This is a genomic window from Roseivivax sp. THAF197b, assembly GCF_009363255.1.
In the GTDB taxonomy this organism is placed as follows: Bacteria; Pseudomonadota; Alphaproteobacteria; order Rhodobacterales; family Rhodobacteraceae; genus Roseivivax.
The window spans coordinates 57,672-173,014 of the sequence record NZ_CP045319.1; the positions used below are offsets into that span (position 1 = coordinate 57,672).

The following is a 115,343-nucleotide window of genomic DNA, read 5'->3' on the forward strand; positions in this document are numbered from 1 at the left end:
ATTGAATCCAGGCCCGAGGCCGAGATCGTCCAGGTGTCGGATCGGACGTTGTCGAATAGCTGGCTTCTCGATTCTGAGAAAGGACCACAGCGCCGGGCGGATCTCCTCACAATCATCGAACGCGAAGTGCAGAACGCCTCCAACCAGGTTCTGCTTGTCGTGACCAAAGCCGTGCTCACGGCGCTGCACCGCGATGCAGGAACGCCGATCGACCTGTCGGACGAGGCCGCTCTGCTGACCCCGCTGCGAGGGGCGACGCCGCGATGGTTCGGGCCCCGCATGCAGGGCGTGAATGACTTCGAAGTTTATTCCACGATTCTCATCGCGGGCCGCATGCAGCAGCCCATCCCTGCGCTCGAAGCCGACGCCAGGGGACTTTTCGGGCACGATGGGGACCCTTTTGAGGAAAGCCCATCTGGGATGCTGCCTGAACATCCCGGGGCCTACCTGATGCGCAACGGGTCTTTGATACACACGCGCCGACGCAGCCACTCCGATGCTCGCGCCCGTGTCCTCCTAGAGCAATCTCGCGAATGCAGTACACTTCAGGCAATCGCCCGGCTGCGGCTTGTCGCGCCAAAAACCCCAAAGCGTGTCGTCATCCTCAGCAGCCTGCCGCTGCCCGGATTGCCGATCTCTCAGCTAACCAAGTGGAAAGTCATGGTTGCGGGGTTGGAAAGTGAAGCAGACCCAAACGGATTTCAGTAACTCGGCGCCGCGTTCATGGGTCCAGATAGGCGACCTGTGCTCGGAGCACGGCTGTCAAAGGCAGGGCTCAACGCGGACCTGCCTCACGCATTCAAAACACTTGAAAAGGCGGCTGAGTTTCGCCGCGGGCGGTCCACGGCGGCTATGAAGGAATTGGCGAGACGCATCGCGGCCGCGAATGCTTGGCATCTGACAATTTTGGAGCTTCGCCCGAACCGGGGTGGCCAATCGATCCCCGCCGCTGTCTTTGCAGATACTGCGCACTCTAAGAAAATCGCTGCGAGCCTTTGGCCAAATCTCAAGATCACAGCAGGTGGGGCAGCGAAGGGGAATTGAGACCGCACTTACAACCCAAGCACACAGGTCAATGGCCCCAGCAAATCTGCGTAAAGACGCGGTCTTAAAAGTTCTGCAGGATCGATGGTGCGATCCCCTGTCATGGCGCGACTCCACCGGGATTTAGATGACGCGACGTCATCCCGAAGAGCGTTTTCTGTGATTTCTGGACAGACCCAACTCCTCTCCAGCGGCGAACGCGAGCCGCAGACAAACAGAAATGAGGAACACCATGCTCAAGCTGATGACTTTCGACCTCCCCTACAATCCCAGCCAGGATACCTGCTTTCTCGACCTTGTTTGGGACGCACTCGAGGCCACGCACAGAATTCCGGAAGAAACGCCGGACCTCGGTCTCGGCGACCACTATGTCCGTGAGAACCTCGCGCACTTGACCGTCGAAAACATGCCCAACGGGTGGGTGGCTAACATCACGTTCAAGCCGCGTTCTAATCAACCTGAAAACTGTTTGACGTCTCCCGTGCATGCGCCGCTTCCAACCGCAGCCGAGGCTCTCATTCACGGGGCAGCCATCGTTTCTGACCTCGTAAGCGGTTCGGCCGAACTTCCATTCATAGTTGTTGGAAACAGGCTCATGGTGGCGGCATACGGCCCACCCAATGCTGCGTGAGCGATCAAGTATGGCCTGTAGGAGATCAGCGAGCACCTGCAGGCCATTTCTTGGATATCGAGAAAGGCGAAGACAACTCAGGTGAAATTACTGAAGTCTTTGCTTCACGCATCGTCTCAGCGTTATGGCGACGCTCCATAGGCTAAAGCGCGAGGTCCAATCAGAATGAGAACCGAATGGAAAATTCGTAAAAAACGATTTCTCGTATTTATTCGATGAACCCACATCTTGCGTACACCGAAGAAGCGAAGCCCAAACAAGAGGAAAATACCGATGAGCACATACATCGACAACATCATCAAGCCAGATTTCGGCGATCCGAAGGAATCTCGGTCACCAAAAAGCGTTAACTCTGCAGCGGTACAATGCACTCCGGCTGCTGTTCGCCATAATGTGATTTCTGACCCAATCGAAGAAGCGCTCAACATGATTTCAGGGCATTTCCTGGAAGACTGGTTCAGGTCCGATAGGCTGATTTCCGTTATTCTCACAGAGATGGCCAAGGCGGCTACTGAGTTATATGAATATGAAACTTCAGGCGAGAAACTGTTTTTCGAAACGTATTTTCGGCACTCCGCCCAGTTCGAAAACATTATTGCAAATCCAAATTTTATTCACTTAAAGGTGAAGGCAGAAGGCTATTGGCTGGGGGCCAAGAAGCCAAGTCCATTCCTTCTTAATATGGATACGGAAGACATAACCTTTACTGTTGTCGAGCTCTTTAAGGATTGGCGGAAGTGCACTGGAGCAAGTCGGGCGGAAATGATTCAGCAGCTGGCCATCCAAAAAGTTGCAATTGCAACTCTGATTGCTACCTCAGGAGAGGAACGGAGTTTCCTTGATAATGGCTACAGAGCAACGCGGTACGATATGGAATACGATCTGGGTTATGAAGAAATAGAAAGAATCCACGAAAAATTCTTTCCTGAAAAGGGTCTCGACTGAGAGGTGTCCAACCTACGACTCGCTTGGAACGGAAAATGCTGTCAACTGCACTTGCGGGTTTGAGTAAGAGCTTCTTCTATCGCACTTCAGCCAGCCTGAACGCCGTGCTGCGTGCTGAGCAACTTCGTGAAGCCTGGTGCGCGACCGGTGATCATGGCGCGAATATTATGGGCGAGACCTACGTGTTGTAAGAACGCCAGATGGAAATGATTGGCACTGGAACAATGTCCATCACAATATCGGTCATCGCGTGTGCGTGTTCACGGACCTCAAGATGCGGAGACGCTGAAACTCAAATCAGCCGAGACAATTCGATGTGCCAGCAGTAAGTTTCGGCAGAACCTTGCCAAAACCGGAAATAATACCATGAGCCGCAGCGGAGTGGGCATAGAGCTTGAAATCCAAAGAGGACACGCAAATTCTGTGCTGCTCAGTCGGCAGGCATTGGAACGTGCTGCCGCATTGAATGATGACTTACACATTTTCGTCTCGCTTTGTTCGGAAACATCCATTCAGGAAGCCGAACAAAGCGATGCCAGGCGGGCGGAGGGCAGGGCGCTTGGTCCCCTCGATGGCGTTCCATTCGCGGTCAAGGACAACATGGCTGTTGCTGGTTTGCCCACGACATGCGGGACGGCACGGGACCTACCAAATGCGGACCTGGACGCGACCGTCGTCGCCCGGCTGCGCGCGGCAGGCGCTGTCCTGATCGGCACGCTCAACATGCATGAAGGGGCGCTTGGGGCCACCGGTGACAATCCTTTCTGGGGACGCTGCAAAAACCCCTTGCAGCCGGGCTATACCCCCGGCGGATCGAGCAGTGGCTCGGCCGCCGCAGTGGCGGCTGGCATCGTGCCGCTGACGCTCGGCTCGGATACGATGGGGTCCGTGCGCATTCCGGCGGCCTATTGCGGTCTCTGGGGGCTGAAGACTACATCCGGTCGCTTGTCGTCCGTGGGACTGACGCATCTGTCATGGACGCTCGACTCCATTGGCCCGTTGGCGCGCAGCCCCGAAGACTTGGCGCTCATCATGTCTGTGCTTGACGGGCCGGACCCGGATGACCCCGAAGCGGTGATCATGCCCGAAATGGACCCCGCACCAATCGCCTTATCGGCTATGACTTTGGGCGTGCTCGATGACGCCTGTCTCGCCGAATGCACAGAGCCGGTGCGCACCGCGTTTGACGCTTTGCTCAGCGCTTTGCGCGCCGAAGGCGTCACGTTGCAGCGAGTGTCGATTGATGGCTGGGAGCCGGGGAAGTTGCGCCGCGCGGGCCTCCTCCTGTCCGAAGCTGAAGGCGCCGCAACGCTCGGAGAGGCCGTCGATGCGCCTGGCCTGTCGGACGACTTTCGCGCCATGCTGCTTTACGGTCGAAATCTGAGCGCGCTGAAGCTGACCGACGCCTATCGCACCATCTGGCAAACGGGCCGGGCCGTCCGTCGCGCGATTGACGGTCTGGATGGATTGCTAATGCCGACAGTTCCGCAGCAAGCGTTTCGCCATGGCGATCCGGTGCCGCGCAACCAGGCCGATTTCACCGTTCTCGCGAATGCTGCCGGCGCCCCTGCCATTTGTTTTCCGCTCGCCGTTCCGGAGGGGGGCCTGCCCGCCAGCGCGCAGATCATGGGGCCGTGCGGTAGCGATTTCCGCTTGATCGATATCGGGAAACTGATCGCCGCGGCAACGGCCCGCGGCTGATCCGAAACGCCTGGTTCGACCGGAGCTTAGCCCAACAACCGCTTGAGATACGCGCCATAATCGTTCTTGCCGAAGGCATCAGCACGGCGCTGCACCTTTTCGGCGTCGATCCATCCTGCGTCGTATGCGATTTCGTCGGGGTTTCCGATCTGGAGGCCCTGGCGTTCGACGAGGGTTCGGACGAAGTTGCCGGCATCGAGGAGGCTTCCGTGTGTGCCGGTGTCGAGCCAGGCATAGCCGCGGCCCATGCGGCGGACGTCGAGGGCGCCGTCGGCGAGGTAGGATTCCAGAAGCGTGGTGATCTCGAGTTCGCCGCGGGCGGAGGGCTGGACTTTTGCGGCTCGGGCAGGGGCTGTGCCGTCGAGGAAGTAGAGGCCCGTGACTGCGTAGGGGGAGGGCGGGTTTGCAGGCTTCTCGATGATGTGGGTCACGCGGCCATCGTCGTCGTAATCGACGACGCCGTAGCGTTCGGGATCGGCGACGCGGTAGCCGAAGACCGTGCCGCCCGTCTCCTTGGCATCGGCCTCCGCTAGAAGCTCGGGCAGGCCATGGCCGAAGAAGACGTTGTCGCCCAGAACCATCGCCGAGGGCGCGCCTGCGAGGAAGTCCTCGGCCAGAAGGTAGGCCTGCGCAAGCCCGTCCGGAGAGGGCTGTTCGATATAGGTCAGTGTGAGACCCCATTGCGATCCGTCACCGAGCGTACGGCGGAACTGGTCCTGATCCTCGGGCGTGGTGATGACGCAAATCTCGCGGATGCCCGCCAGCATCAGCACCGAGAGCGGGTAATAGACCATGGGCTTGTCATAGACCGGCAGAAGCTGCTTCGAGACCCCCATCGTGATCGGGTAAAGCCGGGTGCCCGAGCCACCTGCGAGGATGATGCCCTTGCGGTTCGTCATGAAGAAAGCTCCTTGAGAATAGCGTCGAGGCCCGCGCGCCAATCGGGGGCGGAGAGGCCGAAGATCGTCTCTGTGTCTGCGCAATCGAGCCGGGAATTGAGCGGACGCGCCGCCGGGGTGGGGTAATCTCGGCTCGGGATGTCGGTCACGGTACAGTCCAGTCCGGCGCACGCGAAGATCGTTCGGGCGAAGTCCGCCCAGTTGACTGGCGGTTGGCCCGCGTAATGATAGGTGCCGGACTTCGCGGGATCGGTGATGAGCTGCTCGGCAATCGACAGACAGGCCGCGGCGATGTCCCGCGCCGGTGTCGGCCCGCCGATCTGATCCGCAACGATGCTCAGCGCGTCGCGCTCTGCGCCAAGCCGCAGCATGGTCTTCACGAAGTTCGCCCCGTGGGCTGAGACGACCCAGGAGGTGCGCAGGATCGCATGCGTGCCGCCTGCCGCGCGGACGGCCTCTTCCCCGGCAAGCTTGGTGCGGCCATAGGCGTTGATTGGCGCGACTGCATCGTCCGGTCGCCACGGCGCGTCGCCCGACCCGTCAAAGACATAATCGGTGGAGATATGCACCAGCGGGATGCCCCGCGCGGCGCAGACCTCCGCCATGCCACCGGGGCCCGTGGCATTGAGCGCACGCGCCGCGTCTTCGTCGCTCTCGGCTTGGTCGACGGCCGTGTAGGCCGCGGCATTGATCACGGCGCGCGGCGAATGCGTCTCTATTGCGGCCCGAACGGCGTCCGGATCGGCCGCGTCAACGGCCTCGCGGCCAAGGCAGGTCACGCCACCTAGCAGAGCGAGTTCGGTCGCCACTTGGCCCGATTTGCCGAAGACGAGGATCATGTGCCGGTGCCCAACCGCTGGCCGACGCCGTCCCGTTCCAGAAGCGCGCGCCACCAGGCCTCGTTCTCGAGATACCAGCGCACGGTCTTCTCGAGGCCCTCTTCCACGGTGACCGAGGGCCGCCAGCCGAGTTCCTCACGGATGCGGGTCGGGTCGATGGCATAGCGCAGATCGTGGCCGGGGCGGTCCGTGACGAAGGTGATCAGGCTGGAATAGGGTCGATCCGCGGGCTTCAGCCGGTCGAGGATCGTGCAGATCGTCTCCACCAGTTCCAGATTGGTCCGCTCGTTCTCACCCCCGATATTGTAGCTGCGCCCGAGCGCGCCCTTCTGCAGCACGCGCAGCAGCGCATCGGCGTGATCCTCGACATAGAGCCAGTCGCGCACATTCTCGCCCGCGCCGTAGATCGGAATGGGCCGCCCGTGCAGCGCATTCAGGATCACAACCGGGATGAGCTTCTCGGGGAAGTGGTAGGGGCCGTAATTGTTCGAGCAATTCGAGAGCACCACCGGCAGCCCGTAGGTCTCGCCCCAGGCGCGGACAAGGTGATCCGAGGACGCTTTCGACGCGGAATAGGGTGAGCGCGGATCGTAGGGCGTCTCCTCGGTGAACTGGCCGTCGGGGCCGAGCGAGCCGAAGACCTCGTCGGTCGAGACATGGTGGAAGCGGAACGCCTCCGGGCGCCCTTGTGCGGTCCAATACGCCCGCGCGGCTTCCAGCAGATGGAAGGTGCCCATGACGTTGGTCTGCATGAAGGTGCCGGGCCCGTCGATCGAGCGGTCCACATGGCTCTCGGCGGCGAGATGCATGACCGCGTCCGGCTGATGCTCCGCGAATATCCGGTCGAGCGCTGCCCGATCACAGATATCCGCATGCTCGAAGGCATAAAGCGGGCTCTCCGCGACTTCCACCACGTTCGCAAGGTTGGCCGCGTAGGTCAGCGCGTCGAGATTGACGACCGAAAGCCCGCGAGACACGGCCAGACGCACAACCGCAGACCCGATGAACCCCGCGCCGCCGGTGATTAGTATTTTCATGGGCGTACCTCAGACGTTGCCGGGTCGATGCTCGTGCCGGTTGACCCTCTCGCCAATGCGTAGCGGGCTGAGATTGTCCGTGCCAGTGTCTGGATGGTTATTTCGAGCAATGCTGCTCAGACGCAGTGATAAGGGTCACAATCCACGGCGACCGCGTCTCGACTGCCTCACAGGGCATCCGCAGTTCGTGTTGGCCTGTTGTCTCAAGCAGACGGTCCAGCGCTCACCGGATCTGACCCGCCGCTACCTCGATCATTTCCCGTGCGTGACGCACCCTCGCGGACAAGCGGCGGCCCCGGCGCATGACAAGCCAGAGGTCGTGCCAGCGGCGCTTCGGAAGCTGGGCGATGGACAGACTGGCCTTGTCCGTGAATGCTTCCACACCGCTTCGGGGCAGGAGCGTGTAGCCGATGCCCGCGGCCACGGGGGCAGGGATCTGGCCGATCTGATTGACCGAGCCGCGCACATGAAGCCGGTCCGCGCCCGGGTACTCGTCCGGGAAGTTCAGCCGCAGAAGGTCGTCGGCATAGCCGTAGCCGTCGGGATGGGCGATGAACCCGCGGGCTTCGAGGTCGGCAAAGGTCAGAGGCCCGTCAGGGGCATCCGCGGGCAGGACGAGGCACAGCTCCTCCCGGCCGAGATGGTGAGCCTCAAGCCGCGCATGGTCGGGGTCCGCCGCCAGCACGCCAAGGTCGAAACGCCCGTCGAGCAGCCCTGCACGGATATCGGTTTGCGGAGCCGCCTCGAGATGAAGGCTCAGGCCGGGCGCCGCGCGCATCCAGGGCAGCAGGCTCGGGTAAAGCAGCATCGCGAAGCTGCCAGAGCAGGCGATGTGCACCGGCCCCGTATTCCGGTCATCTGCCGCAATGGCGTCGCGCAGCTGCGTCTCCTCGCTGCGGCGCGACAGGCCGAGTTGAAAGACGGCTTCGCCCGCTGGAGTGAGGGTAAAGCTCTTGCCCTGGCGCGCGATCAGGCTCTGCCCGACTTGGCGTTCGAGCTTCCTGAGATGCTGGCTGACGCCTGGTTGGGTCATGTTCAGACGCGCTGCGGCTTGGGTGAAGTGTCCCGTTTCGCAAAGCGTCGTGAAGGTTTCGAGCCAGCTGGCGTTGAGCATTTGATATAACAATACATTTGGGAAAGTATCTTCAATGATAATTTCACAAAAAGGCACCCGCCGTCCATATCCGGGTCAACGCAACACGCATGGAGATCGAAATGACCCAAACACCCCGCACCTTTTCCCATATCGGCCTGTCCGTTCCAGACCTTGAAGCGGCCGTGAAATTCTACTCCGACGTGCTCGGTTTCTACGTCGTGATGGCACCCTCCGAGGCGGTTGAGGACGACAGCGCCATCGGCGTGATGTGCACGGACGTGTTCGGTCCTGGCTGGGGCTCGCTCCGGATCGCGCATCTGTCGACAGCCGACGGCATCGGGATCGAGGTCTTCGAGTTCCCCGGCAATTACGCGCCCGAGGACGAGCTTGAGTACAAGCGCCATGGAACCTTTCATTTTGCGGTGCAGGACCCGGATGTCGAAGGTCTGGCCCAACGTATCGTGGATGCGGGCGGGCGCCAGCGGATGCCTGTGCGTGAGTATTTCCCCGGCTCGAAACCTTACCGGATGGTCTACGTGGAAGACCCGTTCGGCATCGTCTTCGAGCTTTACAGCCACAGCTATGAGCTCACCTATTCCGCGGGCGCCTACGAATAACTGCGGACTCCGGCCCCGTGTGTCACGGGGCCGGAGTCGTCCGGTTGTTCGATTTTTTGGGCCGCGCGGAAAGTCCTGCCCAAACGGCGCTCGATAACGGATCCTGAGAACTCGAACCGAGCGGATTGCGCAGGTCGGTCCCTGCCGCTCTAAAGCGCCACGATGTGGTTGTCCCAGGCGCAATCGATACGGGAAAGCGGTGCGGGGCCTGAAGCATCGATGGAAAGCAGCCCGCCCAGCCCGTCGCTGGCGAGGTATCCCCTTCCCATGGGCGCGAGCCCGCACACATCCGACCGCGACAGCGCCCCGAGGAATGCACCCTCTGCCGAGAACCGATGCACACGGCCACCGCGCGGTGAGGTGATCGCGATCTCGCTGCCTTTGCCGTTGAACGCGACACTGCCTGCATATCCATGCATCGCGAGCTCGTCGGCGAGCGGCGCTTGCGCCAGGACAGGAGCAGCGCCTGTCCGGTGCAACCCGAGAAGCGGCGTTGCGCTGCCGGGCGCACCTTCCCACTGTATCGCGAAACCAACGAGGCCGTCGGGCCGTACCGCGATATGTCGGATGGAATTCTGGTGCAGTTCCGACTCCAGTTCGACCTGGTCCTGAACCTGTCCCGACAACGTCAGATAAGTCAGGTTCGGTCGCATCGAACCCAGGTTCAGCTTGCGCCGGTCGGTCGGGTCGGTGGCGATGCCGCCATTGGCGACGACCAGCGTCTCGCCATCCGGCATCAGACGCAAATCATGCGGACCGACCCCGCCGCTCGGGAAGGCATCGTAGCGGGCATACCCGGCGCTCGCGTCCCAGACGCCGATCACACCGTCGCTCGTGTCGCTGCGCTGTTCGCTGGTGAAAAGGGTCGAACCGTCCGCGGAAAAGAAACCATGGCCGTTGAAGTGATGGCCCTCGGGTGGGACCAGCCGGTGCCTCACCATGCCTTCCGCGCAATCCAAGACGAGGGCGAAAGTGCCGGGACGTCGCGCGAAGGCCACCGCTTCTGCGCGCGATGGATGGCCCGCCCCGGCATGACCCCGTGCAGGCAGAGGCACCCGGAAGGTGGAAGCGCCCCGCCTGTCGAGCCCGTAAAGCGCGAAGCTGCCATCCGGATCCCGCGCTGCCGCCAAAAAGGACGGGTTGCCGACATCGGCCCAGCCGAGACGCGGCACGGCACCGGCTGCAAGAAGGGATGCGAGAAAGCTACGGCGATGGATCATGATCTTAATCTCCGTCCTGCGCATTGAAGCCGGGCGCTATGCCCAGATCTGCGCCGATTTCAGTCTGGATCGCTTCGTGCAGGGACCGCACCCGCTGTTGCAGCACTTCGACATGCAGCCGGGCCTGCGGGTCGGTGACATCCTTAAAGGCCGCGTCGCCGATCCGGGCGGCGGCCTCGTTGACCGCCTGCAGCGCGGCGTCGATCGCAGGCAGGTCCCTTTCCGAAAGCGCGGTTGCGAGGCCATGGGCGGCTTGGGCGGCGAGCATTACGTTGCGCAGGCTCCGGTCCGAGCGGCGCGCCTCGGCGCGGGCCGGACGCGGGCGGTCGAACGTGCCAAGCGGCGCGCCAAGCCGTTGGTTTGCCGTGAATTCCAGCGAAGACAGGATCTGCGTGTAGATCGCGCGCACCGCCTCTTCCTGCGTCAGATAGGTGGCATTGTCCGCCGCACCCGCTGTGCGGAGCGTGTCCGCATAGGTCGTGTCCCAGTCACTGCTGAGGTCTTCCGCCTGTCCATGAAGATCGGCCGCGACGCTGGCGACAAGCTGGCAGGCATAGCTGCCCCGCGCATAGTCGGCGAATTCCGGATCGAAGATCAGCATCTCCAACGCGAAAAGCCCGCGCGCTGCGATGGAGACCTCGGCGTAGCCGTCCACGTCTCCGGCGATGGGGTCTTTCTCGGCCATGAAGCGCCGGAGCGTCCGGGGCGTGAAGCCGCGTGTATCGGGCCAGAAGGCGATGGAGAGCGCGCCGGTTTCCGACGGCCCGAGCCGGATGTCGGCCACAGGCATCCACGCATCGAAGGCGGAGTGGAAGGCGGGCTGCAATGCCTCTGCGCGGCAATCGTTCCGCGCCGCTTGCATCAGATCCTCTGTCGCCTCGGCAAATTCGGCATATCCCGGCAGGATGTGATCGCTCAACGCCTCGTCCACGCCCGCCAGCGCGGGGGTCGCAAGGCCGACACTCAGAAAGGCAGCGGAAATCAGTCTCATAAACTCTCCAGAAAACGGATGAGGGCGGCGCGGTCTTCGGGCGGCATTCGGGCCACGCGGTCGCGCGCGTCTTGCGCCTCGCCGCCATGCCAAAGCACCGCCTCGAGCAGCGACCGCGCGCGCCCGTCATGCAGAAAGAAGCTGTGGCCCGACACCGTCTCGGTCAGGCCGATGCCCCAAAGCGGCGCGGTGCGCCATTCCCGCCTGTCCGCGCGGCCCTCGGGGCGGTTGTCGGCAAGGCCCGGCCCCATATCGTGCAGCAGCATGTCGGAATAGGGCCAGATCAGCTGGAAGCTCGCCGGGTTTTCCCCTTCAAGTTTGTGCGTCACGTAATTGGGCCGGTGGCAGGCGGCGCAGCCGGTGTCAAAAAAGACTTTGCGCCCGCGCAGGACCTGTTGATCGTCGAGGTTGCGCCGCGCAGGCACTGCCAGCGTCTGGCTGTAGAAAGTCACGAGGTCCAGGCCGACCTGGTCGATCTCCAAGCCGCCCTGTTCCGCATCCCCGCCATGCAGCGCCGCGGTGCAATCGGTCTGCGCATCGGTGCATTCCCCGGAACCCGCGTTATGGATCGGGTTCGAGATGCCGATATCCCCCGCAAAGGCGCTCGCGGTCTGCTCAAGCACGGTCGGGCTGCCGGCCTTGTGGCCGAACCGGCCAAGCATCGGTTGATCGTGAACGTCTGACCACACGATCTGCGGATTGCCGGAAATCCCGTCGCCATCGGTGTCGTCGGGATCAGCCCACGCAAGGATATCATCGGTGGGGATTGCCTCCAGAAGACCCATTCCGATCATCTGCGGCGCCACGCGCGGGCTCAGCATCGCCTCGGGGTGAAGCGGGCCGTAGCCCAGGTCGGCTGCGGTGTAGGAGGGCTGGCGCAGATGCGCGACCTCGCCGCCGGACAGCGACACCTCCACATCGGTGTAGTCGATTTGAAGCCGGTATTCCGGGGCGTGGCCGGGCAGGCTGAAATCCTGCATCTGCGTGCCATAGGTCGGCTCGGGCCGCGTGGGATGGGTGCCTGCGATGTAGTGTTCGACCTCCTCGGCATTCGGCGCGGGGATGGATACGCGCAGGAACATCGATACGGCGCTGTCCCCCGGACCCTCAGGCGGATGACCGCGTCCGTCCTTCAGGTGGCAGCGCTGGCAGGAGCGCGCGTTGTAAAGCGGCCCCAACCCGTCCGAGGCAAGGGTGGAGGCCGGCGCGGAGACCCAGATACGCCGGAACATTCCGTTGCCGACGCGGAAATCCAGCTCCTGTTCGAAGGTCAGATTGTCGGCGGGCTGCGAAAACGCATCTGCGGTCGATCGCGCGCGCACGGTCTGGGCACCGCCTGCGTTCTCCTCGAAGGGCCAGGGTGCAGAGAAATCTCGGGGCAGGGCGGTGACGGCTTTGACGCGCTCTTGCTCTGCCTCGGTACGAGGGATCACGTCGAGATGGACGTCCCGCAGCGCGCGCCACGGTTCCGCCGGCTTGCCTTCCGTTTGGCCAGTGCTCGGGACTGCAACAGCCGCCGCAAGCGGCAACCACAAAAGTGCATGCTTGTTCATAACCGTCACCGGTTGGTCGCCATCGGGGGAGGCGCGCCAAAGCCCGCCTCCCGCAGCGCGTTACTGGAATACGGCGGACGGATTATCGAGGCTGTCGGAGCCCTCGATCGCGATCCCGCCAAGATCGAGGGCGGTCACCACACGCTCGATGGAGCGGGTCTGATTGATCAGCCCGTCGACGCCGCCCATGATGAGGGCTTCGCCGCCTTCATTGCCGCGCTCGAGCATCTGGTCATAGGCAAAGCCCGCCTCTGCCGCGGTCTTGATCCGGCCAAGGGCCAGCACCGCCTCTGCCAGACGCACTTTCATTTCCATGTCGAGGTCGGGATGCGATGCGGCGACGAGGTCCGAGACAGACGGACCGCTGACCATCGTGCCATCGGTGCGGGTATAGCTGCCGAGATAGACGGATCGGATGCCCACGCCGTTGTAATAATGGTCGTTATGGGTGTTGTCGGCGAAGCAGGAATGCTCTTCCTCGGGATCGTTCAGCATCAGGCCGAGCCGCATCCGTTCGCCTGCGGTCTCGCCGTAGGACAGGCTGCCCATACCGGTGAGGATCGCCGTAAGCCCTGCTTCTTCATCCGCCATCAGGTTGGCCCGCGCCGCGCCGTCATCGGCCCATTGCGCGGTGATCCATTCGAGATCCGAGATCAGCAGATCGGTCGCGGCTTCCAGATACTGCGCACGACGGTCGCAATTGCCGTTCGTGCATTCCGCGCCCTGCGCGTAATCCGTCCAGGGGCGGTTGCCCGCGCCGTCGCCATGCCCGTTCAGATCCTGCCCCCAAAGCAGGAACTCGATGGCATGGTAGCCCGTTGCCACGTTCGCTTCGATCCCGTCCACTTCGTGCAGGGTATTTTCCAGAAGATCCGGCGTGATCTGGCGCGCGTCGATCTCTTCTCCCGACAGGGTGAAGGTCGGGTTGGCGATCACGTTCAGCGCGGCCAACTGGTTCTCGTCGGAGGGTCCGCCATAGGCGCCATCGACATAGTCGATGAGCCCTTCGTCAAGCGGCCAGGCATTCACCTTGCCCTCCCAATCGTCGACGATCGGGTTCCCGAAGCGAAAGACTTCCGTTTGCTGATAGGGAACGCGCGCTTCGAGCCACGCGGCACGGGCGGCCTGCATCGTCTCGGCGGACGGTGCGTCGATCAGCGCCGTGATCGCCTGATCGAGATCGCGCGCCGCTGCGAGGCTGTCCTCGTAATTTGCCTCGGCGATATCGGAGTAGGTCTTGAGCACTTCGGAGGCCGTCTGGGCCTGAGCCGCGCCGGTCATGCACAATCCGATTGCGGTTGTCGCTGTAAGAAAACGGGTCATTGGGGTTCCTTTCTGAGTGAACTATTCGGGAATTCGCGCGCCGGCCCTCATGGCCTAGCGCCCCTTGATCTGGATCGAGAAGCTGCGCCGGGCGCCCGAGGGCGGTTCCGGAAACCGGCCGACACCACGCACCAGCCGCAACGCCGCCTGATCCAGCGCGGCCGAGCCTGAACTTCGCGCCAGCGACACGGAGGAGAGCGCTCCGTTCGCGGCGATCGAAAAGGCGACGACAGCCGTTCCGCGCGCGGTCACACGGGGCTTTCCGGCTCGCGACAGTTTGCCCATCACGAGGCCCGGATAGTTGCTCGCAGCGGCATTGCCTGCCGCTTTTTGGCGTCCGCCCGCGCCGCTTTGCATCGCAACCGCCGCGCGCTGACCATTGGCTTCACCTGCCTGCGCGTTGCGATCGGAATTGCCCGGTGCCGGTTTTGCGCGGGTGTCGGGCTGGGTCTTCGGCTGTGGTTCGGCCTTGGCCATCTGGGGCGGTTTATGCTCGGCCTCGAATTCGGCGCTGCGGGGCTTGGGCCGCGCCGACCGCGTGACAGCAGCACTTTCCGGTATTTCCGCCGCGACCCGCTCCGAAACCTGCGGGGATTGAAGAACCTGCGTAGCACTCGCGGTGGGAACTGCAGACACGTCTGATGGATGTTCCTTTGCGCGCGAGATGGCGACCGCTTGGGCCCGCTCGGCAGTCGTTTCAGAGGGCACGGCTATGGCCTCAACCGGTGACACTGTTCCAGCCGGGGCACGTTCCGGGGCTGTTGTGGCCGCCTCGGGCTGCAATGGCTCCGCGCGCTCGGCCTCCAGCCTGTCAGGTGTCTCCGGGGCTACGTTCTCCGGTGCCTCCGCGGTGACGGAACTGAGCGTGCCGACGGCCATATCCGCGAAGGCATTGCCCAACCGAACCTCCGTACCGCCGTCTGCGCCTTCCACTTCCGTCGCCTCGACCGAGACGAGCGCTGCGGCGAGGGCCGCATGCACGACAAGCGCGACCGACAGAGCCGCGAGCTTCGCGGGACCGGCGCCGCGCATCATTCCAACCCCCGTTCGGTCACGATGAAGACGCGTTCCGCCCCGGCATTGCGCAGCGCCCGGCTTTGGGTGACGAGGTCCGCTGCCGACAGCGCACGGTCGGGCACGATACGCACATGCGCGCGGGACTCCTCGGGACGTCCCGCGACGAAATCCGTGACCGAGGTGACCGCGACGCCCCGGTGCGTCATCCGCCCGTCGGCATGCAGAACCAGCGCATCCGCAGGCGCACTGCCTTCAAGTTCGGCGGTTTTGACCAGCCGCAATTCCTTCTCGAGCGGCGGCGCCAAAGTGCCCGCCACGAGGAAGAAGATCAGCATCAGGAAGACAATGTTGATCAACGCGATGGTCGGCTCGCGTTCCGTGCGAATGCGCTGCCGTCTCATAACGACTCCAATACGGTGACGGAGACGCGCGGGATGGACCGCAAGGCGACAAGCAGGTCGGTCAGGCGTTGCGCCGTGACATCCGCGTTGGCCGCTAAGAGCACACCAAGTGCTGTATCGCTGCTGCGCTGCGCCTCAAGGGCATCGGCAAGGTCCGTGAATGTCGTGCCGGTCCCGTTCACGCGCAACGCGTCGGGCCCGAGCGACAGGAACACGGGGCGTTCTGTCGAGGCAGCAGTGCCGCCGCCAGCCGAGGCGAATTCGACCTCGGCAAAGCGGGTAAAGGTGGAGGACAGCATGAAGAACAGGAGCAGCAGGAAGATGACGTCGATCAGGGACGTCATGGACAATCTGCGCCGCCGCCGCAGGCTACGCATGAGCTGGCACGCCTTCTGGCGCAAGTGTGGTGCCGCGATTTTCCGGTGCCAGCACCGTGCGCACCGCTTTCTGGGCCAGGACGCGGTCTGCATCCATCCGCGCTTCGAGCCAGCTCAGGACTACAGAGGTCGGCATGGCGACGGCAAGGCCCACAGCCGTGGTCAGAAGGGCCACCCAGATGCCACCGGCAAGGATCGACGGATCGACCTGGCTGCCCGCCTCCTGAAGCGCCTGAAACGCCGAGATCATGCCGAGCACCGTTCCGAAGAGACCCAGCAGCGGCGCGAGCTGCGCGACCGAGTCGAGAAGCCGGAAACCGCTTTCCAGCCGGGCGAACCGCGCTTCGGCCTCCGCCTCCAGCCGGGCGGCATCCGACTGCCCATCCAATGCCATGGCGATGACCGGGGCAAGATAAGTATGAGAATGATCAAGGTGAGTGCGCGCCGCCGTCCGGTCACCTGCATCCCAGGCGGCGATGGCATCGCCGAGCGCCTTGTGCCGTCCAACACCGGCCGCGGCGAATTGCCAGAGCTTGTAGAGCACGACGGCCAGCACGACCACGGAGATCGCACAAAGCAGCAGAACCACCGGTCCGCCGAGTTCTGCGATGCGCTGAAGACTGTCCCGGAATTGCGCGATCATCCCAGCACCTCGATATCGGTGCGGCTGCTCAGGTCGAGGTCTGTGCCGCAGGCGCTGTCCGGCACATCCGGTCCCGCGCAGGTTTCCGTGCCGTTGATGAGCAGACGACTTAAGGACGCGCAGGCAAGGCCGGGCACAACGAATTGCCGGACGCGGGGGCGGGCGGAGGGCAGGGCGCCGAAATCGAAGAGGGTCAGCCTGTCGACCCGTCCCTCTCTATCAAAGAGGACCGCTTCGTAGACGGCTTGGCCGATGTCGAATGCGTGCCCATTCTGAACGAGAAAACTGATCCGACAGGAGTCTTCGACCGCCTCCACGGCATTCAGCTCGATGGACACATGTGCGCCGCGCAGATCCTCTGCGCTTGCGGGGCTCTGGGACAGACACAGTGCCAGGCACAGGCCTGCATGTTTCGGATTGAGATAGGACATTTCTCCAGCCTTTGATCGCCCGTGGGGTCATCTGGCTGGGGATTGCACCCTCGCTGGATGGCGTTTCATTACCATCCAGCAGGCGCGGCTTCAATACCTGATTAAAACGCTATGTCTTTGCCCTGCGCGTCTGGAGAAGGGCGCAGGTCTCACCGTCAGGCCAAGTGAGCCCGCAGCATCCACGCGAACTTTTCGTGCGTCTGACCGCGCGCGATGCAGAGATCCTCGGTCAGGGTGTCGCCATGGCTCGCGGCAAGTTCTCCGGCGCCCGCGATGGTCTCGGCCAGCGTTTCCTGCGCTTCCTTCATCAGGCGGATCATTTCTTCCGCGGTCGGCGCGCCCTCGACTTCCGCGACCTTCGACCGCTTCAGCATACCGGCCAGATTGCCTTCGGCATGGGCTTCGATCGCCTTGATCCGCTCGGCCAGGTCGTCTTGGCCGATGAAGTGGTCTTCGTAGATCTTCTGGAACAGATCATGCAGCGGCCCGAAGGCCATGCCCGTCACATTCCAATGGAAATTCTGCGCGAGCATCGTCGTCACGACAGTCTCGGCAAGGCATTGGTTCAGGGCTTCGGCAATCTGCGCCGAAGCATCGGTCGAAAGGGTTTGGGCGGTCTGGGTCACGGGTGCCTCCTGCAACATGGAACGAAGTCGTGCTGGCTGGCTTAAGGCTGGCTCGCTGGGAAAAGCTAGGCTGCAACCCGGGCCCAGACAAGTCTTTTTAGAACGATTCTAATTCTTAGAAAAACTGTCGGTCACATTCTGCAGAAGGAAGACGAGGTTCCGACGCGCATGTTTTGGCACCCGTGAATTCAACAGGAATGCGAGGCTGGGCGCGTCCGCGACCTTGAGACTGCGGGCGAGGGCCATGAGCCACTTCTCGTCGAAGGAGGTTTCCGGCTCCCCGACACGGAAGAGAACTGGGCGACGGCCCAAGGCCTGTGACAGACAGCGCACCAGCACTTCGGAGGCGGCGTAGCGGGCAACTTCGCGGTTGTCGGACAGAGCCGCGCACGCGCCGAACAGATCGATATAGCCCTTGCAGCGATTTGTGCGGGCCACGTCACGCAGATGCTCGAGCAGGGGACGTTCGTGAAATACGTCATCCGGTGCGGGCGTGCTGTCGACGGGAACGCGGCGAGCGGCTGCAGTCATTGGGTCCTGGTCCTTGTTTGTGGTTTCGGGGTTCGCAATGCCGGTCAGGCCGCCTTGCCGCCGTCCAACACCGTGAGCTTCACCTTCTTCTTTTGGCACCGCTTTTCATACGCCTGTTCCCAGTGCTTGTAGCGGCCCATGACGGTTTGCTGGGCGACGACAAGCTCGACGAAGGCTTCGCGTTGCTTGTCCTTTTTCAGCGCCTTGAAGGTGGATTTCTGGGCTTTGGTCATGGAGCAACCGATGCAATGACCTTCGCGCTTGAACTTGCAGACGCTGATGCAGGGGCTGGGGACCTTGGGCATGATGACCTCGCTGGAATTTCGGGCCGCTCCAAGGGTCCGGCCCGATCTGGCTTGGATGGGGATTTCAGTGCAGGATCCGCTCTTCGGACCCGGTTCTCTCAGGACGCTGGATGGGTGTTCGTTTGGAGATGCGCTGCATCGCCTGGCCGACCGGCGCGGCCATCAGTGCGACCGGTTCCGCATGCCGCGCCGGGACAATGAGGCTGGCAATCATTGCGGCCTCGGGCAGGTCGCCGCGTGCAGCTTCGCGCACGAGTGTCTGCAGGATCGCCTCGTCTGATCCAATGCACATACAGGCAAGCCCGTGCCGCACGAGCGGCCTGCGGGCATAGGTGTAAAGGCTCGCCAGCAACGTCTCGAAGCGGTGTATCTCGGCCCGGCCCGCGTCACCTCCGAAGCAGCGCGCGAAGCTGTTCCACACCTCGGCTTTGCCCTCCGGGCCTTCCATCCACAACCGTATGGACATGATCAGTTCGGCTTCCCAGGGTGCGACGTCTGTCAGTTGACCGACCGCGCTGGCGCCCGCGGTATGAGCAGCGCCGGTCATTTGGTCAGGATCAGCTTGCCCGCGCGGGTGATGCGCAGGGTGTAGGTTTGCCCGTCGAGGACGATATCCGCCTTGATCCCGTTGCGGATCAAATCGCGGGCGTCATAGGTCGCGGTATCGTCGGCGCGGTCGATGGCATTCGGGTTCGGCAGGGTATGCATGATGCTCATCGCGCCTCTCCCGCGACCCGTGCGCGGTCGCGTTGAAAGTCGATCAGGTATTCCAGCGCGAACCCGTCGATGTCGCTGGCTTCACTGCCCGATTGCACGATTTCTCGCCACGTATTGCTGGTCCTTGCGGGAGTTACGGCGTTTGCCCTTGGCTCGGTTGTCTTCACGACTGCTTCCTTTCCTTTGACATCCGGGCTGCCGTTGGCGGTGGCTGGGACGCGCATAGCGTGATGCGGCTTATTTCCGACAATTCGAGTCGGGTATATCCCTTACTAGGCTAATCCGATTTTTTTTGTCAAGAATTGCCGCGAAGACATTCAGCCCCGAAGGAAAGCGTTCAGGTGGCGTCTGTCTGCTCGAGAAAGCGCAGCCGATTTCCGAAGGGATCAATCACGACCATCTCCACGCCCCAGGGAAGCGTTTCCGGTTGCGGGTTCATGTTGGGGTAGGGCGGAAGGCTCTGATGCCACTCCGCCAATCCCTCAACGTAAACCATCGCGGTCGAGCCCGGGGTGGCATCGCCATGATGTTCGCTCAGATGCAGGTGAAACGTGCCGAGCCTCAGAAACGCGTAAAGCGGAGCACCGGGATGAAACCGGTGCTCCCCCGTCCATTCGAAGCCAAGCCAATCCACGTAGAACCCGCGCGCCTTGGTCTCGTCGAAACTGCGAAAGACCGGGGCGGTTCGGATGACCTTGGGCGTCATGCGGTCTGCAGCGCGTCGATATGCTGGATCGCGGTGAAGCCTTCGAATTGCGGCACGCCCTCGTGCAGCTTGCGGCTTTGGCCCGCGCGCGCATGCGAGGCGCGGAATTCTTCGCTGGTGGTCCAGGCGCGGAAATGCGCTTCGGATTGCCAGACGGTGTGGGAGGCGTAGAGGATACGGCCCTCGGCCTCGGGGCCTTTGAGCATGTGGAACGACACGAACCCGTCCATGTCCTGAAGGCGACTTTCCCGCGACAGCCAAAGCTCCTCGAACTCGGCGGCGTTCTCAAGCGGCACGGTGAAGCGGTTCATTGCAAGATACATGGTTTCTCCTCAACTGGGTGTCAGGGTTGCATGGGGATCGTCCCGCTCGACCGATGGTACTATGGCGACGTCCTCGGGTGTTTGGAAGGTCGCCGAATACGGCGATCTCCGTGGCAGGATGTATCATGGCCGACAGGGAAGGGACGAAGGACAGGGCTGTGAGGCGCATGGGGTTCGTCTCAGGCAGAGGCCGCGTGGGGCAGAATGTAAGGGATACCCTCCGGCGGTGGCGCGGACACCCTGAGGGCACAGCCATAGGCGCGCGACAGGATGGCGTCGGTCAGAACCTCGCGCGGTGGACCGAAGGCCAGACGCTGCCCTTCGGACAGGACCGCGACACGGTCGGCAAAGAGAGCGGTCAGGTTCAGGTCATGCATGACCGCGATCACGCCACCGCCCGCGCGCGCGAAATCCCGTGCGATCTCCATCACCTGCAACTGGTGCGCGATATCGAGGCTTGAGACAGGCTCGTCCAGCAAGAGCCAGCGCGGCTGACCATCCTCCACAGGGGCCCAGACCTGCGCGAGAACCCGGGCCAGCATCACGCGCTGCGCCTCACCTCCGGACAATTCCTGGAACGTCCTCTGTGCGTAATGCGCAAGACCCACGCGCCTCAGCGCTTGCATCGGCACCTCGGGGCGGTCCCCGGCCGTGCCTGCTTGCAACCCCAGTTTGACCACCTCGATGACGGTAAAGGGGAAGGCCAGACGGGAGGCCTGGGGCAACACGGCACGCTCTGCGGCCAACTCCCATGGCTTGAGCGTGCTTACATCGCGGCCATTCAGGCTGACATGGCCCTTAAAGGGCAGCGATGCGGTGATCGCCCCCAGCAAGGTGGATTTGCCGGACCCGTTGGGGCCTACGATGGCGGTGACTTCGCCTGGTCTAGCCGTCAGGCTGACACCGCGCAGCGTCTCGAGCTTGCCGTAGGAGACGCGGATATCCTTGGCGATCAGGCTCATAGCTCCACCATTCCGCGGCGTTTGAGGAGGATCCACAGGAAGACCGGCGCGCCCAACACCGCCGTCACGATCCCGATGGGCAATTCCGCAGGTGCTATGACCACGCGGGCGATGACATCCGCCAGGATCAGGAGCGTCGCCCCCAGAAGTGCGGAGTTCAGCAGCAGCGTGCGGTGGTCGGGGCCAGAGGCGAGCCGCAACAGATGCGGCACCACGATGCCGATGAACCCGATCCCGCCGGAGACGGCGACAGCCGCGCCCGTGGCCCCCGCAACAGCAAGGATCGCGATATTCTTCATACGCTGCACATCGATACCGATATGGGCAGCCGTCGCCTCGCCAAGCGCCAGTCCGTTCAAGCCGCGGCCGAGCATCAGGGCCGCGCCGATGGACAGCAGGATCAAAGGCCCGGCGGACAAGACCTTGGCCCAGCTCGCCCCCGCGAGCGATCCCAACCCCCAGAAGGTCAGGTCGCGCAATTGCCGGTCATCCGCGATATAGACCAGGATGCCCGACAGCGCCCCGGCCAGCGCGCCAAGCGCGATACCCGCCAGAAGCATCGTGGCCACGGAGGTGCGGCCATGCCGGGTCGAGACGCGGTAGAGCAGGATGGTCGACCCCCAACCACCCAGAAACGCCGCGACAGGCACCATCTGGTTGCCGACAAGATCGATCATCCAGATGGGCAACACAGCGCCCAGCACGATGGCGAGGATCGCGCCGAGGCCCGCACCCGCGCCCACGCCGACGATGCCCGGATCGGCCAGCGGATTGCGAAAGAGCCCCTGCATGGCAGCGCCCGACACCGCAAGTGCCGCGCCGACCAACACGCCCATCGCCAGCCGGGGCAGGCGGATGTCGAACAGCACCACGCGCTCCATCTGGCTCAGCGCTTGGCCTTGCGCGATTTTCCCCAGCATCGCCGACAGGGTCACGTCCGTGGCGCCCACCTGAAGGCTGGCGATGCAGGCCAGCAGAAGCGCGCCCGCCAGCCCCCAATGCAACGCGCGGGCCTGAGAGAGCCGGTCGCGCGGGGCGACCTCGATTTCCGTGATGGCGGTCATCGGTCAGGTGCCTTCCGCGTAAAGCGCGTCGTTCAGTGCGCGCACCGCCTCGGCCGTGCGCGGCCCGAAGCCCAGCATCAGCAGCCCGTCCATGCGCAGGACCGAACGGGTTTGCGCGGCAGGTGTCAGGCGGATCGCGGGCATGTCGAAGAGGTCTTCATCCGCCACACCATGATCGCCACCGCGATCCATCATCAGGATCACATCCGGCGCGGCGAGGCCCACGGCCTCGTCGGTGATCTGCTTGTAGCCCTCATATTCGGTGACGGCATTCACGCCACTGGCCATGCGGATCAGCGCGTCGGCCGCGGTCCCGGTACCAGAGGCGGTGATCTTGCCGCCCTGCGTGGACAGCACGAACAGGACGCGCCTCTTGTCGGCCTCTGGCCGCTCGGCGTCGCGCAGCGCGGAAGCCAGCGCGGTTTCGACCTCGGCGGCGAGCCCGTCGGCCCGATCCGGAACACCAAGCGCATCGCCCACGATCTCGATCTTGCGCAGGATGCCGTCCGGCGTGAGCGCATCCGGCACCTCGACGAAGGACACATCCGCCGCGCGGATCACCTCCAGCGCTTCGGGCGGGCCCGCGCCTTCCTCGGACAGGATCAGCGAGGGGCCGACCGACAGCACCCCTTCGGGCGACAGCGCCCGCATGTAGCCCACATCCGGCAGCTTGGTCACCTCGGGCGGATAGCTCGAAGTGGTGTCCCGCGCCTTCAGTCGGTGCTCTTGGCCGAGGGCGGCAACGATCTCCGTTACCGACCCGCCGATGGAGAGCACATCGGCACGGAGGTTGGACCCCTCCGTCGGCTCCTGCGCGCTGACTGTCATGGCAATGAACGCACCGAACATGGCGGTCAAAAGGGCCGCATAGGCGCCTTTGCTACTGTTGCAGGACGTCATGCCGGGACCTCCTCGAGCGTCGGCAGCGCCTCGACGATCCGGCGCCACTCGGGCCGCGAGTCGCGCCCCTCCTTGCCGACACCGAACACCTGGAAGATCAGCCAGCCTTCCGCGTCGAAGGCTTCGACGGACAGGGCAGGGCCCCGTTGCGTGGGTTTTTCCACGGCCCAGATCTCGGCCACCTTGTCGCGCCGCAGATGCAGGTTGAACCCCGGGTCCATTACGTTCTGCCATGGCCCCATGGGCTTGAGCGTCTGGATCGGGCCGGTGTGGATCTGGATACATCCGCGATTGCCCACAAAAAGCATCACCTCGATCCCGGCATCCCGCACGGCGTGCAGCATTGCATCGGCAGCACTTGGCGCAAGCGGACGCACCCAGGGCGCACCCGCGATGCGGTAGGCCCCGAGGCGGTTCATCTTGAGCTTGGAACACAGCCGCAGGAACTGGTGCGTGTCGGTCAGCTTCGCCCATTCTTCCCGCAGGGTGTCCGCTTTGTCGGGCCGGGACTTGGGGCCTTCGACGGGCACACGCGCCTCGACGCGCTGCGTGTCGGCCTGATCCGCGACTGCCAATTCAGCGACGATATCGGCCCATGCGTCGTGGTTCGACGCCTCGCGCAGGTGGATCTTGTGCACCGCATCGCCCGCCGCATCGAAGATCTGCAACGACCGGCGCGGGCCATGCTCGGAGCTGGTCTCGACCGCGAAGGCATGGGCCCAATGGACGGGGAAGATCCGCAAATCGATATCCTCGGCCAGCGTCATCGCAGCGTGTTCGCCGGGATGATACGCTCCGTATTCGCCGACCTTTTCATGCACGCAGGCCCCGACGCGGGTCAGCGCCATCACCTCGCCCAGCCGTTCGGCAGCGGGAATGATCCGGTCCGGATGGGCATCTATCCGGGTTGTGCCATGGCCGATGCTCGCGGCCACCAGCGCGGCCTCGGAGATGCCCATGGCATCCGCGGCATCCCGGGCGCGCAGTTTCGGGTTCTCCGCCTGAAAGTCGCGGATATCGGAAGGATTGACAGCGGCTGGCTGTGTCATGGGCGTCCTCGGAGGTTGATCTTGGTCCGATGGCTGCGCCCGGAGGGAAGCGGTGCGTGGCTCTCTCAAATTACTTGACTGTTTTAGTCTGATACGATTAGTGCTGCAACCCGTCGCGGTGACGTTCATCGCATAATCATGAAATTTGCCGCGCCAGCCTTCGCAAGCTTCGGCCTGAAACGAACGAAGGATGGCGTAATGGTCATTTCAAAGTTGCGCGGCACGACCGCGCTTTTCTGCTTGTCTCTGGCTGTGCCTGCCATGGCGCAAGATCAATCGCTGGTGATGCCCGTCGCGGCAGAGGAGGGCGATCCCGGCTTCCTGGGCACGCTGGTCCTCACGGGTGGCAAACGCGATCTCAGCTACGGCACCGCGCTCTCGCGCACAGTGGTCGGCGAGGAAGAGATCAAGGACCGGCAAGCCAGCACCGTGGCGCAATTGATCGACTCCGTGCCGGGCGTCACGCTGGTCAATGGCACGACGCCGCAAGGCTCCGGCATCAATATCCGCGGTTTCGGGGCGAACACGACCTACGGGTCTGATCAAAAGATCGCCGTGCAGATCGACGGCGCTTCGGTCGGGTCGGAGGAACTTTATCGCATCGGCACCCAGCTTTTCACCGATCCGCTGCTTTACCGCGAGGTCGAGGTGCTGCGCGGCACGATCGGCAGCTTTGCCTATGGCTCGGGCATTGTCGGCGGTGTCGTGAAGCTCGAGACGAAAGACGCCTCCGATTTCACGGGCGGTGTGCCGGGCTTCGGCGGCTCCCAGACCTTCGAATTGAGCTCGAACGGAGATGGCGCGGTCAGCTCGACCAACCTCGCGTGGATGCCGACCGAAGGCGCGGAATTCCTGCTCAACTACTCCCTGCGCGATCAGGACGACCTGACCGCAGGCGATGGATCGACCATCAACAACAGCGCCTTCCGAACACCGTCCTATCTTGCGAAGGGGAAATTCACATTTGGGCAGGACGACGCGCATTCGCTGACATTCAGTCATTCGAGCACGATCGCAGATGACAAGGACGTGCCTTACGACCAGTTCGACACGACCGGCGGCTCCTTCGGCAATGTCGACCGACTGACCGAGACGACCCAGACCGTTCTGGAATACCGTTTCAACCCGTTGAGCGATCTCGTCGATCTGCGTGCCAACCTGTCCTATGCCGATCAGAAAATCGAATACGATTACGTCTCGGGCTCCTCGCCGCTGGAGGGCACGCCGAGTTTCCCGTTCCTCGTTGGCACCGTGAATGCCGACCAGCGCTACGAGACAACCAAGCTCACGTTGACCAACCGCGCCTTGTTCGACACAGGTTCCGTGTCGCATGACATGCTCGCGGGCGTTGAAGCGCAGCGCCGCGTTCGGGCCGATAACTCGGGGGCCAGCGCACCGGGCGGCACAAACGATCGCTTCGCGCTGTTCGTCGTTGACGAGATGTCCATCGGGCAATTCACGGTCACGCCGGCCCTGCGCTACGAGACCTCCCGAATCGAAAGCGAGAATGACCTCGCCGGTGTGCCCGACACCTATGACAAGGACGCGCTGATGGGCGGTCTGGCCTTGGCCTATGAATTCGGAAACGGCGTGTCGGTCTTCGGCTCTGCGGCCTATACCGAAGGCCTTCCGATCATCGACGATCTGGGCACGAGCGCCACCGCGCAAGACCGGATCGACATGTCCGAGAAGTCCGAAACCTACGAGCTTGGCGCGGCCTATACAGGTGCCGATATCTTCGCCGCGGGCGACACCTTCACCATTCGCGGAAACCTCTACCAGACAGAGCTTTGGGACATCACCAGCTACACGGTCGCCGGGTCGACATCGACAGACTTGGAGAGCGTGACGTCGCGCGGCTTCGAGCTTGAGGCCTCCTACGGCACGGCAAGTGGCTATTACGCGGATTTCGCCGGGCATCTCGGGGAAGGCACCGAGTTCAATCCCGATGGCAGTGAGACGACCTGGCGCAACAGCCCGGCGGATCGTGCGCAGCTGACACTCGGCAAGAAGTGGGATGACCGGCTCGATCTCAGCTGGGAGATCGTCCACGCCGCGGATCGCCGCGACGCGCTCGGCTCTGATCTGCCCGACAGCATTGTGCATAACCTGCGTGCGACCTGGAAGCCCGAGGGGCAAGACTGGCTGGACGGAAGTGAAGTCCGGTTCGGGATCGAGAATGTCGCGGATGCAGATTACGTCGGCCACCTGTCGTCACCCAGCCGCAAGGCGCCGGGCAGAACGTTCAAAGTGACATTGTCGAAAGCGTTCTGAGGGGATTGGTCGGCGCTTGGCGCTGAGCGTTAGCGCCCTGTGTCTGTCTATGGCGCGGCATTCGGGATAGTCAGAAGAAGGCCATACGGCACGATCGTGTCAGGTCCGCTCCAAAACAGCGCGGGCCTGACGACCTTTGAAGATCAGGACAGCACGGAACGACGTATTCCGCTTTATGAAATACTGCGCATGGAGCCGACTGATATCAGCCCGCCGTTAATCAACATAATCTTGCTTATGCGTTTCACTGTGAGTCCACGGGCACATTCTAAACTGGGTTGCGACAAATCCCCTATCTTGCTGGAAAGCAAGGAGAGTGGAATTGGCCCACACAGAACTGGATTTGCGTGAGAGGCGCACAATCGAAGACATGCTGAATGCAAAAGTGCCTGTCGGCAAGATCGCAGCTGAGATCGGCAGGCACCGCTCAACCGTCTATCGCGAGATCAAGCGGAACTATTTTACCGACGAAGAGCTGCCAAATCTGAACGGCTACTACGGCATGAATGCGCAGAAATATGCGTCTGACCGACGCGCTCGAAGGCGCAAGCTGATCCGCCTCGATGGTCTGCGTGCCCATGTCATCGCTCAACTGAAGGTCGGCTGGACGCCAGAGCAAATTGCCGGGCGTCTTGATTTCGATGGGCAGCCAATTCGCGTCAGCCACGAGACGATCTATGCGTATGTCTACAGCCGCGAAGGCCAATCCGAACAACTGGCGCGCCACTTAACAAGCCGACGCAAGAAGCGTCAGCCGCGCTATGCCAGACGCCCCAGAGGCCAAGTATTTCCGCCAGATCGATCGATCCATAAACGCCCGGACTACGTGAAGACGCGCGAGACTTTTGGCGAATGGGAAGGTGATCTGATGATCTTTGAACGTTCCCAAGGCACGATGAACGTCGCCTCACTGGTCGAGCGAAAGACCCGGTTTGCCGTCCTGTTCCGCAACAACGACCGCAGCTCGACACACTTCATAAACAAGCTGATGGACGTGATGGAACCCCTGCCCCAGCCCGCTCGCCGTTCGATCACCTTCGACCGTGGCTTCGAGTTCCGCGCATGGCGCAAGCTGAAGTCCGGCATCGGAACGGAAAGCTGGTTTTGCGATCCGCAGGCACCCTGGCAAAAGGGTTCGGTCGAGAACCTAAACAAACGTGCACGCAGATATCTACCGCGTGACACCCAGCTCGCGGCGCTCTCAAATCGCAATATGAAGGCGATTTGTGACCGCCTGAACGGGACACCCAGAAAATGCCTCGGATGGCGCACCCCAACTGAAGCCTTCAGAGAAGAGATGAAGAAACTGAGATAGCGGAAAACGTCGCAACGACCCTTGAGCCATCAACTGGCCCATTCCCTCCCTCGCTGAATATGAACAGGACGCTGCGCATCAGCTTTTCGTGCACCGAGATGCCCGAAAACACCGAGATTACAAACACGCCGCAACGATTGATCGCGCCCGTTCGGTGACGGTTTGCAGCGTATCTCCAGGTTGGAACAGAGCCGAGCCGATGCCGAACCCGGCAACACCTGCCGCGATCCATTTCTCGAAATTGTCCGGTCCGACGCCGCCTACCGCGAAAACCGGCATGGTGGCGGGAAGAACCGCTTTCAGGGCTTTCAGCCCGCCCGGTCCGACCGCGGATGCGGGAAAAATCTTCAAGCCGTCGGCCCCTGCCCGGATCGCCGAAAAGCATTCGGTCGCCGTCTGGACTCCGGGATAGGACAGCATCCCGACGGATTTGGTGGCGCGAATGACGTCTGGATTGCAATCGGGCGATACGATCATGCGCGCGCCGATACCATGCAGCCTTTCCACGTCACCCACGGACAGAACCGTACCGGCCCCGATGGTGGCTTCGTCGCCGAAGGCTCTGCACATCCGGGCGATGCTTTCGAACGGGTCAGGTGAGTTCAGCGGCACTTCGATCTTCGTGATGCCCGACTTGATCAATGCCTCCCCGATCGGAAGGGCTTCGTCCGGTGTGATGCCTCTGAGAATGGCGATGATATCAGCCATGGTGTGCTGCTCCTGCTTTGGCGGCCGCGACCGCGAGGCCAGCCAGTGTTGCGCTGCGCGTGTCGACCGTCTCGACCACGACATCGCGGCTTGCGAGAGCCTGCGCGTAATGGGGAACGACGGAGGGCGAGCCGATCAGGGCCACGGGTTTGTCCGACCAGTACCGTGACGCGAGGCCAAGCTCCTGCCCGATGAGCAGACCTGAAAGCCTGGCGCGACAGGTCTCGGGCGGTTCGTGGTCGAGAACGGACCCGGCTCTCAGCCCGAAAAGGGATTCCACGGCCCTTTGAGGGTTGGTGATCGCCTCTTCGACCGCCCGCTCGAAGGCGCCCTCGTCCCATCCGTCGCTTTTGACGGAATGACGGAGAATGGAGTGGCGGGACAGGAGGTCGAACAGCTCTCCCGTCATGTAGGTCGTGAAGGTCGAGAGCTTTCCGTTTTCGACCGCGATCCACTTGGAATGGGTGCCGGGCAGGCAAATGGCGCCGGTGTAGTCCGGGTTCTCCAACAGGAAACCCGCTGCCTGGGTCTCCTCTCCGCGCATCACGTCGGCAGGGGCGCGTCGGCAGAGACCCGGCAGGATGTGCATTGCGATGCGCTTGTCATTGGTCGGAATGCGCGTGGCGCCGTCCGCGGACACTGCCGGGCACGGAACCTCCCTGTAGGGAACTTCGCACCATCCCTGCCGCGCCCCGACCATCCCGCAGGCGAAAATCGGTACCGGGTCCATGCCGTCCCTTCCCCGCGCAGTGAGCCAGGGTTCGATCAGATCAAGCAATGCGGGTTCAAACTCGTTCGGCGCGAGCCTGCCCATGCCGTTTCCTGACGAGAGTTCCGCCGCGACCTGCCCGTCGGTATCGATGGCAAAGGCTCGCAGGTTCGTCGTGCCCCAGTCCAGGCCGATCCATTTCACGTGCGTCATTGCCTGTCCCGTTCTTTCAAGATGCGAAGTGGCGGTACACGCCCTGATGCTCACTCTGCTCACGTCGCTTCGCGCGTTGTGGAGAAAGCGCGGTCGCCTTTCCGAACAGGTCCCAGAGCGCGATTTTGAAGGCGGAGTTACCGCGCATCTCGACGCCGGACGACAAGGCGTCGATTGCCAGCGGATCGCGTCCCATGACCCTCGGCGCGATCCAGTCGGGGACATGGGCCTCCACCGCGGCTGCGCCGAAGAAAGTCTCTCTCAATCCGGTCGGGCCTACATCGGTATGCACAAGCACCCAGATGAGACTGGGCCGTTCGGCGATCCTGATCGTCTCGAGACCGGTGATCTTCATGGCGCGGTCCGGTCGGTCTTCGCGCTGCGGGTGGTCCCCCGCACCGACATGGAGACCCCCAGTTCAATCCGCTTCGGCATGTCGCCTGATGCCGGGTCCAAAGCCGCGCGGATCAGGTCGATGGCGCCCCGACCGACCTCGTATCGCGGCGTGGCGACCGAGGTCAGAGGCGGAACCATGTGGCTGCTCATCTCGAGATCGTTGAACCCACAGATTCCGAAGCTGTCGGGCACCCGCATCCCCCGGCGCTGTGCCTCGAACAATGCGCCTGCCGCAAGGTCGTCATTGGCGCAAAAGACGGCATCCGTGTCGGGCGCGGCAGCAAGAAGATCGGCCAGCAACTGCCCGCCCATCCCGACGGAGGACGGCTGCGGCGTGGTGAAGACCCGTCGCGCATCGTCCAGCCCCACCGCTGCCAGGGCTGATCGATAGCCCGCGATCCGCGCCTGAGCGCGCGGGTCCATGCGCGCCCCCATAAGCCCCGGTTTGCGATAGCCCGCGTCGATCAGGTGCCGGGCGACCATTTCGCCCGATGCATATTGCGAGAACCCGATGATCCGATCGACGGGCCGGTCGCTCAGTTCCATCGTCTGCACGACCGGACAAGGCGCTTCCATGAGCATCCGGCGCGCGGCCTCGGTCTGGTCGACCCCCGCCACGATCAGACCGGCGGGACGCTGATGCAGGAAGGTTCGAATCAGCGCTTCTTCCTTGCTGGGAGAATAGCGGAAATTGCCGATCTGTATGGTCAGGGACGTGTCCTCGACCGCGTCATAGACGCCACGCAGCAAATCCGCGAAGACCGCATTGGTCAGCGAAGGCACCAGAAGCCCCACGACGCTGGTCCGGGTAGAGGCCAGCGCGGAGGCCGCGGCGTCCGGCACATAGCCCAACTTCTGGACGGCACTCAGAATTCTGGCCCTGGCGGCGTCCGATACCTTTTCAGGTTGCCGTAGCGCCCGCGATGCCGTGATAGCGCTGACACCGGCCTCCCGCGCTACATCATCCAAGGTTATTCTGTTTCTTGCCATGACATTAGCATACAGCAATCAAGCGCCTCGCCAATCCCTTTCATTTCGTTTGTTGACGAATGACAGCGCTGTCATCTACAGTCGCCCGCGATGGCGCAGCGTAAATTCACTGCGGGTCGAAAGATTTTTGAGGAGGATAATCAATGCGACTGATCACAACACTTGCAACGACAACGGTTCTGGCCGGAGCGCTCACCACAGCCGCTGCGGCGCAGGATTACAGCTTGCGCTTCCAGAGCTCCGATCCCGCGGGCAACGCCAACTTCATCCTTCAGCAGGAATGGGCCAAGGACGTCGCGGAGCGCACCGACGGCGCGGTCGAGGTCGAGCTTCTGCCGGTCGAAACCATCGTTGCGCATTCCGAAACGCAGGACGCCGTGGCCGCGGGCATCATCGACGGTCATTTCACCGACACGTCCTATTTCGCGGGACGTGACCCGGCCTTCGGCCTGATCGCCAACCCGGTCGGCGCATGGTCTTCGCCGCAGCAGATGTTCGACTTCATGGAAAACGGCGGCGGCAAGGAATTGATGAACGAAATGCTGGAGCCCTACGGCCTGCATTTCATCGGCGCCACGACGCCCGGTCTCGAATCCTTCCTGTCGAAGGTGCCGCTTGAGGGCGTCGACGACCTTGAAGGCCTGAAGATGCGCGCGCCCGAGGGCATGGTGCAGAACGTGTTCGCCGCCGCAGGCGCAGCGCCCGTCAACCTGCCGGGCTCCGAGGTCTTCACCTCGCTCGACAAGGGCGTGATCGACGCGGCGGATTACACCGTCTTCTCCACCAACCATCAGCAGGGCATGCACGACGTGGCGACGCACCCGGTCTACCCGGGCTTCCACTCCATGCCGCTGGTCGAGGTGTCGATCAACAAGGGCACCTGGGATTCGATGCCCGCTGAAATCCAGGACGCGCTTGAGGCATCGGTTCGGGACTGGGCGCAGATGCAGGTGGAAACGCTGGCCGAGCGCGATGAAGCCGCGGTCGAGGAGGCCAAGGCGAACCCCGAGATCACCGTGCACAACTGGTCGGAAGAGGAGCGCGCGCGCTTCCGCTCCATCGCGCAGACCGAGTGGGAAAAAGCGGCTGACGCCTCGGAGAACTCGAAGAAGGTCTACGAAACCCTGACGACCTATCTGCGCAACGAAGGCCTGATGGACTGATCGATGACACTTCCCCCCGGGCAATCTGCGCCCGGGGGGTCCTGAGCTTTCAGAAGGCATATTCGACATGCAAGACGACACCGCACCCGAGCCGCCCGGGACCGGGCTTGGCGGTCCTGCGCCGGAATCCGGGGCCATGGGACGCGTCATCGACCGGATTGGCCTGGTATTCGCAGTGGCAATCCTGAGCTCCGCCGGGATCCTCGGGCTCGAGGTCATCCTGCGCTATGCTTTCAACGCGCCGACCATCTGGGCCCATGAGACGGTGATCTTCCTGACGGCGATCTCTTTCGTGTTCGGTGGTCTCTACGTTGCGGCACGCAATGCCCATATCCGGGTCGTCCTGATTTATGACGTGCTGCCGCCGCGGATCCGCCGCCGCTTCGACGTGGTGATCTCGCTGGCCTGTGCAGGCTCTTCCGCCTTTTTCGCGATCGCGGCCTGGACAAGCGTCAAGCGCGCCGTGTGGACCCCGACCGGTGATTTCCGCCTCGAGACCACCGGGAGCGCATGGAACCCGCCGACACCCGGCCTGCTCAAGCTGTTCCTGTTTCTCATCCTTATTGCCTTGGCGGTGCAATTCCTCGTGCTGGCCTGGAACTACTGGCGACGGAAGGTCGACTGATGGATCTTTTGACACTTCTCCCCGACTTCAAGGCCATGGGCATCGAATGGGCCACGTTCTGGATGTTCGCGGCACTATTCGGCCTCTTGCTGACGGGTATGCCGCTTGCCTTCGTGACGCTCCTCGTCGCGCTCATCTTCGCGCTGGGGTGGTTCGGTCCGATGGCGGTGCCGCTCATCACCAGCCGCATTTTCAGCTTCGTGAACTCCTTCGTCTTCGTCTCGGTGCCGATGTTCGTGCTGATGGCGGCCATCCTCGACCGGTCCGGCATCGCGAAGGATCTGTTCGATGCCATGCGTGTCGTCGGCGGGAGGCTGCGCGGCGGGGTTGCCATCCAGACGCTTCTCGTTGCGGTCGTCCTTGCGGCCATGTCCGGCATCATCGGCGGAGAGGTGGTCCTGCTGGGCCTTCTGGCGCTGCCGCAGATGCTGCGTCTGGGCTATGACCGCAAGCTTGCCATCGGTGTGTGCTGCGCCGGTGGTGCGCTCGGCACGATGGTGCCGCCGTCGATCGTGCTGATCATCTACGGCCTCACGGCCTCGGTCTCGATCGGAGAGCTCTTTACCGCCTCCTTCCTGCCGGGCCTGATGCTCGCCTCCTTCTACATCGCCTATGTCCTGATCCGCGCCTATCTGAACCCGGCGCTGGCCCCGATACCCGAACCCGACGAAACCACCACGCGTGAAAAGCTGCGTCTGCTCAAGGGTTTGATCCTGCCGATCATCGTGGTGATATTCGTTCTGGGCTCCATCTATGGCGGCATCGCGTCGGTGACCGAAGCCTCGGCCATCGGTGTGATCGGTGTGATGCTGTCCACGGTCATTCGCGGGGAATTCACCGTTGAGTTGTTGGTCGGGGCGGCAAAACGGACGCTGGCCACGGTCGGCATGATCGTCTGGATCGGCATCGGCGCCTCGGCCCTGGTGGGCGTGTTCAACCTCATGGGCGGGATCACGTTCGTGTCGTCGCTCATCAACAGCGTGTCCGACAACCCCACGGTCATCGTCCTGTTCATGATGCTGATCCTCTTCATCCTCGGCATGTTTCTGGACTGGGTGGGGATCGCGCTGCTGACCATGCCGATCTTCGTGCCCATCATCCGGGACCTCGGGCTTGATCCGGTCTGGTTCGGCGTGGTCTTCGCCATGAACATGCAGGTCAGCTTCCTGTCGCCGCCCTTCGGCCCCGCCGCGTTCTACCTGAAATCGGTCGCGCCGCCGGACATCTCGCTGGGAGAGATCTTCCAGTCCCTGCTTCCCTTTATCGCGATGCAGATCCTCGCCGTGGCGCTACTTATCACATTCCCCGGCATTACCGGCCGTTGAGTGCAGAGGGAAATGACATGACCCGCAAGAAAACCGACCTCAGATCCCGTCAGTGGTTCGACAACCTGGACGACCCCGAGATGACCGCGCTCTATATCGAGCGGTATCTCAATTACGGGCTCACCCTCGACGAGCTGCGCTCGGGCAAGCCGATCATCGCCATCGCACAGACCGGCAGCGATCTTGCGCCCTGCAATCGGCATCACATCGAACTGGCCAAGCGCGTGCGCGACGGCATCATTTCCGCAGGCGGCGTGCCGCTCGAGGTGCCATGCCATCCGATCCAGGAAACCGGCAAACGGCCCACCGCGATGCTCGACCGCAACCTGACCTATCTCGGGCTGGTCGAGGCACTCTACGGCTATCCGATCGACGGCGTCGTGCTGATGGTGGGCTGCGACAAGACCACGCCCGCCCTTCTCATGGCGGCGGCGACTGTGGGCATCCCGGCGCTGGCGCTCTCCGTCGGGCCGATGCTGAACGGCTGGCACAAGGGCAAGCGCGCCGGCTCCGGGTCGGTGATCTGGCAGGCGCGCCAGCAACTCGCAGCTGGTGAGATCGATGCAGAGGAATTCCTGGAGATCGCCGCCTCTTCCGCGCCGTCGGTGGGCTACTGCAACACCATGGGCACGGCGACCACGATGAACTCGCTCGCCGAGGCACTGGGAATGCAGCTTCCCGGTGCTGCGGCTATCCCGGCCCCCTACCGTGAACGCGGCCAGATCTCCTGGCACACCGGTCAGCGGATCGTCGAGATGGTGCATGAGGACCTGCGCCCTTCTGCGATCATGACACGCGAGTCCTTCGAAAACGCCGTGGTGGTGTGTTCCGCCCTTGGCGGCTCTACCAACGCGCCAATCCACCTGAACGCAATCGCGGCGCATCTGGGCCTGCCGCTCGGCAACGACGATTGGGAACGGTTGGGCTACGAGATCCCGCTTCTGGTCAACCTGCAACCAGTGGGGACCTACCTCGGAGAGGATTTCCACCGCGCCGGGGGCGTGCCTGCCGTGATCGGGACACTTCTGCGCGCCGGGCTTCTTCCCCACCCCGATGCCATGACCGCCACGGGCCGCACATTGGCCGAGATCTACGGCGACGCACAGATCGAGGACGCGGACGTCATTCGCACGGTCGAGGCCCCGATGCTGAAAAATGCAGGCTTCCTGAACCTGGGCGGCAACCTTTTCGACAGCGCGATCATGAAGACCTCCGCCATCAGCGAGGAATTCCGGAAACGCTACCTTGAGAACCCCGACGATCCGATGGCCTTTGAATGTACCGCGGCGGTGTATGACGGCCCAGAGGACTTCCACGCCCGCATTGACGACCCCGCAGGCGATCTAAAGGCGGACACGGTCCTTGTCATGCGCGGGGCCGGTCCTTTGGGCTATCCCGGCGGCGCCGAGGTGGTGAACATGCGGCCGCCATCCTACCTCATCAAGCAGGGCATCCGCGCCCTGCCCTGCATCGGCGACGGACGGCAATCCGGCACGTCAGGCTCCGCATCGATCCTGAACGCAGCCCCTGAGGCGGCCGCTGGTGGAGGGCTCGCACTTCTCAGGACCGGCGACCGCGTGCGGGTGGACCTCAACACCCGGCGGGTCGACATGCTCGTGCCCGCCGAAGAAATCGACCGGCGCCGTGCCGAGCTGGACGCACAGGGCGGCTATCCAAGCCCCGAAAGCCAATCGCCGTGGCAGGATATCTTCCGCGAAAAGGTCCAGTCCTTCGAACGTGGTGCCACCCTCGAGGGGGCAACGAAACATATCGACATCGCAGCGAAGCACGCGCTGCGCAACAACCACTGAGGCCGCTGATGCCGGATATTCTCTGCCTCGGGGAACCGCTTCTCGAGTTCAATCACCTGGGCGGCGCGGACTGGCGACAGGGCTTCGGCGGCGATGTGTCCAATGTTGCCGTCGCCGCGGCGCGACAGGGCGCATCGGCGGGCCTGCTGACCCGGGTCGGCGCTGATCGCTTCGGCATCTCTCTGGAGGAGATGTTGCGGGCGGAAGGTGTGGATACCACCCATGTGGCGCGCGACGAGGACGCGCCCACGGGGCTCTACTTCGTGACCCATGGCGAGGCTGGCCACGAATTCGCCTATCGCCGCAAGGGCTCGGCCGCGTCGCGTATGACACCCGAGGATCTGCCGCCCGACTTGTCCGGAACGCGCATCCTTCATCTGTCGGGCATTACCCAGGCAATTTCCGAAAGCGCGCGGGCGACGGCGGATGCGGCGATGGATCTGGCGCGCCAAAGTGGTGCTCGCGTGTCCTACGACCCCAATCTCCGCCTCGCCCTTTGGCCGATAGAGGTCGCGCGACCGACGATATTGCGCGCATTGGCATCCTGCGACATCGCCTTGCCGGGGCTGGACGATGCCCGCGTGCTTCTGGAAATGGACGATCCCGAGGACATTCTGCGGAGCATCCAAGACATGGGCCCGGCCATCGTCGCGCTGACCATGGGCCGGGACGGCGTTTTACTTGGCGCAGATGGCGAGATGCACCATGTCTCAAGCCCGACAGTCGATGCGGTCGATGCCACCGGTGCCGGCGATTGTTTCGATGGTGCGTTTATCGCGCGCCTCGTCGCGGGCGATACGCCGTTGGACGCGGCAAGATACGCCACACAGGCCGCGGCCTTGTCGACCTTGGGCTACGGAGCCGTTGGGCCGATACCGAATTCGCAAGCTGTCCGGGATGCAATGAAAAGAGCAGAGCCACGCCGACCGGCAGGTGCAACCTGACGGCTTACACTTCCGCATTCTGCGGCTTTCATCGCGTGAGGCACACGGCAAACGGCAGCGCGTGCCATCGCTACGAAACCCCATGAAACGGTAAAATTGATGACTTCGAAGCGTCGGTTATCATCGTCTGCCGAGCTGTTTCTTCAAAGAAACAGGACCTGAATAGGCCTCCGGGAAACTTCGTCTGAGGCTTATTGCGGCCTCAAAGCGCCGTCGACCGACCTTCAACAAAGCTGGGCGGCACCTTGTCGATCATGAGGACGGCCCGAGCAACAGGCGCCCAGAAATTTCTTGACCGGTGAATTCTATCGCCGAGGATGACGTATTGGTTTTCCCGGAGATATTTTATGTCTCGTTTCCTTGCTTTGATCCTATTTCTCTCGGTGGTCCCGCAATCATTACTGGCCCAGTGGCGCGTCGGCCCCGGCTCCGAACTTTATGATGGGACTGTATCGGCCTTTGGGGTGACTGAGCGCGGGGTCGGTGCGCTGGCCTTGATGTGCCGCGAGGGCAAACCGTTACTCTGGACCCAGGGCTGGGCGCTCGCGAAAGCCGGACCTGACCGGCAGGAAAGCTTTTCAGTCATCGTCGATGGGCAGAGTTTCCCGGTATCCGGCTTGCATCTGCCCGAAGAAGGTCTCTGGACCGGGGCACCGCCTGACGCGCTGATCGCTGCGCTGCGGGCAGGCTCACGCGCCGTCGTGGCTGTGCCGGGCGAAACGCAGGTTGGCGTGTCGCTTCGCGGATCTTCACGCGCCATCACCGAGGTCCTCGATGGATGTGGAGGTGGGGTCAGCCCTGCGACAGGCCCGTCCGAGGCGGGCGGGATCGTGTATTTCGGTCAACTGATCGCGACCCAGTGCGGCGGCGGGTATTCCATCGCCGACGGGGCCGAGATGACGGGTCGGCTGGACGGCGACGAGACGCCAGATTTCGTGCTCGACTGGGGCGGAGTGACCTGCGACGACCGATCCAAGGGCCGCGGCGCGGGCTTTTGCGGTGCCGCGCTTTGCACCATCGAGATCGCTTTCACCGAAACGCAAAGCCGCCAGCAGGTCCTCGGGGTCAATCCTGAACTCGTGGATCGCGCTTTCGGCATGAAGGCGCTCAAGACGACGACGCAGGGCGCGACCTGTGGCGGTGCGGCGCAGGTCTGCGATGTGATCTGGGTTTGGAACGGCGCGAAACTGGAGCCGGTCGAATGAGATATCTTTTCGCACTCCTTTGCACCGTCATCCCGTCTTTGGCCGCGGCGCAGGCCGAATACGAACTGGGCATCTTCGCGGCCATGATCGAGGCGCCGGAGGGCACGCCCGTGGCCACAGCGACCGTCACGGGCGGTGCGGCGGGCGACCTGACCTACCTGACCGTGCCCTCCGTTGCCGACCTCGACGCCCCCTGCGTCAGGATCTGGGACCGAGGGCCGTGTCACGCCGTCACCGGCACGCGGCCCCTGCCCGGCTACAACATGCTGATCCTGATCGACGCCCAGGTCAGCAACGAAGATATGATGGCCAGGGCCGCCGACCTACAAATGACTCGCATGCCGCTGGTCAGCCAGTTCGATCTGATGAGCGGCGACGGGCTGTCCTTCATGACGCAAAACGATTTCGGCGGATGGGAGATGCCGCTCGCCCCCGTCGTCCCGTCCGGACAAAGCGCGGGGCTCGCGATCCTGCGCGATCCCGCGATCACGGCGCTTACGGCGGGCGCTCCGGTCGCGCATCCCGAGAACGGGCTTGTGGGGATCGTCGCGCGGGCCGGAGACGGGGCCGGGGCTGTCCTGCCGATTGGTGAGGCGTTCCGCGCGGCAGTGGCTGCGGGTGTCGAGATCAACGAAGCCCTCGTTCCGAAAAGCGCGGACGCGGTCGGACTGCCGCCGCGCGTCGCGCAGGAGATCGGCAGGATCTACTATTTCCACGATTACAGCGACTTGGGATACATGGGCGGCTTCTACGGGCCGGGCCAGGCTGGCGGGTTTGATGCGTCCTTTGTCGCCACGATCGATTTCTCGGTCTGGTCCGTCGCCCTTTCCGGTGCTGGCGGCACGAAATTCGCGCAAGGTGACAAGAACCTGCCGCTTGTGCAGAACGGCATGGCGCTCGAGGCGCCGTTCCGGGGACGACCGGATGACCATCTGGCCAGCTGCATCGTCCATGCGACGCCATCCTCCGAGGGACAGCCGGTCTTTCTGGTCCAGTTCTGGCGCAGCGCGCCGGAGCGGTACAATCCGAATACCGACAGCAAGTCCTATGATGAGGCCGCACCCGCGATGACCGGCTGGGCCGACGGGGCGAGCGCTTGCGACGACGCAATCCGAACCATGGGACCTGAGCGCTTGGCAGCCCTCGCGAATTCTGCAGCTCCCAATGTTCCCAACGCGCGGCCAGCCCCGGATGACGCCGCCGATGTCACGCCGGCCACACCTAAGACCGGTTCGGTGCAGGGCGATTGGCGCCGCGTCGCGAACTGGACTGCGACAGGGCTGGAGGCTCTGTTCCGGGACGTGTCCGGGGGACGGATCCTGACGGTCGGATGCACGCAAAGCCGGGAACTGGCCATCGCAATATCTCCGGGACAAGGGGTGCAGTCTATCGACGGGAAGACGCCTTCAATCGGCCCTGATGGCGAAAGCTACATCTTGCGATCACCGCAGATTGCCAGCTCGATCAGTGTCGAGATGGATGGAGAAACGTTTGATATCGAATTGTCGCCGGATATCGGCCCATGTGCATGAATGGTTTTCGATCCCAGGCGGTAGGTCACCCCAGGCCGTGAACGAACCTATTCAGTTGGAAAAGCAGAGGGGCTGAGACTTGCGCGCTTCTTTCCGCCCATAACGGTTCATAGACCTTTGATGAATTTGGCTCAGGTCACCCGGAAGAGTGTTCAGGGCCCGACGCCAGCCGCGTGCGGTCCCACATCAATTCAGAACCGGGATACCAGCAAGACGCGCCACGAGTTCCAGACCGTTGCGCGCCCCCATCTTTCTCATGAGGTTCCCGCGGTGCACTTCGACGGTGCGCGGCGAGATCCCCAGCCCATGGGCGATTTCCTTGGCGGTGGACCCCTCGGCCATCATCTTCGCCACTTGCCGCTCACGCGTCGTCAAATCGACAGCAGGACGCAGCTCGGACAGATCCGCGAAGGTCCAGACTGCTTTCGCGAAGGGGGTTTCCGGGGTCAGCGACTGCCCGCGAACCCGGCACCAGAAGAGCGCGCCCGAGCGGCGACGCATGATGCGTTCGTCGGCATATCGTCCGTTGCCCGCCATCTGCTGCGCACCGAGCGCGCCGATCCTCTCGAACTCGGCATCCGACGGATAGAGCATCGATAACGACGCGCCATGCAGAGCGTCAGTGTCGTAGTCGAACATCTCGGCGAATTTCGGATTGCAGCACCGGATGACGCGATCCTCGGAATAGATCATCCCGATGGGCGCGTGGCTGAAGGCAAGCGCGGTCAACTCATCCATGGTGGGCCACTAAGTATATTTCCGGAATTGGCAGGTGATTGGAGCGCGTAGTATTCGGAGAGGAGTTGGGGGGAGGCAAGCATGAACGCACATATCGTGGGCTGGGGGCATACGCCATTCGGCGCGCATCGGGACGTGAGCTTCGAGGACCTGATCATTAACGCCGGGCGCGAGGCCCTGGATCATGCGGGGCTCGCGGCGGGCGATGTGGATGCCGTCTGGATCGGTCATTTCAACAACGGCTTGGTGCCCGACGCCTTTCCGGCCTCGCTGGCCTTGGGGATCGATCCCGCGATGCGGTTCATCCCGGCAACGCGTGTGGAGAATGCCTGCGCTTCGGGTTCGGCGGCGATCTATGCCGCGCGCGATGCGATTGCCTCGGGCCGCATCAGGACGGCGCTCGTGCTTGGGGCCGAGAAGATGACGGGCCGGGACACGCAAGGCGTGACCGAAGCGCTTGCCGGCGCATCCTACCAGGCCGAGGAAGCCGGGGTCTCGTTCCCGCAGATTTTCGCGCGCTTCGCGCAAAGCTATTTTCAGGCCTATGGCGACCAGTCAGAGGCGTTGGCACGGATCGCCGCCAAGAACCATTCCAACGCGCTCGCCAATCCACTGGCGCATCTGCGCAAGAATATCGGGTTCGCCGCCTGCAATACCGTCTCCGAGAAGAACCCGATGATCGCGGCCCCGCTGCGCATGACCGATTGCTCCCTGATCAGCGACGGGGCAGCCGCGCTGGTTCTGGCCGCAGACGACACGATCGCGGAGTTTCCACGTGCCGTGGGGTTTCGGGCTGCCGTGCAAATGAACGACGTCCTGCCGATGTCGCGCCGCGACCTGACCGAGCTGACTGCCGCGCGGCACACATTTACAAAAGCCTACGAGGCCGCAGGTATCACGGTCGATGATCTCGATCTTGCGGAGGTCCATGACTGTTTCACTATCGCGGAGTTGCTGATCTATGAAGCGATGGGCTTGGCCCCGAAGGGCAAGGCCGCCGCGCTTCTGGCCGAGGGGGCGACCGCAAAAGACGGGCGCCTGCCGATCAACCTCTCGGGTGGGCTCAAGGCCAAGGGGCATCCTGTCGGCGCGACCGGCGTCTCCATGCATGTTCTGGCCGCACGTCAGGTCACCGGCACGGCAGATGCGATGCAGGTGCCCGGGGCGGAACTGGCCGCGGTGTTCAATATGGGCGGCTCAGGCGTTGCGAATTACTGCTCGATCCTCGAGGCCGTGGCATGAACCCCGCGATCTGGCTTGACCGCACGGCGCGGCGCATGCCGCAGGCACCCGCACTCTTCCGTGGCACGGTATGCCAGGCGGATTACGCCACCTTCGCCGCGCGGGCCGCAAGCATCGGGGCGGCCCTTGGACAACGCGGTATCGGGCCCGGCGATCACGTCGCGCTCTTCTGCGGCAATTGCACCGAATACCTCGAGGCGCTTTACGGGATCTGGTGGCTGGGCGCGGTTGCGGTGCCGATCAATGGCAAGCTCCATGCCTGCGAAGCCGCCTGGATCATCGAAGACGCCGGTGCGCGGCTGGTCTTCGCCGACAACAAAAGCGCGGAGGCCTTAGCAGATATCCTGCCCGAAGGCGTCTCGTGCCTGTCGGTCCAGGCCGATGACTTCAAGGCCATGCGCGAAACAAGCGCCGACGCAGGCCCCGCACTCCGAGATGCCGATGAGACCGCGTGGCTCTTCTACACATCCGGCACCACCGGGCGGCCGAAAGGCGTGATGATGACCTGCGGCAACATCGCTTCCATGGCGCTGAGCTACTTCGTCGACGTGGATGACGTCCTGCCCGAAGACGCGATCCTCTACGCCGCCCCCATGAGCCACGGCGCGGGCATCTACAACTTCATGCATGTTCTGCGCGGCGCGCGTCACGTCGCACCCGAAAGCGGCGGGTTCGATGCCGCCGAGATCCTGACGCTCGCGCCGAAGCTTGGCTCAGTCTCGATGTTCGCGGCACCCACGATGGTGCGGCGGCTCGTGGACGAGGCGCGCTCACGCGGCCTTGCGGGGGACGGTTTGCGCACGATCGTCTATGCGGGCGGGCCCATGTACGAGGCCGATATCCTCGACGCGGTGAAGGTGATGGGCGCGCGTTTCATCCAGGTCTATGGGCAGGGCGAGTGCCCGATGGGGATCACGGCGCTGCCGCGCGGAGACGTGGCCGACCGCAGCCATCCGAACTGGCGACAGCGGCTGAACTCCGTCGGTCGCGCCCAATCCGAAGTGGAGGTGGCGATCTTCGACGGCGAAGGCCGCGATGTGCCGACGGGCACGGTGGGCGAGATCGTGGTGCGCGGACGCACGGTCATGAAAGGGTATTGGCAGAACCCCGAGGCCACGGCGAAGACGATCCGGGATGGCTGGCTCTGGACCGGCGATATGGGGCACATGGATGCGGATGGTTACGTCACGATGCAGGATCGCTCCAAGGACATGATCATCTCTGGCGGCTCCAACATCTACCCGCGCGAGGTGGAAGAGGTGCTGCTGTCGCATCCGCAGGTCCATGAGGTCGCCGTGGTCGGACAGGCCGATCCGGAATGGGGGGAGGTTGTCGTGGCCTTCGTGGTCGCCATGCCTGGGCAAAGCGTGACCGCGGCCGAACTCGATGCCCTCTGCCTTGAGCGGATCGCGCGGTTCAAGCGCCCGAAGGCGTATCGCCTCACGGAAAGCCTGCCAAAGAACAATTACGGCAAGGTGCTCAAGACCGAATTGCGCAGAATGTTGAAGGAGGACGCGCCGACATGAACCGATTGGAAGGAAAGACCGCACTCGTCACCGGATCGGTTCAGGGGATTGGACTGGCCATCGCGACCTCTCTTGCCGAGGCGGGCGCGCGGATCGCGCTGCATGGGCTTGCAACCGCAGATGAGGCGCACAAGGCAGCAGACGGCCTGCGTGGTGCGGGCGCGCCGGATGTTCGGTTCTTCGATGCCGACATGCGCGACGTGGCCGCCATCGACGCGATGATGTCCGATGTCGCGGATTGGGGTGGCGCGGACATCCTCGTCAACAATGCGGGCATCCAGAAGACCGTGAGCCTCGCCGAGGCGGACGCCGCCACATGGGACGCGATCCTCGCGGTGAACCTCTCGGCGGCGTTTCACACGATGCGGCTCGCCCTGCCCGCCATGGCCGAGCGCGGCTATGGCCGCGTCATCAACATCGCCTCGGTGCACGGCCTCGTGGCGTCGGTGAACAAGGCGCCTTATGTGGCCTCGAAATTCGGGCTCGTGGGCATGAGCAAGGTTGCGGCACTCGAATACGCCGGCGCGGGAAGCCGACGTTCAGGTGGCGTGACGGTCAACTGCATCGCCCCGGGTTGGACTGAAACGGCGATCATCGAGCCGCAGATCGCGGCGCGCGCCGCGCAATTCGGCGGCGACCGGGACAAGGGGATTGCCGATCTCCTGTCGGAAAAGCAGCCCTCGCACCGAACGTCGGATCCCTCCGAGATCGGATCGCTGGCGCTTTGGCTTTGCGATTCGATCGCGCACAATGTGACAGGCACGACCATCCCGGTCGACGGGGGCTGGACGGCACAATAGCCGGCTTGTCGACGCGACTAAGATTGGCCCGTAATCGACACTCGTGGTCTTCGCATCGAACGGTACGTGCGTTCTCACGATTGCTGCAGTCACGCGCCCGACCGATGATCAAACCTGGGTGCGACGCTCTCGGCGAGGTTTGCAAAACGCTGAAACCTTGGGCATGATTTTTGCCAAATGGAGTTCCTCAGCGTCACCCACAGCAGCTTTCTGATCGCAATGTCCTGCGTTGTTGCGCTGGTTGCCGGCTTTACCGGTTTGTCCCTCACCCGTGACCTCGCGAAGAAACCGGTCTTTCAGAAAAAGGCGTCCATCGCGCTGGCCGCCGTCGCTTTGGGCGGCGGGATCTGGGCGATGCACTTCGTGGCCATGCTCGGATTGAAGCTGCCGATCCCGTTCTACTACGACGCAGCCATCACGCTGATCTCTGCGCTCTCGGCGATCCTGCTGGTTGGCGCGGCGCTCTTGCTTTTGCATTTCGTCGACCGCACGCCGCTCACCATTTCTCTTGCAGGCGGGATCGTGGGCGTGGGCGTTTTGGTGATGCATTACATCGGGATGGCCGGGCTCGAGCTGTGTCGGGCGGTTTACACTCCGCAGGGCGTCGCCTTCTCTTCACTGGTCGCCATCGGATTGTGCGTGCTGGCATTCCGCATCGCTTATGGGCGTCGGTCGAACCGCAACATCCTGATCGGAACGGTCTGCTTCGCGATTGCCGTGTGTTCGGTGCATTTCCTCGCGATCTCTGAGACCAATTTCGTGGCCGGACCGAGGGCCACGGAATTCGGGCCGTCCATGAGCAATCAGACACTCGCCCTTGGCGTGATCGCCGTCAGCTTCGTGATTTTCGGCGCCTGCCTGTGGGTGGGCGTGACCTATCTGGTTGCGCCCGGCGACAAGGTCGAAAGCTCCACGGCGGCGCCAGCGCCGACACAGGCCAAGGCCGATTTGCATGTCCCGTGCGAGAGTGACGGCAGGAAGATATTCGTCCCCTCGCAGGACGTCCTGTTCGTGCGCGCAGACGGGCACTACACGCAGGTCTACACAGAAAACGAACGACTGTTCTGCGCCTGGCCGATCACCGTTGCCTCGAAACGCCTCTTGCCTGTGGGCTTCCTGCAGACCCATCGAAGTTACCTCGTCAATCCCGGACGCGTGGCCCGGTTCGAGCGGGACAAGGACAAGGGCCGTTGCCTGTTCGACGGGATCAACCTGCCACCCGCGCCTGTCAGCCGGTCGAAACTCAAAGAGATACAAGCCGCGCTGGTCTCGCAGGGCGGCGCAACTCGTGCAGGATAGCGCGCATTTCGTGCAATAACCCTGTGTTTCATTGATTTCCGAGTGCCCGGGCGGGCAGTCGCACGCACCCTTCTCCCAAGCTAGAACATTCGCTTTGAGGGAGGAGAAAGCCGATGATTCCTGCGGCATTCGATTACTACAGACCCAAGGACATGGACGGCGTCCTGTCGCTGCTCCAGGAGCATGGCGACGAAGCCCGCGTCATGGCAGGCGGTCATACGGGTCGTTTGCGGGAGAGTGTGAAATCCTACGCTAAGCCGACAGCGGTCGTTCGGGCAGCGCGCGGCGAACGGCTGGAAGGAGCCTATTCCACCTGATGCTGCACTGCGCACGAACGTCTGCTATGACGTCGAGTAACGGAGAATAAGCCGTCTGGTCCTTCTCCACGGAGTTGCAGCCGTAGCGGAGGGCCGCGCGGTATCCCGTTTTAAGAGGCATAGGCGGTCGTTACGGTTTTGTCTCAGCGTTCGTTGGTGCGCAAATTTCCAAAACCGCTTGATAACTTAGCTCTTGTCACTGAGCGTTTCCTTTGCAGAAGATACAAACGGGGGAACCTTCATGGCATCAGAAAATCAAGGCGTACTCTGCCAACTCGCTTCGAGACTGTTTTAGTGAGCAGCTACTTGGAACACTATAAGTCGGCTGTAAGGAACTCAGCGCCCGCGCCTCATGACGAGACCGAAGGTTACGCGTGGTTTTCTGCCTGGTTCATGCCCGTCGCATTTGGCGTGGCCGTCGCGCTTTGCTATATTATAGCTTGGGCAAACCTTGACGGAACGCTGATCAATGCCGCACGCTTGTCAGAAGTTTTTCCCCAGGCTGATGGTCGAATAGCCTTTTTCGATGGGCAGGACAAAGCCTCGCAAGGGGCCTATACGGCAACTCTTGCTGCTAGTCTGGTGATCTTTCCGGCTTTTCTGTTGATGAACGGCATTGGCTACTGGAGAACGGTCGTGGCGCCGGGCCGCTGTCGGAGGGTCAGTCATCTGACGATCATATCCGTGCTTGCGCAGGTCACGGTCTTTGCGGTCCTGTTCCTGATCGCGTTCGTCCACGTTCCAGAAGCTCAGCCGCCCGGACGGCGCGGCAACTCTGCAATCATTTTCTGGCCGGTGTTTCCGGCGGTTGGTGGAGCTCTTCTGGTGCTCTGCGCCAATGTAATCTTTTGCGCCCTCGTGGGGGGGCTGAAATTTTTGTTCGGTCTCAGAGGCAATAATGACTGAGACGAAAATCGTTACTGACATCCAGTCTGACACGGATATCCAAAATCAAAGACATCGGGTCCCCAAGCTTTGATAAGACTGGGTTTCTGATCCACAACACGCGGTTTCTCTCAGAAGCGGGCCTCTACGCGTTCGGCATTGAAGGCGGGTTTGTCCCGCTGAGCCGACCATCACCCACGAAAAATGCTGCGCGATGGACGAATGCCCGGTTTGGTGAAGCTGCACCGTGGCGTTCGCTCATTGCCAAATGGCAGCTCTGGGCCGGGAGCGAGGCCGCGTGATGGGTGACTAAGCGGTTTGCGCCGCCGCGCGGCCAAGGTCCGGAAGGAGCCCAATTTGACCGATGCTGCGTAGCGTATGAATGTCCACTTTGAACAATCTCAAGGGCAATCTAGATCAATATCTTTCGGAAATTCTAAGGGCATACCTATGATAGCTTGATATTCTTTGAACCGAGCAACGAGTTCAGATTGTGCTTCTGCATACTGGCTTGGGTTTGTCGGCTGAAACCTGTCTCTGTCGCTAATCATGTCAATTTCTTCCCAGTCTGAGAATCCACGTTGGTACCAAGTCCCAACTGGTAGAAAGGGGGCGACCCTAATCCACACTTCCGCGTCCAAATCATATTCGAAAACGACATTGCGTATTTCTTCATCCATTCCGCAGGGCGGAAGAGCAAAGCGAATACGAGGCTTTGTGTTGTCAGGAAGATAACTCTGTCGAATGACCAGATTATGGCCACCCAAATTGCGTTTTGGGACCGCTGCAAGTCTTTCGCGAATTGTGGCTTGTGAAGAAAGAGGGCTGTCACTTGTTTCGAGAGCGACCCTTTCAAAGATACCTTTGTAGAAAGAGTAGGGTGAATTGAATGAACACAGACTGAACTGTTGCCAGTACATATATGCGCCTACATGGCGTTCAATCAGAGATTCATACCTTGGCGGATCGCTCAACAGGATCTCCTTGATAGGCTCCATTGTCTCTTGAAGGTCAACTGGGCTTATAAATTGCGCGACAACGGCAGCTCTCATCTGAGGTGTGAAGGCTTTTCCTAACTCTCGATCAAGGAAAGTTAGCGTGAAAAGCATATCGTCATACCGGGACTGCGCAAATGGCGCACGCCATGCTCTGCCGTTGAGCGCATCCTCGATTTGGGTGCGCAGAATATCCGCTAACGTGTCGGATAGATTGCCTAGAATCTCATCCTCCTTTGCAGATCTGACTACTATTCCGTCGGTACTATAGTTGGCGATGCAAGTATGTTGGGCCTGAACCGATTGTGGCGTTGTCAGTGCGATGATTGCGATAGCAGTCAGTCCCAAAACATTCGCAAAGTTCATCTTGATTTCCGCACCGGTGTTATGGGCGAAGCTAGTCGCCTGCCTGCGTTCAAAATTGCCGATATTGCCCACAGTCTACAATGGCCAAACTCCAGTAGCCAAGCCCGGCACTTAGGGTTTTCCAGCAAACCCGACATTCCAGCTGCCGCAGCGAAAGCTCACTTCGTCCCGCATAGTGCGAGTTCGAACGCGGCGCAGCGAATGTCTGTTGTGGCTTCTACCTCTTCGGCCACTTGTATTCACCGGTGAGAAGGATGTGCGCCCAGCCGAGGGGCGAGGTGTGTGCCAGAAGATCGGGCGGGACCGGGAGCTTCGCACACTGGCGCTGCGCGACGGCCTCGCTCAGGCGAGCCGTGTTCCAGTGGATGACGATCGCGGCGAGGAGGTTGAGCGCGGCCATCCGAAAATGTTGGCCCTCGGTCGTCCTATCGCGGATTTCGCCCTGTCGGCCGATCCGCAACGCGTTCTTCAACGCGTGGTGCGCCTCGCCCTTGTTGAGGCCGATCTGGACACGGCGCTGCATGTCGGTGTTCAGGACCCATTCGATCATGAACAGCGTCCGCTCGACGCGGCCGACCTCCCGCAGGGCGACGGCCAAGTCGTTCTGGCGGGGATAGGAGGCCAACTTCCGCAGGATCTGGCTGGGCGCGACGGTCCCAGCCGTCATTGTCGCCGCGATCCGCAGAATGTCGGCCCAGTTGGACGCGATCAGGTTCTCCCGGATCGTGCCGCCCGCCAGACCGCGCAGGTTCGGCGGCACGGCCTTCGGCTCGAAAACGTAGAGACGCTTAGACGGCAGGTCGCGAATGCGCGGGATGAACCGGTGGCCGAGGATCGAGGTGACGGCGAAGACGTGATCGGTGAAGCCACCGGTATCGGCGTATTGCTCCCTGATCCGCTTGCCGATCTCGTTGTTGAGCAGCCCGTCGAGGATATAGGGCGCTTCGCTGACCGTGGCCGGGATGGTCTGCGACGCGAAGGGTGCGAACTGGTCGGAAACGTGCGTGTAGGCTTTCAGACCTGGCTCGCGCCCGTATTTCGCGTTGATCAGGTTCATCGCCTCGCCCTGCCGGGTGGTGGGAAAGAACTGACCGTCGCTGGAGGCGGTCGTCCCCATGCCCCAGAACCGGGCCATCGGCAGGGCGGCCTGCGCTTCCACGACGCTCGCGAGCGCGCGGGCGTAAGCATCGCTCTCCACATGCCAGCGCGAAATCCGCATCAACTCCCAGAAGCCGTGGGAATTGCTGGCCTCGGCCATCTTGCTCAAACCGAGGTTGAGCCCTTCGGCCAGGAGCACGTTCATCAGGCCGATCCGGTCCTTCGGCGGAGCGCCAGTCCTGAGATGCGTGAACGCCTCGGTGAACCCGGTCGCGCGGTCTACCTCCAGCATGATGTCGGTGATCCGCGTCTCCGGTATGCGGCGGTAGAGATCGGACAGCAGGTCATCGGCCCCCTGCGGCGGTGCTGTCGGCAGCCGGCTCAGATGAAGCACGCCATTCTCGATCGAACCACCGGGGATCGCGCCCGCCTTCGCAGCCTTGGCCAGCTTTTCGAGACCGAGCTCCATTCGCGCATGGCGATCGGCCAGCCAGTCCTCGGGATCGAAGGGGACGGCGAGCCGCGCGCTCGCCTCTGCAGCCTGCGCGGGCACCAGCACCTGTTTCAGATCGCCGTAGCGCCGCGATCGTTCCAGCCAGATATCGCCCGAGCGGAACGCGTCGCGCAGGTGGAACATGACCGCGACCTCCCACAGGCGGTCGTCCCCCGCGGTCTGGATCTTCAGATGGCGGTGCCACTTCGACGTGCGCCGCAGAAAATCCGTCGGCCGGTTGTGAGCCCGGTCGGACCGGATCAGCTCGGCCGCGTCCAGAAGGGTTTTGGCCACGTCCGCCCCGTCGATTTCAAGGAGACGCAGCATCCGGGGCACGTACCGACGGAACCTCTTGTAGCCTTGCACGACATGAGAAATCGGGTCCGACGAAAGCGTGTCCGTCAGTCGGGCAGCGACGGCGACGAGGGCCTGCAAATCCGTCCATCCTGGACTGGATGATATGGCGTCCTCGAGGGATGCGTCGCCGTTCTTCGCTTCGAGAAGGGCCGTTCCCATATCGCGGAACGAGCGCAAGGTCTTCTGAAGCGCCGGTTGCGCCCCGTCCATACGAGCGTCGCACAGCCGGACAGCCTCCCGCCACGTCCGGCCGACGATCCGGTCGTGCGTCTCGACCACGGCATCCGCGATCGCGCGTCGCCATTCCGACACGCAGACGGCAAGAATAGCGTGGCGGCGGTTGTCGGGCAGATCGCGTAATCCGTCCGCGAAGTAGCGTTCCCCCTGCCGACGCAGACGGGTGATGCGATGATCCGGAACGCCGTGGAACACATCCGGCGGAACGTCGATCCGACGGAGATGATCGAGCCGGTCGAGTAGCCGGCGTGCGGCGCCCGAATTGTTCCCGACCTCGAACTTGCGCAGCCACACGAAGCGGGTCAGCCGGTCTTCGACCATCTCGGACAGTAGATTGTTGAGAACCGCGCATTCGTCATCGCTCAGGCGATCCGCGATCCTCGTCTCGATCCGTCTCTCGGCGGCGACCAGAGCATCGGCGCAGAGCCGTTCGATCGTGGATGTGGCGGGGAGGATGGTCAGGGTTCTCCGGCATTCCTCGACGAAGCGGCGGGCGATGTCCTCGTTGGAAACGGCGTGCTCTGCCTGGCCGTCGAGCCAGAGCTTCAGGTCGCGGGCACCGCGGCCGGAGAAAGTCCTGTAGCCGTAGAGCTGACGCAGGCTGGCCATATGCTCGTGCCGCGTTTCTTCGCGGGCGGCATAGGCGTCGAGATCGGCGTCCTTGAGGCCAAGTTGTGCGGCAAGAAAGTCGGTGATCTCAACTGGGATGACCTCACCCGGCAGCAGAGCGCGTCCGGGATAGCGCAGCGCGCAAAGCTGTAAGGCGAAGCCAAGCCGGTTTCGCGGACGCCTGCGCTGGCCGATATGATCGAGGTCTTCATCCGATAGCGTATAGTGCTTGAGCAGCCGCGGTTCGTCCGCGGGAAGGCCGAACAGGACCTCCCGTTGCTTCGGCGTCAGGATGGTCCGGTGCGCCATGTTTCTTTTGCTTTCGACTACTCCATTGCGTATCTTTGATTTCGATATCGGTTAAGGAAAAATATCAATGGCTAGGAGCGCTGATATTCGCCGACTGTCTCAAACGATCGTTTGCGACACATGCTGATCGGATACGCGCGGGTCTCCAAGGCCGACGGAAGCCAGTCGCTCGACCTGCAACGCGACGCCCTGATCGCCGCAAGCGTCGGCGAGGACCAGATCTATTCGGACCGAGCCTCCGGCAAGAATGACGAACGGCCCGGCCTCGAGGCATGCCTGAAGGCCCTCCGAGACGGTGACGTGTTAGTAATCTGGAAACTCGACCGGATGGGGCGCAGCCTGCACCACCTGGTGAAGACGGTCGCGTGGCTCTCCGAGCGCGGCGTCGGCCTGAAGGTGCTGACTGGTCAGGGCGCGCAGATCGACACGACCACGGCCCACGGACGGCTGTCCTTCGGCATCTTCGCTTCCCTCGCGGAGTTCGAGAGCGAGCTCATCCGAGAACGGACGATGGCCGGTCTTGCCGCTGCGCGCGCTCGGGGGCGGAAGGGAGGCCGCAAGTTCGCTCTGACCAAAGCCCAGCTGCGCATGGCACAGGCGGCGATGGCCAACCGAGACACCTCTGTTTCCGAACTGTGCAAGGAGCTGAAGATCAAGCCGGTGACGCTCTACCGCTATGTCGATCCCGAGGGAAATCTACGCGAGAATGGGAAACGGCTACTGGGCGCTTAGCGTAGGATTTCACACCCTCCCGCAAAAGACCCCTCATAGCCTGATCCCGATGATGAAGCTGCGCATGGCCTTCGTGCAGCATCTCATCGACCTGCAGGACGTCGGCGGAATGTCCGATATCGAGGTTGGCGGCGACACCATTCGGATCGGCGCGCTCGTCACCCAATCCGACCTGATCGATCATGCCGAACTGGCCGCCGCGGCCCCGATCCTGCGCGAAGCCGCCTTGCAGATCGCCGATCCGCAGGTCCGCTACATGGGCACCGTGGGCGGCAATGTCGCCAATGGAGATCCGGGCAACGACATGCCGGGCCTCATGCAATGCCTCGATGCGAGTTTCACGGTGGTCGGACCGGAGGGCACCCGCGAGATCCCAGCGCGGGAATTCTTCGAGGCGGCCTACATGACCGCACGCGAGGATAACGAGGTTCTGACCTCCATCACGTTCCCGAAGCCCTCCGGCGGCTACGCCTACGAAAAGCAGAAGCGCAAGATCGGCGATTATGCGACCGCGGCCGCCGCTGTGCAGATCGTCAAGGAGGGCGGCACCTGCAAAAGCGCCTCCATCGCGATGACCAACCTGAGCGATACGCCGATCTTCTCGGAGGCCGCGGGTGCCGCGCTCGTCGGAACATCGGTCGACGATACCGCGCTCGATGCCGCCGTGGCCGCGATGCTTGGCGATATCGACCCCACCGAGGACAATCGCGGCCCCGTCGCGTTCAAGAACCATGTGGCGGGCGTCATTCTGCGCCGCGCCATCGCACGCGCCTGGTCGCGGGCGTAAGGGAGGAAGAGCATGTCGAACAAGATGCACATCAAGCTGAACGTGAACGGCAAGAACGAGGAATTCCTCGCCGAACCGCGGGAACTTCTGATCTACACGCTGCGCGAGCGGCTCAACATCACCGGGCCGCATATCGGCTGCGAGACCTCGCATTGCGGGGCCTGCACCGTCACGATCAACGGAAAATCGGTCAAGGCCTGCACCATGTTCGTGGCCCAGGCCGACGGCGCGGAGATCACGACCATCGAAGGCATCGGCAGCCCGGACGCGTTGCATCCCTTGCAAACGGCGTTCAAGGAACATCACGGGTTGCAATGCGGCTATTGCACGCCCGGGATGATCACCCGTGCCACCAAGCTGCTGGAGGAAATCCCCAACCCGACCGAAGAAGAGATCCGCTTCGGGATGGCGGGCAATCTTTGCCGCTGCACCGGCTACCAGAACATCGTGAAATCCATTCAGGCCGCTGCGGCCGAGATGAATGCAGCCAAGGAGGCCGCGGAATGAAGGACGAGGTCACTCGCGAAGAACGCGTCGACAACCTCAAAGGTCTCGGCTGCTCGCGCAAGCGTGTCGAGGATGCGCGCTTTACCCAAGGCAAGGGCAATTATGTCGACGACATCAAGCTCGACGGAATGCTGTTCGGCGATTTTGTCCGGTCACCCTATGCGCATGCGCGGATCAAGAGCATCGACGCCTCCGCCGCGCTGGAAGTCCCGGGGGTTCTGGCGGTCCTGACCGCGGACGATCTGCGCCCTCTGGGCTTGCACTGGATGCCGACCCTTGCGGGCGACAAGCAGATGGTGCTGGCCGACGGCAAGGTGTTGTTCCAGGGCCAGGAAGTGGCCTTCGTGGTCGCCGAAGACCGTTACGCGGCGGCGGACGGCATCGAACTGGTCGAAGTGGACTACGAGGAACTTCCCGTCATCGTCGACCCGTTCGAGGCGCTGCAATCGGACGTGGTGCTGCGCGAGGATCTGGTGGCCGAGGACGGCTCCATCCCCGCAGGCGCGCACGGGCCGCGGAAACATGCCAACCACATCTTCACGTGGGAAGCGGGCGACAAGGAGCCGACCGAAGAGGTCATCGCCAATGCCGATGTCGTGGCGACCGAGTCCATGTACTACCACCGGACCCACCCCTGCCCGCTCGAGACCTGCGGCTGCGTGGCCTCGATGGACAAGGTCAACGGCAAGCTGACGCTTTGGGGCACGTTCCAAGCGCCGCATGCGATCCGCACCGTGGTCTCGCTCATCTCCGGCATCGAGGAGCACAATATCCGCGTGATTTCCCCCGATATCGGCGGCGGCTTCGGCAACAAGGTCGGCGCCTATCCCGGCTATGTCTGCTCGGTCGTGGCCTCCATCGTCACCGGCAAGCCGGTGAAGTGGATTGAAGACCGGATGGATAACCTGATGACCACCGCCTTTGCGCGGGATTATCACATGACCGGCAAGATCTCGGCTACCAAGGAAGGCAAGATCACCGGGCTGCATTGCCACGTCACCGCGGATCATGGCGGTTTCGACGCCTGTGCGGACCCGACGAAATTCCCGGCCGGGTTCATGAATATCTGCACCGGGTCCTACGACATCCCGACCGCCTATCTGGAGGTGGATGGCGTCTATACCAACAAGGCCCCGGGCGGTGTCAGCTATCGCTGTTCCTTCCGGGTTACGGAGGCCGTCTACTTCATCGAGCGCATGATCGAGGTCCTCGCGATCGAGTTGAACATGGATGCCGCAGAGCTCCGCCGGATCAACTTCATCAAGAAGGAACAATTCCCGTACACCGCAGCCCTTGGCTGGGAATACGACAGCGGAGACTACCACACCGCGTGGGAGAAGGCGCTGAAAGCGGTCGATTATGAGGGTCTGCGCGCCGAACAGGCCCAGAGGGTCGAGGACTTCAAGGCGGGCAAGACACGCTCCCTGATGGGGATCGGGCTATCCTTCTTCACCGAGATCGTGGGCGCGGGTCCGGTCAAGAATTGCGACATCCTCGGACTTGGCATGTTCGACAGTTGCGAGATCCGCATCCACCCCACCGGATCGGCGATTGCCCGGCTTGGCACCATCTCTCAGGGACAGGGCCATGCGACTACCTTCGCGCAGATCCTTGCCAGTGAAATCGGCCTGCCTGCGGACAGCATCACCATCGAGGAAGGCGATACCGATACCGCCCCCTATGGACTTGGCACATACGGCTCCCGCTCGACACCTGTGGCGGGTGCGGCAACCGCGATGGCCGGCCGCAAGATCCGTGCCAAGGCGCAGATGATCGCGGCCTACCTGTTGGAGGTGCACGACGACGACGTGGAATTCGACGTGGACCGCTTTGTGGTCAAAGGCGCGCCCGAGAAGTTCAAGACCATGAAGGAAATTGCCTTCGCCGCCTACAATCAGGCCATTCCGGGGATCGAGCCGGGCCTTGAGGCGGTCAGCTACTACGATCCGCCCAACATGACCTATCCGTTCGGCGCCTATGTGTGCGTCATGGACATCGACGTGGACACGGGCGTGCCGGAGATCCGCCGGTTCTATGCGCTGGATGATTGCGGCACCCGCATCAACCCGATGATCATCGAGGGCCAGGTGCATGGCGGCCTGACCGAAGCGCTGGCCGTCGCGCTGGGACAGGAGATCGCCTATGACGAGATGGGCAACGTCAAGACCGGCACGCTGATGGACTTCTTCCTGCCCACCGCATGGGAAGTGCCGAATTACGAGACGGATTACACCGTGACCCCCAGCCCGCATCACCCGATCGGTGCCAAGGGTGTCGGCGAAAGCCCGCATGTGGGCGGTGTGCCCTGTTTCTCGAATGCGGTGCAGGATGCCTTCCGTCCCTTCGGCAATCGTCACACGAACATGCCGCATGACCATTGGCGGATCTGGCAGACGGCCAACAAGCTTGGCTTGCATGGCTGAGAACAATGTCAGGGCGGGCTTTGCCCCGCCCTGCGGAGACCCGCATGACCTGGACTGATCTGAAAACCGCGCTGGCCGGTCAGGGCTACGTCGCCTCCGACGATCTGGCCGTCGCACTCCAGCTTGCCCTGTCGCTGGAACGCCCGCTTCTGCTTGAAGGGGCCGCCGGCGTGGGCAAGACGGAGATCGCCCGCACCTTGTCGGTCGTCCAAGGCACGCAGCTCTTGCGCCTTCAATGCTACGAAGGTCTGGACGCGGCCCAGGCGATCTACGAGTGGAATTACCAGCGGCAATTGCTGACTATCCGCGCCGCCTCAGAGGCCGGAGAAACCGGCAAGGCCGTGGAGGAGCGTATCTTTTCGCGGGATTTCCTGCTGGAACGCCCTTTGCTGGCCGCGATCACGCAGGACAAGGCGCCCGTGCTGCTGATCGATGAAATCGACCGCGCCGATGAAGAGTTCGAAGCCTACCTGCTTGAAATCCTGTCTGATTTCCAAATCTCCATTCCCGAGCTTGGAACGATAAAGGCGGTCACCCGGCCGATTGTGATCCTGACATCGAACGGCACACGGGATCTATCGGACGCCCTGCGCCGCCGTTGCCTTTATACCTATGTCGAATACCCCGACCGGGCGACCGAGTTGGCGATCCTCAAAGCGCGCTGCCCCGAGGTCGAGGCGCGGCTTGCCGATCAGATCGTCGGTTTTGTGCAGAAACTGCGTGAAGAAGAGTTGGAGAAAACGCCCGGCGTCGCGGAGATGCTGGATTTCGCGGCGGCCCTCATGGGCCTCGGCATCGCCGATCTGACCGAGAGCCCCGCGGTGCTGCAATCGACCCTGACGACCCTGCTCAAGACGCAAAGCGATCAGGCGCAGATCACGCGCGAAGTCGCCGGACGCATCGCCGGAAAAGCGGCATGAGCTGCGTGACGAAATTCGCAAGCCGCGATCCGGGGCCTGCCGCACGGATGGCGGGATTTATCGCCCATCTGCGGGAAAACGGGCTGCGGCTTGGCGTGGCCGAGGCGGATGTGGCGATGGCGGCGCTCTGCGAGGTGGACGCGATCCGTCCGGATGACAGCCGCCGCGCGCTCCGCGCCGTCTGCACCGGCTGCAAGGAGGAGGCGGAGCGGTTCGACGATCTGTTCGACAGCTACTGGATGGATATGGGTCGCGTCAGACAGAAGGTGATCCCGACGCCGAAAAGCCCCGCCAGCGATGCCGTGCATTCGTCTCGGGATGCCAAGGGTCAGGATGCGGCAGCGGCGGGTTCGGCCACAGCGCCTGATGCGGAGGGCGGCGAGGCCGACAGCGATGGCACCGGCAAACTGATCGCCACAAACCAGCAGAATATGGCGCGGAAGGACCTGCGCGATCTGGTCCGCCCCGAAGAGATTGCCGCGGCCGAGGAGGTCGCGCGCCGCATCGGGGCTGCACTGCGCGACACACGATCCCGCCGCCGGATCGCAGCGCGCAAAGGCGACCGGCTGCATTTTCGCAAGACCATTCGTCGGAGCCTCGCCACTGGCGGAGAGCCCCTGCATCTGGTGCGCAAGAAGCGCCCGGATCGGACATTGAAGATTGTGGCGCTGTGCGATGTCTCGGGCTCGATGTCGGTCTATTCACAGGTGTTTCTGGCGTTCCTCGCGGGACTCCTGCGGGCCGATACGGCGGCCGATGCCTACCTTTTTCACACCCGCCTCGTGCGCATCACCGAAGCGCTGCGCGACAAGGACGCGACGCGCGCCATCGGGCGCATGTCGCTCATGGCCGACGGGTTCGGGGGCGGCTCCAAGATCGGCCCGTCGCTGATGCGTTTCGCGGATACCTATGCCAAGCGGTTCGTCGACGGGCGCAGCGTCGTGCTGATCCTGTCGGATGGCTACGACACCGCACCGCCGGAGCTGATCGCGGACGGTTTGGCCAAGTTGCGCAAGCGGGGCTGCAAGGTGATCTGGCTCAACCCGCTGAAAGGCTGGGCCGATTACGCACCCGTGGCCGCGGGCATGGCGGCAGCCCTGCCCTATCTCGACGCCTTCAAGCCCGCCAATACGCTTGCCGATCTGGCCGCGCTTGAAAAGGAACTAGCAACGCTATGACCCCGGCCGAGTTTCTCTCAAGCGATCTTGCCGAAGCGGCGCAGGCCTTGCGCGACAGGGATGAACCCTTCGCTTTTGCCACCATCGTGCGCACCGCCGGATCGACGGCGGCCAAGCCGGGTGCGAAAGCGCTTCTGAGCGCGGACGGGACGATCCTTCAGGGTTGGCTGGGCGGCGGCTGCACCCGAGGTGCGGTCAAACGCGCGGCCCTTCAGGCGTTGCGCGACGGCACCCCGCAGCTCGTTTCTGTGGCACCTGAGGATCTGCTGGCAGAGAAAGGCGTGGTCGCGGGGGACGTTGTGGACGGCATGAAGTTCGCCCGGAACGGCTGCCCGTCGCGCGGGACGGTCGATATCTTCATCGAACCCTGCCTGCCGCTGCCGCAGCTCGTCGTCATGGGCGCATCACCCGTGGCCCAGGCCCTCAGCGCACTGGCGCCCCAGTTTCATTGGTCCGTCGCAGGCACGCCGCATCGGACCGGACAGCACCAGCAGTGTTTTGTCGTTGTCGCCACTCAGGGGCAAGGCGACCTCGATGCTCTCAAGATTGCGCTGTCGGCCAATGCACGCTGTGTGGCCTTCGTCGGTAGTCGACGGAAGTATGCGGCGCTGGCCTCAAGGCTGGCCGAAGCCGGGCTCGATCAACCGGCGATCGCCTCTGTCAAAGCGCCTGCAGGTCTCGATCTCGGGGCCGTGACGCCAGAGGAAATCGCCCTCTCGATCCTGGCACAACTGGTGCAGATCCGGCGCGCCGAGGTGAAGCACTCCGATGGCTGACGCCACAGGCATCATTCTGGAAGCGGGTCTGCCGCGCAGATCCGAAGCGTGTTCAGGCGCGCAGACTGCGCCAATCCCGATTTCGCCGAATATGCACACATACGGGGCCCGCGTCGACATCAGGTTGGAGGACAGCGCATGAAGATTTTAAGCACAATCGCCGCGCGATTGCGGCGCAGGTTCGCTTTGTCACCGGAGCAGGTCGAGCATTTGGCCTCCATTAAATTCCCCTGCTGCTGAGAACGATACCCCATCGAGTAAGCGGACGAATTCGTCATCAACGCACCAAAAGATCAGGTCTATGCCGCGCTGAATGCCCCCGAGGTTCTCAAGCAACCCATTCCCGGCTGCGAAGAGCTCATTGAACAATCCGGGACTAAACATGTGGCGAAAGCGTCGTTGAAAGCCGGACCGGCGAAAGCCGAATTCACTGATGGCGCGCCCCGATGACCGGGACGCGCCGTCAAAGGTGGTAGGCAGGATCAGCCAATAAGGCCGCTATCGTCGCGCTTGATCGCGATGACGGAGGACCGCGCCAGCGAACCGCCGTGATCGGGCCAGTCGCCGCCATCGTCGCCCGGGTGCTGGATGCCGACGAACATGGTGCGGCGGTCCGACGACCAGGTCAGGCCCGTTACCTCGCAGCCCTTCGGCCCGGTGAGGAAGCGGCGGATTTCGCCAGTCTCGGGGTCGCCCGCGAGCATCTGGTTGTTGCCCATGCCGGCGAAGTCGCCTTCGTTGTCGTCATTGCCGTCGGTCTGGATCCAGATCAGGCCGGTTGTGTCGATCACCATGCCGTCCGGCGAGTTGAACAGGTTGCCCTCATTGATGTTCGACGAGCCCGCCTGTGCATCATCATGCACGGTTGGATTGCCGGCCATCACGTAGAGGTCCCACTCGAACCCGGTGGCGCCGTGATCGCCACCCTCGGGCCGCCAGCGTACGATCTGACCGTAATTGTTCAGCTCGCGCGGGTTCGGCGCGTTGACCGTCATCGGCTCGCCACCGGCATTGGTGCGGACCGTCCCGTCATCGTTGAGCGCGCCGCGACGCGAATTGTTGGTCAGGCAGCAATAGGCCTCGGACGCGGTCGGGTTGACGGCGATCCATTCGGGGCGGTCCATCGTCGTTGCGTTGACGGCAGAGCCCGCCATCCGCGTGAAGACCGCAATGCGGGCTTCGTCCATCCCGGTGGTTGCCGGCGTCAGCGCCACCCATTCCCCGGTCTGGTCGTCTGCGAAGACGGCTGCGTGCAGCGTGCCTTCCGACAGCAGCGTGGAGGTATCTTCGCCTTCGACATAAGCGTCACGGCTAACCCACTTGTACATGTACTCGCCCCGCTCATCGTCGCCCATATAGACAACGAGGCGCCCGTCATTCGCGATCGCGTAGGCCGCATTCTCGTGCTTGAAGCGGCCGAGTGCCGTGTGCTTGACCGGGGTGGATTCCGGATCGGCCGGGTCGATCTCGACGATGTAGCCCGCACGATGCGGCTCATTGTGATTGACCGATGTGTCGAACCGCGCGTCCCACTTGTGGTAATCGTAGCCCCAGCCGTCTGCGCCGATCCCGTAGCGCTCATAGCCGGCATCGAGATCGAGCGGCTTCTGGTCCTGACGCTGTTCGGTGGAGCCGAAGTAGCCGTTGAAGTTCTCTTCGCAGGTCAGGTACGTGCCCCAGGGCGTCCGGCCCGAACCGCAATTGTTGAATGTCCCGAGCGCGTTCATGCCGTCCGGATCGGCGTCGGTCTTGAGCAGGTCATGACCGGCAGCCGGGCCATCGAAGGTCATCGGCGTGAGATGCGTGATGCGACGGTTGTAGGGGCTGTCGACAACGACGGACCAGCCATTTTCGCCCTCCGCGACTTCCATGACGGACACGCCCTGGAGGTTCTGCAGGATGCGCACGTCGTCGAGCGATCCGGGCGTCCCGTCCTCGGTATGGGGCAGGTTCACCGGGCGATTGGTGTATTCACTGTTCACGACGATGATCTCGCGGCCATCGACGTTGAACAGCTCCATGCCGTCGGTATTCTCCCCGAAGACCTTGTCGGACATTTCGACGGAGACGCCTGCGGCCGGATCCCATGCGCCCTCCGCCTCGGAGAAGAGCGGATCGCCCCATCGCACGAGCACGTTCCACGAATAGCCTTCAGGGACGTGGATCGTGTTGTCGGTCGCGGTCGGGATCGCTTCGAACGGGAACCGCGAAGCACCTTGGGCAAGCGCGGTGGAGCCCTTCAGAAAGCCGGTGCCCATGACAGCCGCGCCGGAACCGAAGGCAAGAACACCCCCGAGAAAGCCGCGACGCGAGATCGCACGCTCGACCACGCGGTCGAATTCCTGAACTTCGGGGCGCGGAAAATTGAGCTCGTCCCAATCATCTGCGGACATTTTGGTGGTATCGACATCTTTCATGTCATCTCTCCCTGGCTGGTTGCTTGGTCGCGAAGGCGCCCATGGAATCGGGCGCATGACGCACGCCAATTTTGGTACGCGACCGACGTGACAATCTGGTGACTGCCGCGCGGTCGGGGCCCGATGTCAGGGCTGTTCTGTCTGAGCCTCTATGCGCCATGGGATCTGGATTTGCGGGCGCAGCGAGGCGCAGGAGCGCCACGCGTCGGCACAGGCCGTACCCGCCGATCATCAGTTTGCCGGGCGCCGGCCCCATTGCATGGGAGAACCCTTAGGCGAAGCGGACACTTATAAAGAGCGAAACACCCCCGGCTCGCCCGCGTGCAAGGCCCACAGCGTTCCCGCAGCCGAGGTCTGACGCTTGCGCTACCATTCCGGGGCCTCATAACGCCACGCGCATTGCGCAGTAGGGCGTATGTCCTGAAAGGCATCACTCCGCGCGGTGACGCATTCCTTCTGCCGATGCGGGATGGCCCTCACCCCAAATCCGCGCCGCATCCGAGGCGACAAGGCGGCTTTGCAAGACCTCGAGCGCGGCGATGGCTTTCGAGGGATCCCCGGTTTTCGACAGCGCCTTGCTATAGGCCTTGTGCACCGATTTCGGGCGCCATGGCAGATTGGCCGTGGCAACCCACGCGCGCAGCTCCGGGGGCAGCCGGTCGTATTCACGCATCGAATCGTCCCGGCGGCGACTGCGTTTCAGGGTCGTTCGGCCCAGGTTCCCACGCATCAAACGGCCTCCTCTGGATCGTCGATAGGGTCAAGCACGAGAACGAGCCGCGTGGCGCCTGTCCCTTCGATGGGCGGCGAACGGTGCAGGAGGCCCGCCCGCGGGCTTTCCGGCCAGAGCGTGCCGCGCAGGAGGATCGGCGCGCCGGTCGGCACGGTGAAGATGCGCTGCGGCTCCGCGCCATCGGTCGAGATGGCGTATTGCGTGCCGGTGCCGCGATAGGTGCAGACCAGCCGTGCCGTCACCGCATCGATGTGGAACCTGCGGCAGGCATTCGTCGTGACAACGTCGAGCCGCAGACGGAGCCAGCGCGCGCGCATCAGCGTGGCAAAAATATCTGCAAGAGCCGCGATATCGTCTACCAGGCGATCGCGCTCCGGGCAGTCAGGCGTGCCGGACAGATCGCAGATCTCGGAGGCGGCGGCGCGGACGGCGTCCGGCCGCAGAATCACCCGGGCCTTGGGCAGACGCTCCGCATCGAGCCCGTCGATCCAGGATTGGAAGCTGGGCAATGGCTGCCGACGCCAGATCGCAGCGGCGCAGCCCGGACGATGGAGCGCCGAAAGCCCTTCGGGTGTATCGGCGACACCGACGCCGATGGCCGCATCCGTGACGATTTCCCGAACGAGCGTCATGCTGCCTCCGCGCGGCGCCAGGCGGGAAAGGGATCGGGCAGGTCCGGCAAGGCATCCGGGCCCGGCGCGCGATGTTCAGGTAAAAGGCATGCATCGAGCCGTGCCTTCAGCGACGCCCAGTCAATTCCGGTCCCGATGAAGACGATTTCCTGTCGCCGGTCGCCCCAGGGTTCGACCCAATGCGTCGCCATGTAGTCACGCGCGCTGTCGTGATCCGGCCAGCGCTCCTTCGGGACGGATGCCCACCATGTCCCGAGCGGCTTGACCGAGGACAGCGCGCCCGCGAGGGAGAATTCCGCCACCCAATCCGGGCGGGTCGCGATCCAGAAATGCCCCTTGGCCCGGATCACGCCGGGGAGATCGCCATTCAGAACCGCGAGGATCTTCTCGGGCTCGAAAGGTTGCCGTGCGCGATAGACAAAGGACGCGACGCCGTATTCCTCCGTCTCGGGGACATGGTCGGCAAAGCCATAGAGCTCCTTGGCCCACATCGGGTGTTCATGCGCCTTCTCGAAATCGAAAAGACCGGTATCGAGGATCGCGTCAGCCGCCACGTCGGAATGATTGGTCTCGATGATCTTCGCATCGGCGTTCAAGCTGCGGATGATCTTGCGCGCAGCATCGGTGCGCTCGGGCCCTGCATCCGCGACCTTGTTGAGGATCACCACATCCGCGAATTCGATCTGCTCGACGAGCAGGTTCACCAGCGTGCGGTCGTCCTCCTCGCCCAGCGTTTCGCCCCGATCACGGAGGAAATCGTGACTGGAATAGTCATTGAGGAGGTTCACCGCGTCGACCACGGTGACCATCGTGTCCAGCCGCGACACGTCCGACAGGCTGTCGCCGGACTCGTCGCGGAAATCGAAGGTCGCAGCGACGGGCAGCGGTTCCGAGATGCCCGTGGATTCGATCAGCAGGTAGTCGAAGCGGCCCTCGGCCGCGAGGCGACGTACCTCCTGCAGCAGGTCGTCGCGCAGCGTGCAGCAGATGCACCCGTTCGACATCTCGACCAGCGTCTCATCTGTCTGGCTGAGATTGGCACCACCTTCGCGCACGAGATCGGCGTCGATATTCACCTCGGACATGTCGTTGACGATGACCGCCACACGTCGGCCTTCCCGGTTGTTCAGCACGCGGTTAAGGAGTGTCGTCTTGCCTGCGCCCAGAAAGCCGGACAGCACGGTGACGGGAAGACGGGGATCGGTCATGGGATGAAAACCTCGTTTGAAGGGGTGGGCTCTGGGTCCCGCGTCATGCGGGCGCGCAGCATGTCGAGGCTGCGCTGGAGTTCGGGTTGAGAGATGTCGCGCGCGATCACGACGATGCGCGAACGCCGGTCGTGTCCGGGCCAGTTGCGCATGGGCACCGGCGCGTCGAAGACGTGCTGCACCCCGTGAAAGACGAAGGGCATTTCGATATCTTCGAGAAACACGATGCCCTTCACCCGCAATATATCGGGACCACGCAGATTGATCAGCGTGTCTAGCCAGATGTCGAACACGTCCGGCGGGACCGGATCGTCCAGCACGATGGAGGCCGTCCCGATGCGGTCGTCGTGGGGCGCAGCGGCGGGCTCTGTCCGCGCGGGTTGCGCAAGGCCGGACAGGTTCGCCAGCGGATCATGCGCCGACGGAGATGCGGGTGCGGTCCCGCGCGTCCAGGCCAGAACGTCGGAGACCGCCGCGTCCGGGCGAAGACCGCTCAGGCCCCAGATCTGCTCCGGCACGCCATCGCCGCGGACGGCATGAAGAAGGCGTGCGCCGGGATTGATCGCCGTCAGGCGCGCCTCGAACCGGGCCAACTGCTCCGGCGTGACAAGATCCGTCTTGCTGAGCACGATCAGATCGGCCGTCGCCGCCTGCGATACAGCTTCGAATTGTGCATCGAGGGTTGCCGGACCGTTCACCGCGTCCGCCACGGTCACGACGCCGTCGAGGCGGGTTGCGTGCGCAAGAACGGGGTCGACCTGCAAGGTCTGCATGATCGGGCCGGGATCGGCGAGGCCTGTCGTCTCGATCACGATCCTGTCGAAGGGCGTGGCCTGCTTGCCCCCGCGCGCCAGGCGCGCGATTGCGCCCGGAGCCCGCCGTTTCAGAAGATCCGCGATGGTGCGGCTCAGATCGCCCCGGATCGAACAGCAAAGGCAGCCTGACCGCATCAGGATCGTGTCGTCCTCGGCATGCTCAATCAGATCGTGATCGAGACCGGCCTCACCGAATTCATTGACGATCACGGCAATGCGCTCAGACGAGGCATCGCCAAGCACGGCATTCAAAAGCGTCGTCTTCCCGGCCCCTAGAAAACCGGTCAGGAGCGTCACGGGGATGCGGGTGTCGGTCATGCGCAGCTCACCGGACCGCGGGGGTGATCGCCAATTTCCGCGGTGGACGTGGCGGGTTTTTCGATCTTGTCGGCGTCCATTGAACGGAGCGACGCGGCTTTGGCCTCCGATCTCGCGTCCAACTCGGAGGGAGTGCGAAGAAACGCATAGAAGAAACGTCTGATGACACTGTCACGGTCGCGTTTCCGAATGACACGCGTCCGTGGCTTCAATGCAAAGTTGAGAGCTTGGCCGCCTTCTGCCTGTGCGTTTTCATCAGTCTGCGCGCGATGGGTCGTATCGGTTATCATTGCCGGTCCGGTGTTCGAATGAATCGGTGTAATGTTATGTCATAACTTTTCTGAGATGCAACTCGATAGGAGGCTGCGGATGATGCGTCCACGTCACTGACGGTTGCGTTGGGTTGGCCCCGGCACATCGGCCAATATGCGGAAACCCCTATCCAAAGGGCACAAGGTCAGTCCGCAACGAAAACTGCGATAACGACGACACCCCGAGACGCGTCATTCATGCGCCTTCTGCGGTCTCAACCAAAATTCGAACGGGCGCACGTGGTCCTGACCACTCAGGCAGGGGGTGTCCGCAAACCGCATTGGTCCGCTCTGCGGACACAACGCGGTCAGCCGCGCCGTGCCTCTGAAACCGCAGCGAATTCCGCGACGCCCTCATCCGCTCCATCGGTGAAGCTCGCGACGGTCACCGGTCTCGGCAGATCGGGGAAGTGGTAGACGGCATTGACGCAGAATGGGCCAGCGCCGGAATGGCCGATGGCGCGACCGACATCCCCGCATCGCCCGCTCATGAGGCCAAGTGCGTATCCACATTCCGTCCAAGGGCGACCCTCAATGGCCCCGCCAAGTGGGCGCTGGACCAGCATTTCACCAAAGACGGACGCATTGAGCAACTTGCCACGGAACAGGGCATGCAAGAGCCTCGCGGCATCGGCGGCACTGCCCACAAGGCAGCCGTGATACACCCAGCCCGGATGATACCCCTTCGTCACTGTCCAGTGGGCACGCTCGAAATCGCGACGCGTGACGGCAAGCTCGATACTGTCGAGGCCGAGCGGATCACAGATTATGTGCTTGACCAGGTCGGCAAAGGGCCGCTCAGCCACGTCTTCAATCAGATCCCTTGCGAGCATGTATCCAAGATTGGAATAGGCCCAGCCTTGTCCGGGAGCGAAAAGTCGGCCCTGCGCCATTGTGATCTCGCGCAGATGCTCGGCGGTCCACGGCTGCTCATTTCGTGCAACCGCCTCCCTGTAGTCGGGAACAGTGAAGTAATCCGGCAGGCCGGACGTGTGATTGAGCAGCTGACGCAGAGTGAAGTCGTAACCTGTCACGTGCCTGTCCAGATCGAGCCGCCGTTCCTGCGCCATCCGCAAGGCACAAATGGCAATGACCGTCTTGGTAAAGCTCCAGTAGGGGAACACTTCTGTCCCGCCCGTCTGATGCGCGTCATCAGACACGAAGATACGATGCGTAAAGACGGGTCCGGTCACACTCATCTGTCCAGAGTAAGCGTTCACCGCATGACAGCAATGGCCTCAAAGCGATCATGCGGCAGTGCGGCAGATGAACCGATCGGGAAAATGACAAGAGAGCGAACCACTACTCACCTCAGACACGCGCAAGGGCCGTGCGGATGGCGCTCGACAATCAAGGCGACTTCCAGTGCGAGTTAGCGTCCATTCATTTATTGCTTAAAGCTATATTCCTCAGAAATCTTTTTCCCTTTGCACGGAACACAACCTGAGCGCGATGCGTAGGTTGTCTACCGGCGCTCCAACGAGGTGAGTGCGGTTGTCGCAGAAGGGAGACGTCATGCACGAGCTCGCTCGCCGTCTGGGTCTGAAGACCGACCCGGTCATATTTTTCTCTGCCGCCATTTTCATGGTCATTTTTGCAATCGCGCTGGTCTCGATGCCTGGCTTTATCGGTGATGCCTTTGCCGCGGCCCGGGCTTGGATCGTCACCAACTTGGGATGGTTCTTCATCCTTGGCGTGAACGTCTGGCTCGGCTTCCTGATCTGGATCTCATGTTCGCGCTTCGGAAATGTCCGACTGGGGGCCCGGGATTCTCGGCCGGAATACTCCTTCACGTCCTGGTTCGCGATGCTCTTTGCCGGTGGCATCGGGACCGTTCTGATGTTCTGGGGCGTGGCCGAACCCATGAGCCACTTCTCGACGCCACCACTGCCCGGTGTGGAGCCCTACTCTCCTGAGGCCGCTCAAGACGCGATCTCCATCGCGCTTTATCACCTGGGCTTGCACACGTGGACGATCTTCACGCTACCCGGCTTGGCCTTTGCCTACTTCATCTATCGGTATCAGCTGCCGGTCCGCGTCAGCTCGGTTTTCTACCCGCTCCTGCGCGAAAAGATCTACGGTCCCATCGGCAAAACCATTGATGTGGTCGCAATCCTGGGCACGCTTTTCGGCGTCGCAGTCTCTCTGGGGCTGGGATCAAGCCAAGTCGCTGCGGGCCTCAATGAGCTTTTTGGAACCGGCGACGGCCCCGCAGTTCAAATCATGATTATCGTGGTCCTGACAGCCGTCGCGGTTGGATCCATCGTTGCCGGGCTTGATGGTGGCGTCAAACGTCTGTCGAACATCAATATCGCCATGGCGGTCGCCCTGATGGTCTTTGTCCTGATCACTGGCTCGACGCTGTTTTTGTTGCGTGCGGTCGTGGAGACTGCAGGACTGTACCTTCACAACCTGCCGCGTCTGGCGTTCTGGAATGACATGCTGGCCGATGGCAGCCCCCAAACAGATGATTGGGGGTGGCAGGGCTCATGGACGGTTTTCTACTGGACGTGGACGGTGACCTGGTCCCCGTTCATGGGCCTCTTCGTTGCGCGGATTTCCAAGGGGCGAACAATCCGGGAGTTCGTGCTCGGCGTTCTGCTGGCGCCTTCGCTCTTCACTCTGATCTGGTTCGCCATCTTTGGCTGGCAGGCGATGGCCTTCGACGGGATCGGTTCTGCGGCCCGTGACCAGATGGGAGATGCTGCGGGGCAGCTCAGCGAAGCTGTTTCGAACTCCATACCCTTGGCCATGTTCGCCTTCCTTGAGAACTTCCCGTTCACGACCTTCCTGCAGGGTTTCAGCGTGATCATCGTGGCCATCTTCTTCGCCACGTCTTCGGATTCCGCATCACTCGTTGTGGATATGCTATGCACCGGAGAGGAACATGCCGGTCCCGTCCAGCAGCGGCTCTTCTGGGGGATTTCAGAAGGCAGTATTGCGGTCCTTCTGATCTTGCTTGCGGGCACGGCGGGCCTCACTGCGCTACAGCAGGTCATCACCGTCGTGGGGCTTCCGGTCTTCTGTCTTGTGTTCATGATGATACCCTCGATCATCAAGGGCCTTCACGTCGAGGAGATCGATCACGTGACAGTCGGATCGCGGCCCTCACCCGAGGATCTGCATGGCAATGAGAAAGCTGATCCGGCCGAATGAATGAGGTCGTCACCGAGATATGTGTCGGCTGGGGCGACCACATATGGCGACATCAAGATCCGCGAGTTCCCAGCGATCATTGGCGTGGTGTCTTTCCTCATCGGCGAAGGCTTCTCGCGTGCCGGTGTGCCGCTCGAAAAAGGCAAGCGAACGACGCCTATGCTCGCCGCGAAGCCGGACCGGTAATGCAGTGCACTACATTGCCTCGCTGGGCGCCGTCTCCGTCGTGATCCGCATCGCGGTGTCTTTCAGCAAAGGCCCCGCCCTGTCGCGAAACGCCGCATCGAACCGGCTCAGCATGCCGAAAGTCGACAGCGTCAGGCTCAGATGCCCGTCCATGCGAACCGGCACCGAGATCGCGCCGATATCAGGTTCGTTGTCGCCCTGATTGATCGCGATGCCCGTGCGCCGGATATCCGCAAGCGTCGCCTCCAGCGCATCCACGACATCGGCCCCAAGCCCCTGCGACGCCGCCCAGGCCTTGCGAGCCCGTGGCGACATGTCGGACAGGAACAACCGGCCCTGCGCCGTGCTGAGCATCGGCAAGGTGGTGCCCAGTTCGATCTGGACCGAGATGGCCCGGCGCGCCCGGGACACCGCAACGCATAACGGCCCACGCGGCGTGAAGCGGCAGGCCATGACCGCCTCGCCCAGTTGCTGCTGCAGATTGTCCATCGCCTCCTGCAGACCGGCAGGAAGCGGCGCCAGAGAATCCGCCATGCGGCCCAGCCGGGTCAGTCGCGGCCCCGGCGCGAAGACCCCGCGCCGCACGGAGGTCAGCGCCCCCACCGCCTCAAGCGTCGACAGAAATCGGTGCGCAGTGGCCGCGGACATGCGCAGCTCCTGCGCGACGATCTCCGCGTTGAGGTCCGGGCGGGCATCGCCCAGCAGCTCGAGCACGTCGAACGCCTTCACGACGGACAGGTTTACAGGTGTGGACACGACAAGTTCCGTGTGGCTGCAGTTGACTCACGATGCGAATATATCTCATCATGTGCAATATATTTCTCGAATTGTGATATAAAGGTGGAACTTCGATGCTGGACAAGCCGGGAAATACATCCATCACCGCGGGCGGCGCTATCTTCGGTAAACTCAAAGCCCTCGGGGTGGATTACGTCTTCTCCAATTCCGGCACCGACTTCCCGCCAATCATCGAGGGTCTGCTTGAAGCGCGGCACGCCGGGCTCGATCTGCCCGTGCCGGTAACCGTCCCGCATGAACATGCCGCCGTATCGATGGCGCACGGCTATTGGCAGGTAACGGGCCGTCCGCAGGCGGTGCTGCTGCACACCAATGTCGGCCTGTCGAACGGAGCTACAGCCGTGATCAACGCGTGGTGCGATCAGGTACCGATGATCCTGATGTCGGGACGGACGCCGGTGACCGAACACAGCCGTTTTGGAGCGCGGACCGTGCCGATCGGCTGGGGGCAGGAGATGTTCGATCAGGAGGCGCTGATCCGCGAGACGACGAAGTGGCACTATGAGCTGCGCTTCCCCGACCAGATCGCCGAATTGATGGATCGCGCCTGGGCCATTGCCAATTCGACACCGAAAGGTCCGGTCTATCTCAGCCTGCCCCGCGAGGTGCTGTGCGAACCCTGCCCGCAGGATGGATTGAACGCGCCCTCCCGGATGGCGCCCGTCACGACCGCGCCGGACGACGCGGCCCTGGGACAAGCCGCGCGCGTCTTGGCATCGGCGAAATCACCCCTGATCATCGCGCAAAGAGGGGCTGGCAGCGATGCGGGCTTCGCGGCCCTTGCCCGGATGTGCGAAGACTACGCGCTGCCCCTGTCGCATTACTGGTCGAACCAGCTCGCGCTGCCGCTGTCCCATCCCTGTCAGGTCGGGGCCGATCCGGCGCCTTGGCTCAAGCAGGCCGATTGCGTGCTGGTACTCGATGCGCTGGCCCCGTGGTTTCCCGACAAGGTCACCCTGCGGGACGATGTCACGATCATACAGGCGGGTCCCGATCCGTTGTTCTCGCGCACGCCGGTTCGCAACTTTCAGGCCGATATCACGCTCGCGGGCCCAACGGAGACGATCATCCGCCGCTTGAGCGACGCCTTGGCGACGGAAGACGTGGGGGAAGACGTATACGCCAAGCGGCGCGACAGGATCGCCGAAGCCGCCGCGAAAGACAGGACCGCCGTGACCGCCCTAGCCGAAGCAGGTGCGCAGGAACCGATGACGAAGGATTGGGTCAGCCTCTGCCTCGGGCGGGCGATCCGCGCCTCCGGCAAACGCGCGACCGTGTTTCACGAGTTGGGCTGCCCCTTACCGCCGCTCGATCTTGAGGCGCCGGACAGCTATTTCCAGGAACCGCATTCGGGCGGGCTCGGCTGGGGATTGCCCGCCGCGATCGGCGCGCAAATGGCCCAGCCCGAGCGGTTGATCTTCGCCACCATGGGCGATGGCAGCTACATGTTCGCCAACCCGACCGCCTGCCATCTCGTGGCCGAAGCGCATGAATTGCCGGTCATCACTCTGGTCCTGAACAACGAGGAATGGGGCGCGGTCCGCCATTCCGTCGAGGGGCTTTATACCGACGGCGAGGCCCGGCGCGCGAACGAAGTGCCGCTCACATCGCTGCGCCCCAGTCCCGATTTCACGCAGACAGCAGCGGCCAGCCGCGCCTATACCGAAACCGTCACCGCCGGTGCGGATCTGCCTGCAGCGCTTGACCGCGCGATCAAGGTCGCGACGGAGGAGCGACGGCAGGTCCTGTTGAACATCGCCATCGCTCGCGCTGCTGTCTGAGCGGATCAGGCGGCAGCCAAGCCCAGGATCTCGCGCGCTTGCGCGGTCGTGGCCACCGTCCGGCCTGCCGCCTCAACATGGGCGACCGCGCGCTCCACAAGTGCGGCATTCGACGGGGCGAGCGTGTCCTTGTCGAGACGGATATTGTCCTCTAGCCCCGTGCGCAGATGGCCCCCGGCCTCTGCGGCCCATTGGTTCAGCTCTGACTGATGCCGCCCGATGCCGGCCGCACACCAGGGCGCATCTGCGCCGAACAGCCGCTGCACCGTCTCCACGTAGAAATCGAAGACCCGGCGATCCACCGGCATGGCGTTCTTCACGCCCATGACGAATTGCACATACGGCACGCCTTCCAGCTCGCCCCGGTCCTGCATGAGCTTCGCCTGGAAGATGTGGCTCAGATCGAAGGCCTCGATCTCGGGTTTCACACCGTATTTGCGCATCTCCGAGGCGAGCCACGCCACGAGTGCCGGATCGTTTTCATAGACGCGGGTCGGGAAGTTGTTTGAGCCCACGGAGAGCGACGCCATGTCCGGCGACAAGGGCAGCATTCCGCCCCGGTCCTTGCCGGCTCCGGACCGTCCGCCGGTCGAGAGCTGAACGATCATGCCCTTGCAATGCTGCTCGATCCCCTCTTTCAGGCGCGCGAAGCGCTCAGGGTCGGAAGTGGGGCGCCCCTCATCGTCCCGCACATGGCAATGCGCGATGGCCGCGCCCGCCTCGAGCGCCGCATGGGTCGACTCGATCTGTTCTGCAATCGTGACGGGCACGGCGGGGTTGTCCGCCTGCGTGGGCACGGACCCGGTGATTGCAACACAGATGATAGCGGGGGTGGTCATATCTTACGCCTCTTGAATGGGTCCGGGATCAGTTTTGCAACAATAGCGGCAGTCCGAGCGTAAGCGAAGGGAAGGCCAGCAGAATTCCGACCCGCACGATTTCCGACAGGAAGAAGGGGGCGACGCCCTTGAAGGTTGTCATCATCGGCACGTCGCGGGCCAGCGAGGAGATGACGAAGACGTTCATTCCGACGGGCGGCGTGATCAGCCCGAGTTCGACCACGACAAGCGCCAATATCCCGAACCAGACTTTCAGATCCTCGGTGGACATGCCGTAGCCCGATCCGTCAGCGCCCTGGTAGTCGCCACCATTCATCGCCACGAGAACCGGCCAGAAGAACGGAAGCACCAGCAAGATCATCGACAGCGAGTCCATCAGACAGCCGAGCAGAATGAGGGCGAGCAGCAGGATCAACAGCACGGCCATGGGCGTCAGGCCGGAATTCACGGCCCAATCCGCGGCAAATTGCGGGACGCCTGCGCGCGACATGAAGATCTTCAGAAGCTCCGCGCCCAGCAGGATCAGGAAGATCATGCCGGTTGTCGCGGCGGTTTCCCGCAGGGACTCGATGATTTCGGCGAAGGTGAGCTGCTTCTTGATGAAGCCGAAGGCCAGCACCACGAACACCCCGATCGCCGCGGCGGGCGTCGGTGTGTAGAGACCCGCATAGATGCCGCCGATCACGATGCCGAAGACCACCAGCACCGGTACCATGCCCTTGGTCGCGGCGATGAATTCCGCGCGGCTGCCCGCACCATGGGCCGGGCCTGCATTGGGGGCAACGAGGACGTAGATCGCAATGGTCAGAAGGAACAGCACCACGGCGAGGATGCCGGGGATGAGGGCGGCCATGAACATCGTGACCACATTGGCCTCGACGATGATGGCGTAAATCACCAGCACCACGGAGGGCGGGATGAGGATGCCCAGAACCCCGCCTGCCGCGATGGACCCGGTGGCGAGGGCGGGCGAGTAATTGTAGCGCCGCAGCTCAGGCAGCGCGACCTTGCCCATGGTGGAGGCGGTCGCAAGCGACGAGCCGCAGACCGCGCCGAAGCCTGCACAGGCGGCGATGGAGGCCATGGCCGTACCGCCGCGCATCCAGCCGAGCCAGGCATTGGCTGCCCGGAACAGATCCTTGCTGAGACCGGTCTTCACCGCAAGCGCGCCCATCAGGACGAACATCGGCACGACCGAAAGGTCATAGATCGAGAACTGCCCGTAGGCGAGCGTCTTCAACTGAGCGAGAAGGATGTTCGGCCCGTTCAGAAGCGTCGTGCCCACGGCACCCACGAGGATCATCGCATAGGCGATCGGGATGCGCAGAACGAGCAGGACAATCAGGGCGCCGAGGCCCAGCGTACCAAGCGTGATCGGATCCATCAGGCTGTCCCCCGCACATCCCGCAAGAGGGTCATTGCCGCGGCCACCACCAGAAGAACCAGCGACACGAGGATCGGCACATAGGGCCACCAAAGCGGCACCTGCAGGATAGTGCTCGAATAATTGTAAGACTTCTGGTCGAGCAGGCCGAAATACATCCGCCACAGCAGCAAGGCCGCGAAACCGAGCGCCATGGCCGAGGCGACCGTGTCGAGCGTGCGGCGCACTTTCGGCCCTGCATTCTGGGTGAAGATATCGGCCCGGACGTTGTGACCGTGCAATTGGCAGAAGGGCAGGAACGAGAAGGCCGCCATGGCCACACCCATCTCGGTCAGTTCCACGTCGCCAGCGAAGGGCAGCCCCAGGGCGCCGCCCACCACCGACCACACATTGATGAGAACAAGAACGACGAGCACCGCCCCTCCAAGGAGGGCCCAGGCGTCAATCGCCTTCTCCAGATACCGTCCCAGCGGCGTGCTCGTCGATGTCATTGCTTATTCTCCCGCCGCGGCGATCGCGCCGCGCGCCGCCTCGACAAGGCCTGCGCCGTCAATGCCTTGGGACGACACTTCTTCGACCCAGCGACTGACGACACCGTCCATCGGGGCGAGCATGGCCTCGGTTTCCTCCGCGGACAGGACCACATGCGTGTTGCCGGCCTCGGTCGCCATGTTGATCCCGAAATCGTCGGCCCCGCGCCAGATCTCGCCGACCTCGCGCAGCCAGTCCTCGTTGGACGCTTCGCGGAAGGCGGCCTGGATCTCCTCGGGCAGGCTGTCCCACTTCGCCTGGTTCATGCTGACCTGAAAGACGGAAGTGCCGAGACGTGCTTCGTCCGCGCCCTCGATCTGGAAATTGGTCTGCTCCTGGATCCGCAGCGGCGGAATGATCTCCCACGGGATCAGCGCGCCATCGACCACGCCGCGCGACAGGGCCTGCGGCAATTCGGGCACAGGCATCGCCACGGGTGTCGCACCAAGCGCCTCGATCACCCAGGCGCCCGTGCGGGTCGGCACCCGCAGGCTCAGGCCCTCGAAATCATCGGGCGTGCGAATTTCGGCATCGACCGTGTGGATGCCCTGACCGGCATGGACATGAAGGAACATGACCTCGAGCCCGGTATATTCCTCCGCGAGGTATTCATCGAACATCTCGCGCATGGCGATATTCGTGGCCGCCGGATCGTTGACGTAGACGCTCGGCAATTCGAAGACCTCGGTGCGGGGGAAAAGGCCCGGCGTGTAGCCATTCAGGGTCCAGACCATGTCGACGACCCCGTCGCGCGCCTGACCGGCGAGCTCGGGGGGACGCCCGCCGAGCGTCATCGAGGGATAGACCTCGATCGCGACCGCGCCGCCCGACAGCTCCTCGACCCGCTCGGCCCAGGGCACGAGCATCTGGCTATGCGCCGGGGCGCGTTCGCCCAGGAAATGGTGCAGCGTCAGGGTGTAATCCTGTGCCGTCACGGGCAGCGCCATGCCCGCCGAGATCGCGGCGACAGACAGCAATGTTTTGACGTTTCTCATGTTTTCCTCCCTTGGAAAGTGATTGGTCGTCTCGGGGTCGGGCCTAGAACGGCAGCCCGACATAATTCTCGGCAAGGCCTTTCTGGGCCGCCTCGGATTGCGCCAGATAGTCGAAATCCGCCTTCTGCATGCGCTTCTCGAACGCGCCGAGCTGGGGGAAATCGTGCATCATGGAGGTCAGCGACCACGAGAACCGCTCGACCTTCCAGACCCGCGACAGCGCCTGGTCGGAATAGCCGTCGATGCCCGCGTCCTTGCCGTTGTTGAAATGGAGATCCAGCGCCTTGTGCAGGTATTGCACGTCACCCACGGCAAGGTTCAGGCCCTTGGCCCCTGTGGGCGGGACGATATGCGCAGCATCGCCCGCGATGAACAGCGATCCGTGCCGCATCGGCTCCGACACGAAGGAGCGCAGGGGGGCGACCGACATCTCGAGGACCTCGCCCTCGGTCACCATCCCGTCCGCAACATCCGCCGGAATGCGGCGCTTCAGCTCGTCCCAGAATTGGTCGGGGGTCCAGTTTTCGGCCTTCTCGGTCGTCGGCACCTGGATGTAATAGCGGCTGACCTCGTTCGAGCGCATGGAACAGAGCGCAAAGCCCCGCTCATGCGCGGCATAGATCAGTTCCGGCGTGGCCGGCGGCGTGCGCGACAACAGACCCAGCCAGCCGAAGGGATAGGCGCGTTCAAACTCGCGGTGCACGGCTTTGGGCATCGCCTTGCGCGACGGGCCGTGATAGCCGTCGCATCCCGCGACGAACCGCGCCTCGAGCCGATGCTCCGCCCCGTCCTTGCGATAGACCACGACCGGGGCATCCGTCTCGATATCCTCGATGCGCAGCACCTCGGCCTCATGGACGATCCGCGCGTCGCGCGCGGCAGCGGCGTCGTAAAGATCCCGCGTCACCTCGGTCTGTCCGTAGACCGTGACCTGCTGTCCGGTCAGCGCTTCGAGGTCGATTCGGATCCGTTCATCATGCCAGCTGAACTCGACGCCTTCATGCGGAAGCCCTTCCGCGGCCGCCCGCGCGCCGACGCCTGCCTCTTCAAGAACGCGGACGGTTCCCGCCTCCAGAACACCTGCGCGGATGCGCGACAGAACGTAATCCTGGGAACGCCGTTCGAGGACCACGCTGTCGATCCCGCTGAGATGCAGGAGCTGGGACAGAAGAAGACCGGCAGGACCGCCCCCCACAATGGCAACTTGTGTTTTCATTTCTTGGTTCCTCTCGGTTCAGCCAGATCGCGCGGCGGCTGCGGTAGAGATCCGGCAAGCGGCGATCGCGCAAAGCGGCGAAGGGAGGCTCATCCGCCGAGCCCCTCAGATGTCCAGGAATACGGTTTCGTGCGCCCCCTGAAGCCGAATGTCGAAGCGATACTGGCCCTCGCCCTCCGCTTTGGCGATCAGGGTTTCGACGCGGTCTCTTTGTTCGATCCGCTTCAGCACCGGGTCGCCGTCACGGTCCGCATCCTCGAAATAGATGCGCGTCATCAGGCCGATATTGATGCCCCGCGCCACGATCCACAGCGCGATATGCGGCGATTGCACCTGCCCGTCGGGCATTGTCACCGGCCCCGGTTTGACCGTGCGCAGCGTGAACGTACCGGTCTCGGGGTCGATCGCGAAACGGCAGAAGCCCGACACTGCCGGATCGGCGCCGGCCTCGCCGGGAAAGCGCCCTTCGGCATCCGGCTGCCAGCTTTCGATCAGGGCATCGCGCATGGCCCAGCCCGTGCCGTCGAAGACCTGTCCCGTAATCTCGATGATCTCGCCCTTCGCGCCGTCCGAGATCGGGCTTGTCCCAAGCTCCGTCTCGAATTGCTGCGGATTTCCGGCATGGGACGGCATCAGGCCCAGATGCACGTATGGCCCGGCAGTCTGCGACGCGCTCTCGCGCAGCTTGTTCAGATCCTGCACCATCTCACGCGCCCTCCGGCCGGTTTTCGAAGAAGCTTTGCCTGCGTCCGCGCAGCACCATGTCGAACCGGTACGCCAGATGGTCCAGCGGCCGCGCCTGCGACAGGTCGAGCGGGGCCACCAGACGGTCGAGCTGCGAGCGGTCCTTGACCGTCGCTGCAATCGGACAAAGGTCGATCAGCGGATCGCCCTCGAAATACATCTGCGTGATGAGCCGCTGCCCGAAGCACGGCCCCGAGAGCGAAAAGTGGATATGAGCCGGACGCCAATCATTCCCCCGGTTCGGCCAGGGATAGGCTCCGGGCTTGATCGTGAAGAAGGCATAAGCGCCGGTGTCATCGGTCAGGCAGCGCCCTGCCCCGCCGAAACTCGGATCGAGCGGCGCAAGATAGCCGTCTTTCGCGTGGCGGTACCGCCCCCCGGCATTGGCCTGCCAGACCTCGACCAGCGCGCCTGCAACGCCGCGACCCGTCTCGTCGGTGACACGTCCATGCACGAGGATGCGTTCGCCGATGGCCTCTGCCGCGCCTTGCGTCCAGTTGCGCACCAGATCGTGGTCGAGCGCGCCCAAGGCGCTATGACCAAAGCGCGGGCCCGTTTCCTCGGTCGGGGTGGACTCCAACGAAAGAAGCGGCAGCGACGGCGACCGCGTCACGCTCGTCTTGTAGTCCGGATCATGAGGCACGGGATGCGCCGCGCGATCCCTGGGGATCAATCGTCCGTGCTGCATTGCGCATTCTCCATCTCGTTGAAGGTGGCCTTGGCCAGTTTCAATGCGTGATTGGCGCGCGGCACCCCGGCATAGATCGCCACGTGTTGAAGCACTTCGGCCACGTCGCGCTTGCTGGCGCCCGTCCGCGCCGTCGCGCGCACATGCATCGGGATCTCATCGAAGTTCCCGAGTGCCGCGAGCAGCCCGAGCGTCAGCATGGACCGCTCCCTGTCGGTGATCCCGTCCGACGCCCAGACATGCCCCCAGGCGGCTTCGGTGATCAGGCTTTGAAAGAGTTCGTCGAGCTCCGACCTGTTCTGCTCCGCGCGATCCACGTGTTCATTCCCGAGGATGCGGCGGCGCACCTCCATGCCCGCTTGGTGGCGATCATTCATGACAAACCTCTTCGATACTGCGCTGCATTCGTGTCGCGGCGGCTTGGGGCGCCGGGGTGGCGGGCGTTTGGCGGATCGGGCGCATATCCGCGCGGTCGCTACGTGGAGCGGCGATTAACCGGGCGCGCCCTGAACCGGCTTCCCGCTCGGGACGCGTCATCCCCCATGAACTGACGTCTGGGTGCATATCCTTCTCCCTATCCAAGGCGTAACATTGCAGGTTTTCGATTGATAATCGAAATGCGCCTCAATAACATAACCAAATGATTATACCTCTCGGCCTGAACTTACGGCATATCCGTGTTTTTCTGGCCGTGGCCCAGCAAGGGTCGGTCAGCGCCGCGGCGCGACGGTTGAATGTCTCGCAGCCCGCCTTGTCCAAGACAGTCGCCGATACGGAGCGCTTGATCGGACAGCCCCTGTTCCGGCGCACGGGACGCAAGATGGTGTTGACCGCGCCGGGCGCGATCTTCCTGCGTCACGCGCTGGATGCGATGCGCAACCTCGAGAATGGGCTGAAGGCCGTCAGCGGTGACGGGCCGGACGATGTCCTGTCGGTGGGCGTGCTCCCGACCGTGGCGGCCAGCCTGTTTCCGGCGGTCGTTCAGGATTTTCGCGAGGCCCGGAGATCCGCCTACATCTCGGTCACCACGGGGCCGCACGGGCATTTGCTGGACAAACTGCGCCGGGGCGACATCGAACTGATGATCGGGCGGATGCCGGAGCCCGATGAAATGGCGGGCTTGCGGTTCTCATTCCTCTATGAAGACACGATCGAGCTCGTGGCCCGCGCGGATCATCCCGGCCTGTCGAGAAAGGTGCGGCATATCCTCCGCGATTACCCGGTCATTCTGCCGAACCGCGCCTCGATCATTCGAAAGATCGTCGACGGGTTTCTGAGCGCGGAAGGTATCGACGGCGTGACACCCGCCCTCGAGACCGTCTCGCTCAATCTTGCGCTGCCTCTGCTGCAATCCACCGACATGACCTGGTTCATATCGAAGGGCGTCGTCGCCCGAGAGCTGCAGATGGGAACGCTGGGCACATTCGACATCACGGCAGGCTACATGACCGGCGCGGTCGGGATCACCATGCGGTCGGACAAGGACACGTCGACCCACGCGGCTTACCTGATCGAGTTGCTCAACCAGCGCGGGGCCTTGTCGTGACGGCCATCTCCGGCCGATATGCGCAACACCGTCGCCAAGTACCCATGCCCGAACGCGGCACCACCTTGCCATGACCGGATTTCAGGCATCCCGGCTGCGACCTCTGAAAATCGCTGCATCAAAGCGAGTAAACCGCTTTACCAGTCGTTTATAACCGTTACTCTCGGGGCATGACCCATAACGCGAACCTGACTCTCAGATCGAAAGAGCTCCGCTACGGCACTTGGCGGGCCCGAGCGACGCGCGTCTATACCGAGCCCTCCGCATAGGCCGCACTGTGAAAATCGATCTCCAGGCGCTGGACCTCGCCGAACACCTCCACCGCGCGATCGCGCTGCGCCTCGGTCATGGTCTCGCCCAAGGCGTCGAGCCGGTCGCGCAGCCAATGCGCCTGCGCGGTGAAGCCAGGTGCGGCGTGCATCTCGACCCATTCGGCGAGCATCGGATCCTCCATCGGCGCGGAGCGCTGCGCCGTACACCAGGTCCAGTACATCCATTCCGCCGCGAACATCGCCGTCACGATGGCCGTGAAGTCGCCATCGCGGGCGATCTTCAGCATCCCCTCGCGAAAGGCGGCCACGCGGATATCCGCCTGCAGCTCCGGGTCCGGCGTGATCGCGCGCACCGCGAAGGCGGCCTCGAAATAGGGCATCTGTTCGTTGGCTAGCGCATCCAAAGTCGCGATCAGCTTCCGCCGGTCGCCAAGGTCGCTCGCCTTGACCACCGCGTATCCGAAGATGGCGATGGCGGTCTCGACGAACGCGCCCTCGATCAGCAGGTACCGGTCGAACACCTCCCGCCGCATGGTCCCGGCTGCAATGTCGCGCACGAAGCGATGCGACACCATGGCATCGAACACATCCGCATTCTCGCGCAAGATGCGTTCTGTCAGAGGCTCATTCATCGAGTCCCTCCTGCGCGATGGCCACGAAGCGGCGCACGCGCTCGGCCTCGACCGGGTTCCACCATACACCGCCCTCCTTCAGGGAGGATGCGACGATCACGCCGTTGGTGCGGGCAAGGATTGCCACGATGTTGTCTTCGGTCACGCCCGACCCCACCAGCAGCGGCAGGTGCGTGGCGCCCGCGATCTCGTCGATTTCCTCCATCGTTGCGCTGTTGCCCGTCCGCTGACCGGTCGCGATCACGCAATCCGCGTCGAAGAAGGCAAGATCGCGGGTCAGTTCGGGGATCGAACGATCCGCCGTAATGGCATGACTGCCGTGCTTGACGTGGCTGTCGGCGAAGATCTTCACGCGTTCGGCCCGCAGCAGACTGCGATAGCGCATGGCCTCTGCCGCGCGACCTTCCATGAAGCCCTCATTGGCGACATAGGCATTGGCCCATTGATTCACCCGAATGAAATCCGCGCCGCCGGCAACCGCCGTGGCCAGGGCCGGGATCGGCGCATTGGCCAGCACGTTGATGCCCATGGGCACACCCACCGCGCGACGCACACGGTCCGTCACCACCGACAGGAAAGCCGCCGTCTCGTGGCCAATATCCTCCGGTTTGGAGAAGGGCACGTCCCCGTGGTTCTCGACGATGAGGCCGTGAAGCCCGCCGTCGATCAGGCGTTCCGCGTCCCGCATGCAGGCGTCATAGATCGCATCGAGGCTTTCCCCCCGGTAGCGCGGCGCGCCCGGAAAGGCCGGGCAATGGATCATCCCGATCAACGCCTTCGGGCGTCCGAAAATCTCTTGGATGGCACCGGTCGTCCGGTCGGATATCTGCTGCATCTGTATCCCTTTCAGCAACGAAGGAAAAAAACATGAAGGCCTATGTCGTGGGCAATGCCGCCCTGGACGAGACCCTCTCGATCGAGGATTTCCCCCTGCCCGGCGCATCGATCTTCGGCGCAAGCCTGTCGCGTGACCTCGGGGGGAAGGGGTTGAACCAGGCCATCGCCATTGCGCGCGCGGGCCTCGATTGCGTGTTGGTGGCGGCCATCGGACAGGATGCCCGCGGCCAGGAAATCGCCGAAGGGCTCGCCGCCGAGCCGCTGACGACACGCCTTGTCCGACTGGACGGCGTGGCGACCGATGCCTCCACGATTTTGATGGCCAAAGCGGGCGAAAATGCCGTGATCACCACGCGCGAAGCCGCCTCGGCGCTGACGCCCGACATGGCCTGCGCCGGCCTCGAGGGCGCCGCAGCCGGTGACCTCCTGGTCCTGCAGGGCAACCTGACCGCCGACACCACCGAGGCGCTCATGCGCACCGCGCGGGCGCGGGAAATGATCATCGCCATGAACCCCTCGCCACTTCAGCCCTATTTCGCGACGCTCTGGCCGCTCGTCGATATCGCCTTCGTCAACGAGGGCGAGACCGAAGCCCTGGGCGGCGTCGCGGCGATCCTGGAACAAGGCGTCTCCCGCGTGGTGCTCACCCTGGGCGGCGCGGGTGCGGCGCTTGTCACCCCGTCGAGCTACGACACCGTGCCCGCCGTTCCCTGCACCGTGCGGGACACCACCGGCGCGGGCGATTGCTTCATGGCAACGGCACTTGCCTCTGCCGGTCTGCGCGGCGGCGTTCTGGATATCGTCGCCTTGGGCCATGCCGCCGAAGCTGCCGCGCATACCGTCGCCCGTCCCGGAACCGTGGCGGCCTTTCCGACCGCCGAAGAATTCGCCCGCATCCTCGGAGAGATCCAACCCGCTTGAGGCCAATGCGCGACGAAACGGGATGCCGGGGCGGCGGTCCGAGACGCGCCCGGCCTCAGCGCGCGACCAGCCAGCCCAGCACATTTTTCCAAAGTTGGGCGTAGCCCTCCCATTCGCAGAATTCCGGCGACAGCCAATGCGGCCCGATATCGGAGGTCCAGGCCGCGGTGCGGCCCGCGCCATGCGTGCCCAGCACCAGTAGGGGGTGACCGCCCTGTTCTTCCGGAATACGGGCGATGACTTGAGCATCCTCGCGCAACTCGACCTCGTTGACGCCAAGGATCGGGGGCCACGCCCCTTCGATCCCGGCCATCACCGCATGGCCAGGATCCGACACCTCCGCGACGGCCCCTTCCGGGATTTCGACCCGGTCGTCCCACGGAAAACAGGTGACGGGCAGCGTGTCCTCGACCGGGGTCTTCCGCCAACGCGCCTTGCCGTCGATCCCCTGGAACGAGAAATAGCCCCCCATCATGATGAGGTTTCCACCCTCCGCGACCCATTCCTTGAGGAGTCGCAACCGGTTCGGCACGCATTCCGAGCGCAGCCAGACATCGGGCGGCAACAGGAAGGTATTGGCCCCGATATCCGACAGGATGATGATGTCATAGGCCTTCAGACCCTCCATCTCGAAGGGAAAGCCCTCGGCGGCCTCATGCGCGGTCATGTAATCCACCTCGAACGCGCTGCCCTTGAGGGCTTTCAGCAGGGGATCGGCACCGGTGTGGAAATGCACCGACCCGAATTGATCGAAGCCTTTGAAATGGGTTTCGGACGTGGTCCAGCTTTCGCCAACCAGCAGAACCTTGCTCATTTGGAAGTCCTTTCAGAAGGTCAGACCGTCGCGTCGAAAACACGGCGGGGATTGGTCACCATCAGCGTCTCGAGCGCGGCCGCATCAAGGCCGTGACGCTGCAGTCGCGGCAGGAAGTGTTTCGTGACAAAGGCATAGCCGTTGCCGCCATAGCGGGTGAGCATCATCTTGAGGAAGACGTCCTGCGACAGCAGAATGCGGTCGAGAAACCCGGCCTCGATGAGTGCCACGATCGCGCGGGCGACCTCCTCGTCGGACGGGCATTGCACCCCCTGATCCGCGTAGAAGTAATCCATGCCGATCATGTCGAACTCGATGAAGGCACCGCGCTGCGCGAGCGTGGCCTGATAGACCGCATCCATATGCGAGGGGTTCATGTGACACAGAACGGTGTGGCGCAGATCGCCGCCCTCTTCCTCGACGATATCCAGCACGCGGTGGCCCAGCCGGAACCATCCGGGCAGATGCACCATGAGCGGCAGACCGGTGCGCCGCTGCGCACGCGCCGCACCGCGCAGGGATTTTTCTTCATCAGCGGTGAAGTCTGCGGAGACGCCGATTTCGCCGATGAGCCCGATCTTGGCATGCGTTCCATCGACGCCCGTCAGCGCTTCGGCGACGATCTGGTCGGCGATATCATCCGCCGACAAGCGGGCGACCTCCTCGGGCATCGAGGAGGCAAGGTAATACCCGGCCCCCATCACCACCTGCACGCCGGTCTCCGAAGAAATCCGGCGCAGCTTGGCCGGGTCGCGCCCGATGCCGCGGCACGTGGGATCGACGATGGTCTGCCCGCCCACTTCGGAAAACTGGCGCACTTCGGCGATTGCGAGGTCCAGATCATCAAGGGCGATATTGTGCTTGTTGACGAACGGATCCTGCCGGAGCTCCGACAAGAGCTCGATCCCAACGGGGGCGTCGGCCAGGTATTGCCGCGCCGGGTCCGTTGGCGGATGCCACCAGCAGGTACAATCATTCTGCAGATGCTCGTGCATCAGGGTGTGCCCAAGGGCCGCAGAGGGGACCGGCCCGGTGACGGTCATCACCTGGCCGGACCGCACGTGACAGGCGGAAAGCTCGCTCATGCGGAGGCCTTCTTCTTGCCCAGCCGCCACTTGCGATCGAAGAGGCGCGTATTCATCCAGATGGCGATCAGGATGATCGTGCCCGTGACGATCTGCGTGAAGAACGGCGAGATATGCATGAGGATCAACCCGTTGCCGATCACGGCGATGGTCATGGTCCCCAGCACCGTTCCCAGCATCGACGCTTTGCCGCCCATCAGCGATGTGCCGCCCAGCACGACCGCAGCGATGACCTGCAACTCGAAGCCCTGCGCCGCGTTCGACGAGCCCGAGCCGAGACGCGAGGCGATCAGGATCCCGGCCACCGCGCAGGCCAGGCCCGAGACCATGTAGACCGAGGCCAGAACCCGCTTGGCGGGCATGCCGACGCGCCGCGCCGCTTCAATGTTCGAGCCCACCGCGATCACCTGTCGGCCATATTGCGTCTTGAGCATCACGATGAACCCCAGCACCGCCACGAGGATGGCGATCAGGGCAGGCACCGGAAAGCCCGCGATCTCGCCACGGCCCAGCCAGAAGAAGCCGTCGGCATCCCGGATCGGGATCGAATAGCCTTCGGTCATGTAAAGCGCCGCACCGCGCAGGATCGACAGGCCAGCCAGCGTCACGATGAAGGCCGGGATGCCCTGATAGGCCACGAACCAGCCCTGAACGCCGCCGATGAACGCGCCCAGAAGCAACATCAGTGCGATGGCAAACGGCCAGGGCAGACCCGCAGCCATGACGATCGCGGCGGCGGCATTGATCAGCGCCACCATGGAGCCCACCGACAGGTCGATACCCGCCGTGGTGATGACCAGCGTCATCGCGACGGCCACCACGAGGATGGGTGCGGCTTGCCGCAACACGTTCAACAGGTTTCCCGGCATCAGGAATGTCGACGTCATCGCCCCGAAGAACACGATGCAGGCCAGAAAGAACAACGCGATGGACAAGACCTGCGCATGTTCGGCCACGAAATCGGCCAGCTTCGATCCGGCCTGCCGTTCAGAATACGCTACCATCAGGCACCCCCTTTGCCGACGATCAGGTCGACCAATTCCTGCAGATCGGTTTCGCCTATGTCGCGCTCCGCGACCTTGGTGCCCTCGTACATGACGGCCACCCGGTCGCAGACGCGGAACAGATCCTGCATCCGGTGGGTGATCAGCACCACGGCGGCGCCCCTGGCTTTCACCCGGTTGATGAGTTCGAGAACCGCTTCCACCTCTGCCACGGCGAGGGCGGAGGTCGGCTCATCCATGATCAGCACCTTGGGTTGGAAGCTTGCGGCGCGTGCGATGGCGATGGCTTGCCGTTGGCCGCCGGACAGCTTCTCGACCTTGGCAGTCAGGCGCGGGATGCGGATCTCCAGCGCCGCGAGCATCTTCTCGGCCTCTTCCAGCATGCGCGGCTGATCGAGGAACGGGCCCTTCTTCAGCTCACGTCCGAGAAAGAGGTTCCCGACGACGTCGATGTGATCGCACAGAGACAGATCCTGGTAGACCATCTCGATATGCAGATCGCGCGCCTCGGAGGGCGTTCCGAAACGAACCGGCGCGCCGTCCATGGTGATCTGGCCTTCATCGGGAATGTAGGTTCCCGACATGATCTTGGAGAGCGTCGACTTGCCCGCAGCATTGTCACCGATCAGCCCGAGACACTCGCCCGGGCGGATATCGAGATCCACGCCGCGCAGCGCCTGATGCGAGCCGAACGTCTTGTGAATGTCGCGCAGCGTCAGGATCGGGGCAGTGGAGGGGGGATGATCCCCCCTCCCCTCTTGGTGGATGTCGGCCATCATCATTCGAACAGCGACCGGAAGTCGTCCACGTTCTCGGAGGTGACTATGGTGACCGGAACGGAAATCTCGGCCTCGACCTCTTCATCTGCATTCAGCGCGACCAGCGCCTCGACCGCCGCAGCACCCATGGCCGCCGGATCCTGCTGGATCACCGCCTTGAGGTAGCCGTCATCGATGGCGTCGATGGCCTGCGCCGTCAGATCCCAACCGAAGACGGCAAGATCGTCCTGCTTGCCCTGCGACGAAACGGCGGCAATCGCGCCCATCAGCGCAGGCTCACCAGTGGCGTAGATTGCCGTCAGGTCGGGATTGGCGGTGATCAGGTTCTCTGCCGCACCCAGCGCCACGTCCTGCACGTTCTGACCGTCGACCGTGCCCACGACGGTGACGCTTTCACTGTCGAGCGCCTCTTCAAAGCCGTCCTTGCGCACGTTCTGGATGTAGGAATTCAACGCCCCGATGATGCCGATCCGGGAGGCTTCGGTCATCGCGTCGTTGTAATAGGCCGCGAGATCCGCACCGGCTTTCGCGTTGTCGACGCCGATCTGCGCTTTCTGCGGACCACCCTCGGGCAGAATCGCGTCGATCGCGACGACGGGGATCCCGGCCGCATCGGCCTGCTCAACGGCGGGCATGATGCCGTTGACGTCGATGGCGACGACGGCGAGGCCTGCCACGCCTTCCTGAATGTAGGTCTCGATGGCACTGTTCTGTGCGGCGGAATCGTTGTTGGCGTTGAAGATCACGAGCTTCACGCCCGCTTCCTCAGCCGCCTCCTGCGCGCCGCGGTTCATCTCGTTGAAGAACAGCGCCTGCTGGTTGATCTGCACGAGGGCATAGGTCGGGGTGTCTTGCGCCAGCGTGGGCAGCGCAACCGAGCTCAGCAGACCGGCGGCCATGGCAGTGCCGAGCGCGCGGCGGGTAAAATACGTCTTCATCGTCAATTCCTCTCTGTGGATGTTTTGTCAGGGACGGGCGGCCAGGGGCGCGACGGAATCGCGCTTGACCAGGGTGACAGGCAACAGCTCCTCTTGCGGGAGCTTGCTGCGCTGGTCCGGTGGCGGAAGATCCAGCAGCAGGCGGAACGCCCTTCTGCCCAGATCCCGTACCGGCTGGCGCACGGCCGTGACGGCCGGTGCGAACAGATGAAGAGGCCCGACATCGTCGAAGCCGATGACGGAGACGTCATTCGGTACAGAGACATCGGCCTCGCGAAGTACTTCGAACAGTCCGATCAGAAGCTCGTCCGAGGTCGCGAAGATCGCCGTGGGCCGCTCCTCGGGGTCGCGCCGAACGTAGTCGCTGCCCGCGATGCGCCCCGCCTCCACGGTATAGGGACCTTTGGCGCGCTCGATCCGGCAGGTCTTGCCAGCGACGGCCTCCATGCCCTCGGTGAACCCCTGAAATCGCCGCTGTCCCGAAATCATTTCGTCCACGCCGCCGATGAACAGCACGTGACGATGCCCGGCTTCCGCGAGGTGCTGTCCGGCAAGTCGCCCTCCTTCGGCATTGTCGCAGAAGATCTTGGACACGTCCGCTCCGGCCACGTCCTCATCAACGACCACGCAGGGCCCCGCGGTGTTGATCCGCTCCGCCAGTCGCGCGTCGCCCTGATGGTTCGTGACGAACAAGAGCCCGTCCGCATGCCCTTGCCGGACGAGATCGATATAGGAAAATTCCCGGTCGCGGCGGTTCAGGGTGGCATAGAGCGCCAGCGCCTTGCCGTGATTGTCGGCCTCTTCCTCGACGGCGGCGACGAAGGTGGCAAAGAACGGCGCTGCGATATCCGGAACGATCAGAGCGATCGTGTCCGTGCGCCCCAGGCTCAGACGGCGGGCATGGGGATTGGGCTTGTAGTTCAGGTCGCGGATCGCGCCGTTGATCTGGTCTGCGGTCTTCGTCGGCAGCTCAAGCGAGCCGTTGAGAAAGCGCGACACGGTCGTTTTCGAGACGCCGGCGGCTTTTGCCACATCCTGAAGGTTCGCCATTTGTCGGTCCCACTTTCAGCTCCCAGATGACCCCGATCGCAAGTAAATCGGTTTAGTAAACTGGTTTACCTGGAGCGTGGGCGAAAACCCGACGACCTGTAAAGGAAAACTTTGCGCCGGACCGGGGAAATCTATCGCATTGCCGGAATTTGATGCGCCGCCATGTAGCGTCGCAGCGCCCTGGCGCGTTGCATGCGGCGTTCAGCGGTACGCCCGCGCCACACCCCGGACGTTACGTCCGCGTGGCATGGCGCACCGGCAAAAGGTGCGATCTCAGAACTTGGCGATCAGGTTCACGAACGCGCCCTTGTCGTCATAGGTCAGGTCCGTGAGGTCATCCGAGAAGGTCCCGAAATTGTAGCCGATCCCGGCTTTGAAATTATTGCCGAAGTGACGATAGATCGTTCCCACGGCAGATGTCTCGGAGATGCCCGCCTGTTCGGCCTCGAGGTGGCGCGCCTCGATCAGAAGATCCCAGTTATGCACCACGTGCCAGCGGGCATTGGCCACGGCGAGCCATGCGTCGTTTTCGGCAAAGGGCACGGTTTCATCGGGGCTGCTGCGCGACCAGCGTCCGCCAAGCTTGCCCCCGACGGACCATTGTTGATTGAGGTCGTACTCGGCATCAATGCTGAGCACATGGCTTTCCTGACGCGGGCCGTACTGATCCGTGCCGTCGATTTCCTGACCGATACTGTCGAACAGGTAGCGGTACTTGAACAGCAGGTTGAAGCGGTCGTCGAAGATGGGCCGGACGGCATAGCCCAGCGTGACCTCGCTATAGGTGCCCGCCTGAAGCGACGCGTTATTGGCATCGATCTCGGAGTAATCGAGATTGAACAGAAGGCGGCGCTCCTCGTCGATCTCGTAGGTTGCGCCCGCGCTCAGCAGGAACGATTCCAGATCGCGATCGGTGCCGGACAGCGTGCCCTCGTCGACGCGGTATTCAAGCCGTGCCTTGGCCTGCAGTCCCGCGCCATTGTCGTGACGGATACCGAGCGACACGCCGTTGCGGTCGTAATCGTCATCGTTGCCCGCGTCATCGACGCGACCGACCTCGAGCGCGCCGAAGAAGACGGTCTGTTCCGTCGCGCGATACTCCACCCCGTAGGCACTTGTCAGCGCGCGGTGGCGTCCGAACAGATCGTATGTGTTTTCGCCGAAATAGGTGACATCGTCACTCACCTGACGCCGCCCGCCCGCGACGAAGGTGCCGCGATCCTCGCCGCTCAGGGTCACGCCGCTGAAATCGCGGCCGGGTTCAAGGCGATAGCCGAGATAGACATTGTCGGTGCCCTCGCCCTGCCGCGTGAACAGCAGCGCACCGCCCAGGCCTTGCGTCCCGTCCGAGACCTCGCCCTCGATGGTCCAGTTTTCGTTGAAACGATAGCTCACGCCTGCGCCGATGCGGTCGTTCTTCTCCAGCCCGCCCGAGCTTTCCGCCGTGGCCTGGCCGAAGACGTAGTATTTCAGCCCGTCCCGTGGCTCGACGGTGAGCCGCGCGGCGATGTCGGTGCGCCCGCCCGTGTCGTCCGATTGCGCGGCAGGGTTTTCGATATCCACATGCTCGATGCCGAAGCTCAGCGTTGTCGTCGACGAGATCAGCAGATCAAGCTCAGCGCCGCCTTCGCGGATCTTCTTTCCGGCATCGTCCCGCGCATCGTCGTAATAGAAGCGCAACGCCACGGCCTCGGACGGCAGGAACTCGGCGGAGACGCCCCACAATTCCTCATCGTCGGTGATCTGGTAATCGAGCGTCGAGAAGCCCGCATCGCGCTTCTCGTAATATCCCGCCACATATCCATCCATGCCGAGGCCCGCATCGGCGAGCCCCACGCGACCGCGGGCGAGCCACGCATCGCCGGTGCCGTTGGCGACCGGATCGGTCGAGACCACGAGACCCCCGTTCGAGGAGAAGGATGACCCGAAGCCCGGACCGTCCGTCCGCGCCTGCTCCAGATCGAGATATGTCTCCTCGGAGAAGCGCAGCCGCAGATCCGCGCCCGTCGCGGTCTGATCGGCAAATCCCGTGCGCTCGACCGACCGGGTCGCACCGAGCCGGACGTAATCGTTCAGCCAGACCTCTGCCCGCGCGCCGAAATTCGTGCCGTCCACCTGGCCGGCCGCCGGGGTATACTCGTACTGCACCACGAGATTGACGTCGTATTCGCCGCCGGGATTCGTCACGACGAGGCCCCCGCCGGTCGACCCGGTCAGAGGCGCGTTCAGGATGACCGAGCCTTGCGTGTAGTTGATCGTGTAATCCCGTCCCTCGGCGAGCGTGCTCGTCGAGACGACCCGGCCGGTATCCTTGTCGCGCAGCTGAACCGTGACCGTCTCGGATCCAATGGCAAGATCGGCGTTCTGCAGGAAATAGACCGACCCGCCCGTGCCCCGGAACACTTCGCGTCCGGGCAGGCTGTCCGGGGTTGCGGCGAAGCCCTCGACGGAGACGCGGGATTCGCCATGCGTGGTCTGCGCAGGGCTTCGGTAGACCCCCTGGAAGCCGTAAAGCTCCCGCTCGTTGCGCAGGTAATACGTCCCGCCGATGGTGGATTTGAAATTGCCCCACATCAGGTGGCTGCCGTCACGCTCGGCCCTGAGGTAGAACTTGCCGTCCGACGGCGTGTCATCCTCGATCATGGAATCGTCGCCATATGTCGGATAGGCGCTTTCGCGGCTCATGCGCAAAAGCGTGCTGTAGGGATCCTTCTTGTCGAAATCCTCGAAGATCTCGTCGAGATCCGTCTCGTTCGTGTCGATCGAGCCCGTCAGCGTCCAGCCGCCACGCACCTTGCCCTTCGCATAGGCCGCGATCCGGCCATAGGAATAGGTTTCCGGCAGGGACGCGCCATTGGCATCCTTGGGATCGTCGAAGCGCCGACCGAAGGTCAGATCGACCGTTCCGGTATAGAACCATTCATTCGCGGGCACCGTGATGTCGCGCTCAAGCTGCAGGGCCTGCGCGCGGCCATCCACCTGGACCTGAACCGGGTGATCGCCCGGCGGCAGGATCCGTTGAATGACGAAGCTGCCGGAGGGGTCGGGCAGGATCGTCTCTCCCAATGTCTGAACCTGCGCGCCGCCGAGGATGTTGTCGCCGCGCACCGTCACCGCGCCGCCATGCACGGGAATGCGCGCGCGCGCCAGCGTCGAGGTGCCCTCCTCGACCGCGAGGTCGCCAAGCCGGGCAATCGACGCCTCATCCGCACGCAGCGGGATCGGCGCGGTTTCATCGTAGCGCCCGCGCGCGTCATAGACCCGGTGGGTCAGCACGAGGTCCTCGCTGTCATCCGGGAGGGTGAACTGCGCAACCCCGTTCGGGGCTACGGGAATGACCTGCACATTACGCGGGCCGCCGCGCGCCCCGAGATCCAGAACCCTGAATTCGGCACGCCGGACAAAGGCCGGGTAATTGAGCTGGCTTTGCACCCGCATGACCTGGCCGGGAACGGTCGGCCCTTCGGTCAGAACGATCGCATCGAGCCGCCGTTTGACATCCAGCCCGTCGAAGGTCACGGCGATATCGGCGGCCTCGATCTGCACATCCACCGATTGTGGCGTGCGGGCGCTCGTTGGCGGAGGCGCGATCACGGCGGTGAAATCCTCCGAGACCTGCGCGGGACCGTCTCCGGCATCCACGGAGATCACGAAGCCGGATCCTGTCGCCACGACCCCTTGCGCGACAGACGGGCCCGCGAGCACGGACAGGGCAAGCGCCGTGGCGGCGCTGCGGTGGAGCTTGGACATACCAGCCATCCTCATCACTCAGCGTCCCGGTCGAACGACATGGCGTTCGATCTCGAGCCTGTAGGTTCCCCGCCCGCGCCACGCGCGACGGATGTTCTTTTCCAGCTCCCGCAGGCGTGTACGGGCCTCTGCCGCATCCTCGCCGGGCCGCAGCGTGTAGCTCAGCCGCAGGTAGGAGCGCTGCCGCGCGATCTGTCCGACCAGACCGTCAATGGCCTGATCGAGCGCGGGCAGCGCTTCGGACTGGCCGGGCTGGAAGGCCTGATGCGTCAGGTCGATCCGCACGAGTTTGCCCAGCTGCACACCGAAGTTCAGCCGGGTCATCTTGCCTGCCGTGACCCGGACATTGCGCGGGTTCTCTGTGGTCACGCGGAAGCCTGTCGGCAAGCTGCGCGGATCGAGCTTGAGCTGGAAGTTCGACCCGATATCGCGCGGAAGCGCGGCACAGGGGACGCTGAAGCGCCCGTATTCATCGGTCGTGATGATCGTTCCGTCCGGTGTGACGACACGGGCCAGCGGCATGCCGGGCTCGCTCGTATCGGGGCGCAGCGGCTCGGACGACATCTTCCCGCCCTTGCCTGTCTTGCCACCGGGCAGCACATCGTCGCGATAGATCGGCTCCGGCAGCGTTCCGGGACCGTCCTGATAGCCGTTTCCGTTCCGGTCATGGAAGACCTTGCCGATGATGTCGGCGCAGTCGAAGACGTGCTCCGGCTCGATGGACACGCTGGCCCTGGCGATATTCGACAGGATGCGTCCGCTATTGTGCTCGATCCATGTCTCGTTGACGCGTTCCCCGAAGTTTCCGGTCTGCGCCACCCGGGCCGAGAAGGTCACGGGGATCGTGGCCCCCGCCAGGAGATCCGTGGTCCATGTCAGGCGACCGCCTGCAACGACGGGCTCCTGCGCGGCACCGTTCACCCGCGCGCTGCCGGGCGTGTAGATGATGCCCGGCGGCAGGTCGTCGACGATGCGTGCGTCGATGTAGTCGTTCTGCGTGTCGTTCCGGAAGGTCAGGGTGTAGTTGATCGTCTCGCCAAAGACGGCCGTGCGGCGATCGGCGGTTTTCGTTGCGATCACGTCATTCACCCCGGCGCAGCCCTCGAAGGGGATGTTCACGTTGATGACGAACGGATCGCCCGCTTCGATCACGAAGGTCTGGGTGAAGGGGTTCGCCGCCGCACTGAAATCCGCCAGGACCCCGGTATTGCCCTGCTCCGGGGAGCCGAGCGCTGCCGGATTGGCCGGAAGAAGCGACGTCACATCCAATGGCCCACCGGACAGGCGCGTCGTGGAGGGCGCCCCTGCCGAGGGGTCCGTGAAAGTCACGGTATAGGTTCCCGGTGCACTGACCTGGAACTGGTAATACCCAAGGGAGCCATCCTCGACGACCGTGATCGGACCGGTCGTGCCGATGCCTGTCTGGGCACTGCCGCCACCGCTGACCGTGACGAGGCCGCCGGTCAGAATTCGCCCGTCATCCTCGCAATAGAGGTAGCCCGTGGGATCGTAATCGTTCCAATCCGGCACGCCGTCATTGTCCCGGTCTCCGGTTTCGAGGAAGTCGGGAATGCCATCCCCGTCCGTGTCGGTCGTCTGCACGAGCGCCTGCGCTTCGGTCGGCGTCGGCAGATCCTCGGAGGTGATCGCGGCCGTGTTGGGCGCGCCGGGTTGTCCGGGTGCCGTCGAATAGACCAGCGTCAGCGTGACGATGCCGGTCTCCCCCGGCGACAGGCGCGCATCTCCGCCGATCAGCCCGGTATCGCCCGTACCGTCGAAACCCGGATTGGGCTGCGCGTCAGGGCCGAAGCCCGCGACCGTGATATCCAGCGGGTAGGTATCGGCCAGCAAGAGCGCCGGCGCGAGGAAGGCCTCCAGATCGTCGTCGATCTGGATTTCCGACTGGGTGACATTGCCGGTATTGGTCGCCGTGAAGGTGAATGTCACCCGCTCCACGGTCGGGAACAGCAGCTCGGGCTGGCTCGCCTCCTTGGTCAGATCGAATGCCGGGAGCGGCACGATCGCACCGACAGTCGGATCGTCGATGCCCGTGCCATCATCGTCCGAGACATCTTGCAACGTCCCGCCCAGCGGCGTTCTTGCCGCTGCGGTCGCGCTGTTCAGCACGCCGCCCGCATCCAGATCGGCCTGGGTGAGCGTCGCGGTGACGGTATAGGTGGCCGTCTCGCCGGGCGACAACGTGCCTTCCGCCGACGGCGGCGTGCCATCCGTACCCACGAAGACGACGCTCAGCGCGCGCGGATCATCGCCCGCGAGCGTGGTCATCTCGTCCGTGACCGTGATGTCATTGAGCGTGATATTCCCGGTATTCTCCACCGTGATGTCGAAGGATACAGGCTCGCCCGCTGCGGTCCCGATCTCGTCCAGCGTCTTGATCACTTCAAGGGACGGGCTGGGCGCTACGGTGATCACGGTCGGATCGGCGCTGGTATTGCCGTCGGTGAAATCATCATCCGCGGACAGATCGCTAACCGGCGTGCCATCGGCCGCCACGCCGCGGACCAATGCGGTGTTGCTCAGACCGCCCGCATCCACATCCTGCTGCGTCAGCACATGGGTGACACGCCATATGGCCTCGTCACCCGGCGACAAGGTGGCGGGCACCGACACTGTCGTGACATCCACATCAAGCAGCGTGCCGTCGGTCCGTGTCAGCGTATCGGTCACGCTGATATCGCTCAGATCGAGGTTGCCCGTATTGGTCGCGACGATCTCGAAGACAACGGAATCGCCCGGCCTCGTTCCCGGTTCGATCACGCTCTTGATCACGGTCACGCCGGGCTCCGATGCCGGAACGAAGATGGTTGGATCGTCGGTCTGGTTGCCATCCGTATCATCGCCATCGTCGGAGATGTCCCGAACAGGCGCACCACCGGGACCCGTTGCGGTGACCGTCACCTGATTGGTCAGGCCACCGGTATTGAGATCCGACTGCGTGAGTGTCCGCTCGGCGGTGTAGACCCAGGTCTCCCCGACATCGAGAAGACCGTTACCATCGTCGCCGGATGCCAGCGCGAAGGGCGCATCGAGGCTGACCGGATCATTGTTTCCATCGGTCATGACATCGGTCACGACGACATTCTCAAGCGTGACATTGCCTGTATTCGCGACGTCCAGGCGGTAGCGCACCTGGTTCCCCGCCACGGAGATCGTTCCGGGCAGCAGGACCTTGGTGGCCTCAAGTGCTGCAATCTGGGCCGGACCGTTTGTGGTGATGCTGTCGCTCGCCGTGGTCGGAACACCGCCCGGCGCGAACCCGGTCACGGACGCCGTATTCTCCTGCGATCCGTCATCGACCATGTCTTGCGTCACGACGGTCGTGAGGCTGCAGGCGCGGTTCGTCACACCCGGCGCGAGGCTCGGGATGATGCACGAGAAATCCGGATCCAGCGGGTCCGTCACGGTGAGATCGGTCAACGTGACATTGCCGGTGTTTTCCACCGCAAAGAGATATGTCAGCGCTGTGCCGACCCCGCCGAAGGGCGAGGGTGTCGCGGTCTTCGTCAGGCTCAGACCCGGATCCGCGGCAGGCAGGGCGACCGGCAGCGACACTTCGTCGAGAACAGCATTGCCCTGCGGATCGACGGCCCGGCCCGAGGCGACATTGACCAGCGATCCGGTATCGAGATCGGCCTGTGTCACGATGTAATCACCGGTGCAGACCAGTTGCGCGCCGGGCGCCAAAGCATCGCTCACGCAGGTGAAATCGTCGATCAACGGATCGCGCACGACGACATTCTCGAGCGTCTGATTGCCCGTATTGGTCGCCGTGACCGTGAAGGTCAGCTCGTGCCCTGCGCCGCTGACGGGCAGCGGTGCCGCACTTTTGGCCAGCGTCAATGCGGGGGCCAGCGCCCCATCGACGCGCACAACGTCGGGCTGGGACAGAACGGTCGTATCATCCGCACCGAAGGTCGTCTCCGCGAAGGCCTCGTTCGTGATGAAGCCACGGTCGAGATCCTCCTGGGTCACAGGGATCTGCGCCTCACAGGTCACCGTCTCGCCCGGGATGAAATCCGGATCGCTGGCGCTCGGAGCGAAGCAGGGGATCTGGCCGGTCAGCGTGTCGTTGACCAAAACAGGCTGCGCAAAGGCGCGTGTGCCGGTATTGGTCACCACGAACGTGTAGGGGATGACATCGCCCACGGCGTTGAAATCGGTGACTTCCGCGACTTTCTCGATGCCCAGCGACGGTATGCCCTCATTCGGCACGAGCGCATCGTCCAGCAGGGACGACGTCGTGCCATCGGTGGCGAAGGCCACGTTGGTCACGCTGCCGAGGTCCACATCCGTCGCTGTCACGGTGTAGGTGCCGGTGCAGGTATATGTCTCCTCCGGGGCCAGCCCGTCATCGGGGAAGGCCTCGCAGGTCAGGTCCGCCGGATCGATCAGCGTGTCGACGATCGTCACCGGTTCGGTCACGGTCACATTGCCCGTGTTCGTCGTGATGAAGGTGTATTCGATGACCGCGCCGGTCACGAAGTCTTCCGCCGGGGTGTCCTGCGCGATCTTTTCAAGCGTCAGCTCGGAGACCTGCGTGGCGGTGATGGTGATCGCCGACGGATCCGAGGTCTGATCGTCGAGCGCGGCCGTGGCCGTATTCGTGATCTGGCCTTCATCGATATCGGCCTGCGTCACGCTCAGCGTCGCGGTGCATGTCAGCGTCGCGTCAGGCGCAAGACCCGTCGCCGGAACCGCCTCACAGACCGGCGCGACGCCGCGCTCCGCCAGGATCGGATCGTCGATCTCAACCGTGCCGAAGAGCGTGATGTTGCCCGTATTCGTGACGGTGAAGAGATACGGGATCGTCGTGCCGATAGTATCGAAGCTTGCCGGTGCATCCACTCCAAGCTCTTTGAGGAGCGCAATCGACGGGTCGGCCTCGATGACCTGCTCGGCCGGGTCGTCCAGCACATCCGTGAGCGGGCTGCCGATCGGCGGGGTGCCGATCACGGCAACGCTGTTGGACACGCCGCCCGCATCAACATCCGCCTGCGTCAGCGTATAGCTGACGAGGTAATCCGCCGTCTCGCCCGGCAACAGGACCCCAAGGCCGGAGCCAAGATCCGCCCCGGTGAAGACCGGCGCGGGCGCAGGGGTGATCGACGTTCCGTCGAGACGGCGCAGCGTCTCCTCGGTGATCGCGACATCGCTCAGGGTGACATTTCCGGTATTGGTGATCGATACCGTGAAGTCCAGAACCGCGCCAACCTCGGTCGCCGGGGTGCTGACGATCTTCGCCACGTCAATCCCCGGCATCGCGGGAATGGACACGGTGGCAGGCTCATTGCCGGTGCCGCCCGGGGCGCCGTTCCCGGAAATGTCCTGGGCCAGCGTGTCATCCGGGGACAGACCGCGCGCGATCACGTTGTTCGAGATGCCGCCCGCATCGATATCCGCCTGTGTGAGCGTGTATTCCGCCCGGTAGGTCCAGGTTTCGCCAACCGCCATGACGCCAGGTGCGCCTGTATCGCCCCCGGTCAGGACCGGCGGGTTGTCGAGGGTCAGTTCGGTGCCATCGTTGCGGCGCAGGGCCTCGATCAGGGTGATGCTGTCGAGGGTCTGGTTCCCGGTATTGGTGAGCGTGATGTCGAACCCGGCCACGTCGCCCGCGACGGGCGGGTCGCTCAACCCGGCATCGTCGAGCAGCTTCACGGCGGTGATGGCGGGAGATGCCGGATCAACGGAAACCGACACCGTGTCCGTATCGCTTAACGGGGCGCCCTCGGGGTCTTCTGCGACCACCGTCGCGGTGTTGGTCAATGTCACCTGCGCATCGATATCGTCCTGGGTCACAACATAGAAGGCGCTGAATTCCGCCACATCGCCGGGCCGCAGCACATCCCAGACCCCGTCTTCCACAGCGTCGGTGCTATCGCCCGTCGGTGCTTCATCCGCCAGCAAGGTATCACCGCCGATCGCGAGCGCGACGGTTCCGGAGGCGGAGGTGTGATCATCCGCGACCGTCACGTCGGTCAGGGTCTGATTGCCCGCATTGGTGACGCGGTAGCTGTAGCTGAGCGTCGTGCCGACCGTGACGTCGCCCGTCTCCGACGGGATCTTTTCGAGGATCAGCGCGGGTGCCGCCGTGACGGGCAGCGTCAGCATGGCGGTTTCACCCCCGGGCACGTCCGGAAGGGCAGCCTGATCCGAGAAGGCCCGCGCGAGATTGGTCAGCTCGCCTGAATCCACGTCGTCCTGCGTGACGATGTAGTCGGCGGTGCAGGTCAGCAATGCGCCCGGTGCCAGGCCGCCCGCAGGCAGTGTCGGGCAGGACACTTCGTCGATCTTGTCGTCGGTCACCGAAATCGGCGTGGTCAGCGTGACGTTCCCGACATTCGTGACGGCGTAGCTGTAGGTGATGACCTCTCCGGCCTCGGTAACCGCGGCGGTATCGGCGGACTTTTCGAGTGCCACCTCCGGTGCGGCATCGGGCCCGCGTGCGGTCACGTCGCCCACACCGGTGACGACAGCCGCATCGGGCGCGGCACTGGTGCCGGTGGCCGTGGCCGTGTTCACGAAAGAGCCGAAGCCATCGCCCGGTTCGCCATCGATATCGGCCTGGGTCACCGTGTAGGTGACCGTGCAGAGCGTGTCTGTCTCACCCGGGGCAAGCGTGCCCACATCGCAGGTGGCAGGCACCACCGGCAGATCGTCGGTGATCGAGATGTCGTCGACCGTGACATTGCCATCATTGGTCACGGCAATCAGGAAATCGACGGTATCGCCCACTTCCGTGAAGACGGGCTGACCGCCTGCCGGTGTCGGCGTCACGGATTTGACGACGGTCAGGACCGGCGCGGGCGTCGCGAGCGGAACCTCGGCACTGTCCTCGTCCTCCACATCCGCGCCCGTCGGATCGAAGCCGCGGACTGCGCCTGTATTGGTCAGGCTCTGCGCGTCGAAATTGGCCTGTGTGACCGTATAGGTCCCGGTGCAGATCAGCGCCGCATCGGGTGCCAGCGCAACATTCGCAGGCGCTGCGACCTCGTCCAATGTACAGGTCAGATCCGGCAACAAGGGATCCGTGATCGTCACGCCGGAGATCGTCTGGTTGCCCGTGTTGGTCGCGGTCAGCGTGAATTCGATCACATCACCGGTCGTCGCGGCCGCCGGTGCATCGCTCAGAACCTTTTCCAGTTCGAGCGCGGGCTCAGCGTCCGCCGACACCGTCTTGACGGCGGGGTTGGAGCTGACCGGGCGCTCATTGGGCGTTCCGGGGGCGAAGACTGTGTTGGCCACCGCCTCGTTGGTGACAAAGCCCGCGTCCAGGTCCTCCTGCGTGACGGGATAGACCGCCTCGCAGGTGAAGCTTTCGCCAACACCGAACACACCTTCGGAGGCCGGACGGCACGGGAAAGGCGCGTCGAAACGATCATCCGTGATTGTGATGTCCTGATCGAACGCGACGCTGGAGTTATTGGTCAACGTGTAGGTGTAGGTGATTTCGTCGTCTGCTTCCGCGTAGGTCACATCGGACGGATCGCTGTCCTTGACGAGCGTCAGGGCCGGCTGGGCATTCACCGGATAGATCGCATCATCCGCCGGGGAGACGACAGGCGCGTCGTCGAAGGTGCCGTTCGCCGTGGCGATGTTGTTGACGGAGCCGAGCGCGATGTCTCCGTCGAGGATCGTGTACTGCGCCGAGCAGGTCAGTTCTGCGTCGGGCAGGAACAAACCGCCTGCCGGAGCCTCGCACGAGACCGCATCGATCAGGCTGTCATCGACGGAGATCGGCCCGTCGACGGTGACGTTGCCCGTATTCGTGATAGTAAACGTGTAGTCGAGCACCGTGCCGGGGTTGAACGTGTCCGGCGTCGCGGAGACCAATTCCTTGGTGATGCTCATCTCCGGCGTCTGGATCGCGGTGACTGTGACGCTGTCCTCGTCCGAGATGACCGGGGTACCGTCATAGACCGTATTTCCGGTGGCCACGTTGGTCACTTCGCCCGCATTCAGGTCGGCTTGGGTGACGTCGTAGCTATGGGTGCAGGTCACGGAGCCGCCGGGCGCAAGCGGTCCGGTGTCACAGGGCAGATCGTCACCGATCCGGTCGTCATCCACGGTGAACGGCCCGTCCAGCGTGACATTTCCGCTGTTCGTGATCGTGAAATCGTAGCTGATCGTGTCTCCGACCGTATCAAAGGTGCCGGCAGACTGCGCCGAAAGGGCCTTGGCCACATCAAGTGCCGGGCTCTGGGTGGCGGGGACCGTCACGCCGTTGCTGGCCGCCGTGGCGGTGACCTCGGTCGGAGCGCCGGGTGCTTCCGGAACCACGGGCTGCGTCACGCTCGCATCTGCGGTGTTGACCACTTCCCCCGCATCGAGATCGTCCTGCGACACGACATAGCTGCCGGAACAGGTGAGCGACGCGCCCACCGCAAGCGGCGGCGCATCACAGACAATCGCGCTTTGCGTTTCGATCAGGGGATCGCTGACCGAAATCGGCGCTGTGATCGTGATATTGCCCGTATTGGTGACGGTGAAGCTGTAATTCAGCGTATCGCCCACAGCGCTGAACGGGTTCGGACCGGAGTCGAGCGCCTTTACCACCGCGATCTGCGGTGCGCCTGCCACTGTGACGAGGGTCGGATCGTCCTGACCCGTGCCGTCATCGTCCGAGACGTCGGATACCGGTCCATCCTGCGGATCGGTGGCGTTGACCGTCACCTGGTTCTCGACGCCGCCCGCATCGATGTCGTCCTGCGTCAGCGCATATGTCGCGCGGTATTCCCAGATCTCACCAACCTCGATCGCGCCAGCAACGCCGCCATCCCCGGAAACCAGGCTCGGCGTCAGGCTCAGCGGTGTGCCATCGCGACGCTGGAAATCCTCATCCAGCGTGACGGAATCTAGCGTCACATTGCCCGTATTCTCGACATTGATGACGAAGGTGATCGTGTCGCCCACTTGCGTCGGCGTCTGGAGCCCGCTGGTGATCGCCGTCTTCACGACCTCCAAGGCGCCATTCGTCGGAATGGGTGTTTCGGTCGGCGCATCGCTGTTCGCATCTTCGCCGCTCAGATCATCGGTCGGCGTTCGGTCCGGTCCCTCGGCCGATGCCGTGGCGGAGTTCTCGACCAGACCGGCATCGATATCGGCCTGGGTCAGGGCATAGGTGGCCGTGAAGATCACCGGCGCGGCGCCCACGGCGATATCCGGGCCATCGCCGTCGCCATCGATATCAGCCCCACCGGACGACAGCGTTGGCACAGGCGCGGTCCCTGCCCCGCCGAAGCCCGTTTCCGTAACGCTGGCATCAAACAAGGTGACGTTGCCGGTATTCTCGACATTGTAGGTATAGCTGATCAGGTCACCCACGCTCGCAATGCCATCCGCCCCGAGATCGAGGGAGGAGGTCTTCACAAGGGTCAGAGCCGGGGCGCGCGTCAAAGGCGTCTCTGTCGGATTGTCCCCGGCGGGGTTCGTGCCATCGTCGGACACATCGCTTGTCGGGGTGCCGTTCGGGCCTTCGCTTTCCGCGAGCACGGTGTTGCTCAGACCACCATCGTCGATCGCCTCCTGCGTGACGGTCGCCTCAGCCGTGTAGGTCCAGACCTCGTCCACATCGAGGAACCCGTCGCCATCCGTGTCGCCTGTGCTGAATTGCGGCAGCGTGCTCAGCGTCTGGGCTGTGCCTTCGGCTGTGGTGAGCGTGTCCGTGAGCACTGGCGGATCGAGCGTGACCGTGCCGGTATTCTCGACGGTGATCGTGTAGGTCACGGTATCGCCGGGCACCGGCGGCGCCGAGAGCGATGCCGCGGCGGTCTTCACCACCTGAAGGCTTGGCAGTTCGGTAAAGGTCGTCTCGGTCGGCGTGTCGTTGTCATTCGCGGAACCAGACGGATCGCTCACGGGCTGGCCTGCGGGATCATCCGCACTCGCCGTCGCCTGGTTGGTCACGCCGCCCGCATCCACATCTTCCTGGGTCAGGACGTAGGTGGCGGTGAAGGTGATCGTTTCACCAACCGCAACATCGAGAACCGCGTTGCCATCGAGATCCGAGCCGCCCGACGCATAGGCCGGTACGGGCAGTGTTCCGGTACCGGTGAACGACGTCGCAGCCTCGGTCACCGTCGCATCGAACAGCGTCGCGTTGCCGGTATTCGTGATGACGTAGGTGTAGGTGATGCTGTCGCCCGCCTCGACGCGGCCATCACCGCCGTCGTCAACGGATGCGGATTTCACCAGCGCCAGAGCCGGATCCCGCGCGATGGGCACCTCGACGGGCGCATCGATGCTGTCGGTGACCTCCTGATCCTGCGGATCGGTCGCCACGGCGGAGACGGTATTCTCGATACCGCCCGCATCGAGCGCCTGCTGGTCGACATCGAAGCTCGCCGCGTAGATCCAGGTCTCACCGACCTCGAACACGCCGTCCCCGTCATCGCCGGAGGCCAGCGTCGGTTCGGATGTCAGGCTCAGCGCCTCGCCGTCGGCATCCGTCAGCACATCGGTCAGAACAGGCGCGCTCAGAGTGACGTTGCCGGTGTTTTCCACCGAGATCTCGAACGTGATGGTCTGCCCAAGTTCGACCGGATCGGTGAGGGCCGTATCATCTGCCGTTTTCGCGATCTCCAGCGCCGGGGCGAGACCGAGCGGCGTCTTTGTTGGCACATCGTCGTCATTGGCCGCGCCAGAGAGGTCGGTCACCGGCTGACCTTCGGGATCATTGGCACTGGCCGTGGCCTGGTTTGTCACGCCGCCCGCATCCACATCTTCCTGGGTCAGGACATAGGTGGCGGTGAAGGTCACCGTCTCCCCGACCGCAACATCGAGAACCGCGTTGCCATCGAGATCCGTGCCGCCCGACGCATAGGCCGGGACGGGCAGTGTTCCGGTGCCGGTGAACGACGTCGCAGCCTCGGTCACCGCCGCATCGAACAGCGTCGCGTTCCCGGTATTCGTGATGACGTAGGTATAGGTGATCTCGTCCCCGACATCCGCACGGCCATCGCCGCCGTCATCGAGCGTGGACGATTTCACCAGCGCCAGCGCAGGCGCGCGATCGATCGGAACAACGACCGGCTGCGGGAGATCGCCAGTGACAGGGCTGTTTTGCGGATCCTGAGCCGTGGCGGAAACGGTATTCTCAATACCGCCCGCATCGAGCGCCTGCTGATCGACCTCGAAGCGCGCGGTATAGGTCCAGATCTCGTCGACCTCCAACGCGTTGTCGCCGTCGTCACCGCTTGTCAGCTGCGGTTGCTGGCTCAAGGTCAGCACGTCGCCATTGGCGTCGGTCAGGGTGTCGGTCAGAACCGGCGCGGTCAGCGTGACGTTGCCCGCATTCTCGACGGTGATGGTGAAGACGATTTCCTGCCCAAGTGCCACCGGATCGGTCAGGGCCGTATCGTCCGCGACCTTCGTCAGAACCAGTTCCGGCGCCTTGGTAATGGGCGACACGGCTTCATCCGCTGTATCCGACGCGGGGCCGCTCGCGCCCGGGCCGGTTCCCGTCACGCTCGCGCTGTTGGTGATATCCGCCTGCGCGTCGAGATCCTCTTGAGTGACCGTGTAGGTTGACGTGAAGGTCACGATGTCACCGGGTGCAAGGCTGCTCCAGATGCCATCATCGGGGGTGGCATCGGTCGACGTGCCGATCTCGTCCACATCGGAGCTCAGCGTGTCGCCCCCGACCGTCAGAGCCTGCGTGCCGTTCGCGGCACTGTGCTGGTCCGAGACCGTCACATCCGCCAGCGTCACGTTGCCGGTATTCTCCACGGTATAGGTGTACGTGATGACCTGCCCTGCGGTGACACCGCTTGTGACATCCGCCGCCTTGGTCAACAAAACACCCGGCTCCTGGCTGGCCGGGATCGACAGGGTGTCGCTGGCCGGGTCAGGTACTTCGTCACTGGTGGCGGTGGCGGTATTGGTCATGGCGCCGCCGTCCAGATCGGATTGTTCGACCCGGTCCGTGGCGGTGCAGCTGTAAAACTCCGAAGGCGCGATCCCACCGGCGGGCAGGCCGCTGCAGACAAAAGTCCCGATGCGGTCATCGGTGATCTCAGGCTCTTCGAAGAGCGTCACATTGCCGATATTGGCGATGGTGTAGCGATAGGTGACAAGTTCGTTCCACGTGTCGATTTCCGACGTGGTCGATTCCTTGACGAGCGAGAAGCGCGGCTCGCGGTCGGGGCCCTGAACGAAGACCGCGCCATCATCCGTGGCCTCGTCCAGCGCCGGATTGAGGGGCGTTGCCACCCCTGTCGCGACGTTTTCGAAACCCGCATACACCGTGGAGCCATCGGAGCTCGCGGCATCGATGTCGGCTTGCGTGACCGTGTAGACGAATTCGCAGGTGCTGTCGCTTTCGCCCGGCGCAAGCGTGCCGATGGTGCAGCTGACCGGCGAGACGGGCAGGCTGTCGGTGATCGTCGTGCTGGCTTGCGTGACATTGCCGGTATTGGTGACCGTGATCGCGAAGGTCAGCGGTTGGCCGGGATCGGTAAAGGCAGGCTGACCGCTCGCGGGTGCGGGCTCGATGGTCTTGACCACGTTGATGGACGAGATCGGCGTCACCAGCGGCTGATCGACCGTGTCGGTGCCGCTGATCGTGTCGCCCTGCGGATCGGTCCCCGTGGCGTCAGCGGTGTTGGTCAGGCTCTGGTTATCGATATCGGCCTGCGTCACCGTATAGGTGCCGGTGCAAAGCAGGGTCTCACCGGGCGCGAGCACGACATTCGCAGGCGCGGCCGCACCGCCGATGGTGCAGGTCAGATCCGGGATCAGCGTGTCGGACACGGCAATCCCCGAGATCGTCTGGTTGCCGTCATTGGTCGTGGAAATCTCGTAGGTCAGCACATCGTCGACGCGGGCCACGTTGCCCGTCAGCGCGGTGGTCATTTGCTTGTCGACGGTCAGCACTTCCTGCTGGTCAGCCGTGATCGTCTCGGATGCGTTGGGCGAGCGCACCATGGTCGCGGGCCCGGCGGGAGCATAGATCGTGTTCGCCGTCGCGTTGTTGGTCAGCTCGCCATTATCGAGATCGTCCTGCGTAATGAGATAAGGCACGTCACAGACATGCGTCTCACCCGGTGCAAAGACGGGAACGGTGCCGCCAGCCGCCGCGCGGCAAGGCAGCGTGCCCATCACGTCATCCTCGATCGTGATCGCGTCCGATAGTGCGACATTTCCTGAATTCTCCACCGTGAACCGGTAGGTGATGACATCACCGACCGTGTCATAGGGCAGGTTCGTGGGCAGCGCCGCTTTCGTCAGCGAGAGGGCGGGGTCCGCATCCACCGGGTAGATCGCCTCGTCGCTGGGCGATTGCACCGGATTGCCATCGAAGACCCCCGTGGCGAAGACCACGTTTGTCGAGGAACCCAGATCGATATCGTTCTGCGTGACGATATGCTCGGCCGTACAGGTCAGCGTGTCCCCGGGCGCCAGCTCGCCCCCCGGGACGGCCGGACAGACCGGCGTCACGAGGTTGTCTGTCAGGGTAATCGGCGCATCGATGGTCACAGTGCCATCGTTGGTGACGACGATGGTGTAGCTCAGCGTATCGCCCACGGTGAAGAAACCGGGGTTATCCGTGCCCGTGAAGGTCTTTTCCACGGCAAGGGAGGGATCCTGCACGGCGTTGATGGTCACGCTGGCGGGCTGGCTTTGAACCGGGCTGCCGTCGAAGACCGTGTCGGCCGTGGCCACGTTGGTCACCTCGCCCGCATCGAGATCGTCCTGCTCCGCGACCCAGTCATCTTCGCAGATGACCTGCGCACCGGGTGCCAGCGGCGTGGCGGTACAGGTCAGCGTCCCGGGGATCTTGTCGTCATCGACCGTGATCGGCGCGGTCGTCGTGACATTGCCGATATTCGTGACCACGTATTCGAAGGTCACGACGTCGCCCACATTGTCGAAACTGGAAGCACTGGTGCTTTTGACGCGCTTCGCGATCCGCAGCGCGGGCTGCTGATCCACGGTCACGGTCTCGGTGTCGTCGTCGCTTGCTGTCACGGTCGTGGGATCGCCGGGCGCGCGCGGAATGACGGCCTGCGTGACCTCCGCATCCGCGAGGTTTTCGACGAAGCCGCGGTCAAGATCGACCTGAGTGACCCGGTATTCGCCGGTACACGTATACGTCGCCCCCGGCGCCACGCCGCCCGCAGGCAGCGTCGGGCAATCCACGTTCGGGATGAGCGGATCGGTGACGGTGATGTCGGAGGTCAGGGTGATATTGCCCGTGTTGGTGACCACGAAATCATATGTCAGGGTCTGGCCCACGCTTTCGAGCGTCCCGGCAAAGGTGCTTTGCTTGTCGAGCGAGATCGCAGGCACCTGTGCCGGGCCCGCGACGGTTTCCGTATCACTCGCGCTGACCGGTGTGCCCAGAACGTTGGACGCGCCCGTGACGGTCACGGTGTTCGAGAAGCTGCCCGCATCCACATCCGCCTGATCGAAGGTCTTCGTCACGCTCAGCGGCGTCATGCCGTCCGCGCAAAGCGTCGTGCGGTCGCCCGGAAGAAGGTCCGGAAGCGCGCAGGAAAATGCCGGATCGGCGTCCGAGATCGACAAACCACTCAGGGTCACGTTGCCGGTATTGGTGACCGTGAAGCTGAAGGTTTCCGTATCGCCAACGGACCCGTAAAGGCCGTCGGTCGACACCTTGTCCACGGTCAGCGCGGCATTCTCGGCAGGGCCTTCAACGACGACCGTATCGGATTGCCCGGGAGGCGGCGTAACACCGGTCGGCGCATCGGCGGTCACATCTGCGGTGTTCGTGATCTCACCCGCGTCGAGATCCGGCTGCGTGATCGTGTAGCTCGCGGTGCAGCTGAGATCGGTGGCACCCGGCGCGATCGCCGGGATGGTACAGCTGACGGGAGCGCCGAAGAACGGGTCCGAGACCGAGACATCGGTCAGCGTCACATTGCCGGTGTTGGTCACGGCGAAGGTGAAGTCGACCACCTCGCCCACGGCGGAGAAGCTCGGATCGGCCTGCTTGTCGAATGTGAAGGACGCGGTGCGCGCGGGGCCTGTCACGGTCGCGGTGTCGGAGAGCGGGCCGACATCCGGCGACGACACGCTGCCGGTATTCGCCACCTGGCCTGCATCGATATCGTCCTGCGTCACGGTATGCGTGTAGGTGCAGGACGTATCGGTCACACCGGGCGCGAGCGTGGGGATCAGGCAGGAATAGCCGGGATCGAGCGAATCCGTGACCGTAATGCTGGTCAGCGTCTGGGTGCCGGTATTCTCGACCGAGAATGTATAGAGGATCGTGTCGCCCACAGCGTCGAACGTGCTGCGATCGGCGTCCTTGGAAAAGCTCAGCGCCTTCGTGGCGTCGGCGGGATCGATAAGGGCCGTGCTGCTGCTCGTCTGGGTCAGCTGCGCGCCGCGCGCCGGGACCGCAACCGCCGTGGCGGTGTTCGGGATCTCTTCGGCGTCCACATCGGCTTGAAGAACGGTGTAGCTGGCCGTCGGGCAGTTGGCCGTGGCGCCCGGTGCAATATCCGACAGGACACAGGAGAAGCCGGGGATCAGCGGGTCGCTCACGGTGACATCGGTCAGAGTCACGTTGCCCGTATTCGTCACGCTGAAATCATAGCTGAGCGACTGGCCGACCGTATTGAACTGCACCGGGCCGGTCTTCGTGAAGGTCATGGCGGGGGTCGCATCGACCGGCACGCTTGCGCTGCTCGCGTTGGAGCGGATGGTGACGGTGGTGCCGTTCTCGGTGAAGGGCACACTTGCCGTTGCCGTATTATCGACCTGGCCCGCATCGAGTTCGGCCTGCGTGATACCCACCCGCGTTCCGGTGCAGTCAAAGCTGTCGCCGGGATTGAACTCCGCCGGTTGCGCGGAGCAATTCGCAGGCGATGTCAGCGCCGGGTCGGTGATGGAGATCGGCTGACCTGCCGCGAGGACTTGCGTGTTGCCGGTATTCTCGACCGTGAAACGATAGGTGATCGTATCGCCGGTCGCGGAGACACTGGCGGTGTCCGCGCTCTTGGTGAGGGTGATCTCCGGATTGCGATCGGGCGCGATCTGCGCGCTGTCTTCGGCGGAGCGCGTCGGACCCGCGATGGCTTCTGCCGTGTTCACCACACGCCCTGCAAGAATGTCGTCGTCGGTCAGGGTGTAGTTTTCGGTACATTGCACCGTCTCGCCGACATCCAAGGGCAACGGGGCACAGGTGAAAAGCCCGATCTTGTCGTCATCAATGGTAATCGCGGGCACGCCGGTCGAGGCCTGCGTCAGGGTCACGTTGCCGGTATTGGTGACATCGAACGTGTAGGTGACGACGCGGCCGGTGGCGAAATCCGCCGCGGCCACGACGGGCGCGGTCTTTTCGAGGCCGAGCGCCGGGTTCTGGTCTGCGCTCACCGTGACCGTGTCGCTGTTGCTGCTGACCGGTTCGGCCGGAGCTCCTACCCCCGTCGCGGTGGCACTTGCAATGTTGGTGACGGAGCCTGCATCGAGGTCCGGTTGCGTCACCACGTAATCATCGGACGTACAGGTCACCGAGGCACCGGGCGCGATCTCGGTCGCGGCACAGGTCACGTTGACCTTGTCATCGGTGACGGCGAGCGTGTTCAGCGTCACGTTGCCGGTATTGGTCAGGATATAATCGTAGGTGAGGACGTCGCCGACCGTGTCGAACCGCGTGGCGGATCCGGCATTCAGGCGCTTGTCGAGGGTCAGACCGGTGGTCCGAACGGCGGGCACGAGCGCGTCGTCGCTGTCCGATGCGCTCAGCGCGCCCACGGTCGCCGAGAGCGATGCGGTGTTGGGCACCTCGCCCCGGTCGAGATCGTCCTGCGTGACCGCGTAGGTCGCGGTACAGGTCACCGAATTGCCCGGCTCGATGCTGCCTGCGGGACAGACCGCACCCCCGGTCAGCGTGTCCGTGATCGCAGGTTCCGGCAGGGTCACGTTGCCCGTGTTGCTGACCAGGAACTCGTACTGGATCACGTCACCGACCGCATTGTAATCCGCTGTAATCGCGGTTTTTTCCAGGGTCAGGTCAAGCGTCGGCGTATCACCCGGCACGCTTTCGCTGTCTGTCTCTGAAAGGTCCGTGCCATCCGGGGCGGTTGCCGTCGCCGTCGCCGTGTTGTCGATCGTATAGGCGGGATCGGCCGCCACGGAATTCACATCCGCCTGCGTGACCGTATAGCTGCCGGAGCAGGTGAAATCGTCACCGGGCGCGAGATCGGGAACCGTGCAGACGAGCCCCGGCAACAGCGGGTCGTCGATTTCGACCTCGGACAGCGTGACGTTGCCATCGTTCCGCACGAGGAAGTCGTAATCGATCGTATCGCCTGCACCGCCGAAGGACGTGGCCGATGTGGATTTGTCGAAGAACAGGACCGGGTTGGCGGTCGGTCCGGTCAGCGTCACCTGATCGCTCAATTGGCCAAGCGTGCCGAAATCCGGCACGCCTTCGGCTATGGCGATATTGGTCACAAATCCTCGGTCGACGTCCGCCTGCGTCGTCGTATAGGTCGCGGTACAGGTACTCGTATCCGGCGCGGGAGAGCCGCTCGGGCGGTCAAGGATGACCGTGTCCGCGCAAGTAACAGTCCCGATCTGGTCGTCTTCGACGGAAAGCTGCCGGATCGGCACCGAGCCAATATTCGCAATCTCGTATTCGAACGTAACCACTTCGCCCGGAGCGGTGAAGCTTGACGCATCGGCGGTCTTCTCGAGGGTATAGCCCGGCGCGACCGTCACGATATCCTGATTGCCCAGCGACGGCCCGCGACGGAAATCCCAGTAATTGTCGTTGGGGTCGTCGTCGAATACCTGCGTCACGGTCTGGCCCGTGGCGAGGATGTTGTTCAGAAGTGCGGGATTGCCGGAGGAGAACCAGCCGGTATTGAACGTGTTGTTGCCGAAGCCGGTCGTGAAACCGAAGCTCTGCGTGCCGTCATTGTTGGTGATTTCCGTCGTAAGCCCCGACCAGCTGCCGACATTGAAGCCGTTGATGATCAGCGAGATGTCGTTCTGATCAAATCCACCAGGCTGCGTATCGCCATCGAACGCACTGAAGCGGATGTAGATCTGCGAGAGACCACCGCCGAAATAGTCGGTGCAGCTCGAGAACCCGCAATCCAGCGAGATGGGATCGTTGATCGTGAAGGGGTTGCCCCTGAAAGCGGCAGGCTGACCGTTATTCTGGAAGCCAACGAAGGCACCGTCAGGATCCGAAAACTGATAATAGAGGTTGCCGTTCACGCCCTGCAGCACGATCGCGACGCCGCCCGCATCCGGATAATCATCCGGCAAAACGATGGAGGTTCCGGGAACGGTTGACGTGAAGGGCGTGGCGCCAGCCAGGGTGCCTGCAAACGCAAACCAAACCATGCTCAAAAGCCGGACGGCCCGCTTAAATTTCGGACTCATTAAAAGGGCCTTCCCGAAATACGATTCCCATCAATATTCGTACGGTCGGGATGTCCGCCGCGCCACATGGAGACGGTGGAAGTTGATTCTTGTGCCCTTTTAGCAACGCCGATAAAACGATTATTTTTCAAATATTTAAGATTTCTTGCCTATTTTCTGAACACGTTTAATGGGCGATTTGCCGCCAAGTCACGTTGCCGTGTTCAAATGGGCGCAGCAGCGTGTCCGCCTCCTGTCTCGAATTCGCCAAACACCGAGAGACGCGGCAAGAATTAGGCGATTGCCTTCTGCGCACGGCTCATCTGCGTCATATCACACATGCCGCGCCTTGCGTTTCAGGGCGTTCGGAACAATTTAAGCGCAAACATTCTGCAATCGTCCGCCATTCGACAACATGGTCGGCCTCCGACGAACGGGCCCCTCTTCATGCACATTCGGTCATTTTCCGCTTTCGCGATCCTGTCCTTCATCACGTTGTTCGCCGCACCGGTCGCAGCGCAGGACGATGAAGCCCCGCCGACGGAGGTCGTCAGGCCCGCGAAGCTGATGACCCTGAATGCAGAGCAGGCCATGCTGCGCAGGGATTTCTTCGGGCGCGTCACCGCGAAGGAAACCGTGGACCTCGCCTTTCAGGTCAGCGGCCAGATCGAACAATTCCCGGTCTCCGAGGGCGAAAGCTACGATGCGGGCGCGCTTCTGGCGCAGCTCGACCTGCAGCCACTCGAACGGAGCGTCAGCCAGGCGCAGGTGAACCTCAACAAGGCGCAGCGCGATCTCGATCGCCTTCAGAACCTCTCGAGCGCCAATGTCGCGGAGGTTCAAATCCAGGATGCCCGCACGCAACGCGATATCGCGCGCATCGCGCTTGAGAATGCCGAGGAACAGCTGGCCGACGCGACCCTGCGCGCGCCCTTCGATGCGCTCATCGTCCGCAGGCTGGCCGCGGCTTTCTCCACCGTCTCCGCCGGAACGCCGGTCGTGCGTCTGTCGGACATGTCGGAGATCCGCGTCGATATCGATGTGCCCGAAATTCTGTTTCGCCGCGCACAATCCACCGATGACGTGCGCTTCCTCGCGAGCCTGCCCGACACGGACGAGACCTATCCGCTCGTCGTGCGTGAATTCGAGGCCGAGACGGCTGATGTCGCCCAGACCTTCCGCGTGACTCTCGCCTTCACCGAAACACCGGGCGCCTTCGTTCTGCCCGGCGCATCCGTGACCGTGACGGCCGAGGCCCGCGAAGGGGATCAGACCCGGATGCAGATCCCCGAGACCGCGCTGGTCTACAGCGCCGACCGGACCCCGTCGATCATGGTCTTCGAGCCCTCGGGCGATGATCCGAATGTCGGATCGGTCCGTCAGACACCCGTCGAGATCGAGATCGGCGATGACGGCCGTGTCGGTATCGTCGACGGGCCCGCATCCGGCACGGAAATCGTCAGCGCGGGGGCGGCCATGTTGCAGGACGGCCAGCGCGTGCGGCGATTCACCGGGATCGGGGAGTAAACCCATGGGCAAGGGTATCGCCGAGGGCGCCATCAACCGCCCCCTTCTGACATGGATGTTGATGATCGGCTGCCTTCTGGGCGGGCTTTGGGGTTTTGCCTCCATGGGACGGCTGGAAGATCCGGCCTTTACGATCAAAACCGCGGTGGTCTTCACGGAATATCCCGGCGCCTCCGCCGAACAGGTCGCAACCGAAGTCAGCGAGCCCCTGGAATCGGCCATCCAGCAGATGTCCGAGATCAAGTTCGTTACCTCCTCCAACAAACCGGGCGTGAGCCGCATCACGGTCGAAATTGAGTCGACCTATGACGGGACCGAGCTGCCCCAGATTTGGGACAAGCTGCGCAACCGGGTGAACGATGCCCAGGGCACCCTGCCAAGCGGTGCCGGGCCGAGCCGCGTGAACGACAATTTTGGCGATGTCTACGGCATCTTCTACGCGGTGACCGCGCCGGGCTTCACCGATGCCGAACGTCACGACATGAGCGAGTTTCTCAGGCGGGAATTGCTGACCGTCACGGGTGTTGCCGATGTCGCCGTCGCAGGTCTGCCCGAGGAGCGCATCTTCGTGGAGCCCGACACCGCCGTCATCACCAATCTGGGCCTGCCCCCCGGTGCCATCGTGCAGGCCATCGCGGATTCGAACGCGGTCACGGATGCAGGCTCTGTCAGCCAGATGGGCCAGGAAATCCGCATTGATGCGCCCGAAGGCTCGGGCACGGTCGATGACATTCGCGGCCTGACCATCGGCGTTGCGGGCGAAGTCATCGAGATCACCGATTTCGCCCGTGTCTATCGCGGCCGTGTGGCCGATCCGAACATGCTGATCCGCTTCGACGGTGAAGAGGCGTTCACGCTGGGTGTCTCGGGCAAGGACGGCGAGAACATCGTCGATGTGGGCCGCGCCGTCGATGCAAAGCTTGACGCGTTGCAATCGGACATCCCCATCGGCGTGACGTTGCACCCGATCTATCAACAGCATGTCGTGGTCGATGAGGCCTCGTCGAGCTTCCTCGTCAACCTCGCCATGTCGGTGGGCATCGTGGTGCTGGTGCTCGCGCTCTTCATGGGGTGGCGCGCGGCGGTTGTGGTGGGGTCCACGCTGCTCTTGACCGTCGTGGGCACGCTGTTCTTCATGGCTCTCGCGGATCTTCAGATGCAGCGGATTTCACTGGGCGCGCTCATCATCGCGATGGGCATGCTGGTCGACAACGCCATCGTCGTCGCCGAGGGCATGCAGGGCGACATGGAGCAGGGCAAGACCTCGCGCGAGGCCGCGACCGACGTCGCGGGCAAGACGCAGATCCCCCTTCTGGGCGCGACCGTGATCGGCATCATGGCCTTCGCAGGCATAGGCCTATCGCCGGATGCGACGGGCGAATTCCTGTTCTCGCTCTTTGCCGTGATCGGCATTTCGCTTCTGCTCTCCTGGGTGCTCGCCATCACCGCGACGCCCCTGCTGGCGCATTACGTGTTCCGACAGGGCAGCGGCGAAGACACCGATCCCTATGGCGGGCCGGTCTTCCGCGCTTACGGCGCAGTTCTGCGCGCCGCGCTGCGTTTGCGCTGGCTCGTCGTTGCGGCACTGCTGGCCATCACCGTGGTCTGCTACTGGGGCTTCGGTCAGGTGAAGCAGCAATTCTTCCCCGACAGCAACACGCCCCTTTTCTATGTGCACTACAAGCTGCCGCAGGGGGCCAGCATCAATGCAACCGCGGCGGACATGGCCGTTCTCGAGGATTGGCTGGAGGCGCGCGACGACGTGGTGTCCGTCGCCACCTTCGTGGGTGGCGGTGCGACACGGTTCATGCTGACCTACGCGCCCGAAGAGGCGCTGCCGACCTATGGTCATCTCGTGATCCGCACGGAGACGCTCGAAGATATCCCGCCCCTGCGCGCCGATCTCGAAATCTTTGGCCGCAATGCCCTGCCCGAAGGTGAATTCCGCACGGAGCGGTTGGCCTTCGGCCCGGGCGGTGGCGCGCCGATCGCCGCGCGGTTCTCGGGCAGCGATCCGGATGTGCTGCGGGCGCTTGCGGAAGAGGCCGCCGGGATCATGCGCGCGTCCACGGACCAGTTGCAGGATCTGCGCACCGATTGGCGCGAACGGGAATTGGTCCTGCGCCCGGATTATTCCGAGGAACGGGCCCAGACCGCAGGCGTGAACCGCGCCGATCTGGCCACCGCACTGCAGACGGCGACCGATGGATCACGCGCGGGCGTCTACCGCGAGGAAGACCGCCTGATCCCGATCATCGTGCGGATGCCGGGGGCCGCGGAACCCGGTGCGGCCCATCTCATTGACCAGATTGTCTATTCGGAAGCGGCGGGCGATTTCATCCCCGTCGAGCAGATCATCAACGGATTCGATTACGGCGTCGAGGATACGCTTTATCAGCGCCGCGACCGGGTGCCGACCATCACCGTGGAGGCAGGCGTGCCTGCCGGGGTCAATGCCTCTGCCGTCTTCACGGAGCTGCGCGGCCCGATCGAGGCGATGGATCTGCCCGACGGCTACAGCCTCGAATGGGGCGGCGAATATGAAAGCTCCACCGAAGCGCAGCAAAGCCTTGGCGGTCAGCTTCCCGTGTCGCTCCTGATCATGGTGGTGATCTCGATCCTGCTCTTCGGCAAGCTGCGTCAACCGCTCATTGTCTGGCTGCTGGTGCCGATGGCGGTGAACGGCGTGGCGCTTGGCCTTCTGGGCACGGGTCTGCCCTTCTCGTTCACGGCCCTTCTCGGACTGCTGTCGCTCTCGGGCATGCTGATCAAGAACGGCATCGTTCTGGTCGAGGAGATCGACCTGACGCGCGCCGACGGGGTGCCGTTCCGGGAGGCCATCGTTCAGGCGTCGACCTCGCGTCTTCGTCCGGTCGTTCTGGCTGCGGGCACGACCATTCTGGGGATGATCCCGCTCTTGTGGGATGCGTTCTTCGCCTCGATGGCGGTGACGATCATGGGCGGGCTTGGCTTCGCGTCGATCCTGACGCTGATCGCCGCACCGGTCTTCTATTCGTTGATGTTCCCCAAGGCCGACAAGGAGGCCCGGCAGGCAGCGGCGTCATAAGCCCCTGCCCTGCCGGGTCCGGCGCCACAGCTGATCAGTCGGGCAGAACGGCCGTCGCCTCGATCTCGATCTTGGCCTCGTCTTCCACGAGCGCGGAGACGACCACCATCGTCATCGCCGGGAAGTGGTAGCCCATCACGTCGCGGTAGGCCGCGCCGATCTCTTTCTGATGGGCCAGGTATTCCGTCTTGTCGGTCACGTACCAGGTCAGCCGCGCGATATCGGTGACCGATCCGCCGGCCGCCTCCACGACGTCGCGGATATTCTTCAACGCCTGGACCATCTGACCGATGAAATCATGCGCCTCGAAAACCTGCTCCGCGGTCCAGCCGATCTGGCCCCCCACGAACAGGACCCGCCCTTCTGCGACGATACCGTTGGCGTAGCCTTTCGCGGGCTTCCAGCCTTCGGGATGAATGGTGATGGTGCTCACGGCGTCCCCTCCATGAATTGGGCGAGTGCCGCCCGTTTGTCCTCCGGCCACCGGATGGAGCGCATCGCGTCGAGATCGACATAGATCAGCGTCAGGTCGGCCGTCAGCCGCGCCTCGCCCTTGCAGGACGCCGTCACCCTTGCTGCGAGGCTGGCCCCGCCGATCCGCGTGACGGTGAATGCCCAATCCAGTTCATCGCCCAGCCGCGATGCCGCGTGAAAGTCGGTCTCGATCCGGCCCATTGGCACGCCCGTCCGGTCGCGCACATGCATCTCGGCGAATGGCCATTTCAACGCGTCACGAAACAGGGTCTCGACGACTTCGTTGATCATCTCGAAATAGCGCGGGTAGAAAACGATCCCGGCCGGGTCGCAATGCTGAAACATCACCGCGTTGCGATAGGTGTAGGCCGCCATTTCGCATCCGTCCCGTTATATCCTGATCGCGCTCGGATCGCGCCGAATTCCCTTCGATTTTCCGGCACTGCGACAAAAACTTCAAGCCTAAAGTTTTATACTTGAAATTTCTTCGGCCCGATGGATACTTCCCCTGACATCGCTCATAGGAGGTGACGCCGTGAAGACCGTCTGTCTGGGAGGTGGGCCCGCTGGCCTTTACTTTGCCATCAGCCTCAAACTGCGCAATCCCGCCTCCGACGTGGTGGTGATCGAACGCAACAAGGCCGATGACACGTTCGGCTGGGGTGTGGTCCTGTCCGACGAGACGCTCGACAACCTGGCGCGGAACGACGCGAAAAGCGCCGAGGCGATCCGCGAACATTTCGCCTATTGGGACGATATCGCCGTCGTGAAGGATGGCACGCGCATCACCTCCACCGGGCACGGCTTTTGCGGGATCGGCCGCAAGAAGATGCTGCTTCTTTTGCAGGACCGCGCGCGCGAATTGGGCGTCGATCTGCGCTTCGAGACGGAGGTCGAGGATATCGACGCGCTGCGCCGCGAGTATGATCTTGTGGTGGCCGCCGATGGCGTGAATTCCCGCACGCGGACCCGCTATGAGGACGCCTTCAAGCCCGAGATCGACACCCGCGCCTGCAAGTTCATCTGGCTCGGCACCCATGCCAAGTTCGACGATGCCTTCTCCTTCATCTTCGAGAAGACGGAGCATGGCTGGATCTGGGCCCATGCCTACCAGTTCGACGACGACACCGCGACCTTCATCGTCGAATGCTCCGAGGAGACGTGGCGCCGCGCGGGCTTTGACAAGATGAATCAGAATGAGACCATCGCCGCCTGCGAGAAGATCTTCGCCAAGGATCTCGACGGCAATGCGCTGATCTCGAACATGAAGCATCTGCGCGGCTCCGCCTGGCTGAATTTCAACCGCGTGCTCTGCGAGAAGTGGCACCACGAGAACGTCGTGCTTCTGGGCGATGCCTCGGCCACGGCGCATTTCTCCATCGGGTCGGGCACCAAGCTGGCGCTGGAATCCGCGATCGCGCTGGCCGAGCTGGTGACGACCAAGCCGACACTCGAGAAGGCGTTCGAGACCTACCAGGAGGATCGCCGCCTTGACGTGCTGCGCCTGCAATCCGCCGCGCGCAACTCGACCGAATGGTTCGAGGATGTGGAGCGGTATCTCGACCTTGATCCGGTCCAGTTCAACTATTCGCTTCTGACGCGCTCGCAGCGGATCAGTCACGAGAACCTGCGCCTGCGCGACGCGCAATGGCTGCGCGAGGCCGAGGAATGGTTTCAGGCGCAATCTGGCGCAAATGGCGTGCATCGCGCGCCGATGTTCGCGCCCTTTCAGCTGCGTGACATGCGGCTTGCCAACCGCGTCGTCGTCTCGCCCATGGCGCAG

91 protein-coding genes and 4 pseudogenes (2 of these 95 cut by a window edge) are annotated in these 115,343 nt (G+C 63.3%); 36 read left to right on the forward strand and 59 right to left on the reverse strand.

What is annotated here, in order from left to right; all coding sequences use genetic code 11:
- The 5 genes from FIV09_RS18465 to FIV09_RS18480 all read left to right on the forward strand — a co-directional run.
- Positions 1–708 carry the 3' portion of a hypothetical protein gene (locus tag FIV09_RS18465; protein WP_152452854.1) on the forward strand. 426 nt of this gene lie to the left of the window's left edge, so only the last 708 of its 1,134 coding nucleotides appear in the window; the start codon falls outside the window, past its left edge; the stop codon is at positions 706–708.
- A 568-nt stretch (positions 709–1,276) separates the two neighbouring features.
- On the forward strand, positions 1,277–1,675 hold the full coding sequence (locus FIV09_RS18470; protein ID WP_152452856.1) for a hypothetical protein: 399 nt from the start codon (positions 1,277–1,279) through the stop codon (positions 1,673–1,675).
- Positions 1,676–1,948: 273 nt separating this feature from the next.
- Positions 1,949–2,620, forward strand: coding sequence for a hypothetical protein (locus FIV09_RS18475; RefSeq protein WP_152452858.1), 672 nt, complete (start codon positions 1,949–1,951; stop codon positions 2,618–2,620).
- 35 nt (positions 2,621–2,655) lie between these two features.
- On the forward strand, positions 2,656–2,811 hold the full coding sequence (locus FIV09_RS20495; protein ID WP_172975794.1) for a hypothetical protein: 156 nt from the start codon (positions 2,656–2,658) through the stop codon (positions 2,809–2,811).
- A 175-nt stretch (positions 2,812–2,986) separates the two neighbouring features.
- Complete coding sequence (locus FIV09_RS18480) at positions 2,987–4,321, forward strand: amidase (protein ID WP_152452860.1); 1,335 nt, start codon at positions 2,987–2,989, stop codon at positions 4,319–4,321.
- Positions 4,322–4,347: 26 nt separating this feature from the next.
- Here the strand turns inward: FIV09_RS18480 and rfbA are convergent, their stop codons facing one another.
- The 4 genes from rfbA to FIV09_RS18500 form a co-directional block, all read right to left on the reverse strand.
- Complete coding sequence (gene rfbA, locus FIV09_RS18485) at positions 4,348–5,220, reverse strand: glucose-1-phosphate thymidylyltransferase RfbA (RefSeq protein ID WP_152452861.1); 873 nt, start codon at positions 5,218–5,220, stop codon at positions 4,348–4,350.
- Positions 5,217–6,059: a dTDP-4-dehydrorhamnose reductase gene (gene rfbD, locus FIV09_RS18490; protein WP_152452864.1), complete on the reverse strand. Its 843-nt coding sequence runs from the start codon at positions 6,057–6,059 to the stop codon at positions 5,217–5,219. Before rfbD ends, rfbA begins: the two co-directional genes overlap by 4 nt.
- Positions 6,056–7,096 (reverse strand): dTDP-glucose 4,6-dehydratase, encoded by a 1,041-nt coding sequence (gene rfbB, locus FIV09_RS18495; protein ID WP_152452865.1) that lies wholly within the window; start codon positions 7,094–7,096, stop codon positions 6,056–6,058. Before rfbB ends, rfbD begins: the two co-directional genes overlap by 4 nt.
- A gap of 223 nt (positions 7,097–7,319) precedes the next feature.
- Positions 7,320–8,210, reverse strand: coding sequence for a LysR family transcriptional regulator (locus tag FIV09_RS18500; protein ID WP_152452867.1), 891 nt, complete (start codon positions 8,208–8,210; stop codon positions 7,320–7,322).
- A 101-nt stretch (positions 8,211–8,311) separates the two neighbouring features.
- On the opposite strand from FIV09_RS18500, the gene FIV09_RS18505 reads away from it, so the two are divergent.
- Positions 8,312–8,809, forward strand: coding sequence for a lactoylglutathione lyase family protein (locus tag FIV09_RS18505; RefSeq protein ID WP_152452869.1), 498 nt, complete (start codon positions 8,312–8,314; stop codon positions 8,807–8,809).
- A gap of 149 nt (positions 8,810–8,958) precedes the next feature.
- On the opposite strand, the gene FIV09_RS18510 is transcribed toward FIV09_RS18505, so the two are convergent.
- The 21 genes from FIV09_RS18510 to FIV09_RS18605 all read right to left on the reverse strand — a co-directional run bounded on the left by FIV09_RS18510 (position 8,959) and on the right by FIV09_RS18605 (position 23,948).
- Positions 8,959–10,029 carry a DUF1513 domain-containing protein gene (locus FIV09_RS18510; RefSeq protein ID WP_152452871.1) on the reverse strand — a complete coding sequence of 357 codons (1,071 nt, stop codon included), beginning with the start codon at positions 10,027–10,029 and terminating at the stop codon, positions 8,959–8,961.
- A gap of 4 nt (positions 10,030–10,033) precedes the next feature.
- Positions 10,034–11,020: an imelysin family protein gene (locus FIV09_RS18515; protein ID WP_152452873.1), complete on the reverse strand. Its 987-nt coding sequence runs from the start codon at positions 11,018–11,020 to the stop codon at positions 10,034–10,036.
- On the reverse strand, positions 11,017–12,573 hold the full coding sequence (locus FIV09_RS18520; RefSeq protein ID WP_152452875.1) for a di-heme oxidoredictase family protein: 1,557 nt from the start codon (positions 12,571–12,573) through the stop codon (positions 11,017–11,019). Before FIV09_RS18520 ends, FIV09_RS18515 begins: the two co-directional genes overlap by 4 nt.
- Positions 12,574–12,633: 60 nt before the next feature.
- Entirely contained in the window at positions 12,634–13,896 is a 1,263-nt protein-coding gene (locus FIV09_RS18525; RefSeq protein WP_152452877.1) for an imelysin family protein, read from the reverse strand.
- A gap of 54 nt (positions 13,897–13,950) precedes the next feature.
- Positions 13,951–14,931, reverse strand: coding sequence for an energy transducer TonB (locus tag FIV09_RS18530; protein WP_152452879.1), 981 nt, complete (start codon positions 14,929–14,931; stop codon positions 13,951–13,953).
- On the reverse strand, positions 14,928–15,314 hold the full coding sequence (locus tag FIV09_RS18535; protein ID WP_152452881.1) for a biopolymer transporter ExbD: 387 nt from the start codon (positions 15,312–15,314) through the stop codon (positions 14,928–14,930). Before FIV09_RS18535 ends, FIV09_RS18530 begins: the two co-directional genes overlap by 4 nt.
- Positions 15,311–15,658 carry a biopolymer transporter ExbD gene (locus tag FIV09_RS18540; protein WP_152452883.1) on the reverse strand — a complete coding sequence of 116 codons (348 nt, stop codon included), beginning with the start codon at positions 15,656–15,658 and terminating at the stop codon, positions 15,311–15,313. The genes FIV09_RS18535 and FIV09_RS18540 overlap by 4 nt, the downstream gene beginning before the upstream one ends.
- 25 nt (positions 15,659–15,683) lie before the next feature.
- Entirely contained in the window at positions 15,684–16,334 is a 651-nt protein-coding gene (locus FIV09_RS18545) for a MotA/TolQ/ExbB proton channel family protein (protein WP_152452885.1), read from the reverse strand.
- The gene (locus FIV09_RS18550; protein WP_152452887.1) at positions 16,331–16,765 is read right to left on the reverse strand and encodes a hypothetical protein; all 435 of its coding nucleotides are present in this window, start codon (positions 16,763–16,765) and stop codon (positions 16,331–16,333) included. The genes FIV09_RS18545 and FIV09_RS18550 overlap by 4 nt, the downstream gene beginning before the upstream one ends.
- 155 nt (positions 16,766–16,920) lie before the next feature.
- Complete coding sequence (locus FIV09_RS18555) at positions 16,921–17,391, reverse strand: Dps family protein (RefSeq protein ID WP_152452889.1); 471 nt, start codon at positions 17,389–17,391, stop codon at positions 16,921–16,923.
- A 108-nt stretch (positions 17,392–17,499) separates the two neighbouring features.
- Entirely contained in the window at positions 17,500–17,922 is a 423-nt protein-coding gene (locus FIV09_RS18560; protein ID WP_152452891.1) for a hypothetical protein, read from the reverse strand.
- A gap of 44 nt (positions 17,923–17,966) precedes the next feature.
- The gene (locus FIV09_RS18565) at positions 17,967–18,227 is read right to left on the reverse strand and encodes a DUF1289 domain-containing protein (RefSeq protein ID WP_152452893.1); all 261 of its coding nucleotides are present in this window, start codon (positions 18,225–18,227) and stop codon (positions 17,967–17,969) included.
- A 64-nt stretch (positions 18,228–18,291) separates the two neighbouring features.
- The gene (locus FIV09_RS18570) at positions 18,292–18,774 is read right to left on the reverse strand and encodes a hypothetical protein (RefSeq protein WP_216646977.1); all 483 of its coding nucleotides are present in this window, start codon (positions 18,772–18,774) and stop codon (positions 18,292–18,294) included.
- On the reverse strand, positions 18,771–18,935 hold the full coding sequence (locus tag FIV09_RS18575; protein ID WP_254702379.1) for a hemin uptake protein HemP: 165 nt from the start codon (positions 18,933–18,935) through the stop codon (positions 18,771–18,773). The genes FIV09_RS18570 and FIV09_RS18575 overlap by 4 nt, the downstream gene beginning before the upstream one ends.
- A gap of 5 nt (positions 18,936–18,940) precedes the next feature.
- Positions 18,941–19,111, reverse strand: coding sequence for a hypothetical protein (locus FIV09_RS20500; protein ID WP_172975795.1), 171 nt, complete (start codon positions 19,109–19,111; stop codon positions 18,941–18,943).
- 170 nt (positions 19,112–19,281) lie between these two features.
- Positions 19,282–19,650 carry a glyoxalase superfamily protein gene (locus FIV09_RS18580; RefSeq protein ID WP_152452899.1) on the reverse strand — a complete coding sequence of 123 codons (369 nt, stop codon included), beginning with the start codon at positions 19,648–19,650 and terminating at the stop codon, positions 19,282–19,284.
- Positions 19,647–19,973: an antibiotic biosynthesis monooxygenase gene (locus tag FIV09_RS18585; protein ID WP_152452901.1), complete on the reverse strand. Its 327-nt coding sequence runs from the start codon at positions 19,971–19,973 to the stop codon at positions 19,647–19,649. Before FIV09_RS18585 ends, FIV09_RS18580 begins: the two co-directional genes overlap by 4 nt.
- Before the next feature lie 179 nt (positions 19,974–20,152).
- On the reverse strand, positions 20,153–20,935 hold the full coding sequence (locus FIV09_RS18590) for a heme ABC transporter ATP-binding protein (protein WP_152452903.1): 783 nt from the start codon (positions 20,933–20,935) through the stop codon (positions 20,153–20,155).
- Positions 20,932–21,999, reverse strand: a complete 1,068-nt coding sequence (locus tag FIV09_RS18595) for an iron ABC transporter permease (protein WP_152452905.1) — start codon at positions 21,997–21,999, stop codon at positions 20,932–20,934. The genes FIV09_RS18590 and FIV09_RS18595 overlap by 4 nt, the downstream gene beginning before the upstream one ends.
- A 3-nt stretch (positions 22,000–22,002) precedes the next feature.
- Positions 22,003–22,899: a hemin ABC transporter substrate-binding protein gene (locus FIV09_RS18600; RefSeq protein WP_371417787.1), complete on the reverse strand. Its 897-nt coding sequence runs from the start codon at positions 22,897–22,899 to the stop codon at positions 22,003–22,005.
- Positions 22,896–23,948 carry a hemin-degrading factor gene (locus FIV09_RS18605; protein WP_152452907.1) on the reverse strand — a complete coding sequence of 351 codons (1,053 nt, stop codon included), beginning with the start codon at positions 23,946–23,948 and terminating at the stop codon, positions 22,896–22,898. Before FIV09_RS18605 ends, FIV09_RS18600 begins: the two co-directional genes overlap by 4 nt.
- A gap of 198 nt (positions 23,949–24,146) precedes the next feature.
- On the opposite strand from FIV09_RS18605, the gene FIV09_RS18610 reads away from it, so the two are divergent.
- Positions 24,147–26,222: a TonB-dependent receptor domain-containing protein gene (locus FIV09_RS18610; RefSeq protein ID WP_152452909.1), complete on the forward strand. Its 2,076-nt coding sequence runs from the start codon at positions 24,147–24,149 to the stop codon at positions 26,220–26,222.
- A 316-nt stretch (positions 26,223–26,538) separates the two neighbouring features.
- The gene (locus FIV09_RS18615; protein ID WP_172975796.1) at positions 26,539–27,537 is read left to right on the forward strand and encodes an IS30 family transposase; all 999 of its coding nucleotides are present in this window, start codon (positions 26,539–26,541) and stop codon (positions 27,535–27,537) included.
- 117 nt (positions 27,538–27,654) lie between these two features.
- Here FIV09_RS18615 and FIV09_RS18620 read toward each other — a convergent pair whose 3' ends face one another.
- The 4 genes and pseudogenes from FIV09_RS18620 to FIV09_RS18635 form a co-directional block, all read right to left on the reverse strand.
- Positions 27,655–28,245 carry a 2-dehydro-3-deoxy-6-phosphogalactonate aldolase gene (locus FIV09_RS18620; RefSeq protein WP_152452913.1) on the reverse strand — a complete coding sequence of 197 codons (591 nt, stop codon included), beginning with the start codon at positions 28,243–28,245 and terminating at the stop codon, positions 27,655–27,657.
- Positions 28,238–29,167, reverse strand: coding sequence for a 2-dehydro-3-deoxygalactonokinase (locus FIV09_RS18625; RefSeq protein ID WP_152452915.1), 930 nt, complete (start codon positions 29,165–29,167; stop codon positions 28,238–28,240). Before FIV09_RS18625 ends, FIV09_RS18620 begins: the two co-directional genes overlap by 8 nt.
- Before the next feature lie 91 nt (positions 29,168–29,258).
- Positions 29,259–29,522, reverse strand: a pseudogene (locus FIV09_RS18630) (mandelate racemase/muconate lactonizing enzyme family protein); the annotation flags it as partial.
- On the reverse strand, positions 29,519–30,553 hold the full coding sequence (locus FIV09_RS18635; RefSeq protein WP_152452917.1) for a LacI family DNA-binding transcriptional regulator: 1,035 nt from the start codon (positions 30,551–30,553) through the stop codon (positions 29,519–29,521). The pseudogene FIV09_RS18630 and the gene FIV09_RS18635, both read right to left, overlap by 4 nt.
- A gap of 143 nt (positions 30,554–30,696) precedes the next feature.
- On the opposite strand from FIV09_RS18635, the gene FIV09_RS18640 reads away from it, so the two are divergent.
- From FIV09_RS18640 to FIV09_RS18670, 7 genes are all read left to right on the forward strand, one after another.
- Entirely contained in the window at positions 30,697–31,716 is a 1,020-nt protein-coding gene (locus FIV09_RS18640) for a TRAP transporter substrate-binding protein (protein WP_152452919.1), read from the forward strand.
- A gap of 67 nt (positions 31,717–31,783) precedes the next feature.
- Positions 31,784–32,341, forward strand: coding sequence for a TRAP transporter small permease subunit (locus tag FIV09_RS18645; protein ID WP_152452921.1), 558 nt, complete (start codon positions 31,784–31,786; stop codon positions 32,339–32,341).
- A complete protein-coding gene (locus FIV09_RS18650; protein WP_152452923.1) occupies positions 32,341–33,666 on the forward strand; it encodes a TRAP transporter large permease subunit in 1,326 nt (441 codons plus the stop codon). The genes FIV09_RS18645 and FIV09_RS18650 overlap by 1 nt, the downstream gene beginning before the upstream one ends.
- 17 nt (positions 33,667–33,683) lie before the next feature.
- Positions 33,684–35,477, forward strand: a complete 1,794-nt coding sequence (locus FIV09_RS18655) for an IlvD/Edd family dehydratase (RefSeq protein WP_152452925.1) — start codon at positions 33,684–33,686, stop codon at positions 35,475–35,477.
- An 8-nt stretch (positions 35,478–35,485) separates the two neighbouring features.
- Positions 35,486–36,421, forward strand: a complete 936-nt coding sequence (locus tag FIV09_RS18660) for a sugar kinase (protein WP_152452927.1) — start codon at positions 35,486–35,488, stop codon at positions 36,419–36,421.
- Between the two features lie 347 nt (positions 36,422–36,768).
- Positions 36,769–37,626 (forward strand): hypothetical protein, encoded by an 858-nt coding sequence (locus FIV09_RS18665; RefSeq protein ID WP_152452929.1) that lies wholly within the window; start codon positions 36,769–36,771, stop codon positions 37,624–37,626.
- Positions 37,623–39,158 (forward strand): hypothetical protein, encoded by a 1,536-nt coding sequence (locus FIV09_RS18670; RefSeq protein WP_152452931.1) that lies wholly within the window; start codon positions 37,623–37,625, stop codon positions 39,156–39,158. Before FIV09_RS18665 ends, FIV09_RS18670 begins: the two co-directional genes overlap by 4 nt.
- Positions 39,159–39,344: 186 nt before the next feature.
- On the opposite strand, the gene FIV09_RS18675 is transcribed toward FIV09_RS18670, so the two are convergent.
- Positions 39,345–39,896, reverse strand: coding sequence for a LuxR C-terminal-related transcriptional regulator (locus tag FIV09_RS18675; protein WP_172975797.1), 552 nt, complete (start codon positions 39,894–39,896; stop codon positions 39,345–39,347).
- A gap of 81 nt (positions 39,897–39,977) precedes the next feature.
- On the opposite strand from FIV09_RS18675, the gene FIV09_RS18680 reads away from it, so the two are divergent.
- The 6 genes and pseudogenes from FIV09_RS18680 to FIV09_RS18705 all read left to right on the forward strand — a co-directional run bounded on the left by FIV09_RS18680 (position 39,978) and on the right by FIV09_RS18705 (position 45,986).
- Entirely contained in the window at positions 39,978–41,138 is a 1,161-nt protein-coding gene (locus FIV09_RS18680) for an acetyl-CoA acetyltransferase (RefSeq protein WP_152452933.1), read from the forward strand.
- A complete protein-coding gene (locus tag FIV09_RS18685) occupies positions 41,135–42,664 on the forward strand; it encodes a class I adenylate-forming enzyme family protein (RefSeq protein WP_152452935.1) in 1,530 nt (509 codons plus the stop codon). The genes FIV09_RS18680 and FIV09_RS18685 overlap by 4 nt, the downstream gene beginning before the upstream one ends.
- Positions 42,661–43,464, forward strand: a complete 804-nt coding sequence (locus FIV09_RS18690) for an SDR family NAD(P)-dependent oxidoreductase (RefSeq protein ID WP_152452937.1) — start codon at positions 42,661–42,663, stop codon at positions 43,462–43,464. The genes FIV09_RS18685 and FIV09_RS18690 overlap by 4 nt, the downstream gene beginning before the upstream one ends.
- Positions 43,465–43,641: 177 nt before the next feature.
- Entirely contained in the window at positions 43,642–44,763 is a 1,122-nt protein-coding gene (locus FIV09_RS18695; protein WP_152452939.1) for an MHYT domain-containing protein, read from the forward strand.
- A gap of 113 nt (positions 44,764–44,876) precedes the next feature.
- A pseudogene (locus FIV09_RS18700) lies at positions 44,877–44,984 on the forward strand (xanthine dehydrogenase family protein subunit M); the annotation flags it as partial.
- A gap of 402 nt (positions 44,985–45,386) precedes the next feature.
- Positions 45,387–45,986 carry a hypothetical protein gene (locus tag FIV09_RS18705; RefSeq protein ID WP_152452941.1) on the forward strand — a complete coding sequence of 200 codons (600 nt, stop codon included), beginning with the start codon at positions 45,387–45,389 and terminating at the stop codon, positions 45,984–45,986.
- A 380-nt stretch (positions 45,987–46,366) separates the two neighbouring features.
- Here the strand turns inward: FIV09_RS18705 and FIV09_RS18710 are convergent, their stop codons facing one another.
- Positions 46,367–47,326, reverse strand: a complete 960-nt coding sequence (locus FIV09_RS18710; RefSeq protein ID WP_216646978.1) for a hypothetical protein — start codon at positions 47,324–47,326, stop codon at positions 46,367–46,369.
- Positions 47,327–47,543: 217 nt separating this feature from the next.
- A complete protein-coding gene (locus tag FIV09_RS18715; RefSeq protein ID WP_152452946.1) occupies positions 47,544–50,429 on the reverse strand; it encodes a Tn3 family transposase in 2,886 nt (961 codons plus the stop codon).
- A gap of 120 nt (positions 50,430–50,549) precedes the next feature.
- On the opposite strand from FIV09_RS18715, the gene FIV09_RS18720 reads away from it, so the two are divergent.
- The 8 genes and pseudogenes from FIV09_RS18720 to FIV09_RS18755 form a co-directional block, all read left to right on the forward strand.
- Positions 50,550–51,161: a recombinase family protein gene (locus tag FIV09_RS18720; RefSeq protein WP_152452948.1), complete on the forward strand. Its 612-nt coding sequence runs from the start codon at positions 50,550–50,552 to the stop codon at positions 51,159–51,161.
- A gap of 34 nt (positions 51,162–51,195) precedes the next feature.
- Positions 51,196–51,948: pseudogene (locus FIV09_RS18725) on the forward strand (xanthine dehydrogenase family protein subunit M); the annotation flags it as partial.
- A gap of 12 nt (positions 51,949–51,960) precedes the next feature.
- Positions 51,961–52,455: a (2Fe-2S)-binding protein gene (locus tag FIV09_RS18730; protein WP_152452952.1), complete on the forward strand. Its 495-nt coding sequence runs from the start codon at positions 51,961–51,963 to the stop codon at positions 52,453–52,455.
- Positions 52,452–54,878 (forward strand): aerobic carbon-monoxide dehydrogenase large subunit, encoded by a 2,427-nt coding sequence (locus FIV09_RS18735; RefSeq protein ID WP_152452954.1) that lies wholly within the window; start codon positions 52,452–52,454, stop codon positions 54,876–54,878. Before FIV09_RS18730 ends, FIV09_RS18735 begins: the two co-directional genes overlap by 4 nt.
- Before the next feature lie 44 nt (positions 54,879–54,922).
- Complete coding sequence (locus FIV09_RS18740) at positions 54,923–55,798, forward strand: MoxR family ATPase (protein ID WP_152452956.1); 876 nt, start codon at positions 54,923–54,925, stop codon at positions 55,796–55,798.
- Positions 55,795–56,976 carry a VWA domain-containing protein gene (locus tag FIV09_RS18745; RefSeq protein WP_152452958.1) on the forward strand — a complete coding sequence of 394 codons (1,182 nt, stop codon included), beginning with the start codon at positions 55,795–55,797 and terminating at the stop codon, positions 56,974–56,976. Before FIV09_RS18740 ends, FIV09_RS18745 begins: the two co-directional genes overlap by 4 nt.
- Entirely contained in the window at positions 56,973–57,752 is a 780-nt protein-coding gene (locus FIV09_RS18750) for an XdhC family protein (RefSeq protein WP_152452960.1), read from the forward strand. Before FIV09_RS18745 ends, FIV09_RS18750 begins: the two co-directional genes overlap by 4 nt.
- Positions 57,753–58,028: 276 nt before the next feature.
- Positions 58,029–58,184 (forward strand): annotated as a pseudogene (locus FIV09_RS18755) (SRPBCC domain-containing protein); the annotation flags it as partial.
- Positions 58,185–58,234: 50 nt separating this feature from the next.
- On the opposite strand, the gene FIV09_RS18760 reads toward FIV09_RS18755, so the two are convergent.
- The 6 genes from FIV09_RS18760 to FIV09_RS18785 form a co-directional block, all read right to left on the reverse strand.
- The gene (locus FIV09_RS18760; RefSeq protein ID WP_152452962.1) at positions 58,235–60,169 is read right to left on the reverse strand and encodes a PhoX family phosphatase; all 1,935 of its coding nucleotides are present in this window, start codon (positions 60,167–60,169) and stop codon (positions 58,235–58,237) included.
- Between the two features lie 430 nt (positions 60,170–60,599).
- Positions 60,600–60,899, reverse strand: a complete 300-nt coding sequence (locus FIV09_RS18765; RefSeq protein WP_152452964.1) for a DUF6525 family protein — start codon at positions 60,897–60,899, stop codon at positions 60,600–60,602.
- Positions 60,899–61,534 carry a DUF1826 domain-containing protein gene (locus tag FIV09_RS18770; RefSeq protein WP_152452966.1) on the reverse strand — a complete coding sequence of 212 codons (636 nt, stop codon included), beginning with the start codon at positions 61,532–61,534 and terminating at the stop codon, positions 60,899–60,901. Before FIV09_RS18770 ends, FIV09_RS18765 begins: the two co-directional genes overlap by 1 nt.
- Entirely contained in the window at positions 61,531–62,742 is a 1,212-nt protein-coding gene (gene zigA / locus FIV09_RS18775; protein WP_152452968.1) for a zinc metallochaperone GTPase ZigA, read from the reverse strand. The genes FIV09_RS18770 and zigA overlap by 4 nt, the downstream gene beginning before the upstream one ends.
- The gene (locus FIV09_RS18780; protein WP_152452970.1) at positions 62,739–63,875 is read right to left on the reverse strand and encodes a GTP-binding protein; all 1,137 of its coding nucleotides are present in this window, start codon (positions 63,873–63,875) and stop codon (positions 62,739–62,741) included. The genes zigA and FIV09_RS18780 overlap by 4 nt, the downstream gene beginning before the upstream one ends.
- A gap of 619 nt (positions 63,876–64,494) precedes the next feature.
- Positions 64,495–65,385, reverse strand: coding sequence for a serine hydrolase (locus tag FIV09_RS18785; protein WP_152452972.1), 891 nt, complete (start codon positions 65,383–65,385; stop codon positions 64,495–64,497).
- A gap of 316 nt (positions 65,386–65,701) precedes the next feature.
- Between FIV09_RS18785 and FIV09_RS18790 the strand changes: the two genes are divergently transcribed.
- A complete protein-coding gene (locus FIV09_RS18790; protein ID WP_152452974.1) occupies positions 65,702–67,342 on the forward strand; it encodes a BCCT family transporter in 1,641 nt (546 codons plus the stop codon).
- Positions 67,343–67,537: 195 nt separating this feature from the next.
- On the opposite strand, the gene FIV09_RS18800 is transcribed toward FIV09_RS18790, so the two are convergent.
- The gene (locus FIV09_RS18800; protein ID WP_152452978.1) at positions 67,538–68,284 is read right to left on the reverse strand and encodes an IclR family transcriptional regulator; all 747 of its coding nucleotides are present in this window, start codon (positions 68,282–68,284) and stop codon (positions 67,538–67,540) included.
- 95 nt (positions 68,285–68,379) lie between these two features.
- Here FIV09_RS18800 and FIV09_RS18805 point away from each other — a divergent pair, with 95 nt between their 5' ends.
- The gene (locus FIV09_RS18805) at positions 68,380–70,107 is read left to right on the forward strand and encodes a thiamine pyrophosphate-requiring protein (protein ID WP_152452980.1); all 1,728 of its coding nucleotides are present in this window, start codon (positions 68,380–68,382) and stop codon (positions 70,105–70,107) included.
- Positions 70,108–70,112: 5 nt separating this feature from the next.
- Here FIV09_RS18805 and FIV09_RS18810 read toward each other — a convergent pair whose 3' ends face one another.
- The 8 genes from FIV09_RS18810 to pcaC all read right to left on the reverse strand — a co-directional run bounded on the left by FIV09_RS18810 (position 70,113) and on the right by pcaC (position 76,881).
- Positions 70,113–70,946: a 3-keto-5-aminohexanoate cleavage protein gene (locus FIV09_RS18810; RefSeq protein ID WP_152452982.1), complete on the reverse strand. Its 834-nt coding sequence runs from the start codon at positions 70,944–70,946 to the stop codon at positions 70,113–70,115.
- 28 nt (positions 70,947–70,974) lie between these two features.
- A complete protein-coding gene (locus FIV09_RS18815) occupies positions 70,975–72,330 on the reverse strand; it encodes a TRAP transporter large permease (RefSeq protein WP_371417784.1) in 1,356 nt (451 codons plus the stop codon).
- On the reverse strand, positions 72,330–72,821 hold the full coding sequence (locus FIV09_RS18820) for a TRAP transporter small permease (RefSeq protein ID WP_152452984.1): 492 nt from the start codon (positions 72,819–72,821) through the stop codon (positions 72,330–72,332). Before FIV09_RS18820 ends, FIV09_RS18815 begins: the two co-directional genes overlap by 1 nt.
- Positions 72,822–72,824: 3 nt before the next feature.
- Positions 72,825–73,856, reverse strand: coding sequence for a TRAP transporter substrate-binding protein (locus FIV09_RS18825; RefSeq protein ID WP_152452986.1), 1,032 nt, complete (start codon positions 73,854–73,856; stop codon positions 72,825–72,827).
- A 43-nt stretch (positions 73,857–73,899) separates the two neighbouring features.
- Positions 73,900–75,072: a 4-hydroxybenzoate 3-monooxygenase gene (pobA, locus tag FIV09_RS18830; protein ID WP_152452988.1), complete on the reverse strand. Its 1,173-nt coding sequence runs from the start codon at positions 75,070–75,072 to the stop codon at positions 73,900–73,902.
- A 105-nt stretch (positions 75,073–75,177) separates the two neighbouring features.
- A complete protein-coding gene (gene pcaG, locus FIV09_RS18835) occupies positions 75,178–75,777 on the reverse strand; it encodes a protocatechuate 3,4-dioxygenase subunit alpha (protein WP_152452990.1) in 600 nt (199 codons plus the stop codon).
- Between the two features lies 1 nt (position 75,778).
- Positions 75,779–76,504 (reverse strand): protocatechuate 3,4-dioxygenase subunit beta, encoded by a 726-nt coding sequence (gene pcaH, locus FIV09_RS18840; RefSeq protein ID WP_152452992.1) that lies wholly within the window; start codon positions 76,502–76,504, stop codon positions 75,779–75,781.
- On the reverse strand, positions 76,486–76,881 hold the full coding sequence (gene pcaC, locus FIV09_RS18845) for a 4-carboxymuconolactone decarboxylase (protein WP_152452994.1): 396 nt from the start codon (positions 76,879–76,881) through the stop codon (positions 76,486–76,488). Before pcaC ends, pcaH begins: the two co-directional genes overlap by 19 nt.
- Positions 76,882–77,144: 263 nt before the next feature.
- On the opposite strand from pcaC, the gene FIV09_RS18850 reads away from it, so the two are divergent.
- Positions 77,145–78,050, forward strand: coding sequence for a LysR substrate-binding domain-containing protein (locus FIV09_RS18850; RefSeq protein WP_152452996.1), 906 nt, complete (start codon positions 77,145–77,147; stop codon positions 78,048–78,050).
- Between the two features lie 247 nt (positions 78,051–78,297).
- Here the strand turns inward: FIV09_RS18850 and FIV09_RS18855 are convergent, their stop codons facing one another.
- Positions 78,298–78,954, reverse strand: a complete 657-nt coding sequence (locus FIV09_RS18855) for a TenA family protein (protein WP_152452998.1) — start codon at positions 78,952–78,954, stop codon at positions 78,298–78,300.
- Positions 78,947–79,789, reverse strand: a complete 843-nt coding sequence (locus FIV09_RS18860) for a BtpA/SgcQ family protein (RefSeq protein WP_152453000.1) — start codon at positions 79,787–79,789, stop codon at positions 78,947–78,949. The genes FIV09_RS18855 and FIV09_RS18860 overlap by 8 nt, the downstream gene beginning before the upstream one ends.
- A gap of 32 nt (positions 79,790–79,821) precedes the next feature.
- Here FIV09_RS18860 and FIV09_RS18865 point away from each other — a divergent pair, with 32 nt between their 5' ends.
- Positions 79,822–80,712, forward strand: a complete 891-nt coding sequence (locus FIV09_RS18865; RefSeq protein WP_152453002.1) for a PfkB family carbohydrate kinase — start codon at positions 79,822–79,824, stop codon at positions 80,710–80,712.
- Between the two features lie 55 nt (positions 80,713–80,767).
- Here FIV09_RS18865 and FIV09_RS18870 read toward each other — a convergent pair whose 3' ends face one another.
- From FIV09_RS18870 to FIV09_RS18905, 8 genes are all read right to left on the reverse strand, one after another.
- Positions 80,768–81,526, reverse strand: a complete 759-nt coding sequence (locus tag FIV09_RS18870) for a glutamine amidotransferase (protein WP_152453003.1) — start codon at positions 81,524–81,526, stop codon at positions 80,768–80,770.
- Between the two features lie 20 nt (positions 81,527–81,546).
- A complete protein-coding gene (locus FIV09_RS18875) occupies positions 81,547–82,611 on the reverse strand; it encodes a phosphotriesterase (protein ID WP_152453005.1) in 1,065 nt (354 codons plus the stop codon).
- Positions 82,608–83,615 carry an ABC transporter permease gene (locus FIV09_RS18880; protein WP_152453007.1) on the reverse strand — a complete coding sequence of 336 codons (1,008 nt, stop codon included), beginning with the start codon at positions 83,613–83,615 and terminating at the stop codon, positions 82,608–82,610. Before FIV09_RS18880 ends, FIV09_RS18875 begins: the two co-directional genes overlap by 4 nt.
- A complete protein-coding gene (locus tag FIV09_RS18885; RefSeq protein WP_254702374.1) occupies positions 83,615–84,394 on the reverse strand; it encodes an ATP-binding cassette domain-containing protein in 780 nt (259 codons plus the stop codon). The genes FIV09_RS18880 and FIV09_RS18885 overlap by 1 nt, the downstream gene beginning before the upstream one ends.
- Positions 84,394–85,332, reverse strand: coding sequence for a substrate-binding domain-containing protein (locus FIV09_RS18890; protein ID WP_152453011.1), 939 nt, complete (start codon positions 85,330–85,332; stop codon positions 84,394–84,396). The genes FIV09_RS18885 and FIV09_RS18890 overlap by 1 nt, the downstream gene beginning before the upstream one ends.
- Positions 85,333–85,359: 27 nt before the next feature.
- Positions 85,360–86,382: a LacI family DNA-binding transcriptional regulator gene (locus tag FIV09_RS18895; RefSeq protein ID WP_152453013.1), complete on the reverse strand. Its 1,023-nt coding sequence runs from the start codon at positions 86,380–86,382 to the stop codon at positions 85,360–85,362.
- Positions 86,383–86,655: 273 nt separating this feature from the next.
- Positions 86,656–90,132, reverse strand: a complete 3,477-nt coding sequence (locus FIV09_RS18900) for a hypothetical protein (protein ID WP_152453015.1) — start codon at positions 90,130–90,132, stop codon at positions 86,656–86,658.
- 18 nt (positions 90,133–90,150) lie between these two features.
- Positions 90,151–108,474, reverse strand: a complete 18,324-nt coding sequence (locus tag FIV09_RS18905; protein ID WP_172975798.1) for a DUF11 domain-containing protein — start codon at positions 108,472–108,474, stop codon at positions 90,151–90,153.
- Between the two features lie 465 nt (positions 108,475–108,939).
- Here FIV09_RS18905 and FIV09_RS18910 point away from each other — a divergent pair, with 465 nt between their 5' ends.
- Together FIV09_RS18910 and FIV09_RS18915 are read left to right on the forward strand one after the other, a co-directional pair.
- Complete coding sequence (locus tag FIV09_RS18910; protein WP_172975799.1) at positions 108,940–110,019, forward strand: efflux RND transporter periplasmic adaptor subunit; 1,080 nt, start codon at positions 108,940–108,942, stop codon at positions 110,017–110,019.
- A gap of 4 nt (positions 110,020–110,023) precedes the next feature.
- Positions 110,024–113,086, forward strand: coding sequence for an efflux RND transporter permease subunit (locus FIV09_RS18915; RefSeq protein WP_152453021.1), 3,063 nt, complete (start codon positions 110,024–110,026; stop codon positions 113,084–113,086).
- A gap of 34 nt (positions 113,087–113,120) precedes the next feature.
- Here the strand turns inward: FIV09_RS18915 and FIV09_RS18920 are convergent, their stop codons facing one another.
- Together FIV09_RS18920 and FIV09_RS18925 are read right to left on the reverse strand one after the other, a co-directional pair.
- Positions 113,121–113,519, reverse strand: coding sequence for a RidA family protein (locus tag FIV09_RS18920; RefSeq protein ID WP_152453023.1), 399 nt, complete (start codon positions 113,517–113,519; stop codon positions 113,121–113,123).
- Positions 113,516–113,935 carry a thioesterase family protein gene (locus FIV09_RS18925; RefSeq protein WP_152453025.1) on the reverse strand — a complete coding sequence of 140 codons (420 nt, stop codon included), beginning with the start codon at positions 113,933–113,935 and terminating at the stop codon, positions 113,516–113,518. Before FIV09_RS18925 ends, FIV09_RS18920 begins: the two co-directional genes overlap by 4 nt.
- A gap of 160 nt (positions 113,936–114,095) precedes the next feature.
- On the opposite strand from FIV09_RS18925, the gene FIV09_RS18930 reads away from it, so the two are divergent.
- Positions 114,096–115,343, forward strand: the 5' portion of a protein-coding gene (locus FIV09_RS18930; protein ID WP_152453027.1) for a bifunctional salicylyl-CoA 5-hydroxylase/oxidoreductase. It continues 1,041 nt past the right edge of the window; 1,248 of the gene's 2,289 nt are visible here — the first part of the coding sequence; it begins with the start codon at positions 114,096–114,098; its stop codon lies off the right edge, out of view.

What these genes read in the sequence shown, in the direction of transcription:
- FIV09_RS18470 (WP_152452856.1), top strand. Translation starts at nt 1,277, where the DNA reads ATGCTCAAGCTGATGACTTTCGACCTCCCCTACAATCCCAGCCAGGAT.
- FIV09_RS18475 (WP_152452858.1), top strand. Translation starts at nt 1,949, where the DNA reads ATGAGCACATACATCGACAACATCATCAAGCCAGATTTCGGCGATCCG.
- FIV09_RS20495 (WP_172975794.1), top strand. Translation starts at nt 2,656, where the DNA reads ATGCTGTCAACTGCACTTGCGGGTTTGAGTAAGAGCTTCTTCTATCGC.
- FIV09_RS18480 (WP_152452860.1), top strand. Translation starts at nt 2,987, where the DNA reads ATGAGCCGCAGCGGAGTGGGCATAGAGCTTGAAATCCAAAGAGGACAC.
- rfbA (WP_152452861.1), bottom strand. Translation starts at nt 5,220, where the DNA reads ATGACGAACCGCAAGGGCATCATCCTCGCAGGTGGCTCGGGCACCCGG.
- rfbD (WP_152452864.1), bottom strand. Translation starts at nt 6,059, where the DNA reads ATGATCCTCGTCTTCGGCAAATCGGGCCAAGTGGCGACCGAACTCGCT.
- rfbB (WP_152452865.1), bottom strand. Translation starts at nt 7,096, where the DNA reads ATGAAAATACTAATCACCGGCGGCGCGGGGTTCATCGGGTCTGCGGTT.
- FIV09_RS18500 (WP_152452867.1), bottom strand. Translation starts at nt 8,210, where the DNA reads ATGCTCAACGCCAGCTGGCTCGAAACCTTCACGACGCTTTGCGAAACG.
- FIV09_RS18505 (WP_152452869.1), top strand. Translation starts at nt 8,312, where the DNA reads ATGACCCAAACACCCCGCACCTTTTCCCATATCGGCCTGTCCGTTCCA.
- FIV09_RS18510 (WP_152452871.1), bottom strand. Translation starts at nt 10,029, where the DNA reads ATGATCCATCGCCGTAGCTTTCTCGCATCCCTTCTTGCAGCCGGTGCC.
- FIV09_RS18515 (WP_152452873.1), bottom strand. Translation starts at nt 11,020, where the DNA reads ATGAGACTGATTTCCGCTGCCTTTCTGAGTGTCGGCCTTGCGACCCCC.
- FIV09_RS18520 (WP_152452875.1), bottom strand. Translation starts at nt 12,573, where the DNA reads ATGAACAAGCATGCACTTTTGTGGTTGCCGCTTGCGGCGGCTGTTGCA.
- FIV09_RS18525 (WP_152452877.1), bottom strand. Translation starts at nt 13,896, where the DNA reads ATGACCCGTTTTCTTACAGCGACAACCGCAATCGGATTGTGCATGACC.
- FIV09_RS18530 (WP_152452879.1), bottom strand. Translation starts at nt 14,931, where the DNA reads ATGATGCGCGGCGCCGGTCCCGCGAAGCTCGCGGCTCTGTCGGTCGCG.
- FIV09_RS18535 (WP_152452881.1), bottom strand. Translation starts at nt 15,314, where the DNA reads ATGAGACGGCAGCGCATTCGCACGGAACGCGAGCCGACCATCGCGTTG.
- FIV09_RS18540 (WP_152452883.1), bottom strand. Translation starts at nt 15,658, where the DNA reads ATGACGTCCCTGATCGACGTCATCTTCCTGCTGCTCCTGTTCTTCATG.
- FIV09_RS18545 (WP_152452885.1), bottom strand. Translation starts at nt 16,334, where the DNA reads ATGATCGCGCAATTCCGGGACAGTCTTCAGCGCATCGCAGAACTCGGC.
- FIV09_RS18550 (WP_152452887.1), bottom strand. Translation starts at nt 16,765, where the DNA reads ATGTCCTATCTCAATCCGAAACATGCAGGCCTGTGCCTGGCACTGTGT.
- FIV09_RS18560 (WP_152452891.1), bottom strand. Translation starts at nt 17,922, where the DNA reads ATGACTGCAGCCGCTCGCCGCGTTCCCGTCGACAGCACGCCCGCACCG.
- FIV09_RS18565 (WP_152452893.1), bottom strand. Translation starts at nt 18,227, where the DNA reads ATGCCCAAGGTCCCCAGCCCCTGCATCAGCGTCTGCAAGTTCAAGCGC.
- FIV09_RS18570 (WP_216646977.1), bottom strand. Translation starts at nt 18,774, where the DNA reads ATGACCGGCGCTGCTCATACCGCGGGCGCCAGCGCGGTCGGTCAACTG.
- FIV09_RS18575 (WP_254702379.1), bottom strand. Translation starts at nt 18,935, where the DNA reads ATGCATACCCTGCCGAACCCGAATGCCATCGACCGCGCCGACGATACC.
- FIV09_RS18580 (WP_152452899.1), bottom strand. Translation starts at nt 19,650, where the DNA reads ATGACGCCCAAGGTCATCCGAACCGCCCCGGTCTTTCGCAGTTTCGAC.
- FIV09_RS18585 (WP_152452901.1), bottom strand. Translation starts at nt 19,973, where the DNA reads ATGTATCTTGCAATGAACCGCTTCACCGTGCCGCTTGAGAACGCCGCC.
- FIV09_RS18590 (WP_152452903.1), bottom strand. Translation starts at nt 20,935, where the DNA reads ATGAGCCTGATCGCCAAGGATATCCGCGTCTCCTACGGCAAGCTCGAG.
- FIV09_RS18595 (WP_152452905.1), bottom strand. Translation starts at nt 21,999, where the DNA reads ATGACCGCCATCACGGAAATCGAGGTCGCCCCGCGCGACCGGCTCTCT.
- FIV09_RS18600 (WP_371417787.1), bottom strand. Translation starts at nt 22,899, where the DNA reads ATGACGTCCTGCAACAGTAGCAAAGGCGCCTATGCGGCCCTTTTGACC.
- FIV09_RS18605 (WP_152452907.1), bottom strand. Translation starts at nt 23,948, where the DNA reads ATGACACAGCCAGCCGCTGTCAATCCTTCCGATATCCGCGACTTTCAG.
- FIV09_RS18610 (WP_152452909.1), top strand. Translation starts at nt 24,147, where the DNA reads ATGGTCATTTCAAAGTTGCGCGGCACGACCGCGCTTTTCTGCTTGTCT.
- FIV09_RS18620 (WP_152452913.1), bottom strand. Translation starts at nt 28,245, where the DNA reads ATGGCTGATATCATCGCCATTCTCAGAGGCATCACACCGGACGAAGCC.
- FIV09_RS18625 (WP_152452915.1), bottom strand. Translation starts at nt 29,167, where the DNA reads ATGACGCACGTGAAATGGATCGGCCTGGACTGGGGCACGACGAACCTG.
- FIV09_RS18635 (WP_152452917.1), bottom strand. Translation starts at nt 30,553, where the DNA reads ATGGCAAGAAACAGAATAACCTTGGATGATGTAGCGCGGGAGGCCGGT.
- FIV09_RS18640 (WP_152452919.1), top strand. Translation starts at nt 30,697, where the DNA reads ATGCGACTGATCACAACACTTGCAACGACAACGGTTCTGGCCGGAGCG.
- FIV09_RS18645 (WP_152452921.1), top strand. Translation starts at nt 31,784, where the DNA reads ATGCAAGACGACACCGCACCCGAGCCGCCCGGGACCGGGCTTGGCGGT.
- FIV09_RS18650 (WP_152452923.1), top strand. Translation starts at nt 32,341, where the DNA reads ATGGATCTTTTGACACTTCTCCCCGACTTCAAGGCCATGGGCATCGAA.
- FIV09_RS18655 (WP_152452925.1), top strand. Translation starts at nt 33,684, where the DNA reads ATGACCCGCAAGAAAACCGACCTCAGATCCCGTCAGTGGTTCGACAAC.
- FIV09_RS18660 (WP_152452927.1), top strand. Translation starts at nt 35,486, where the DNA reads ATGCCGGATATTCTCTGCCTCGGGGAACCGCTTCTCGAGTTCAATCAC.
- FIV09_RS18665 (WP_152452929.1), top strand. Translation starts at nt 36,769, where the DNA reads ATGTCTCGTTTCCTTGCTTTGATCCTATTTCTCTCGGTGGTCCCGCAA.
- FIV09_RS18670 (WP_152452931.1), top strand. Translation starts at nt 37,623, where the DNA reads ATGAGATATCTTTTCGCACTCCTTTGCACCGTCATCCCGTCTTTGGCC.
- FIV09_RS18675 (WP_172975797.1), bottom strand. Translation starts at nt 39,896, where the DNA reads ATGGATGAGTTGACCGCGCTTGCCTTCAGCCACGCGCCCATCGGGATG.
- FIV09_RS18680 (WP_152452933.1), top strand. Translation starts at nt 39,978, where the DNA reads ATGAACGCACATATCGTGGGCTGGGGGCATACGCCATTCGGCGCGCAT.
- FIV09_RS18685 (WP_152452935.1), top strand. Translation starts at nt 41,135, where the DNA reads ATGAACCCCGCGATCTGGCTTGACCGCACGGCGCGGCGCATGCCGCAG.
- FIV09_RS18690 (WP_152452937.1), top strand. Translation starts at nt 42,661, where the DNA reads ATGAACCGATTGGAAGGAAAGACCGCACTCGTCACCGGATCGGTTCAG.
- FIV09_RS18695 (WP_152452939.1), top strand. Translation starts at nt 43,642, where the DNA reads ATGGAGTTCCTCAGCGTCACCCACAGCAGCTTTCTGATCGCAATGTCC.
- FIV09_RS18710 (WP_216646978.1), bottom strand. Translation starts at nt 47,326, where the DNA reads ATGAACTTTGCGAATGTTTTGGGACTGACTGCTATCGCAATCATCGCA.
- FIV09_RS18715 (WP_152452946.1), bottom strand. Translation starts at nt 50,429, where the DNA reads ATGGCGCACCGGACCATCCTGACGCCGAAGCAACGGGAGGTCCTGTTC.
- FIV09_RS18720 (WP_152452948.1), top strand. Translation starts at nt 50,550, where the DNA reads ATGCTGATCGGATACGCGCGGGTCTCCAAGGCCGACGGAAGCCAGTCG.
- FIV09_RS18730 (WP_152452952.1), top strand. Translation starts at nt 51,961, where the DNA reads ATGTCGAACAAGATGCACATCAAGCTGAACGTGAACGGCAAGAACGAG.
- FIV09_RS18735 (WP_152452954.1), top strand. Translation starts at nt 52,452, where the DNA reads ATGAAGGACGAGGTCACTCGCGAAGAACGCGTCGACAACCTCAAAGGT.
- FIV09_RS18740 (WP_152452956.1), top strand. Translation starts at nt 54,923, where the DNA reads ATGACCTGGACTGATCTGAAAACCGCGCTGGCCGGTCAGGGCTACGTC.
- FIV09_RS18745 (WP_152452958.1), top strand. Translation starts at nt 55,795, where the DNA reads ATGAGCTGCGTGACGAAATTCGCAAGCCGCGATCCGGGGCCTGCCGCA.
- FIV09_RS18750 (WP_152452960.1), top strand. Translation starts at nt 56,973, where the DNA reads ATGACCCCGGCCGAGTTTCTCTCAAGCGATCTTGCCGAAGCGGCGCAG.
- FIV09_RS18760 (WP_152452962.1), bottom strand. Translation starts at nt 60,169, where the DNA reads ATGAAAGATGTCGATACCACCAAAATGTCCGCAGATGATTGGGACGAG.
- FIV09_RS18765 (WP_152452964.1), bottom strand. Translation starts at nt 60,899, where the DNA reads ATGCGTGGGAACCTGGGCCGAACGACCCTGAAACGCAGTCGCCGCCGG.
- FIV09_RS18770 (WP_152452966.1), bottom strand. Translation starts at nt 61,534, where the DNA reads ATGACGCTCGTTCGGGAAATCGTCACGGATGCGGCCATCGGCGTCGGT.
- zigA (WP_152452968.1), bottom strand. Translation starts at nt 62,742, where the DNA reads ATGACCGATCCCCGTCTTCCCGTCACCGTGCTGTCCGGCTTTCTGGGC.
- FIV09_RS18780 (WP_152452970.1), bottom strand. Translation starts at nt 63,875, where the DNA reads ATGACCGACACCCGCATCCCCGTGACGCTCCTGACCGGTTTTCTAGGG.
- FIV09_RS18785 (WP_152452972.1), bottom strand. Translation starts at nt 65,385, where the DNA reads ATGAGTGTGACCGGACCCGTCTTTACGCATCGTATCTTCGTGTCTGAT.
- FIV09_RS18790 (WP_152452974.1), top strand. Translation starts at nt 65,702, where the DNA reads ATGCACGAGCTCGCTCGCCGTCTGGGTCTGAAGACCGACCCGGTCATA.
- FIV09_RS18805 (WP_152452980.1), top strand. Translation starts at nt 68,380, where the DNA reads ATGCTGGACAAGCCGGGAAATACATCCATCACCGCGGGCGGCGCTATC.
- FIV09_RS18810 (WP_152452982.1), bottom strand. Translation starts at nt 70,946, where the DNA reads ATGACCACCCCCGCTATCATCTGTGTTGCAATCACCGGGTCCGTGCCC.
- FIV09_RS18815 (WP_371417784.1), bottom strand. Translation starts at nt 72,330, where the DNA reads ATGGATCCGATCACGCTTGGTACGCTGGGCCTCGGCGCCCTGATTGTC.
- FIV09_RS18820 (WP_152452984.1), bottom strand. Translation starts at nt 72,821, where the DNA reads ATGACATCGACGAGCACGCCGCTGGGACGGTATCTGGAGAAGGCGATT.
- FIV09_RS18825 (WP_152452986.1), bottom strand. Translation starts at nt 73,856, where the DNA reads ATGAGAAACGTCAAAACATTGCTGTCTGTCGCCGCGATCTCGGCGGGC.
- pobA (WP_152452988.1), bottom strand. Translation starts at nt 75,072, where the DNA reads ATGAAAACACAAGTTGCCATTGTGGGGGGCGGTCCTGCCGGTCTTCTT.
- pcaG (WP_152452990.1), bottom strand. Translation starts at nt 75,777, where the DNA reads ATGGTGCAGGATCTGAACAAGCTGCGCGAGAGCGCGTCGCAGACTGCC.
- pcaH (WP_152452992.1), bottom strand. Translation starts at nt 76,504, where the DNA reads ATGCAGCACGGACGATTGATCCCCAGGGATCGCGCGGCGCATCCCGTG.
- pcaC (WP_152452994.1), bottom strand. Translation starts at nt 76,881, where the DNA reads ATGAATGATCGCCACCAAGCGGGCATGGAGGTGCGCCGCCGCATCCTC.
- FIV09_RS18850 (WP_152452996.1), top strand. Translation starts at nt 77,145, where the DNA reads ATGATTATACCTCTCGGCCTGAACTTACGGCATATCCGTGTTTTTCTG.
- FIV09_RS18855 (WP_152452998.1), bottom strand. Translation starts at nt 78,954, where the DNA reads ATGAATGAGCCTCTGACAGAACGCATCTTGCGCGAGAATGCGGATGTG.
- FIV09_RS18860 (WP_152453000.1), bottom strand. Translation starts at nt 79,789, where the DNA reads ATGCAGCAGATATCCGACCGGACGACCGGTGCCATCCAAGAGATTTTC.
- FIV09_RS18865 (WP_152453002.1), top strand. Translation starts at nt 79,822, where the DNA reads ATGAAGGCCTATGTCGTGGGCAATGCCGCCCTGGACGAGACCCTCTCG.
- FIV09_RS18870 (WP_152453003.1), bottom strand. Translation starts at nt 81,526, where the DNA reads ATGAGCAAGGTTCTGCTGGTTGGCGAAAGCTGGACCACGTCCGAAACC.
- FIV09_RS18875 (WP_152453005.1), bottom strand. Translation starts at nt 82,611, where the DNA reads ATGAGCGAGCTTTCCGCCTGTCACGTGCGGTCCGGCCAGGTGATGACC.
- FIV09_RS18880 (WP_152453007.1), bottom strand. Translation starts at nt 83,615, where the DNA reads ATGGTAGCGTATTCTGAACGGCAGGCCGGATCGAAGCTGGCCGATTTC.
- FIV09_RS18885 (WP_254702374.1), bottom strand. Translation starts at nt 84,394, where the DNA reads ATGATGGCCGACATCCACCAAGAGGGGAGGGGGGATCATCCCCCCTCC.
- FIV09_RS18890 (WP_152453011.1), bottom strand. Translation starts at nt 85,332, where the DNA reads ATGAAGACGTATTTTACCCGCCGCGCGCTCGGCACTGCCATGGCCGCC.
- FIV09_RS18895 (WP_152453013.1), bottom strand. Translation starts at nt 86,382, where the DNA reads ATGGCGAACCTTCAGGATGTGGCAAAAGCCGCCGGCGTCTCGAAAACG.
- FIV09_RS18900 (WP_152453015.1), bottom strand. Translation starts at nt 90,132, where the DNA reads ATGTCCAAGCTCCACCGCAGCGCCGCCACGGCGCTTGCCCTGTCCGTG.
- FIV09_RS18905 (WP_172975798.1), bottom strand. Translation starts at nt 108,474, where the DNA reads ATGGTTTGGTTTGCGTTTGCAGGCACCCTGGCTGGCGCCACGCCCTTC.
- FIV09_RS18910 (WP_172975799.1), top strand. Translation starts at nt 108,940, where the DNA reads ATGCACATTCGGTCATTTTCCGCTTTCGCGATCCTGTCCTTCATCACG.
- FIV09_RS18915 (WP_152453021.1), top strand. Translation starts at nt 110,024, where the DNA reads ATGGGCAAGGGTATCGCCGAGGGCGCCATCAACCGCCCCCTTCTGACA.
- FIV09_RS18925 (WP_152453025.1), bottom strand. Translation starts at nt 113,935, where the DNA reads ATGGCGGCCTACACCTATCGCAACGCGGTGATGTTTCAGCATTGCGAC.